The 115,343-nt window shown below is 69.5% G+C and carries 98 protein-coding genes and 1 pseudogene (2 of these 99 cut by a window edge); 59 read left to right on the top strand and 40 right to left on the bottom strand.

The genetic code is table 11. From position 1 onward, the window contains the following. Positions 1-593: the 3' portion of an arylamine N-acetyltransferase gene (locus AB0J88_RS21825; protein ID WP_364361527.1), read on the top strand. The gene continues 208 nt to the left of window position 1, outside the view; only the last 593 of its 801 coding nucleotides appear in the window; its start codon lies off the left edge, out of view; it ends in the stop codon at positions 591-593. A gap of 27 nt (positions 594-620) precedes the next feature. Here AB0J88_RS21825 and AB0J88_RS21820 read toward each other — a convergent pair whose 3' ends face one another. Further along, on the bottom strand, positions 621-1,532 hold the full coding sequence (locus AB0J88_RS21820) for an SMI1/KNR4 family protein (RefSeq protein ID WP_364361529.1): 912 nt from the start codon (positions 1,530-1,532) through the stop codon (positions 621-623). 26 nt (positions 1,533-1,558) lie between these two features. Here AB0J88_RS21820 and AB0J88_RS21815 point away from each other — a divergent pair, with 26 nt between their 5' ends. Further along, positions 1,559-2,701: a DUF5925 domain-containing protein gene (locus AB0J88_RS21815; RefSeq protein WP_364361531.1), complete on the top strand. Its 1,143-nt coding sequence runs from the start codon at positions 1,559-1,561 to the stop codon at positions 2,699-2,701. Between the two features lie 559 nt (positions 2,702-3,260). Here the strand turns inward: AB0J88_RS21815 and AB0J88_RS21810 are convergent. Then, positions 3,261-4,472 carry a mandelate racemase/muconate lactonizing enzyme family protein gene (locus tag AB0J88_RS21810; RefSeq protein WP_364361533.1) on the bottom strand — a complete coding sequence of 404 codons (1,212 nt, stop codon included), beginning with the start codon at positions 4,470-4,472 and terminating at the stop codon, positions 3,261-3,263. A gap of 110 nt (positions 4,473-4,582) precedes the next feature. On the opposite strand from AB0J88_RS21810, the gene AB0J88_RS21805 reads away from it, so the two are divergent. The 4 genes from AB0J88_RS21805 to AB0J88_RS21790 all read left to right on the top strand — a co-directional run bounded on the left by AB0J88_RS21805 (position 4,583) and on the right by AB0J88_RS21790 (position 10,420). Continuing rightward, entirely contained in the window at positions 4,583-5,782 is a 1,200-nt protein-coding gene (locus AB0J88_RS21805; RefSeq protein ID WP_364361535.1) for a PQQ-dependent sugar dehydrogenase, read from the top strand. 197 nt (positions 5,783-5,979) lie between these two features. After that, a complete protein-coding gene (locus AB0J88_RS21800; protein WP_364361537.1) occupies positions 5,980-7,155 on the top strand; it encodes an FIST N-terminal domain-containing protein in 1,176 nt (391 codons plus the stop codon). Between the two features lies 1 nt (position 7,156). After that, on the top strand, positions 7,157-8,626 hold the full coding sequence (locus AB0J88_RS21795) for a sensor domain-containing diguanylate cyclase (RefSeq protein WP_364361539.1): 1,470 nt from the start codon (positions 7,157-7,159) through the stop codon (positions 8,624-8,626). A gap of 93 nt (positions 8,627-8,719) precedes the next feature. Next, positions 8,720-10,420 (top strand): FAD-dependent oxidoreductase, encoded by a 1,701-nt coding sequence (locus tag AB0J88_RS21790; protein WP_364361541.1) that lies wholly within the window; start codon positions 8,720-8,722, stop codon positions 10,418-10,420. On the opposite strand, the gene AB0J88_RS21785 is transcribed toward AB0J88_RS21790, so the two are convergent. After that, a complete protein-coding gene (locus AB0J88_RS21785) occupies positions 10,398-10,778 on the bottom strand; it encodes a MerR family transcriptional regulator (protein ID WP_364361543.1) in 381 nt (126 codons plus the stop codon). The genes AB0J88_RS21790 and AB0J88_RS21785 overlap by 23 nt on opposite strands. Before the next feature lie 59 nt (positions 10,779-10,837). Between AB0J88_RS21785 and AB0J88_RS21780 the strand changes: the two genes are divergently transcribed. Continuing rightward, positions 10,838-11,548, top strand: coding sequence for an SDR family oxidoreductase (locus AB0J88_RS21780; protein ID WP_364361545.1), 711 nt, complete (start codon positions 10,838-10,840; stop codon positions 11,546-11,548). 48 nt (positions 11,549-11,596) lie between these two features. On the opposite strand, the gene AB0J88_RS21775 is transcribed toward AB0J88_RS21780, so the two are convergent. Then, a complete protein-coding gene (locus tag AB0J88_RS21775; protein ID WP_364361547.1) occupies positions 11,597-11,782 on the bottom strand; it encodes a hypothetical protein in 186 nt (61 codons plus the stop codon). 168 nt (positions 11,783-11,950) lie between these two features. Here AB0J88_RS21775 and AB0J88_RS21770 point away from each other — a divergent pair, with 168 nt between their 5' ends. Both AB0J88_RS21770 and AB0J88_RS21765 read left to right on the top strand, forming a co-directional pair. Further along, positions 11,951-12,655: an LPXTG cell wall anchor domain-containing protein gene (locus tag AB0J88_RS21770; protein WP_364361549.1), complete on the top strand. Its 705-nt coding sequence runs from the start codon at positions 11,951-11,953 to the stop codon at positions 12,653-12,655. 118 nt (positions 12,656-12,773) lie between these two features. Beyond that, positions 12,774-13,676, top strand: coding sequence for a bile acid:sodium symporter family protein (locus AB0J88_RS21765; protein ID WP_364361551.1), 903 nt, complete (start codon positions 12,774-12,776; stop codon positions 13,674-13,676). Positions 13,677-13,810: 134 nt separating this feature from the next. On the opposite strand, the gene AB0J88_RS21760 is transcribed toward AB0J88_RS21765, so the two are convergent. Together AB0J88_RS21760 and AB0J88_RS21755 are read right to left on the bottom strand one after the other, a co-directional pair. Then, the gene (locus tag AB0J88_RS21760) at positions 13,811-14,020 is read right to left on the bottom strand and encodes a LuxR C-terminal-related transcriptional regulator (RefSeq protein WP_364361617.1); all 210 of its coding nucleotides are present in this window, start codon (positions 14,018-14,020) and stop codon (positions 13,811-13,813) included. Positions 14,021-14,152: 132 nt separating this feature from the next. After that, complete coding sequence (locus AB0J88_RS21755) at positions 14,153-14,560, bottom strand: hypothetical protein (RefSeq protein WP_364361553.1); 408 nt, start codon at positions 14,558-14,560, stop codon at positions 14,153-14,155. 479 nt (positions 14,561-15,039) lie between these two features. Here AB0J88_RS21755 and AB0J88_RS21750 point away from each other — a divergent pair, with 479 nt between their 5' ends. The 4 genes from AB0J88_RS21750 (at position 15,040) to AB0J88_RS21735 (ending at position 21,210) form a co-directional block, all read left to right on the top strand. Further along, positions 15,040-15,345 carry an alpha/beta hydrolase gene (locus AB0J88_RS21750; RefSeq protein ID WP_364361619.1) on the top strand — a complete coding sequence of 102 codons (306 nt, stop codon included), beginning with the start codon at positions 15,040-15,042 and terminating at the stop codon, positions 15,343-15,345. Between the two features lie 11 nt (positions 15,346-15,356). Then, positions 15,357-16,289 carry an alpha/beta hydrolase gene (locus AB0J88_RS21745; RefSeq protein WP_364361555.1) on the top strand — a complete coding sequence of 311 codons (933 nt, stop codon included), beginning with the start codon at positions 15,357-15,359 and terminating at the stop codon, positions 16,287-16,289. 220 nt (positions 16,290-16,509) lie between these two features. Then, positions 16,510-17,898 (top strand): endo-1,4-beta-xylanase, encoded by a 1,389-nt coding sequence (locus AB0J88_RS21740; RefSeq protein WP_364361557.1) that lies wholly within the window; start codon positions 16,510-16,512, stop codon positions 17,896-17,898. Between the two features lie 198 nt (positions 17,899-18,096). Continuing rightward, complete coding sequence (locus AB0J88_RS21735; protein ID WP_364361559.1) at positions 18,097-21,210, top strand: glycoside hydrolase N-terminal domain-containing protein; 3,114 nt, start codon at positions 18,097-18,099, stop codon at positions 21,208-21,210. On the opposite strand, the gene AB0J88_RS21730 is transcribed toward AB0J88_RS21735, so the two are convergent. From AB0J88_RS21730 to AB0J88_RS21720, 3 genes are all read right to left on the bottom strand, one after another. Continuing rightward, positions 21,207-21,890 (bottom strand): FadR/GntR family transcriptional regulator, encoded by a 684-nt coding sequence (locus AB0J88_RS21730; RefSeq protein ID WP_364361561.1) that lies wholly within the window; start codon positions 21,888-21,890, stop codon positions 21,207-21,209. The genes AB0J88_RS21735 and AB0J88_RS21730 overlap by 4 nt on opposite strands. Positions 21,891-22,017: 127 nt before the next feature. After that, positions 22,018-23,829 carry a family 43 glycosylhydrolase gene (locus AB0J88_RS21725; protein ID WP_364361563.1) on the bottom strand — a complete coding sequence of 604 codons (1,812 nt, stop codon included), beginning with the start codon at positions 23,827-23,829 and terminating at the stop codon, positions 22,018-22,020. Then, positions 23,826-25,430 (bottom strand): ricin-type beta-trefoil lectin domain protein, encoded by a 1,605-nt coding sequence (locus tag AB0J88_RS21720; protein WP_364361621.1) that lies wholly within the window; start codon positions 25,428-25,430, stop codon positions 23,826-23,828. The genes AB0J88_RS21725 and AB0J88_RS21720 overlap by 4 nt, the downstream gene beginning before the upstream one ends. 284 nt (positions 25,431-25,714) lie before the next feature. Between AB0J88_RS21720 and AB0J88_RS21715 the strand changes: the two genes are divergently transcribed. The 5 genes from AB0J88_RS21715 (at position 25,715) to AB0J88_RS21695 (ending at position 30,473) form a co-directional block, all read left to right on the top strand. Next, a complete protein-coding gene (locus tag AB0J88_RS21715) occupies positions 25,715-26,590 on the top strand; it encodes a PaaX family transcriptional regulator C-terminal domain-containing protein (RefSeq protein ID WP_364361565.1) in 876 nt (291 codons plus the stop codon). 84 nt (positions 26,591-26,674) lie between these two features. Continuing rightward, the gene (locus tag AB0J88_RS21710) at positions 26,675-27,598 is read left to right on the top strand and encodes an SDR family NAD(P)-dependent oxidoreductase (protein WP_364361567.1); all 924 of its coding nucleotides are present in this window, start codon (positions 26,675-26,677) and stop codon (positions 27,596-27,598) included. Between the two features lie 2 nt (positions 27,599-27,600). After that, on the top strand, positions 27,601-28,524 hold the full coding sequence (locus AB0J88_RS21705; RefSeq protein WP_364361569.1) for an amidohydrolase family protein: 924 nt from the start codon (positions 27,601-27,603) through the stop codon (positions 28,522-28,524). Beyond that, positions 28,502-28,954, top strand: coding sequence for a MaoC family dehydratase (locus AB0J88_RS21700; protein WP_364361571.1), 453 nt, complete (start codon positions 28,502-28,504; stop codon positions 28,952-28,954). Before AB0J88_RS21705 ends, AB0J88_RS21700 begins: the two co-directional genes overlap by 23 nt. A 16-nt stretch (positions 28,955-28,970) precedes the next feature. Further along, positions 28,971-30,473 (top strand): long-chain fatty acid--CoA ligase, encoded by a 1,503-nt coding sequence (locus tag AB0J88_RS21695; protein ID WP_364361573.1) that lies wholly within the window; start codon positions 28,971-28,973, stop codon positions 30,471-30,473. Here AB0J88_RS21695 and AB0J88_RS21690 read toward each other — a convergent pair. The 11 genes from AB0J88_RS21690 to AB0J88_RS21640 form a co-directional block, all read right to left on the bottom strand. Beyond that, entirely contained in the window at positions 30,397-31,284 is an 888-nt protein-coding gene (locus tag AB0J88_RS21690) for a PaaX family transcriptional regulator C-terminal domain-containing protein (RefSeq protein ID WP_364361575.1), read from the bottom strand. The genes AB0J88_RS21695 and AB0J88_RS21690 overlap by 77 nt on opposite strands. A gap of 28 nt (positions 31,285-31,312) precedes the next feature. Further along, entirely contained in the window at positions 31,313-32,128 is an 816-nt protein-coding gene (locus AB0J88_RS21685) for an ABC transporter permease (RefSeq protein WP_364361577.1), read from the bottom strand. Then, positions 32,125-32,919: an ABC transporter permease subunit gene (locus AB0J88_RS21680; protein ID WP_364361579.1), complete on the bottom strand. Its 795-nt coding sequence runs from the start codon at positions 32,917-32,919 to the stop codon at positions 32,125-32,127. Before AB0J88_RS21680 ends, AB0J88_RS21685 begins: the two co-directional genes overlap by 4 nt. 7 nt (positions 32,920-32,926) lie before the next feature. Beyond that, complete coding sequence (locus AB0J88_RS21675) at positions 32,927-33,907, bottom strand: ABC transporter substrate-binding protein (protein ID WP_364361581.1); 981 nt, start codon at positions 33,905-33,907, stop codon at positions 32,927-32,929. A gap of 178 nt (positions 33,908-34,085) precedes the next feature. Then, positions 34,086-35,393: a PHB depolymerase family esterase gene (locus AB0J88_RS21670; protein WP_364361583.1), complete on the bottom strand. Its 1,308-nt coding sequence runs from the start codon at positions 35,391-35,393 to the stop codon at positions 34,086-34,088. Positions 35,394-35,637: 244 nt separating this feature from the next. After that, positions 35,638-37,158, bottom strand: a complete 1,521-nt coding sequence (locus tag AB0J88_RS21665; protein ID WP_364361585.1) for an aldehyde dehydrogenase (NADP(+)) — start codon at positions 37,156-37,158, stop codon at positions 35,638-35,640. Then, complete coding sequence (locus AB0J88_RS21660; RefSeq protein WP_364361587.1) at positions 37,155-38,357, bottom strand: fumarylacetoacetate hydrolase family protein; 1,203 nt, start codon at positions 38,355-38,357, stop codon at positions 37,155-37,157. Before AB0J88_RS21660 ends, AB0J88_RS21665 begins: the two co-directional genes overlap by 4 nt. Beyond that, complete coding sequence (locus AB0J88_RS21655; RefSeq protein ID WP_364361589.1) at positions 38,354-39,535, bottom strand: mandelate racemase/muconate lactonizing enzyme family protein; 1,182 nt, start codon at positions 39,533-39,535, stop codon at positions 38,354-38,356. Before AB0J88_RS21655 ends, AB0J88_RS21660 begins: the two co-directional genes overlap by 4 nt. 8 nt (positions 39,536-39,543) lie before the next feature. After that, on the bottom strand, positions 39,544-40,374 hold the full coding sequence (locus AB0J88_RS21650; RefSeq protein ID WP_364361591.1) for a carbohydrate ABC transporter permease: 831 nt from the start codon (positions 40,372-40,374) through the stop codon (positions 39,544-39,546). Then, positions 40,371-41,330 (bottom strand): sugar ABC transporter permease, encoded by a 960-nt coding sequence (locus tag AB0J88_RS21645; RefSeq protein ID WP_364361593.1) that lies wholly within the window; start codon positions 41,328-41,330, stop codon positions 40,371-40,373. The genes AB0J88_RS21650 and AB0J88_RS21645 overlap by 4 nt, the downstream gene beginning before the upstream one ends. A 76-nt stretch (positions 41,331-41,406) precedes the next feature. Then, the gene (locus tag AB0J88_RS21640; RefSeq protein WP_364361595.1) at positions 41,407-42,660 is read right to left on the bottom strand and encodes a sugar ABC transporter substrate-binding protein; all 1,254 of its coding nucleotides are present in this window, start codon (positions 42,658-42,660) and stop codon (positions 41,407-41,409) included. Positions 42,661-42,804: 144 nt separating this feature from the next. On the opposite strand from AB0J88_RS21640, the gene AB0J88_RS21635 reads away from it, so the two are divergent. After that, positions 42,805-43,563 (top strand): IclR family transcriptional regulator, encoded by a 759-nt coding sequence (locus AB0J88_RS21635; protein WP_364361597.1) that lies wholly within the window; start codon positions 42,805-42,807, stop codon positions 43,561-43,563. Here AB0J88_RS21635 and AB0J88_RS21630 read toward each other — a convergent pair. Beyond that, positions 43,560-44,327 carry a FadR/GntR family transcriptional regulator gene (locus tag AB0J88_RS21630; RefSeq protein ID WP_364361599.1) on the bottom strand — a complete coding sequence of 256 codons (768 nt, stop codon included), beginning with the start codon at positions 44,325-44,327 and terminating at the stop codon, positions 43,560-43,562. The two genes, AB0J88_RS21635 and AB0J88_RS21630, sit on opposite strands and share 4 nt — an antisense overlap. Before the next feature lie 192 nt (positions 44,328-44,519). On the opposite strand from AB0J88_RS21630, the gene AB0J88_RS21625 reads away from it, so the two are divergent. The 8 genes from AB0J88_RS21625 to AB0J88_RS21590 all read left to right on the top strand — a co-directional run bounded on the left by AB0J88_RS21625 (position 44,520) and on the right by AB0J88_RS21590 (position 53,270). Beyond that, complete coding sequence (locus AB0J88_RS21625; protein ID WP_364361601.1) at positions 44,520-45,746, top strand: extracellular solute-binding protein; 1,227 nt, start codon at positions 44,520-44,522, stop codon at positions 45,744-45,746. A 3-nt stretch (positions 45,747-45,749) separates the two neighbouring features. Continuing rightward, positions 45,750-46,688, top strand: a complete 939-nt coding sequence (locus tag AB0J88_RS21620) for a sugar ABC transporter permease (protein WP_364361603.1) — start codon at positions 45,750-45,752, stop codon at positions 46,686-46,688. Continuing rightward, positions 46,688-47,515: a carbohydrate ABC transporter permease gene (locus AB0J88_RS21615; protein ID WP_364361605.1), complete on the top strand. Its 828-nt coding sequence runs from the start codon at positions 46,688-46,690 to the stop codon at positions 47,513-47,515. The genes AB0J88_RS21620 and AB0J88_RS21615 overlap by 1 nt, the downstream gene beginning before the upstream one ends. 1 nt (position 47,516) lies before the next feature. Next, complete coding sequence (locus tag AB0J88_RS21610) at positions 47,517-48,668, top strand: mandelate racemase/muconate lactonizing enzyme family protein (protein ID WP_364361607.1); 1,152 nt, start codon at positions 47,517-47,519, stop codon at positions 48,666-48,668. Continuing rightward, positions 48,665-49,693, top strand: a complete 1,029-nt coding sequence (locus tag AB0J88_RS21605) for an alcohol dehydrogenase catalytic domain-containing protein (protein WP_364361609.1) — start codon at positions 48,665-48,667, stop codon at positions 49,691-49,693. Before AB0J88_RS21610 ends, AB0J88_RS21605 begins: the two co-directional genes overlap by 4 nt. Next, positions 49,690-50,451 carry a 2-dehydro-3-deoxy-D-gluconate 5-dehydrogenase KduD gene (gene kduD / locus AB0J88_RS21600; protein ID WP_364361611.1) on the top strand — a complete coding sequence of 254 codons (762 nt, stop codon included), beginning with the start codon at positions 49,690-49,692 and terminating at the stop codon, positions 50,449-50,451. Before AB0J88_RS21605 ends, kduD begins: the two co-directional genes overlap by 4 nt. A gap of 20 nt (positions 50,452-50,471) precedes the next feature. After that, entirely contained in the window at positions 50,472-50,798 is a 327-nt protein-coding gene (locus AB0J88_RS21595) for an L-rhamnose mutarotase (RefSeq protein ID WP_364361613.1), read from the top strand. An 87-nt stretch (positions 50,799-50,885) separates the two neighbouring features. Continuing rightward, positions 50,886-53,270, top strand: a complete 2,385-nt coding sequence (locus AB0J88_RS21590; RefSeq protein WP_364361615.1) for a ricin-type beta-trefoil lectin domain protein — start codon at positions 50,886-50,888, stop codon at positions 53,268-53,270. Positions 53,271-53,325: 55 nt separating this feature from the next. Here the strand turns inward: AB0J88_RS21590 and AB0J88_RS21585 are convergent, their stop codons facing one another. After that, a complete protein-coding gene (locus tag AB0J88_RS21585; protein ID WP_364737960.1) occupies positions 53,326-54,900 on the bottom strand; it encodes an alpha/beta hydrolase-fold protein in 1,575 nt (524 codons plus the stop codon). A 283-nt stretch (positions 54,901-55,183) separates the two neighbouring features. Between AB0J88_RS21585 and AB0J88_RS21580 the strand changes: the two genes are divergently transcribed. Beyond that, positions 55,184-55,939 (top strand): IclR family transcriptional regulator, encoded by a 756-nt coding sequence (locus AB0J88_RS21580; protein ID WP_364353893.1) that lies wholly within the window; start codon positions 55,184-55,186, stop codon positions 55,937-55,939. 55 nt (positions 55,940-55,994) lie between these two features. Here the strand turns inward: AB0J88_RS21580 and AB0J88_RS21575 are convergent, their stop codons facing one another. Continuing rightward, positions 55,995-57,533 carry an alpha/beta hydrolase-fold protein gene (locus AB0J88_RS21575; RefSeq protein WP_364353890.1) on the bottom strand — a complete coding sequence of 513 codons (1,539 nt, stop codon included), beginning with the start codon at positions 57,531-57,533 and terminating at the stop codon, positions 55,995-55,997. Between the two features lie 424 nt (positions 57,534-57,957). Between AB0J88_RS21575 and dxs the strand changes: the two genes are divergently transcribed. The 3 genes from dxs to AB0J88_RS21560 all read left to right on the top strand — a co-directional run bounded on the left by dxs (position 57,958) and on the right by AB0J88_RS21560 (position 62,555). Beyond that, the gene (dxs, locus tag AB0J88_RS21570) at positions 57,958-59,883 is read left to right on the top strand and encodes a 1-deoxy-D-xylulose-5-phosphate synthase (protein ID WP_364353887.1); all 1,926 of its coding nucleotides are present in this window, start codon (positions 57,958-57,960) and stop codon (positions 59,881-59,883) included. Positions 59,884-60,097: 214 nt separating this feature from the next. Next, complete coding sequence (mdlC, locus tag AB0J88_RS21565) at positions 60,098-61,717, top strand: benzoylformate decarboxylase (protein ID WP_364353884.1); 1,620 nt, start codon at positions 60,098-60,100, stop codon at positions 61,715-61,717. A gap of 40 nt (positions 61,718-61,757) precedes the next feature. Further along, entirely contained in the window at positions 61,758-62,555 is a 798-nt protein-coding gene (locus AB0J88_RS21560) for a transglutaminase family protein (RefSeq protein WP_364353881.1), read from the top strand. 29 nt (positions 62,556-62,584) lie between these two features. Here the strand turns inward: AB0J88_RS21560 and AB0J88_RS21555 are convergent, their stop codons facing one another. Next, entirely contained in the window at positions 62,585-63,655 is a 1,071-nt protein-coding gene (locus AB0J88_RS21555; protein ID WP_364353878.1) for a hypothetical protein, read from the bottom strand. 79 nt (positions 63,656-63,734) lie between these two features. Between AB0J88_RS21555 and AB0J88_RS21550 the strand changes: the two genes are divergently transcribed. Then, a complete protein-coding gene (locus tag AB0J88_RS21550; protein WP_364353875.1) occupies positions 63,735-64,628 on the top strand; it encodes a hypothetical protein in 894 nt (297 codons plus the stop codon). 83 nt (positions 64,629-64,711) lie between these two features. Beyond that, positions 64,712-67,687, top strand: coding sequence for a BTAD domain-containing putative transcriptional regulator (locus tag AB0J88_RS21545; RefSeq protein WP_364353872.1), 2,976 nt, complete (start codon positions 64,712-64,714; stop codon positions 67,685-67,687). A gap of 47 nt (positions 67,688-67,734) precedes the next feature. On the opposite strand, the gene AB0J88_RS21540 is transcribed toward AB0J88_RS21545, so the two are convergent. The 4 genes from AB0J88_RS21540 to AB0J88_RS21525 all read right to left on the bottom strand — a co-directional run bounded on the left by AB0J88_RS21540 (position 67,735) and on the right by AB0J88_RS21525 (position 72,591). Next, entirely contained in the window at positions 67,735-69,246 is a 1,512-nt protein-coding gene (locus AB0J88_RS21540; RefSeq protein WP_364353869.1) for an alpha-N-arabinofuranosidase, read from the bottom strand. 50 nt (positions 69,247-69,296) lie between these two features. Then, positions 69,297-70,181, bottom strand: a complete 885-nt coding sequence (locus AB0J88_RS21535; protein ID WP_364353866.1) for a carbohydrate ABC transporter permease — start codon at positions 70,179-70,181, stop codon at positions 69,297-69,299. After that, positions 70,178-71,176 carry a sugar ABC transporter permease gene (locus AB0J88_RS21530; protein WP_364353864.1) on the bottom strand — a complete coding sequence of 333 codons (999 nt, stop codon included), beginning with the start codon at positions 71,174-71,176 and terminating at the stop codon, positions 70,178-70,180. Before AB0J88_RS21530 ends, AB0J88_RS21535 begins: the two co-directional genes overlap by 4 nt. A 65-nt stretch (positions 71,177-71,241) precedes the next feature. Then, positions 71,242-72,591, bottom strand: coding sequence for an extracellular solute-binding protein (locus AB0J88_RS21525; RefSeq protein ID WP_364353862.1), 1,350 nt, complete (start codon positions 72,589-72,591; stop codon positions 71,242-71,244). Positions 72,592-72,955: 364 nt separating this feature from the next. Here AB0J88_RS21525 and AB0J88_RS21520 point away from each other — a divergent pair, with 364 nt between their 5' ends. Next, on the top strand, positions 72,956-74,026 hold the full coding sequence (locus tag AB0J88_RS21520) for a LacI family DNA-binding transcriptional regulator (RefSeq protein WP_364353860.1): 1,071 nt from the start codon (positions 72,956-72,958) through the stop codon (positions 74,024-74,026). Positions 74,027-74,089: 63 nt separating this feature from the next. Here AB0J88_RS21520 and AB0J88_RS21515 read toward each other — a convergent pair whose 3' ends face one another. Together AB0J88_RS21515 and AB0J88_RS21510 are read right to left on the bottom strand one after the other, a co-directional pair. Continuing rightward, positions 74,090-75,817 carry a putative Ig domain-containing protein gene (locus tag AB0J88_RS21515; RefSeq protein ID WP_364353858.1) on the bottom strand — a complete coding sequence of 576 codons (1,728 nt, stop codon included), beginning with the start codon at positions 75,815-75,817 and terminating at the stop codon, positions 74,090-74,092. Positions 75,818-76,113: 296 nt separating this feature from the next. Next, on the bottom strand, positions 76,114-78,270 hold the full coding sequence (locus AB0J88_RS21510; RefSeq protein WP_364353856.1) for a carbohydrate-binding protein: 2,157 nt from the start codon (positions 78,268-78,270) through the stop codon (positions 76,114-76,116). On the opposite strand from AB0J88_RS21510, the gene AB0J88_RS21505 reads away from it, so the two are divergent. Both AB0J88_RS21505 and AB0J88_RS21500 read left to right on the top strand, forming a co-directional pair. After that, positions 78,212-79,081: a LytR C-terminal domain-containing protein gene (locus tag AB0J88_RS21505; protein ID WP_364353853.1), complete on the top strand. Its 870-nt coding sequence runs from the start codon at positions 78,212-78,214 to the stop codon at positions 79,079-79,081. The two genes, AB0J88_RS21510 and AB0J88_RS21505, sit on opposite strands and share 59 nt — an antisense overlap. Before the next feature lie 76 nt (positions 79,082-79,157). Continuing rightward, positions 79,158-79,961 (top strand): alpha/beta hydrolase, encoded by an 804-nt coding sequence (locus AB0J88_RS21500; RefSeq protein ID WP_364353850.1) that lies wholly within the window; start codon positions 79,158-79,160, stop codon positions 79,959-79,961. 190 nt (positions 79,962-80,151) lie between these two features. Here AB0J88_RS21500 and AB0J88_RS21495 read toward each other — a convergent pair whose 3' ends face one another. The 3 genes from AB0J88_RS21495 to AB0J88_RS21485 form a co-directional block, all read right to left on the bottom strand. Continuing rightward, entirely contained in the window at positions 80,152-80,952 is an 801-nt protein-coding gene (locus tag AB0J88_RS21495) for an alpha/beta hydrolase (protein ID WP_364353932.1), read from the bottom strand. 28 nt (positions 80,953-80,980) lie between these two features. After that, entirely contained in the window at positions 80,981-81,544 is a 564-nt protein-coding gene (locus AB0J88_RS21490; RefSeq protein WP_364353847.1) for a DJ-1/PfpI family protein, read from the bottom strand. Positions 81,545-81,628: 84 nt separating this feature from the next. Next, complete coding sequence (locus AB0J88_RS21485) at positions 81,629-82,333, bottom strand: GntR family transcriptional regulator (RefSeq protein WP_364353845.1); 705 nt, start codon at positions 82,331-82,333, stop codon at positions 81,629-81,631. 306 nt (positions 82,334-82,639) lie between these two features. On the opposite strand from AB0J88_RS21485, the gene AB0J88_RS21480 reads away from it, so the two are divergent. From AB0J88_RS21480 to AB0J88_RS21430, 11 genes are all read left to right on the top strand, one after another. Next, positions 82,640-84,058 (top strand): extracellular solute-binding protein, encoded by a 1,419-nt coding sequence (locus AB0J88_RS21480; protein ID WP_364737957.1) that lies wholly within the window; start codon positions 82,640-82,642, stop codon positions 84,056-84,058. Continuing rightward, entirely contained in the window at positions 84,055-84,999 is a 945-nt protein-coding gene (locus tag AB0J88_RS21475; protein WP_364353840.1) for a sugar ABC transporter permease, read from the top strand. Before AB0J88_RS21480 ends, AB0J88_RS21475 begins: the two co-directional genes overlap by 4 nt. Beyond that, positions 84,999-85,907: a carbohydrate ABC transporter permease gene (locus tag AB0J88_RS21470; RefSeq protein WP_364353837.1), complete on the top strand. Its 909-nt coding sequence runs from the start codon at positions 84,999-85,001 to the stop codon at positions 85,905-85,907. The genes AB0J88_RS21475 and AB0J88_RS21470 overlap by 1 nt, the downstream gene beginning before the upstream one ends. After that, positions 85,907-86,974 (top strand): ABC transporter ATP-binding protein, encoded by a 1,068-nt coding sequence (locus AB0J88_RS21465; protein WP_364353834.1) that lies wholly within the window; start codon positions 85,907-85,909, stop codon positions 86,972-86,974. The genes AB0J88_RS21470 and AB0J88_RS21465 overlap by 1 nt, the downstream gene beginning before the upstream one ends. Next, positions 86,974-88,050, top strand: a complete 1,077-nt coding sequence (locus tag AB0J88_RS21460) for an ABC transporter ATP-binding protein (protein WP_364353831.1) — start codon at positions 86,974-86,976, stop codon at positions 88,048-88,050. Before AB0J88_RS21465 ends, AB0J88_RS21460 begins: the two co-directional genes overlap by 1 nt. 62 nt (positions 88,051-88,112) lie before the next feature. Then, a complete protein-coding gene (locus AB0J88_RS21455) occupies positions 88,113-89,573 on the top strand; it encodes an NAD-dependent succinate-semialdehyde dehydrogenase (protein WP_364353828.1) in 1,461 nt (486 codons plus the stop codon). Between the two features lie 15 nt (positions 89,574-89,588). Beyond that, entirely contained in the window at positions 89,589-90,815 is a 1,227-nt protein-coding gene (locus tag AB0J88_RS21450; protein WP_364353825.1) for an iron-containing alcohol dehydrogenase, read from the top strand. Positions 90,816-90,908: 93 nt separating this feature from the next. Beyond that, on the top strand, positions 90,909-91,055 hold the full coding sequence (locus AB0J88_RS21445; protein ID WP_364353822.1) for a hypothetical protein: 147 nt from the start codon (positions 90,909-90,911) through the stop codon (positions 91,053-91,055). 187 nt (positions 91,056-91,242) lie between these two features. Next, positions 91,243-91,611 (top strand): hypothetical protein, encoded by a 369-nt coding sequence (locus tag AB0J88_RS21440; protein ID WP_364353819.1) that lies wholly within the window; start codon positions 91,243-91,245, stop codon positions 91,609-91,611. Between the two features lie 133 nt (positions 91,612-91,744). Further along, a complete protein-coding gene (locus tag AB0J88_RS21435) occupies positions 91,745-92,275 on the top strand; it encodes a sigma-70 family RNA polymerase sigma factor (protein WP_364353816.1) in 531 nt (176 codons plus the stop codon). Beyond that, entirely contained in the window at positions 92,268-93,044 is a 777-nt protein-coding gene (locus AB0J88_RS21430) for a hypothetical protein (RefSeq protein ID WP_364353813.1), read from the top strand. The genes AB0J88_RS21435 and AB0J88_RS21430 overlap by 8 nt, the downstream gene beginning before the upstream one ends. 152 nt (positions 93,045-93,196) lie before the next feature. Here AB0J88_RS21430 and AB0J88_RS21425 read toward each other — a convergent pair whose 3' ends face one another. Beyond that, the gene (locus AB0J88_RS21425) at positions 93,197-94,051 is read right to left on the bottom strand and encodes an AraC family transcriptional regulator (RefSeq protein ID WP_364353929.1); all 855 of its coding nucleotides are present in this window, start codon (positions 94,049-94,051) and stop codon (positions 93,197-93,199) included. A 119-nt stretch (positions 94,052-94,170) separates the two neighbouring features. Here AB0J88_RS21425 and AB0J88_RS21420 point away from each other — a divergent pair, with 119 nt between their 5' ends. The 3 genes from AB0J88_RS21420 (at position 94,171) to AB0J88_RS21410 (ending at position 99,035) form a co-directional block, all read left to right on the top strand. Next, a complete protein-coding gene (locus AB0J88_RS21420) occupies positions 94,171-95,250 on the top strand; it encodes an aldo/keto reductase (protein WP_364353810.1) in 1,080 nt (359 codons plus the stop codon). A 67-nt stretch (positions 95,251-95,317) separates the two neighbouring features. Further along, positions 95,318-96,154 (top strand): MBL fold metallo-hydrolase, encoded by an 837-nt coding sequence (locus AB0J88_RS21415; RefSeq protein WP_364353807.1) that lies wholly within the window; start codon positions 95,318-95,320, stop codon positions 96,152-96,154. A gap of 124 nt (positions 96,155-96,278) precedes the next feature. After that, positions 96,279-99,035: a LuxR family transcriptional regulator gene (locus AB0J88_RS21410; protein WP_364353804.1), complete on the top strand. Its 2,757-nt coding sequence runs from the start codon at positions 96,279-96,281 to the stop codon at positions 99,033-99,035. Between the two features lie 101 nt (positions 99,036-99,136). On the opposite strand, the gene AB0J88_RS21405 is transcribed toward AB0J88_RS21410, so the two are convergent. Further along, positions 99,137-100,534: a hypothetical protein gene (locus AB0J88_RS21405; protein ID WP_364353801.1), complete on the bottom strand. Its 1,398-nt coding sequence runs from the start codon at positions 100,532-100,534 to the stop codon at positions 99,137-99,139. Positions 100,535-100,866: 332 nt separating this feature from the next. Between AB0J88_RS21405 and AB0J88_RS21400 the strand changes: the two genes are divergently transcribed. Further along, positions 100,867-102,156, top strand: a complete 1,290-nt coding sequence (locus AB0J88_RS21400; RefSeq protein ID WP_364353798.1) for a hypothetical protein — start codon at positions 100,867-100,869, stop codon at positions 102,154-102,156. A 79-nt stretch (positions 102,157-102,235) separates the two neighbouring features. Here the strand turns inward: AB0J88_RS21400 and AB0J88_RS21395 are convergent, their stop codons facing one another. Both AB0J88_RS21395 and AB0J88_RS21390 read right to left on the bottom strand, forming a co-directional pair. Next, entirely contained in the window at positions 102,236-103,735 is a 1,500-nt protein-coding gene (locus AB0J88_RS21395) for an arabinofuranosidase catalytic domain-containing protein (RefSeq protein WP_364353795.1), read from the bottom strand. A 31-nt stretch (positions 103,736-103,766) separates the two neighbouring features. Next, the gene (locus tag AB0J88_RS21390; protein ID WP_364353792.1) at positions 103,767-105,602 is read right to left on the bottom strand and encodes an RICIN domain-containing protein; all 1,836 of its coding nucleotides are present in this window, start codon (positions 105,600-105,602) and stop codon (positions 103,767-103,769) included. 237 nt (positions 105,603-105,839) lie between these two features. Between AB0J88_RS21390 and AB0J88_RS21385 the strand changes: the two genes are divergently transcribed. From AB0J88_RS21385 to AB0J88_RS21370, 4 genes are read left to right on the top strand one after another with little or no spacing between them, the layout of a single operon-like run. Continuing rightward, positions 105,840-107,087 (top strand): extracellular solute-binding protein, encoded by a 1,248-nt coding sequence (locus AB0J88_RS21385; protein ID WP_364353789.1) that lies wholly within the window; start codon positions 105,840-105,842, stop codon positions 107,085-107,087. Between the two features lie 14 nt (positions 107,088-107,101). Next, positions 107,102-107,995 (top strand): sugar ABC transporter permease, encoded by an 894-nt coding sequence (locus AB0J88_RS21380; RefSeq protein ID WP_364353786.1) that lies wholly within the window; start codon positions 107,102-107,104, stop codon positions 107,993-107,995. Next, entirely contained in the window at positions 107,992-108,816 is an 825-nt protein-coding gene (locus AB0J88_RS21375; RefSeq protein ID WP_364353783.1) for a carbohydrate ABC transporter permease, read from the top strand. The genes AB0J88_RS21380 and AB0J88_RS21375 overlap by 4 nt, the downstream gene beginning before the upstream one ends. Positions 108,817-108,848: 32 nt before the next feature. Next, positions 108,849-110,558, top strand: a complete 1,710-nt coding sequence (locus tag AB0J88_RS21370; protein WP_364353780.1) for a trehalase family glycosidase — start codon at positions 108,849-108,851, stop codon at positions 110,556-110,558. On the opposite strand, the gene AB0J88_RS21365 is transcribed toward AB0J88_RS21370, so the two are convergent. Further along, positions 110,555-111,568: a LacI family DNA-binding transcriptional regulator gene (locus AB0J88_RS21365; protein ID WP_364353777.1), complete on the bottom strand. Its 1,014-nt coding sequence runs from the start codon at positions 111,566-111,568 to the stop codon at positions 110,555-110,557. The two genes, AB0J88_RS21370 and AB0J88_RS21365, sit on opposite strands and share 4 nt — an antisense overlap. 53 nt (positions 111,569-111,621) lie before the next feature. Between AB0J88_RS21365 and AB0J88_RS21360 the strand changes: the two genes are divergently transcribed. Next, positions 111,622-112,089, top strand: a complete 468-nt coding sequence (locus AB0J88_RS21360; protein WP_364353774.1) for a DUF3592 domain-containing protein — start codon at positions 111,622-111,624, stop codon at positions 112,087-112,089. 75 nt (positions 112,090-112,164) lie between these two features. Further along, a complete protein-coding gene (locus AB0J88_RS21355) occupies positions 112,165-112,476 on the top strand; it encodes a hypothetical protein (protein ID WP_364353771.1) in 312 nt (103 codons plus the stop codon). A gap of 115 nt (positions 112,477-112,591) precedes the next feature. Here AB0J88_RS21355 and AB0J88_RS21350 read toward each other — a convergent pair whose 3' ends face one another. Both AB0J88_RS21350 and AB0J88_RS21345 read right to left on the bottom strand, forming a co-directional pair. Next, positions 112,592-113,809, bottom strand: a complete 1,218-nt coding sequence (locus AB0J88_RS21350) for an NAD(P)/FAD-dependent oxidoreductase (RefSeq protein WP_364353768.1) — start codon at positions 113,807-113,809, stop codon at positions 112,592-112,594. Between the two features lie 109 nt (positions 113,810-113,918). Then, positions 113,919-114,113, bottom strand: coding sequence for a hypothetical protein (locus AB0J88_RS21345; protein WP_364353765.1), 195 nt, complete (start codon positions 114,111-114,113; stop codon positions 113,919-113,921). A 292-nt stretch (positions 114,114-114,405) separates the two neighbouring features. On the opposite strand from AB0J88_RS21345, the pseudogene AB0J88_RS21340 reads away from it, so the two are divergent. Both AB0J88_RS21340 and AB0J88_RS21335 read left to right on the top strand, forming a co-directional pair. Then, positions 114,406-114,840, top strand: a pseudogene (locus tag AB0J88_RS21340) (acyl-CoA thioesterase); the annotation flags it as partial. 115 nt (positions 114,841-114,955) lie between these two features. Further along, a protein-coding gene (locus tag AB0J88_RS21335; protein ID WP_364353926.1) for a SigE family RNA polymerase sigma factor crosses the window boundary here: on the top strand, positions 114,956-115,343 show its 5' portion. It continues 125 nt past the right edge of the window; the window shows 388 of its 513 coding nt (coding positions 1-388); the start codon lies at positions 114,956-114,958; its stop codon lies off the right edge, out of view.

The following is a 115,343-nucleotide window of genomic DNA, read 5'->3' as shown; positions in this document are numbered from 1 at the left end:
CCACGCTGTTCGCCGCAGCACTGGAATCTTTGGGCTACCAGGTCGAGCGCCGGCTGGGACGGGTGGGCGACGTGCGTACGGCACCGCGCACCCACTGCGTCGTCGTCGTCTCCGTCGAAGGAGTGCGGTGGTTGGCCGATCCGGGCTTCGGGCACAGCCTGCTGCGCCCGATCCCGCTGGCCGACGGGGCGTACGACGACCACGGTGGGTGGCCCTTCCGCCTGGCCCGCGTCGACTCCCCCGACACAGGCAAGGCGTGGCAACTACAACGATTCCGCGGCGGTGAGTGGGAGGTGATGCACACGTCCGACGAGCTCCCGGTGCACCAGGTCGACGTGCGGATGGGACACCATTTCACGAGCACCTACCCGACGTCGCACTTCCGCAGCGGCCTGATGCTGACGCGCCACCAACCGGGTCGCCACATCTCGCTCACCCACCAGACGGTGACCATCCGTCAGCCCGGCGAGCCGACCGACCACCGCCCGCTCGCGCCCGGCGAACTGGAGAAGCTGCTCACCGAGGTCGAAGCGGGCCTGACCCCGGACGAGACCGCACGGCTGCTCGCGAGAGTCGACCGAATTTCCGGGTAGCGCGCTCGGCGTTGCGCGTAACCGTCCTCAGGGAGCGTAGGAGTGCGGTCCGCCGAGCCAGCGGCTCAGATACTCCGATTGGATGTCGCCCGTGAGCAGGCCGACCAGCGTCGCGGCGAAGCCGACCCCGTAGCGCTCCCAGAGCGGGCCTTCCTCCTTCAGGACCACAGGCCAGTCGTCCGGCGCCACACCCGGCCGCACATGCCAGAAGAGGAAGTCGCCGTTGCCGGTGCACCCCCACGAGATCAGGTTGTCACCGGGCGCGAACCAGGACGGAACATCTTCGCGGTCCGGCGTCCAACGCGACGCATCACCCAGCGCCCAGTGGCCGGATCCGCTGTCAGGCCCTGCGAAGTCGAGGCGGACACACTCGTACGCCCAGGTGTTGTGCCGGACAAGGTTCGCCCAGTCCTGGGTCGCATCGGGGACGCAGACGATGACGTGGTCGTCGACGGATCCGGCGCCGTGCGCGTCCACGAACGTCTTGTAGTCGTTCGGAAGCACCACACCCAGCTCGGTCTCAACCGGCGACCAGTCGCATCCGTTCCGGGTTGCCGATGCTCGCGCCGCAAGACCCAGAATCTGCGGAAGTCGCTTCGCGGCATCGGCCGGCTCAGGCAGTGCACCGGCGCGGTCGACCACACGCTCCCCGGAAAGGAGGTCGTCGGGTCTGAGCAGCTCGCCACCGACGCCGCTGACAACGGCGAACGACCCCGTGAGCTCGACCACGACCAGGTCCACATCCCGCGGGGCGCGGCCGTGCTCGCGGTAGGCACGGTCGAATCGGTCTCCGGGGCGAGCCCAATGCCGTGGGTGATAGTCCGGCTCGCCTTCGAGCCGCCAGCCACCCGCCACTGCCTGAACCGACTCCACGGCGAAGCCCAAACGCTCCTTACGCACGCCCGCTATTGTGCCGGACCGGAAAATCGCTATGCACAAAGGGATTCAGCACTGATCATTGAGGGGTGCGTATCCCTGGACAGTTTCCGTTCGCGCTCGGCGCTCCCGGCGTCGCGCCGGAGTCGGTGCTGCCCGTTGTGCTTACCGTGGACGACTCCGACTCTCCTCGTGATGTCATCGACGCGCTCGCGTTGACCGCGTTCGTCGCCGGGCATCAGCCGCACGCGACGTCGCGCGATCTGACCAACGTGCGCGAGGGCGCCACCCTGCTGCCGGCCGGCGTCACCGCGTCGCGCGAGAGCATCAGCGACACCGAACACGCGCGGTTGGCTTGCGGTGAGGGCTGGACGTTGCGGTCCGTGCACTGGCCGCGGAGCAAGAGCGCCCAGATCTCGGTCACCGCTGTCACGGCCGCGTTGGTCGCCGAGATCCTCGAGCGCGCTGTCGACGGGATGACCGAGGAGCCCGCGCCGGTCGAGGAGTCGGTGCAGATGGGCTTCTGGTACGCCGCGTCGCAAGGCCCGCAGCGTCACCCGCGGCCGATCACGGCGGGTTCCTGGGCCGACATCCGGGCCAACTACGCCGGTGTCGCGGCGGCCAGCTTCGACCGCCTCATGAAGGTCGACCGCGAGTCCGTGCACGGCCGGCTGTTGCTGCTGCACGGCCCGCCCGGCACCGGCAAGACCACGGTGTTGCGGGCGCTCGCGCGCGAGTGGCACGAGTGGTGCCAGTTCGACTGCGTGCTCGACCCGGAGGCGCTGTTCACCAACCCGGCATACCTGATGGAGGTCGCCCTCAGCAGTTCCGGTGACTGCCGTTGCCCCGACAAGCGGCACGACAAGTGGCGGCTGCTGCTGCTGGAGGACTGCGACGAGCTGATCCGCGGCGAGGCCAAGCACAACACCGGCCAGGCGTTGTCGCGGCTGCTCAACCTCACCGACGGCCTGCTCGGTCAGGGACGCAAGGTGTTGGTGGCGATCACGACCAACGAGGACCTCGCGCGCCTGCACCCGGCCGTCGTGCGTCCCGGGCGTTGCCTGGCCCGCGTCGAGGTGCCGGCACTGCCGTTCGGCGAGGCCACGGCCTGGCTCGGCACCTCGGCCGGGGTGCCGGCGGACGGCGCCACCCTGGCCGAGCTCTACGCCCTGCGCGACGGCTACGGCAGCACGGAGGAACGGGAGCCGGTCGCCACCGGTCTCTACCTCTAGGCGAGTAAGTCCCAACGGCCCCGCGTTGAAGGGCTGTCGCGGCCTTTGGGCTGCGGGCCGTGGCCGTGACAGGCCTTCAGTGCTCCGTCAGTCGTGGCCATGCCTGTGGCCGTGGGCAGCGGCCCAGCCCGTGGGCAGCGGCCCGAGGCCCCCCGCGGGAAGCGACCCGAGGCCCCGCCCGTGGGAAGCGGGCCGCGGCCCGTAAGCGCTGCGCCCGTGATCGTGTGTGAGCCATCTGGAAGATCCAGCGCCGAAACCTTGATCGCGTGCACCAGATCTGGTCGACACACCGTCCCAGGACCAGACCAGCCACACCCGATCACGACCCACACCCCTCCGATACCAGACCAGCCACACCCGATCATGGGCCGCCGCCAACAACCCCCAGGGTCACGACACACCCCGCCCCAGCCCGACAGCGACCAACCCACCACGGCGGTCCGAGGAGGTAACCGACCCTCACACACAGCCAGCCCAAACGGATGGCGATCTCCGTCATCACAACCGGACCACCGACAGCCCGTGCCATCCCCATCAGCAGGAGTCAGGACTTACTCGTCTAGCTCCGGAGGGTCTTGCCGGGCACGCTGGAGAACTCTTCCACGCCTGGCTCGAACGGGAAGCGGTTCTTGATCGCGTCGGTCAGGTCCACGCCGAGGCCCGGTGCCTCCGGTGGCAGGACCTGGCCGTTCTCGATCCTCAGGCTCTCGCCCCACAGCGCCGTGTGCAGCTCACCGGGGTCCGGGGCCATCTCGATCATCCGTGTGGCCGGCGAGGCGAACGCGGCGTGCACGTTCTGCATGTAGCCGACGCCCGCGCTCCAGCAGTGCGACACCACGCCACTCCCCCGCGCCGCCGCCAGCTCGCCGACCCTCACGAAGTCGGACATGCCCAGCAGCGACGCGTCCGGCTGCGCGAGGTCGAAGGCGCCCCGGTCCATCCACAGCCGGAACTCGTCGAAGGAGAACAGCTGCTCGCCGCCGGCGACGGGCACCGAGGTGCTCCTGGCCAGGTCGGCGTACTCGTCCGGGCTCTCGTACGCCAAAGGCTCTTCGAAGAATTCCAGGTTGTACGGCTCGACGGCGTCCAGCACGGCGGTAGCGGTGGCCAGGTCCCAGCGGTCGGCGCCCTCGCGGTGGCCCATGTGCCCGTCGAGCATGATCCCGAAGTCGGGGCCGAGGTGTGAGCGCATCATCGCGACCTTGCCCGCCTCGAGCTCCGCGGCGCTTGCGGGGGCCGGCACCTCTGTCCGCGTCGTCATCTCGAAGTAGCCGGTGGCCACCTTCATCGCCGTGAAGCCCAGTTCCCGGTAGCGGTCCATCTTGCGTTTGAGCTCCTCGACGGGCCACGGCGACGGGCCACCGGTGGCGTACGCGGGCAGCCGTTCGTGCTTTCGTCCGCCGAGCAGTTCGTGGACCGGCACCCTCTCGGCCCGGCCGGCCAGGTCCCACAGCGCGGCCTCGACGCCGGACAGCGCCGCCGCACCGGCGCCGACCCTGGCCCAGAAGCCCAGGCACCTGCGCATGCGGGCGGTCAGCGTGAGGGGGTCGGTGGTGTCCCCGTCGACCAGGATCGGCCGGACGTAGTCGACGACATGGGGCACGACCTCGGGAAAGAAATAGCCCATGTACGTCTCGCCGACACCGACCAGGCCGACGTCGGTGCGGATCTCGACAAACGCGGCGCTGCGCCGCTTCTTGGCGAACGTGATCCACGGATCGTTGCTGGACGGACCGGTGAGCAGGACGGTCTCCACCCCGGTGATGCGCATGGCGCCACCCTTCGTGGCACGCCGTTCCATGTCAACAGGGGGTTGATATCGTCGTAGATCGATGTATGGTGGGAACGCTCCCACACCCCCTATGCTCGAGGAGCTCAACCATGTCGCGAAGGCATAGTCGCCTGGCCGCCAAGGTGGCCGGCCTGCTCGTTCTGGCCCTGTCCGCGTCCCTGGCGCCCGCGGCGGCCGGCGCCGCCCCCAGCCGCGCCGTCCCACTGACCGAGCTGACCGTGGTCTCCGAACAGGTGGCGTACGGCCTGCAACGTCCGATCGCGATCACCGGGCTGCCCGACGGCCGGATGCTGATCGCGGAGAAGGACGGCCGGGTCCGCTCCTACCACCCCGACACCGGCCTGGCGGCCGAGCCGGTGCTCGACCTCACCGCCCTGATCGACACGTCGGACAACGAGCGCGGCCTGCTCGGCATCACGCCCGCACCGAACTTCGCGCGGACCGGGATGCTGTATGTGGCCTACACGAGCCTGCCATCCGGCACGCTGACCCTGGCGCGACTGCCGATCAGCGCCCCGGAGCGGCTGCAGGTGCTCATGACCCAGGAGCACGCCGAGTACGGCAACCACAACGGCGGACAGGTGGCGTTCGGCCGCGACGGCTACCTCTACTGGTCCACCGGCGACGGCGGCCACGCCAACGACCCGTTCAAGTCCGGTCAGAACCTCGGCACGCTGCTCGGCAAGATCGTGCGGATCGACGTCAACCGCGCCTGCGGCGCCAAGCCCTACTGTGTACCCTCCGACAACCCGTTCGTCCGTACGCGCGGCGCACGGCCGGAGATCTGGCTCTACGGGCTGCGCAACCCGTGGCGGTTCTCCGTCGACCCGGTCGACGGCTCGCTGTGGATCGGTGACGTCGGCCAGGGCCTGATCGAGGAGATCAACCACATCCGCCCGTCGCAGCGTGGAGCGAACCTCGGCTGGTCCTGCCGCGAGGGCACCCCGGTCTTCGACCAGACGCAGTGCCGGCCGGGCGGGCGCTACACCGACCCCGTCTTCGAGTACGACCACTACAACGACAACTGCGCGGTGACCGGCGGCGTGGTGTACCGCGGGTTCCGGACCCCGGAGGCGTGGGGCACGTACGTCGCGGCCGACTACTGCTCGACCCGGGTGTTCGCCGTGCGCCCGAAGCCCCTGGGCGGCTACGAGTCCGCCGTGATCGGCAACTTCCCCACCCAACCGACCGCGATCGGCACCGACGTCCACGGCGAGCTGTACGTGCTCAGCGACCTGCCGGGATGGCTGAACCGGGTGCGGTTCGAGCGGATCCCGAGCAGCGGATGACGAAGCGCTGACGCGAGCATCGAGCCCGGACGCGTCGCGTCCGGGCTCGACAGCGCCATGGCCCGGCCGCACGGACGCCACGAGGCCGATCGCACGGCTCAGCCGCAGCCTGACTGCGGGCGAAATGCCTGGTAGTACGGTGTTAACCGGGAACCGATGCCTACGAAAGCCTTCAAACGGGCGGTGAGGTGCGAGTCTTGGGCGAACAGGTTCATAGCCGGCGCTGGCTCGGTGTCGGCCGGAGCACCCTGACCGATTCGGGCGCGGCGGCGGCCGAGGCCGTGATCCAGGCGCGGACCGGACCCGAGCCGAAGCTGTTGATCGTCTTCGCGGCCATCACCCATGACACCGAGGCGGTGCTGGCCGGCGTCGAGAAGGCCGCGCCCGGGGTGCCCGTCATCGGGTGCACCACGCACGGCGAGATCGCGGCCGGCGGACCCGCCGACGGCACGGTCACCGTGGCCGCGCTCGGCGGCGACGGGCTGGAGATCGCCACCTGCGCCGCCGAGCACGTCTCGGGTCACCAGGCCGACGCGGGCTACGAGGTCGCGACCTGCATGCGCGAGGTCAGCCAGCCGCACCGGGTCCTGATGCTGCTCACCGACGGCCTCGTGCGCGACCAGGAGAGCATCGTGCGCGGCTGCTATCGCGCGCTGGGTGCGGGAACTCCGTTGTTCGGCGGGGCCGCAGCCGACGGGTGGCGGATGAACCGGGCGTACCTCTTCAAGGACGGGCGCGTGCTCACCGACGCGGTGATCGGTGTCGCCATCGCGTCCGAGGCGCCGATCGCGGTGGGCGTCGGCCACGGGTACCGCACGGTCGGCCAGCCCATGATCGTGACCCGCACCGGCGACGGACGCGTGCTGACCCTCGACGACCGGCCGGCGCTCGACGTCTACCTGGAACGGGTGAACGCGCCACCCGAGGCCTACACGGACCCGTCGGCGTTCACCGCTTACGTGCTGCCGCGCCCCCTCGGAGTGCAACGGCGCAGCGGCGTCGAGGCCCGCAACCTCTCCACCGAGGTCGACCTCGAGGGCCGGTCCATCGGCGGCGGCGGCGCGATCGACCCCGGCGGCCTGACGTGGGTGATGACCGGCGACGAGGAGTCCATTCTGGACTCGGTGGACACGGTCTGCCGGGACACGTTGGATCGCCTCGACGGGAACGAGCCGATCGGCATGCTCACGTTCAGCTGTGCCGCATCCCGCGCGGTGCTCGGCGACGACGGCATCCAGCGCGAGTGCGAGCGCCTGCAACGGTGGGCGGGCACGATGCCGTTCGCCGGCTTCTACACGTACGGCGAGATCGCCCGCAACCACGGCATCGACGGGTTCCACAACCAGACGCTCGCGGTGCTGGCATTGAGCTGACATGGCCGGATCCGCGGAGTCGCTGTACATCCAGCAGCTGGTCGAGCTGCTGGCAGTGGTGTCGTCCTCCAAGGACGAGGCGACCGCCGTCCAGAACGCGGTCGAGCGCTCGGCGCAGGCACTGGAGGCGGAGGTCGCAGCCGCGGTCATCGACGGGAACGTGGTGGCGTCGATCGGCTTCCCGCCCGGCGGCGTCCCGCACGACGAGATCGTCGCGATGACCCGAGGACAGCAGTCCACATTGTACGTTCCTGGGCTGGGCGACTGTCCCACGGTGACCGCCGCGTGGGCCGGCAGCCACCCCGGACATCTGGTGCTGGTCCGCTGGGGCGCCCCGTTTCAGGTCGAGGAGCAGAACCTCGTACGCGGAATGGCCCGCGTCCTGGAGCTGACCCTGACGATGCTGCGGACGCTGGTCGCCGAGCACGCCATCCGCGAGTCGCTGCAGGAACGGCAGCGGCTGCTGGAGCACCTGTCGGCGATCCAGCGCGCGATCTCGCACCGCGAGGACCTGCAGCAGATCCTGGACACCATCACCGACGCCGCCCGAGATCTGCTCGGCGACGAGATCGGCCTGCTCTGGGTACGCGAAGAGCCCGACTCGGGCCAGGCCCGGCTGGCGGCCGCGGCCGGCACCCGGCACGTCGACCCCGCCGACCGGCCCGTGGTCGACCTGACCGCCGAGTCGTCGGAGGGCGAGACGATGGTCACCGACCGGGTGGCGGTGCGGCACGGCCAGGAGCTCCAGTCGCGGATGCTCAGACTGCTCGGCCCCAGCGCCGTCCACGCGTCGATGGCCGCGCCCGTGCACGACAGCGGCGTGCTGACCGGCGCCTTGGTCGTGGCGTCCTGCGACGCGAACCGCAGCTACACCTCCGGCGACGAGCAGACCCTGAGCGCCTTCGCGGAGAACGTCAGCCTGGCCCTCACCGACGCCAACACGCTGGTGCGCATGCGCCAGGCGCACCACGACCCGCTGACCGGCCTGGCCAGCCGCGGGCTGTTCACCGAGCAGCTGTCGAAGCAGCTGGCCACGGCGGAGGCGGACGGCCACACGGTGGCCGTGCTGTTCCTGGACCTCGACCGGTTCAAGGACATCAACGACTCACTCGGCCACGCCGCCGGCGACGAGCTGCTCACGCTGACCGCGAGCCGGATCACCGCACAGCTGCGCGGAGGCGACACGGCGTCCCGCTTCGGCGGCGACGAGTTCGCGGTGATGCTGGCCCGGGTCGACGGGCCGCACGACGCCGCCGCCGTGGCCCGGCGCATCGTCACCACGCTGGCCGAGCCGATGCTGGTGGCCGACCAGTGGCTGCGCGTGGGCGTCAGCGTCGGCGTGGCGCTCAGCAGCACCGACGGACGCGACCCCGCGGAGCTCGTCGCCCGCGCCGACCTGGCCATGTACGACGCGAAACACCGAGGCACCGGCGGCTACGCCATCTACCGCGCGACCGTCCCGGGCGACTGAGTCGCCTCTCAATCGCAGGACATTGACGATCGTGGTCCCGGTTCGATGCCGATCCGGCCACGATCAGGTCCTCGGGGCAATATCGTGGGTCTTGTGGGCTTGCCGGTGATTGTCGCGGTGGACGACGACGCGGTCGCTCTGCGCGATCTCGAGCGGGAGTTGCGTGATCGCTACGAGCGGCATTACCGCGTGGTGGCTCTGCCGTCGACCGACGTGGCGTACGCCCGCTTCGAGGAGCTCGCCGTCTCCGGCGAGGAGATCGCGCTGGTTCTCTCCGGTCAGCGGCCCTCCAGCGCGACCGGGATTCCGGTGCTGGAGGCGGCGCGCCGCCTGCACCCGCACGCCAAGCGCGGCCTGGTGATCGCGTGGGGAGACTGGGGCAAGCCGGCGGTCGGTGAGGCGATCTTCGAGTCGATGGCCCGTGGTCTCATCGACCACTACATGCTCAGGCCGTCGTCGCCGCCGGACGAGGCGTTCCACCAGGAGGTCTCGACTCTGCTGCTCGGCTGGGCCGAGGCGCGGCGGACCCTGCCGTACATGGTGCACATCGTCGGTGAGTCGTGGTCCGGCCGCGCGTACGAGCTGCGCAAGGCTCTGGTCAGCTGTGCTCTCCCCCATTCCTTCTGTCTGGCCGACTCCGACCAGGGTCGTGCCCTGCTCGAGACGACCGGCGACAGCCAGCTTCCCGTCGTCATCTTTCCCAACGGCAGGACGCTGACGAATCCCAGCAACGCCGACATCGCGCTCGCCGCCGGCTCCGCGGTGAACCCCGCGCGGATCGACTACGACCTCCTCATCGTCGGCGCCGGCCCCGCGGGCCTGTCGGCGGCCGTCTACGGCGCCTCGGAGGGCTTCAGCACGTTGGTCGTCGACCAGGGCGGAGTCGGCGGGCAGGCGACGTCGAGCTCGATGATCCGCAACTACCTCGGGTTTCCCCGTGGGGTGAGCGGCCGGCGGTTGGCGCAACGGGCGTACGACCAGGCCTGGATCTTCGGAGCCAACTTCGCGTTCATGCAGGTGGCGACGGGCCTTCGCCGCGACGGCGACGGGCTGGCCGTGACCCTGTCCGACAGCGGCGAGGTGCGTGCCCGGGCGGTTCTGCTGACGATGGGGGCCACCTACCGCAGGGTCGGGGTCCCGGAGCTCGAGGCGCTCAACGGCGCCGGCGTGTTCTACGGCGGTCCGACCTCCGAGGCACCGGCCATGGCCGGCCGCGACGTCTTCGTGCTCGGCGGCGCCAACTCGGCCGGTCAGGCCGCCATCTACCTCGCCCGCTACGCCAAGACGGTCACTCTCGTCGTTCGTGCCGACTCGTTGACCGGAGCCATGTCGCACTATCTCGCCCGCGAGATCGAGCTGACCCCGAACGTGTACGTACGCCTGCGGACCGAGATCGTCGGTGGCGGTGGCGACGGAGCGCTGGACCACCTCGTTCTTCAGGACAAGGCCGGGGGTACGCGCGAGACGGTCGAGGCCGGCGGCCTGTTCCTGATGATCGGCGCGCACCCGTCGACCGACTGGCTGCCGCCCGAGATCGAGCGCGACGACCGAGGGTTCGTCCGCACCGGGCAGAACGTCAGCGAGGCAAATCCGTGGCCGCTGGCCCGCGACCGGATGTTCCTCGAGACGAGCATGCCGGCCGTGTTCGCCGCCGGCGACATCCGGCACGGCTCGGTCAAGCGGGTCGCGTCAGCGGTCGGGGAGGGCTCGGTGGCCATCCAGCTCCTGCACGACCTGTTCGCGGTGGACCGGCGGCAACCAGGGGGACGTCCTAAACGTCCGCCGGCTCTGTGACGTAGTCGCACTGCGGGTGCGGACGGGACGTCTGCTCGATGATGGCGTCGAGCTTGTCCCGGGTGAGCGTCAGCTCCGCGATCTGCCGGGAGATGCGGTCGCGCTCGGCCGCCAGCAGGGCACGTGACTCCGGCGTGCTGACCTGGGCGTCGACGCAGGGCAGCAGGTCGGCGATCGTCCTGCTGGACAGCCCCGCGCCGTAGAGCGACTGGATCAGCTTGACCCGCTCCACCGCGGCCTCGGTGTAGTGCCGTTGCCCGCTCCCGCTGCGGGTCGAGGCCAGCAGACCCTGCTCCTCGTAGTACCGCAGGGCTCGGACGCTCACCGCCGCCCGCGTCGCCACGTCTCCGATCCGCATGTGTGACCCCCGTCTCGCACCTTGCCTCTGACGTCAGTGTCAGGTTTTAGCGTAGCCACATGCAGATCACCGGAGCAACCGCTCTCGTCACCGGCGCCAACCGCGGCCTCGGCAAGGCGTTCGTCGAGGCCCTCGTCGCACGCGGCGCCACCACGGTCTACGCCACCGCCCGCCGCCCCGAGCTCGTCGCCACCCCCGGCGTCATCCCGCTGCACCTGGACATCACCGACGCGGCCTCCATCGAGGCGGCCGCGGCCCAGGTCGGCGAGCTGGACATCCTCATCAACAACGCCGGCATCTCGACTCCCGCTCCCCTGCTCGGTGAGAGCCTCGACAACGTCCGCCGCGAGTTCGACACGCACTTCTGGGGCACGCTCAACGTCACCCGGGCGTTCGCTCCCCGCCTCGCCGGCGGCGCCATCCTCAACGTCATCTCCGCGCTCTCCTGGTACGTCTACGGCCCCGAGAGCAACGGCTACGCGGCGGCCAAGGCGGCGGAGTGGTCGCTGACCAATGGCGTACGGATCGAGCTCGCCGACCAGAAGACCCAGGTGACCGCGCTGGCCCTCGCGATCGCGGACACCGACATGATGGCCGCGTACGACATCCCGAAGCTTCCGCCGGCCGACGTGGTCGCCTTGGCCCTCGACGGCCTGGAAGCCGGCAAACTCGAAGTCATCGGCGACCCGGTCACCGCCAACGTCAAAGCGGCCCTGGCCGGCGACCCCGCCACCTTCTACGCCGACGTCCCGGGAGCCCTCTTCGCCTAGAGCGTGGAAGGTCGACGGCGCGGCAGCCAAATCAGGGCTTCGCCTCGCTCACTGTTCCGGCGCCTTGCCGACCCAGACCCGCACCGCAGCCAGGACGCACACCGCCGCCCCAACGGTGATGGCCGACTTCGCCGAATCGGAGAGATCGTCCAGAAGGGGGAAGGCGCGCGAGAAGGCGAGCGCCGCGAGAGCGAACAGCAGCAGGAAGACGGCAAGGGCACGCCGCAGAATCATGGCGGCAATTGAACCACGACGCGCGCCTCGACCTGATTCGCATGTCACCGCCGGCAGGGTGACGGACTGGGCACTGGCCAGAGTGGACATCGAGTTCCTTCTTGCTTCTTCGTACGCCGACGGTAAGATCACCGTGTTTTTTGGCTTGCAACGGGGAGGAACACCAATATGCGATGGAAGATGCTGGCCGGCGTCCTGGGGGCGCTGGCCTTCTTGATCCCGGCGGCACCGGCGATGGCTCGGACCGACCAGCCCGGGCTCAACGCGGCCTGCGAAACGGTCGAGCGCAAGGTGTACAAGGACATCCGCGAGCTGGTCACCATCGACCTGGACACCGCCACCGATCTGGAGATCCGCGTACTGACCGCCCAGATCCTGGCCGCGGCGAATGCCGACTCCTTGGCGGTTCTGCCGGACGCGATTCAGGAGAAGTTGAAAGGCACCCCCGAGGAGTTGCGCGCATTCCTCAAGTCGGGCATGGAGAATGCCTGGTACGTGGATCTGCGGCTGTCGGTGGTCCGGACGTTGACGGGCGCTGGCACCAACGTGGAGGCGGCGGCGCAGAAGGTGCTCGCCGACGGCTCCATCGACACCTTCCTGGCCTATCTGAACGACGGTCTGTGGGAGGCGCGTGAGCTCGACTGCGCGTCCCAGCCCAGCCCGACACCGACCGCCGCGCCCAGCGGAACGCCGACCGGCGCACCGTCCCCTGGTGCCTCCGGCAGCCCGGCCGCCCCGGGCGGCGAAGGCGGTGGGCTGCCTGTCACCGGGGCCGACACCGCGATCGCCGCCGGCGTCGGCGGTGCGCTTCTGGTTCTCGGCGTCGCGGGTTACGTGATCGGACGCCGGCGCCGCGCCCGTTTCGTGGCATAGCGCACTCGACGAGCCCGGCTCGACGCTTCGTCGGGCCGGGCTCGACACTCGAGACGCGAGCGGAAGATCGTCGATCCAGTGGATGTTGCCTGGGTCACAGGCCGATCAGAATCCGTGCATGGATTCCTGGCTGACCACCGTGGGACTTCCGATCGCGCTGGCGATCGTCATGCTCGGCCTCGGCCTCGGGCTGTCGATCGCCGACTTCCGGCGCATCGCCACGTACCCCCTGCTCATGCTCATCGCCCTCGCCTGCCAGGTCATCCTCCTGCCCGCGATCTGCTTCGGGCTCGTCCTCGCCTTCGACCTGGCCCCGGAGCTCGCCGTCGGCATGATGCTGCTCGCCGCGTCACCCGGCGGCACGACCGCCAACCTCTACAGCCACCTCTTCGGCGGCCACGTCGCCGTGAACGTCACGCTGACCGCCGTCAACTCGGTTCTGGCGGTCGTGACCCTGCCGGTGGTCGTCAACCTGTCGACCGACTATTTCCAACCTGACAGCCAGGCCGTCGGGCTCCAGGTCGACAAGGTGCTCCAGGTCTTCGCCATCGTTCTCGTCCCGGTCGCGCTCGGCATGGCGATCCGGTCACGCTTCCCCGGCTTCGCCGACCGCCTCGGGACGCCGGTCAAGATCCTCTCGGCGGTCGTGCTCGTCGCGGTCATCACCGGTGCCATCCTCAAGGAGCGCGCCAATCTCGCGGACTACTTCATCGCCGTCGGCGCCGTCGTGCTGGTCTTCAACCTCATCAGCCTGGCCATCGGGTACGGCGCACCGCGGTTGGCCGGAATGGGCAAGCCCGAGTCCATCGCCGCGGGCATGGAGATCGGCATCCACAACAGCACGCTGGCCATCGCCATCGCGGTCAGCCCGGCGCTGCTCGACAACACCCGGATCGCCGTCCCGGCCGCCGTGTACGGCATCGTCATGTTCTTCACCGCCGCGGCCTTCGGCTACCTGGTGACCCGCCAGAAGGAGGCGGCCGACGGCACGCGCGTCACGCCTCGCCAGCTCTCGACGTGAGGTGATGTCGAGCTTCCGGAAGATCTTGCGCAGGTGGTAGTCCACCGTGCTCGGGCTGATGAACAGCTGTGCCGCCACCTCACGGTTCGACGCGCCGTTCGAGACCCGGCGCGCGATGTCGCGCTCCTGGCCGGTCAGGCAGCAGCTCTGTGCGAGATGGCTGGTCGTGTCGTGGCAGGCCAGCCTGGCGCGCAGCTCGCGCCGGGAGGCGACTCCCAGCCGGTGGAACACTCCGCGCAGGTGGTGTTAACGGTATGGGTGCTGATGACCAGGTGCTTCGCGACCTCGACGTTGGTGGAGCCGGCCGCGACCAGCAGGGCGATCTGCTTCTGTCGCGGGGTCAGGACCGCCCGGGGAAAGACGCGGGCCGGCTCCGGTACAACGCAGTGCCTCGTGCTCCTCGGGCGAGGGTTCGGGGTCTAGACGACCATCCGATCGCACCGCAGCGCACGACGAGTGCGGACTGAGTGCTCGCCCTACCCGTTCATCAGGCTCAACCTGGCCCGGACGTACGCGACCATGTCGCGGTATCCCTCCGCCTTCTCGATGCCGGAGACCTCGATGAGCTCCCGAAAGCCGTTGTCGGCGATCAGGCTCTCGAACTGTCGGCAGCCCCGTTCCGCGCGCGTCCGGTCGCCGAGGTCGAACGCGGCCCGCGCGAGGACCGCGGCGACGGCACACCGCGGAGCGTTCGACTCGGAGACGCCTTCCGCCAGTCCCCACTCCGCCACCGTCACCGCTCGGTCGAGCCGGCCGAGCTTCCAGCAGGACTCCGCGACGAGCTGGGCGTAGGAGATCTTCAGGCGGTCGAGGTGCTGGGCCACCACGATGGCCAGCCCTTCGTCGCCGGCCTGAATGCCGGCCTCGAGACGATCGGACCCCACGCGCGCTCGTCAGGGTCAGCAGCGAGACGGCGAGCGGTTCCGGACGCCCTGTCTGCCGGGCAAGACTGACCGCGCGCTCCCCGTGCGCGTTCGCGGCGTCGCGGTCGCCACGCGCCAACGAGAGCACGGCGAGGTTCCGCAGGACGTCGACCTGTCCGGCGAGCTCTCCGGCGCTTTCGAAGATGGACAAGGCTCGACGCAGATACTCGTCTGCCCGGGGCAGCGGGGCGAAGGCCTCCCCGACGGTGCGCAGAAGCTCGGCCTCCATCAGCGGCTCGTCGAGCACGCCGACCATGTCCAGGATCGCGAGCACCGTCCGCGTCCGGCCCGCGGGTATGGAACTGCTGCCCGGTGCCGACGCGGCCAAGACCAGAGCGGCCGCGTCACGCCGCAGGCCATGTGCGAGAGCCACATCGACACGTTCGCCGCCGATGTGCACGCGCTGCTGACGAAACTGGACCGATGTCTACGGCGGCTCGCTGGTCAGCGACGAGGCGTTCCGGGCCAGTTGGAACGTGGCCGTGGCCGGATCTCCCGTCGCCGCGGTGGCCTGCGTCCCGACCTGGCTCACCGACTTCCGCGAAGACCTGTCGAAGGTCGACGTGCCGGTGCTCGTGATCCAGGGCGACCAGGACCGGGTCCTGCCCATCGGCGTGACCGGCCAGCGGCTGTCCGCCTTCATCGGCGACACGCGTCTGCTCGTCATCGAGGGCGGACCGCACGCCATCGCCTGGACCCACAGCGATCAGGTCAACACCGCCCTGCTCGACTTCTTTCAGGAGTGAAAGGAAACACCGTGAAACTGTCCTTCCGGCGCCGCCTCGTCTACGCGGGCGCGGCCGTCGGAGCCCTGAGCCTTGGTGTTGCCGGCATCGGCACCGCGCAGGCCGCGACGAGTCACGTCGCGCACTCCCACCATTCGCGCCCCGCGGCTGCCAGACCCACCGTCGTGCTGGTGCACGGTGCGTGGGCGGACGGGTCCAGCTGGGACAAGGTGACGGCCAAGCTCCAGCACGACAACTATCGGGTCGTGGTGCCGCCGAATCCGCTGACGGGTGTGACCAAGGACGCGGAGAGCCAGCGCGCCTACCTGGCCACCATCACCGGACCGATCGTCCTCGTCGGACACTCGTACGGCGGCATGGTCATCACGAACGCCGCTCTGGGCAACAAGCAGGTCAAGGCCCTGGTGTACGTCGACGCGTACATCCCGGACAAGGATGACACCGTGCGGTCGCTGACCTCGGCCACGCCGGGGTCGGTCTTCGCGGCCGATCCGACCACTCTCTTCGACTTCGTCGGGATCCCCGCTGGCCTCGAGTGCGCTGGACGAGGCGTCCGGCGAGCCGGCCTGGCGGACCATTCCCTCGTGGTCGGTGGTGGGCAAGCAGGACGCCGTCATCCCCGCCGCGCAGCAGCTCACGATGTCCGAGCGGGCCAAGGCACACACCGTCGAGATCAACGCTCCCCACGTGTCCATGGTCACCGCCCCGGGCGCGGTCACCGATCAGATCGAGGCCGCTGCCAACGCGACCGACTGACGCCGACAGGGCCGGCCGTGGCATCGCTCACCGCGATGCCGCGGCCGGCCCTTTTCGTGCCCGGGTCCGGGCTTCCGAAACTATCGGAGATGTTCCGAAATTGCCGCTTGAAAAGGCTGCAACTTTCTGGAAATCTAAAGACGTCCATGGATGTGAACGGTCACATGAAACGCCCGCTCGACAGGTAGCCCGAGTGGACGTACACGGTCGCGGTCGTGTGTGTCCCGGTGGTTGCCGTTGCCTGCGCACCCGCATGACAGCCGCCCGAGACACCCCCACCCGACCCCATATCCATGTTGGAGGATCAGCATGATCTCCCCAAGCCGGCCCAGACCCGCCCGGCGTCGACTCCGCGCCTTTGCCCTGTCCGGAAGTGCCGCGATAGTTGCGGCCCTGGTCGTCTCGTTGATGCCCACTGGCGCGCGGGCGGCCGAGTCCACGCTCGGTGCGGCGGCGGCGCAGTCCGGCCGCTACTTCGGCGCTGCTGTCGCTGGCGGCAAGCTCGGTGACAGCGCGTACACGACGATCCTGAACCGCGAGTTCAACGTCGTCACTGCCGAGAACGAGATGAAGATCGACGCCACCGAGCCGCAGCAGAACAACTTCACGTTCGGCAACGCCGACCGGATCGTCAACCATGCCCTGAACCGGGGCTGGAAGGTGCGTGGCCACACGCTGGCCTGGCACTCGCAGCAGCCCGGGTGGATGCAGGGCATGGAGGGCAGCTCCCTGCGGTCCGCGATGCTCAACCACGTCACCCGGGTGGCCACCTACTACCGGGGGAAGGTCTTCGCCTGGGACGTGGTGAACGAGGCGTTCGACGACGGCAACAGCGGCGCGCGCCGCAACTCCAACCTGCAGCGCACCGGCAACGACTGGATCGAGGCCGCGTTCCGTGCCGCGGACGCCGCCGACCCGAACGCCAAGCTGTGCTACAACGACTACAACACCGACAACTGGACCTGGGCCAAGACCCAGGCCGTCTACAACATGGTCCGCGATTTCAAGTCCCGTGGCGTGCCGATCGACTGCGTCGGGTTCCAGTCGCACTTCAACGCGAACTCTCCCTACAACAGCAACTACCGCACGACGCTGTCGAGCTTCGCCGCGCTCGGCGTGGACGTGCAGATCACCGAGCTCGACATCGAGGGCTCCGGCAGCACGCAGGCCAACACCTACCGCAACGTGGTCAACGACTGCCTCGCCGTCTCGCGCTGCAACGGCATCACGGTGTGGGGCGTGCGCGACTGCGACTCGTGGCGTTCCAGCGGCACCCCGCTGCTGTTCGACTGCAACGGCAACAAGAAGGCCGCCTACACATCCACTCTGGACGCACTCAACAGCGCCGGACCCTCACCGACGAGCAGCCCCACCGCCACCCCCACCTCGTCGCCCACCTCCAACCCGGGAACGGGCTCCGAGATCGTCGGCTCGCAGTCGGGTCGGTGTGTCGACGTGCCCAACGCCTCCCAGAACAACGGCACCCGGGTCCAGCTCTACGACTGCAACAGGCAGCCCAACCAGACCTGGACGTACAACACCTCGAACAAGCAGCTACGGGTGTACGGCAGCATGTGCCTGGACGCCGCCGGCTCCGGCAACGGCGCCGCGGTCCAGATCTACAGCTGCCACAGCGGAACCAACCAGCAATGGAACGTCAACTCCAACGGCACCATCAGCGGCGTGCAGTCCGGACGGTGCCTCGACGCCTGGAGCACCGCCAACGGAGCACAGATCCAGCTCTACGACTGCCACGGACAGACGAACCAGCAATTCAGGCTCGTGTCCCGGTCCTAAGTAGCTGTCGGCCCAGGTCCGGATCGCAGCGAGATCGGCGATCCGGGCCTGTAGGCCATCAAGAGATCATATGTTTCCGCGTCAAACCGGCATTTGACCATCGACTCATCCGCCTGTTGACGTCAGACATCACATGTTTGTAACCTGGCGGTTATTCGATTAGATCAGCTTCGATGCGTCGCCGCTGGGAGATCTGACATGTCTGACCTGACCCGCAGGCAAGTGCTGCTCGGAGCGGCCGGCGCCGGCGCCACCGCCGCGATCCTCCCCTGGATCGCCCATCCCCGACCGGCCTCGGCCGCCCCCGCCGCCGTGTTGGCTGCCAACGACCTGGCGCTCTGGTACGACGAAAGCGCCGGCACCGACTGGTTGCGCGCGCTCCCGATCGGCAACGGCCGGCTGGGCGCGATGGTGTTCGGCAACGTCGACGTCGAGCGCCTGCAACTCAACGAGGACACCGTCTGGGCCGGCGGGCCGTACGAGTCCAGCAACAGCCAGGGCGCGGGTGCGCTGTCGGAGATCCGGCGGCTGGTCTTCGCCAACCAGTGGAGCCAGGCGCAGAGCCTCGTCGACCAGGCCATGCTCGGCCGACCGGCCGGCCAGCTCGCGTACCAGACCGTCGGCAACATCCGGCTCACCTTTCCGAGCGGCTCCGGGGTCTCGGACTACTACCGGCATCTCGACCTGACGACCGCCACGACCTCCGTGTCGTACCTCCAGAACGGGATCCGGCACCAACGCGAGACCCTCGCCAGCGCGCCCGACCAGGTGATCGCCATCCGCCTGACCGCCGACCGCGCCAACGCCATCTCCTTCTCGGCCCGGTTCGACAGCCCGCAGCGCACGACACTGTCCAGTCCGGACAGTGCGACGATCGCCCTCGACGGCCTGTCCGGCGACATGGAGGGCGTCACCGGGCGCGTACGGTTCCTGGCACTGGCCCGGGCCGTCGTCGACGGTGGCAGCGTCAGCAGCTCCGGCGGGACGCTCACGGTCGTCAACGCCACCAGCGTGACCCTGCTGATCTCCATCGGCACCAGCTACGTCAGCTACGCCAACGTGGGCGGCGACTACCAAGGCATCGCGCGGGGGCACCTCAACGCCGCCCTGGCCCGGTCCTGGGACCAGTTGCGGGCCCGGCACGTGGCCGACTACCAGACGCTGTTCAACCGCACGACCCTCGATCTGGGTCGCACCTCCGCGGCCGACCAGCCGACCGACGTCCGGATCTCGCAGCACGCCAGCGTCAACGACCCGCAGTTCTCGGCGCTGCTCTTCCAGTTCGGCCGCTATCTGCTGATCTCCTCGTCGCGGCCGGGCACCCAGCCGGCGAACCTGCAGGGCATCTGGAACGACTCGCTCGCGCCCGCCTGGGACTCGAAGTACACGATCAACGCCAACCTGCCGATGAACTACTGGCCGGCCGACACCACGAACCTGTCCGAGTGCTTCGAGCCGGTCTTCCGGATGGTCAACGACCTCCGCGTGACCGGCGGCCGCACCGCCGCCGCTCAGTACGGAGCCGGCGGTTGGGTGACCCACCACAACACCGACGCCTGGCGGGGCAGCTCCGTCGTCGACGGGGCGTTCTGGGGCATGTGGCAGACCGGCGGCGCGTGGCTGGCCACGCTCATCTGGGACCACTACCGGTTCACCAACGATCTCGACTTCCTCGGGCAGTACTACCCCGCGCTCAAGGGCGCCGCCCAGTTCTTCCTCGACACTCTCGTCCCGGATCCCAGCCTCGGCTACCTGGTCACGAACCCGTCGAACTCGCCGGAGCTCGGGCACCACTCCGGCGTCAGCGTGTGCGCCGGACCGACCATGGACAACCAGATCCTGCGGGACCTGTTCAACGCCTGCGCTCAGGCGAGCCAGGTGCTGGGTGTGGACGCCGACTTCCGGACCCGGGTGCTGGCCACCCGCGACCGGCTCCCCCCGATGCGGGTCGGCTCCCGCGGCAACATCATGGAGTGGCTCTACGACTGGGTGGAGCCCGAGACCAACCACCGACACGTGTCGCATCTCTACGGGCTCCACCCCAGCAACCAGATCACCAAGCGCGGCAACGCCACCCTCTTCAACGCCGCACGGCGCACCCTCGAGCTGCGCGGCGACGACGGCACGGGCTGGTCGCTCGCCTGGAAGATCAATTACTGGGCTCGGCTGGAGGAGGGTACGCGCGCGCACGACCTGATCCGGCTGCTGGCCACGACGGCGCGGCTCGCGCCCAACCTGTTCGACCTGCACCCGCCCTTCCAGATCGACGGCAACTTCGGCGCGACGTCGGGCATCGCGGAGATGCTGCTGCAGAGCCACGCCGGGGAGCTGCACGTGCTGCCGGCGCTCCCGTCCGCCTGGCCGAGCGGCCGGGTCCAAGGGCTGCGCGGCCGCGGCGGCTACACCGTCGGCGTCACGTGGAGCTCCGGGCAGGCCAGCGAGATCCTCGTGCGGGCCGACCGCGCCGGCACCGTCAACGTCCGCGGCCGGGTCTTCACCGGCAGCTTCCAGGTGGTCGACACCAGCACGGGCGGCGCGGTCACGGTCACGCGGCCGGAGAGCGACGTCATCGCACTGCCGGTGCTGGCCGGACGCACCTACCGGGTGAGCGCGGCACAGCTCCCGTCCGTGGGCACCGCGGCGCTCTACACCGACACGAACTACGGTGGCACCGGCGCCACGCTGGCGGTCGGGAGCTACACGGCGACGCAGCTCCAGTCGGCCGGGATCGGCCTGCGGTCCGCGTCGTCGGTGCGGGTCGCCTCCGGCTATCAGATCGTCGGGTACGCCAACGACTCCTTCACCGGCACGAGCTGGACCTTCACCTCGGACAACGCCGACCTGCGCGCCACCGGCAACAACGACGCGATCGCGTCGGTGCGGGTCACCTTCGCGCCGTCGCGGTACGTCCGCCTGACCAACGTGACCAACGGGCTGGTCGTCGACAGCGGCGGCTCGGTCGCCTCGGGTTCGAACGTGAAGCTGTGGAGCTGGAACGGCAGCACCAACCTGCAGTGGCAGCTCGTGGAGCTGGGCACCGGCTACTACCGGATCGTCAACCGCACCAACGGCATGGCCGTCGACGGGTGGGGATCGACCGCGAACGGCTCCCCCGCGCGCCAGGCGGCCTGGAACGGCGGCACCAACCAGCAGTGGCAGCTCGTCCACCTCGGCGACGGCCGCTTCCGGATCGTCAACCGGACGTCCGGCCTGGCTCTCGACAGCGGCGGAAACGTGGCCGCCGGCGCGACCCTCAAGCAGTGGACCCCGGGCAGCAGCACGAACCTGCAGTGGACGGTGGCGTTCGTCTAGGGTGCGCCGAGCACCGTACGCAGCCAGGACTCCGACGTGTTCACATGGACGAGTGCGGCGGCCTGCGCCAGAGCCGGGTCCCCGGCGCGCAGGGCGAGGTAGATCGCCCGGTGCTCGTCGACGGTGCGGTGGGCCGCGTTGCCCTCGATCAGCCCGCGCCAGACGCGGGCGCGCAAGGTGCGCCCGGAGAGCCCGTCGAGCAGGGAGGTCAGCGTCTCGTTCCCGGTGCTGACGGTGATCGCGTGGTGGAACGCGGTGTCGTACTCGATGAGCTTCTCGGCATCGCCGGCCGCCGCGCCCATGTCGTCGAGGATGCGGCCAAGCTCGTCGAGTTGGGCCGTGGTCATGCGCAGCGTCGCGACGCCGGTCGCCGCCGGCTCCAGCATCCGGCGGACCTCCATGACCTCCAGCAGCGTGTCGTCCCGCAACAGCTCCACCGCGACACCGAGTCCTTCCAGCAACAGCCCCGGAGCCAGGCTCGTGACGTAGGTGCCGTCTCCCCGGCGGACGTCCAGCACCCGGGCGGACTCGAGCACCTTGACCGCCTCCCGGACACCGCTGCGGGACAGGCCGATCTGCACGGCGAGCTGTTGCTCCGGGGGCAGCCTGGCGCCAGGCTGCAGCTCGCCGCTCGCGATCATGCCGCGCAGCTTCGCGATGGCTTCGTCGGTCAGCGCCACGAATCCCCCTTCGAGCCGGCTCCGGGCCGTACGACTCGATTATGGGGTTCCGGACGCGTCCGGCTACCGGCTCCCGCGGGGTCCTTCCCCGCGGGAGCCGGCGATCACCGTCCAGCCGGTCGGCGTCCTACTGGATGGCGACGTCGTCGACGTACAAGCCGTCGGTGCCGGAGGTCGTCTCTACATAGAAGGTGGCGCCGGTCAGATCACCGGTCCAGGAGACGGTGGACGTGCCGGTCAGCAGGGTCCAGCCCGAGGTGGAGACCGCCGTCGCCGGTGTCAGGGACAGATAGCTGGTCGTGCCGCCGGCCGTGACGGCCAGCGTCACCTTCGCCGACGGAGTGCCGGCCTGTGCGCGCACCCAGGCGGAGGTGGTGTAGCTGCGGCCGTTGACCAGCGCGCTCGTCACGTTCTGGCTGGGGCCGTTCCAGGACGCCGTGCGGCCGGAGACGGCCAGCGCGCTCGTGCCGCCGTGCGCCACGCTCGTCGTGGTCGACAGCGTGCCACCGCCGAAGGCGGACCAGCCGGTCGTCCCGCTCTCCATCGACCCGTTGGTCACCAGGTTGCCGCCGCTTCCGCCGCCACCGGCGAACTGCCACCAGTTCATGTTGAACAGCGAGCCGCTGCCGCCGGTGAAACGCAGGTAGAGGTCGTGCGTGCCGGTCGCGCCGCTGACGCCGCAGGACACGGACGTCCAGGTCTGCCAGCCGCCGGTGCCCGGCACGGTGCAGGTGCCGACGACGGGTCCGGTGGCCGCGTCGAGCCGGACCTCGATGCGCCCGCCGGAGGCGGCCGAGGCGACCCGGGCGGTGAACGAGCTCGCGCCGGCACCGAAGGCGACGCCCTTGACCTTGACCCAGTCGCCGTTGTCGATCCAGCCGACGTTCATGCCGCCCTCGCCGGCCCGCTCGGTCTCGACGCCGGAGGTCCACGCCATGGTCTCCGCCTCCTGGCGGACGTACGGGTTCAGCGTGCCGACCTGGGGCGGCCCGGTGGTCGTCATGTTGATCGTCGGAATCGACCCGTCGGAGTTGTAGGTGAACCGCTCGACCGCGACCGATCGGGTGAAGCCGCCGCCGCCCGGCAACGCTCCATTGTGGTAGAAGAAGTACGAGCTGCCGTTGAAGTCGACGATGCCCGGATGGTTGGTGAAGCTGCTGCCCTGGGTCGGCATCACGGTGCCGCGGTAGGTCCACGGCCCGGTCGGCCCCGGCGCGGTGGAGTAGGCGATGAACTCCGAGCAGCACTTGGCCGCGAACACGTTGTAGTAGACGCCGTTGCGCTTGTAGACCCAGGGACCTTCCTCGTAGAGGGTCGGGCGGTTCGCGTCACCGGTGCGGGTGCCGAACCCGGAGGTGGTCAGCGGGATCTGGGTGGGGCTGCCGGAGAACGAGGTCATGTCGCTGTTCAGCCGGACGTACCAGAGCTTCGGGTTGCCCCAGTAGAGGTAGGCCTGGCCGCCGTCGTCGATGAACACCGTCGGGTCGATCTCGTTGTTCTCGACCAGTGGGCGGCCGAGGGCGTCGGTGAACGGGCCGGTCGGGCTGTCGGACACCGCCACCCCGATCGCCATGCCGCCGGTCGACCGGTTCCGGACGGGGACGTACCAGTAGAAGCGTCCGTTGCGGGCGATGACCTGTCCCGCCCAGGCGTTGGCGTCGGCCCAGGCGAAGTTGGCCAGGCTCAGCGGTGAGCCGTGGTCGGTCCAGTTCACCATGTCGGACGAGGAGTAGACCCGCCACTCGCGCATGGTGAACCAGGTCGAGCCGTCCTCGTCGTGTCCGGTGTAGAGGTAGACACGTCCGTTATGGACGATCGGCGCGGGGTCCGCGGTGTAGATCGTCTGCACGATCGGGTTGTCGGCGCGGGCCGTCATCGGAGCCATGGTCACGGCACACAGCAGGCCCAACGCGCCGGCGAGCCACCGCCTGGCCCTCATGAGGTGAACGCCCAGCGCTGGTTCGCGGCCGCGGAGCAGGTCCACAGCAGCACGAGGGTGCCGTTGGCGGTCAGGTTCCGGTCGACGTCGAGGCAGAGCCCGGACTGCTCACCGCGCACGGTGCCGTCGGAGCCGAAGGTCCAGCGTTGGTTCGCGCCTCCGTTGCAGTCCCAGATCTGCGCTTTCGCGCCGGCGGTGGCGGACAGCGGCGCGTCCAGGCACTTGCCGAGCGCTTGGAGGGTCTGACCGTTGCGCGTCCAGCGTTGGTTCGCGCCACCGTTGCAGTCCCAGATGACTGGCTGTGTGCCGTTGGCCGCGTTGCTCTGCGGCAGGTCGAGGCACCTGCCGGAGGCCGCGCTGACCAGCCTGCCCGTGTCCGACGGCACGGTGCCGCCGCCGGACACCCGGTAGACGACCGTCCCGTGCGCCGGGACCGACGCGCTGATGGTGCCGGTGGTGGTCGTGGTCGCGTTGGTCCACGCGTCGCGCAGGGTGAACGACGACCCGCTCTTGCCGATCGCGGCGGCGGTGGTCGAGAGCGTGGCCGTCGACCCGCTCTGGTTGAAGAGCGCGACCGCGACGTCCCCGTTCGCGAGGGGTTTGGCCAGCACCCGGCGCGAGCTGTCACCGGAGACCTGGCGCGCCTGCAGGGCCAGGGAGTCCTGGTTGATCGCGATGAGGTTCTGGTTCTTCAGGATCGTCTGCGTCGCCGTATTCATGGACCGCACGTCGTTGCCCGCCATCAGCGGCGCGGCGAGCATGGCCCACAGGGCGAAATGACTGCGCATCTCGGTGTCCGTCATGCCGCCGCGGCCGACCTCGAGCATGTCGGGGTCGTTGAAGCTGCCGGGACCGGCGTAGCTCGCGAGCGGGACGGTGACGTTGACGATGTTCTGGATGCCCATCGGGTAGCCGTTGCTCTGCCCGGTGTCCCACGCGTTGGTGATGTCCTCGGTGGTCCGCCACAGGTTCGCCACGTCACCCCAGTTGCGCAACGGACCGGTCTTCGCGTGGATGCTGTTCGGGTTGATGCTGTAGACGATCGGCCGGCCCGTGGCGGCCAGCGCGTCGCGCATCTTGGCGAACGTGGTGACCTGGTCCTGGATCGTGCCGTTGGGCGAGCACCAGTCGTACTTGAGGTAGTCGACGCCCCACGCGGCGAACTGGCGGGCGTCCTGCGCCTCGTGCCCCTGGCTGCCGGTGGCGCCGGGATAGGCGCCGAAGTACTGCGCGCACGTGCGGTCCACCGGCACCTGGTAGATGCCGAACTTCAGCCCTCTGGCGTGCAGGTAGTCACCGAGTGCCCGCATCCCGCTGGGGAACCGGGTCGGGTCACCCTGCAGGTTGCCGGAGCTGTCGCGGTTGGGGTTGAACCAGCAGTCGTCCACGACGACGTACTGGTAACCCAGGTCGCGCATGCCGCTGGCGACCAGCGCATCCGCCATCTGCCGGATGAGCGTCTCGTTGATGTTGCAGCCGAAGGTGTTCCAGCTGTTCCAACCCATCGGGGGCACCCGGGCCACCCCGTTGGCCAGCGCCGTGGCGGCGGGGGCGCGGAGGACCACGGCGCTTCCCGCCGCGAGCAGAACAGCGACGACCATGGCGGCGAGCCAGGCTATCCGGCGACGTCTCACGAGCAACTCCTCCTCCGGGACGGGGGCGGCGATGTTAGCGCTAACATTCAACGTCGTGCATCGCCAGGGCAAAGTTCGAGCAGGGAGATCGAGACGTTCACATCGAGCAGAGGCGATGTTGCCAGATGGTTTCGGAAAGTTTCAAGGGGTGTATCAGCCGCGTGGCGAGGACTATTTCGAAAGGACCGTCGTAACGAAAAACGCCGTCCGACTTTCCGTGTCCGCCCGGGCCGGACGGTACCTTCTCAGGCGTGTTGACCGACAACGACGAGCGAGCGGGCGAGCCGGAGACGAGGTCCGGCCGGAGCGCGGTCGGTCGGGCGCGGGCGCAGCGGCTGCTCGTGACGCTCCTCGGCGACTACTGGCACGCCGACCGGGAGCCGCTGCCCTCCGCCGGTCTGGTCGCGGCCTTGTCCGAGTTCGACATCGCGCCGGCGAACGCGCGCGCGACGCTCAGCCGGCTGACCCAACGGGGTGTGCTCGAACGGTCCAAGGAGGGCCGGCACACCAGCTACCGACTGACCGCCTCGGCCTGGCAGATCCTTCGCCGTGGCGCCCGACGGATCTTCGCCACGACCGACGAGACCGCCTGGGACGGCGTGTGGACGCTGATCGCGTTCACCCTGCCGCTGGACGACGCGAGCCAACGCCGGTTGCTGCGGGCCAGGTTGCGCTGGCTGACCTTCTGGCCGCTGTACGACGGCACCTGGGTCACCCCGCACGACCGGTTCGACGACGCGCGCGACCAGCTTCGTGAGCTCGGCATCACCGACGCGGTCGTGCTCCGGTCCAACGACCTCGACCTGCTGCCCACCGGCCGCGCCCGGCTCGAGTCCGGCTGGCGCATCGACGACCTCGCCACCGGCTACCGCGACTTCCTCGCGCGCCACCGCCGGGTCTCCCGCCGGGCCGAGGAGGGCGAGGTGTCACCGCGCGCGGCGCTCGTCCTCCGCACCGAGCTCGTCGACGACTGGCGTGCCCTGGTGGGCAACGACCCCGACCTTCCGGCCGAGTTCCTGCCGGCGTCCTTTCCCCGGGCCGAGGCCAGGCGGATGTTCCTGCGCACCTGCGAGAGGCTGGCCGGAGCCGCCCAACGGCGCTTCGAGGAGCTCGTCGACCCGCGCTGACCGGACATCGATGTATTGCACATTCGTTGACGTCCGGCCAGATTTCGCATTATGTTGCGGACGGATCGACGCGAAGGAGTGCGCATGCCCCTCGACGGCAAGGTCGCGATCGTCACCGGATCCGGACAGGGCCTGGGCCTGGCCTACGCACGCGAGCTGGCCCGACAGGGCGCGTCCGTGGTCGTGAACGACGTCGACGGCCGAGCCGCGGACGACGCCGTCAAGACGATCGAGGCGGACGGTGGACGCGCCGTCGCGGTGGTCGCGCCCGTCGGTCCCACCGCCACCGCGCAGGCGCTGGTCAGCGAGGCGGTCAGCCGCTTCAGCCGATTGGACGTCCTGGTGACCAACGCCGGCATCCTGCGCGACGCGGTCCTGTGGAAGATGACCGACGACGAGTTCGACGCGGTGATCGACGTGCACCTGCGCGGCACCTTCACCACGGTGCGCGCGGCCGTCCAGCACATGCGGCAGGCCGGTGAGGGCGGGCGGGTCATCTGCGTCGGCTCACCCACGGGCCAGCGCGGCAACTTCGGCCAGACCAACTACGCGGCCGCCAAGGCCGGCATCGTCGGCATGGTGCGCACCTGGGCGCTGGAGCTCGGACGCGCCGGCATCACCGTCAACGCGGTCGTCCCGGTCGCGGCCACCGCGATGACCTCCACGATCCCCTACTTCGCCGCTGCGGCAGAGGCGGAGTCGCGCGGGGAGCCCGTACCCTCCTTCTTCCGGCACGATCTCGGGTTCGGCACGGCCGACGACGCCGCCGGCCTCGTCGCGTTCCTCGCCTCTGACGCGGCCTCGGCGGTCACCGGTCAGGCGATCGGCGTCGGTGGTGACCGCATCCAGGTCTGGACCCATCCCGAGGCCGCTCTGACCGCCCACCACGAGGGCGGCTGGTCCTACGACGCGCTCGCCGCGGCGTGGCCGACGACGTTCGCCGGGGCGTTGCAGACGGTGGGAGAACGGTTCCCGGACCTGCCCGAGGCGTTCCGGCCGGCCTCCTGAGCATGTACCAGCCCGCGATCGACGTCGCCGCCCTGACCGCGATCGACACGCACGTGCACATCGAGGTCGACGACCACGGCCACGCCTCCCTGCCCGAGCCGTTGGTGGAGGCCGCGTCGCGGTACTTCCGGACCGACGGACCCCGCCCGGCCGTCGACGCCGTGGCGCGCTACTACCGCGAGCGCCGGATGGCCGCCGTGGTGTTCACGGTCGACGCCCGCACGCAGCTCGCACACGAGCCCTTGTCCAGCGTGGACATCGCCCGGGCCGCGGCCGACCACGCGGACGTGCTCATCCCCTTCGGGTCGGTGGACCCGCGGACCGGCGGTGCCGCGCTCGAGCTGGCCACGCGGCTCGTCGAGGACGAGGGCGTGCGCGGGTTCAAGTTCCACCCGACCGTGCAGGGCTTCGACCCGAGCGACGAGCGGTACGCACCGCTGTGGGGCCTGATCGAGAAGCTCGGCGTGCCGGCGCTGTTCCACACCGGACAGACGGGCATCGGGGCCGGTCTGCCTGGCGGCTACGGGCTGCGGCTCGGGCTGTCGAACCCCATGCTGCTCGATCCCGTCGCCGCCGAGTTCCCCGACCTGAAAATCATCATGGCCCATCCCTCGGTGCCGTGGCAGGACGAGGCGCTCTCGGTGGCGACGCACAAGCCCAACACCTGGATCGACCTGTCCGGTTGGAGCCCCAAGTACTTCCCGGCCCAGCTGGTGCGGTACGCCAACTCGTTGCTCGCGCGCCGGTTGCTCTTCGGCACCGACTACCCGTTGCTCACCCCGGACCGGTGGCTGCGCGACGTCGCCGGCACGGACCTCAAGCCCGAGGTCCTGCCCGGCATCCTGAAGGACAACGCCGCCCGGCTGCTGGGCCTGTCGGGCGACCAGAAGGAGGACGACCTTCGTGCCGACGACGATCAGCTATGACCAGCTTCCCGAGATCGCCGGCGCGGACCTCGGTCACAGCGCCTACCGGACGGTCACCCAGGAGCAGGTCAACCTCTTCGCGGACGCCACGGACGACCACCAGTGGATCCACGTCGACCCCGAGCGCGCCCGGACCGGCCCCTTCGGCGCGCCGGTCGCGCACGGCTTCCTCACCCTCTCCCTGCTCATCCCACTGTGGACGGAGCTGCTCGACGTGCGGGGCGTGGCGACGAAGGTGAACTACGGTCTCGACAAGGTGCGTTTCCCTGCCCCCGTCGTGGTCGGATCCCGCATCCGAATGCGGGCCGTCGTCGCCGAGGTCACCGCGGTTGCCGGCGGCTTCCAGATCACGGTCGACCAGGCGATCGACGTCGAGGGCGGCACCAAGCCCGCTGTCGTCGCCCGCGGGCTCTACCGCTTCTACGCCTGAGCCGGGGAGGTCGCTGATGCACCAGCACGGTATCGGCGCCTGGCTGGCCAAGCGCCGGCTCAGGTCACCCGACAAGGTCGCCCTGGTGCACGACGACCGGTCGACCACCTACCGGCAGTTCGCCGACCGGGCGGACCAGGTGGCCTCGGTGCTCCGGCGACTCGGAGTCCGGCGCGGTGACGCCGTCGCGTACCTGGGCGAGAACAGTCCCGACCTCCTCCAGGTGATGTTCGGCGTCGCCCAGGCCGGCGCCGTCTTCGTCCCGGTCAACACCCGGCTGGCACCGACCGAGATACGGCACGTCCTCACGGACTGCCGCGCCCGGGTCCTGGTCCACGACCCGGAGCTCACGGAGGCCGTGACTCCCGTCGCGGACCAGGCCCGCGTGCCGCACGTCGTCTCCACGGGGGCAGGAAGCCCGGCCCGACCCGGGCTCACGCGCCTGCCCGGTGAGGACGGCGCGACGGCCGAGCCCGCGGGCGTGGGCCCGGACGATCCGGCGGCGATCATCTACACGTCCGGCACGACCGGCCGGGCCAAGGGAGCGGTGCTGACGCACGGCAACCTCACCTGGGTCGCGTTGAACTGCGTGGTCGACTACGACGTCGTCTCGACCGACGTCGCGTTGATGATCTCTCCCCTGTTCCATGTGGCCTCGCTGGGGATGGGGGCGCTTCCCGTCATCCTCAAGGGGGCCACGATGGTGTTGGAGCGGGGCTTCGAGCCCGGACGCGCGCTGGCCCAGATCGAACGGCACGGCGTCACGATGCTCAGTGGCGTCCCGACGACGTACCAGCTCATGGCCGACCACCCGAGCTGGGCCGCGACCGACCTCTCGACGTTGGCCAAGCTCACCTGCGGCGGGTCCGCGGTGCCGACCCGCGTCCTGCGCGCGTACGAGGATCGCGGGCTCTCGTTCTCGCAGGGCTACGGCATGACCGAGACGTCGCCGGGCGTGACCTCGTTGCCGCCCACCATGACGCGGGTGAAGCAGGGCAGCGTCGGCCTCCCCCACTTCTTCACCGACGTGCGGGTCGCTGGTCCGCCGGGCACGGTCGGCGAGATCGAGATCTCCGGCCCCAACGTGTTCGCCGGCTACCTCGGGCTTCCGGAGGCGACGGCCGACGCGTTCACCCCGGACGGCTGGTTCCGCTCGGGCGACCTGGGATACCTGGACTCCGACGGTTACCTGCACATCGCCGGCCGACTCAAGGACATGATCATCTCCGGCGGAGAGAACATCTACCCGGCCGAGCTCGAGCTCCTGCTCAGCGAGATCGACGGTGTCACCGCCGCAGCGGTCATCGGAGTCCCCGACGAGCGATGGGGTGAGGTGCCGTGGGCGATCATGACGGTGCGCCCGGACGTCACCATCGACACGGAGACCGTACGCGCGATGCTGGACGGCAGGATCGCCCGCTACAAGCTGCCCCAGAAGGTGGTCATCGTGAACGACCTGCCGCGGACCGCCTCGGGGAAGGTGCGGAAGACCGACCTGCGCCGGCGGTTCGGCGGTTGACGGTCGTGCGGTCGGCGACGAGCGCGGCGAACTCGGCGGCGGAGGCGCGGGCGAGCCGCTCGTGCATCCGGCGGTAGACCTCCACGGACCGTTCGGCCGGCCAGCGCGCGTCCATGAACTCCCGCGGCAGCCTCGGGTCCGCGCGCAGCAGTGCCAGCCAGTCCGCCACGAGCATCGTCCGCAGCGTCAGCGCGCTCGACGCCTGAGCCGTCGCCGCCGCGTCTTGCCAGGTCTCGATGAACGCGAGGTGCTCGCGCCGGATCGTCTCGATGTCCCACGCGGCCCGCACGCTCTGCCCGATCGGGAACCCCGTCAGCTCCCGGGCGTGGAAACCGACGACGGCGTCCGGCGGCAGGTCCTCGCGCAACGGCTCGAGCGAGCTCGCGAGGTCGACCTCGCCGGGCGCCAACCACAACCCGTCGCGCAGCGGCGCGAAGCCCTCCCACGTGAGGGTCGAGCGCAGGCGGTGCCGGAGCGTGCGCTGGTCCTCGGGAATCGTGAACGTGACGAGCGTCCAGCCGGTGCCCTGCGGGTCGAACGGGTGCGGGCCGCGGACCCGGGCCGTGGCCTCGCGCAGCACCGCCGTGCCGTGCTCGGTCAGGGAGAACAGGATCTCCCGCCCGCTGCGACTCCGCGCGAGGATGCCGGTCTGCACGAGCCGGTCGAGGGTGGCGCGCGTGGCCGGGGCGGCGACGCCGGCGCCTTCGAGCACGCCGATCAGCACGCTGGCCCGGATGGGGCCGGGATCGTCGTCGACCACGTGCTCGCCGAAGAAGGCGAGCACCAGTTGCTTCGGTGCACGGCTCCGCACAGTTCGCCCCTCCGGCGGGCCGGTCCGGTCAGGCACGCTCGATCGCCCTGCTTCCGTGGTACCAACGAAGCACCCGCCGCTCGACGACGCCGAAGGCGGCGGCGAGCAGCACTCCGACGAGCCCGAGCAGCAGGATGCCGCTCCACATCTCGGCGATGAGGTAGTTCCGCTGGAAGTACGCGATCCGGTAGCCCAGCCCTGAGGACGACGCGAACATCTCCGAGATGACCATCAGGATCAGCGCGATCGACAGGGCCTGCCGGACGCCGGTCATGATCCGAGGGCTGGCCGCGGGCAGCACCAACGACCACAGCCGCTGGCGCCGCCGGAGCTGGAACGAGCGCGCGGTGTCGGAGAGCATGCTGTCGATCGACCGGACGCCGTCGATGGTGTTCAGCAGGACGGGCCAGACCGCGCCGGACACGATGACCACCACCTTCATCGTGTCGGTGATGCCGAGCAGGAGCATCCCGACCGGGATCAGCACCGGCGGCGGGATGGCGCGGAAGAACTCCAACAACGGCTCGACCACGTCGCCGACAGCGCGGGACAGACCGACGACGGTGCCGGCGGCGACGCCGAGCACGATCGACGCCGCGATGCCGAGGGCGAGCCGGTAGAGGCTCGGCAGCACGTCGTCGACGAACGCCGGACCGATCCAGGTCTCCCGGAAGGCTTCGAGGATCGCCAGTGGGCCGGGGAAGAACCGGTTCGTCGAGCCCGTCGAGGCCAGCCCCCAGCACACCAGCACCAGGAACGGAAGGCCGAGTGGATACAGGAGGCCGCCGAGGAGCCGGCGGCCCGCGTCGCGCGATCCGGTCGCCGCCAGGGTCCGTGCGGTCATGGCGCCTCCCCACGCACCGACTGGTGCCAGGCCAAGGACCGGCGTTCGACGAGGCGGAACACGATGTTGACCAGCAGTCCGAGCAGTCCGGTGAGGACCACCAGGGCGTAGAGGCCCTCGGCGTCGCCGGCCGAGCGGGAGAGCTCGATCATCCGGCCCACGCCGGGGTTTCCGATCACCATCTCCGACGTGATGGCGAGGATCAGCGCGACGGCGGCGGCGAGCCGGACACCCGTGACGAGGTAGGGCAGGGCCGTCGGCAGCACCAGGTAGACCATCCGCTGGCGCCGGTTGAGGCGGAAGCTGCGAGCGGTGTCGCGCGCCACGACGTCCACGTCGGCGACACCGTAGATCATCTGCACGAACACCTGCCAGAACGAGGCGTACACGATGACGACCAGGGCAGCCTTCAGCTGGATGCCGAACATCAGCACCGCGAGGGGGATGAGGGCGACCGACGGGATCGGACGCAGGAACTCGATCAGCGTGTGCGTCGCACGGCGCAGGAACGGCACCAGCCCGACCACCGCGCCGAGGACGACGGCCGCGAGCGTCGCCACCGCGAGCCCGATCGCCCAGGACGTCATGGTGAAACCGAGCCGTCGCCAGAAGGCGAGGTCGCGCAGCTCGTCGGCCAGCCGCACGAGCACGTCCGTGGCGTAGGGCAGGTACTGCGGGTCGACGAGGCCCAGCGCCGGCACGAGCTGCCAGCAGACGAGGAAGCCGACCAGGCCGCAGAGGCCGAGCAGCACCTTGCGGGGACGGGGACGCCGGACGGAGGGAACGCGCACCGGACGGCTACTGCTGCTGGACGAGGCGATCGAGGTTCGGCTGGCGGTCGAGGACCCCGTACTTACCGGCCAGCGTCGCCAGCGCCTCGAGGCTCGCTCGGTCGACCTCCCACCCGAACGCCGGGAGCTTGACCGAGTCCGCCACCGGCTCGGGCAGCTTCAGGTTGTCCTTGATGGACTGTCGCAGGGCGGTCTCGTTGGCGGGGTCCCGCGCCCACTGGAGCGTCTCCTTCATCGCCGCGGAGAAGTCCGCCACCAGGTCCGCGTCGGAGTCCAACCGCTTCTTGGTCGCGATCGTGGTCAGCGTCGCGAGCCCCGGGACGGTCGCCTGGTACGGCGCGACGACGAAGGTGTCGCCGCGACCGCGCAGTTGCGTGACGAACGGCTCCGGCACCCAGGCGGCGTCGATGTTGCCGGCCGCGAGCTGCGCGGGTGCGTCGGGGAACGCGACCTCGACGAACTTGATCGTCTTCGGGTCGCCACCGTCCTTCTCGACCGCCGCCATGATCGTCACGTCGCCCGCGGCGCCCAGGCTGTTGACCGCGACCCGGCGGCCGGCGAGCTCAGCGGGGCGCTTGATGCCCGACTTGGCCGACGCGACGACGGCGTTGATGTCGTCGCCCGTCGCGTACGACGACGCGTAGTTGCCGATCACCACGACACCCAGGTCCTGCAGGTCGGCGCGGAACGGGCCGAACGGCTGGCCGATGGCGAAGTCGATGTCACCGTTGATCAGGGCGGGAATCGCCTGTGCGCCGCCCTGTGCCGGCAGCACCTCGACCTGGAGCCCGTGCTTGGCGAAGATGCCGGCCTTGCTGCCGCCCCATAGCGCGGCGGTCTCGGTGATCGGCAACGCCGCGACCCGTACCTGGCGCAGTTGGTCGCCACCGGACTGCGCCGGCGCCTGCGGCGGCGAGTCGGAGTCCGTGCAACCGGCGAGGGCCACCGCGACGACGGCGACCAACCCGAGAACGCTGACCTTCTTCATTGACGAGGCCCTTCCTGGAACGGAGGTGGGTGGGATGCGTCAACTGCGAGCTCGTGGCAGGTGCCGTCGTGCGGCGCGTGTGAGCCGGGTCACAATGGCCTGCTGGCCATCGTCGGGGACCACGCCCATAAATGTCAAGAAATTCTGACGACCGTCGAGGATGAGTTGAATATTGCGGCTACGGGCTCGTGCACGAGAGGGTTGGGGCAGCCGACGTCCCGCTGCCGAGGAACCCGAAGACCGTCGACCCTCCGGCTGGGATGGCGGCGTTCCACGACACGTTCCGCACGGTGTAGCTCGGGGCGTTGCCGGAGAGCGTGCCGCTCCACACCTGCGTGATGCTGGTGCCGCCGGCGAAGGCCAGGCCGACCTGCCAACCGTTGACGGCCGCACCCGCCGCCCGCACGGTCACCTCGCCCTGGAATCCGCCTGTCCACGAGCCGACCTGGCGGTAGCTCGCGGCGCATCCGCCGGTGGGCGGCGGTGTCGTGGCGGGTGGCGTCGTCGCCGGCGGCGTCGTTGCCGGCGGCGTCGTCGGGCTGGTGCCGCTCAGACCGAAGAACGCGATCGCGGCCGCCGCCATCCCGCTGGACGGCAGGCTGTGCCCGGCGCCCTGGATGCTGTAGGCCTCCACCCGCACGTCACCGGAGGCAGCGGCGTAGCGGCGGCGGTTCCAACCGGACCGGGGCGTGTCGCTCGTCGTCGGCGTCTGGCTGAGGCCGAACACGTTGGTCCACTGCTCGATGGACTCCTGCAACAGCGAGTACGGCACGAGCGTGTCGTTCGTGCCGTGCCAGAGCTGCACCGGAGGCCGCGCCCCGGTGTAGCCGGGATAGGCCTGCCGCACCGCGTCACCCCACTGCTGCGGCGTGCGGTCCATGCCGCCGCCGGTGCACCTGCTGCTGCCGGGCGGGTAGTCGGCCGCGTTGGCGAAGCAGTTGAACGGGACACCCATGAACGCCGCACCCGCCCGGAACACGTCCGGATAGAGAGCGAGCATCTGGTTGGTCATCATGCCGCCGGACGAGCTTCCCGTCGCGAACACGCGGGTGCGGTCGCCGCCGTAGCGTTGCTGCGCGTAGGTCACCATCGACACGATCGAGACCGGGTCGCTGCCGCCACCGCGGCGCTTGGCAGCGTCCGACCACGTGTCGAAGCAGTTGCCGAAGCCGGCCTGCTGGGTCGCCGACGGGTAGATGACGATGAAGCCGTACTGGTTGGCCAGTGAGGCGAACTCACTGCTGGAATAGAAGCCGGGTCCTGAGCCGCCGCATCCGTGCATGGCGACCACGATCGCCGGCTGTGCGGGGCGAACGTCCGGCACGTAGATGTGCATCCTCATGCCGCCCGGGTTGTCGCCGAAGTTGGTGACCTCGGTCAGTGTCGCCGCGGCCGCCGGCGTGGCCAGCCCGGGCACCACCAGGACCGAGGCCGACACCGCGACGAGGGCCGCGGCGCCGGCGAGCAGGGTTCGACGAAGGTTCATGCGTGACTCCTCGATGCTTCAAGGGGGCATGACGCATCGCCGCCGGACCATGGACGAGTCTCGGCCAGGCGCTCGAACGCGGCAGGCCCGCGAGGTGGGCGCCGACCATCACCGCTCGGCGTGCCCGGTGAGCGCCGACCGGCAGGGGTCGGTCAACCGCTGCCCAGCGTCGCCGGCTCCCGCGACGCCAGAAGCGTGACAAACAGTGTCCCCCTACGTCACACAATCGTCAATCGATGTGCGGCTATGAGTGGTGCCCCGGCCGGAGCGCGCCGTCCACCCGCCGCGGGATCGCGTCGAAGCCTTCCGCCAGCTCGTCGGGCAGGATCCACTCCGGTGCGTCCTGCCAGGCCAGCGGTCGCAGGAACCGGCGGATGGCGGTCGCGCCGACGGAGGTGTGCACCGAGTTGGTCGCCGGCCACGGCCCGCCGTGGTGCTGCGCCCACGACACCCGCAACCCGGTGGGATAGCCGTCGAAGACGATGCGGCCGGCGCCGGCGGCCAGCACGTCGACCACCCGGCGCACGAGGGCCCGATCGTCGGCGGGCTCGGCGTGGATCGAGCCGGTCAGCGAACCGGGCAGCCCGCTGAGCACGCCTTCGAGCTTGGCCGCGTCGGCGTAGCGCACGACGACCAGCAGCGGCCCGAAACACTCTTCGGTGTGCTCCGCGCCGAAGCGCTCCAGGTCGAGCTCGAGCAGCGTCGGCGCGCCGACGAACCCGGCCGCCGTGTTGTTGGCCGCCCGCGCGGTGCGCTGCGCGCCGGCGGCCACCAGCCGCTCGCCGCCCGCGACGTACGTGTCGCGGATCCGGGCGTTCAGCAGCACCTGGCTGTCCGCTGCCGCGACCTGGTCCCGGAGGCTTCCGACCAGTCGGTCGCCCGCCGGCCCGCTCGGCACGAAGGCCAGTCCCGGCTTGGTGCACAGCTGCCCGCCGGATCCGGTGAAGGACGCGAAGAGCCCCGCGGCGATCTGCTCGGCCCGGGCGGCCGCGGCGGCCGGCAGGACGACGATCGGGTTCACGCTGCTGAGCTCGCCGTAGAACGGGATCGGCTCGTCGCGTTCGTCGATCGCGGACTGGATGGCGCGCGCGGCGGCGGTCGAACCGGTCAGGGCGGCGGCGCGCACGCCGGGGTGCCGCACCAGGGCAAGTCCGGCTTCCTGGCCGTACACCACGGTGAGCACGCCCGGCGGACCCGAGTGGGCGCTGATCGCCGCGGCGATGGTCTCGGCGGACAACTGCGAGGTGAGCGGGTGCGACGGGTGTGCCTTCACGACGACCGGACACCCGGCCGCGAGCGCGGACGCCGTGTCCCCGCCCGCCACGGAGAACGCGAACGGGAAGTTGCTGGCTCCGAAGACGGCCACCGGTCCGAGCGGGACGAGCATCCGACGCAGGTCCGGCGCGGGGCCGAGCGGCGTCTGTGCGACATGGTCGATGGCGGCCTCCAGGTAGCCGCCCTCGCGCAGCACCTCGCCGAACAACCGGAACTGGAAGGCCGCACGGGTGAGCTCGCCGTCCAGTCGGGCCCGGGTCAGGCCCGTCTCGGACTCCGCGAAGGCGACCAGCTCCGCGCGGCGGGACTCGAGCTCGGCGGCGATCCGGTCGAGCAGGTCGGCCCGGTCGTGCCGGGACAGCCCCCGCAGCCACTCGAACGCGGCGGCCGAGGCGACGAGGGCGGACGCGAGCTCGGCGTCGTCCGTCTCGTGCAGCCCGGTGAACAGGCTTCGACCGTTCCGGGGGTCCACCGTGGTCACGACGGTCACAGCAGGCCTCGCTTCACGAGGTTGCCCATCAGGTCGCGTACGCCGAAGTCCCAGGGCTCGCAGTCTTCGGCGTGCCGGACGCGGTTGACGAGGGTGCCGAGGGCGGGTGAGCTGATCCGCACGATGTCGCCGGTCTTGTGGGTGAACCCCTCCCCCGGACGGTCCCGGTCCTGGATCGGCGCGAACATCGTGCCCAGCATGAGCACGGCACCGTCGGGATAGTGGTGATGGGGTCCGATCAGCTGACGCACGAGGGCCTCCGGGTCGCGGGAGATGCGGCTCATCTCCGACACCGCGTCGAGCCGGAAGCCGTCCTCGCCCTCGATCGCGAGACCGACCTCCAACGAGCGCACGTGGGCCAGGTCGAACCGGTCGTCGAAGAGGCGGATGAGGGGTCCGAGCGCGCAGGACGCGTTGTTGTCCTTCGCCTGCGGCAGCAGCAGGGCCGACCGGCCTTCGACGTCACGCAGGTTCACGTCGTTGCCGAGGGTGGCGCCCACGATCCTGCCGCTGGACGCCACGATGAGCGCGACCTCCGGCTCCGGGTTGTTCCAGGTCGATGAGGCCAGCACACCGACCGGCACCGCGGTGCCGACGGCCGACAGGATCTGGCCCTTGGTGAAGATCTCGGCGTCCGGCCCGATGCCCACCTCGAGGTACTGGCTCCAGATGCCCTCGGCGAGGAAGAGGGTCTTGAGCCGCTGCGCCTCTTCCGAGCCCGGCGCGAGCTGGTGCAGGTCGGCACCCACGTCGGCCAGCATCCGGTCCCGGATGCCCGCCGCGGCCTCGAGGTTGCCCCCGGCCCGCTCCTCGATGACGCGTTCGATCATCGAGACCGCGAAGGTCACGCCGGCGGCTTTGAGTGCCTGGAGGTCGACCGGGGCCAGCAGCCACGGAGCGGCGCCGCGGCTGTCCTGCGCCGTGTGGGCGAGCAGGTCCGCGAAACTCCCGAGGTGCGGCCCGGTCAGCGTCCCGACCACGCGGGCCGGGTCGGGCAGCTCGCAGATGTCGCGCATCGTCGGAAAGTGCTCGCTGAGGTCGAAGACCTCACCGTCGCGGACCACGACGGGGGACGGCCCGCCCACGCCGGGATCCCAGACGCGTCCCACGAGGACGCTCGCGGCGGCGTCCACCGGCAGTGCGTCGGTGGCGGTCCCGTACCAGCCGGTGGGCGTTCCGGTCGGTGGCAGGGCTGTCATGCGTTCGCTCCGAGGTTGAAGTAGGACCGCGCGTCCGGCGGACGGATGTCGTAGACGGCGTCACGGAACATCCGCATCGGCCGTGGCGTGAAGGGGTGACTGGCCATCGCCTCTAGGTCGAGCTCGATGCCCAGGCCGACGCCGGTCGGGATGAGCACGTCGCCCTCGGCGGTGAGCTCCAGTCGTTCGCTGGTGATGTCCGGCCGCCACGGGACGTCGGTCGCCATGATCTCCAGGTACCGGAAGTTGGGCAGCGTGGCGCCGAGCTGGAGAGTGGCCGCGGTGCTCAGCGGGCCGCTGGGGTTGTGCGGTGCGAACCCTACGTAGCTGGCCGAGGCCAGGGTCGAGATGAAGGCCAGCTCCGCCAGCCCTCCGGCGTGGGTCACGTCGGGCTGCACGAAGTCGACCGCCTGCCGGGCCAGCGGCGGCACGAACCCCTGGCGGCCGAACCATCTCTCCCCCGCCGCGATCGGCACGGGCGAGGCGCGACGGATGTCGACCAGCGCGTCGAGGTTGTCCGGCGGGCACGGTTCCTCGAACCACACCGGGTCGAACTGCGCGATCTCCTTGGCGATCTTGATGGCGTGCCGCACGTCGAAGCGGCCGTGGCCCTCCACGAACAGCTCGACGTCGGGTCCGACCGCGGTGCGTACGGCGTCGATCTGCGCGAGGGTCCGATCGAGCTGTCGCGAGGTGATCGTGAGGTCGTAGTTCTCGAACGGATCCCACTTGAGGCCACGGAACCCGCTCGCCACGGTTCGGGTGGCCGCGGCGGCGTAGTCCTGCGGGGTCACGGCTCCGGAGAACCACCCGTTGGCGTAGGCCCGCACGCGGTCCCGGGTCGGTCCGCCGAGCAGGCGGGACACCGGCACGCCGAGGTCGCGGGCGGAGATGTCCCACAGTGCCATCTCCAGCGCGCTCAGCGCGGTCATGATGACCGGCCCGCCACGCCAGTACCAGTCGCGGGCCAGCTCGTAGAGGTTGCCGGAGATGCGGGTCGGGTCGAGCCCGGTGACGGCCTCGGCGAGCTCGTCGAGGGCGCCCAGGACCGCGCGTTCCTTGCCTTCCAGGGTCGCCTCGCCCAGGCCGACGATGCCCTCGTCGGTGGTGACCCGGACGAGCACGAGGTTGGTCCGGTAGAAGTCGACCGTGAACGGGTCCACCGAAATGATCTTCATGTGTCAGGTCAGCCCTTCACCGCGCCGGCGGTCATGCCGGCGACCACGTACTTCTGCGCGAACAGGTAGAAGGCGACGGCCGGCAGCGTGAACATGAACGCCACGGCCATGACGGTCTGGATGGGAGTGCCGAGCTCGCCGATGAAGTTGGCGATGCCGACCGAGGCCGGCTGCTTCTCCGGGTCGAAGATGAAGGTGACGGCGAAGACGTACTCGTTCCAGGCGTGGAAGAACGCGATGACCGCGGTCGCGGCGATCGACGGGGCGATCAGCGGCACGTTGATCCGGGTGAGCACGGTGAACGGACGGCATCCGTCGACGCGGGCCGCCTCTTCGAGCTCGCCCGGTATGCCGTCGATCGCACCCTTGAGGATGAGCGCGACGATGGGCAGCACGAAGGCCGAGTTGACGAGGATCAGCCCGGTCAGCGAGTCGAGCAGGTCGAAGCGGCGGAACAGCGAGAACAGCGGGACCACCATGAGCGCTTCGGGGAGCATCTGCGTGAACAGCAGCACGACGGTCACGATGACCTTGCCGCGGAACCGGAAGCGGGACAGGGCGTACCCGAGCGGGATGCCGAGACCGATCGACAGGGCGGTCGTGCCGACGGCGATGATCAGACTGTTCAGCAGCCAGCCCGTGGCCTTGCCCTCCGCCAGCGCGTCGAAGAAGACGCCGATCTGCGAGAGGTCGGGCAGCAACTGGGCTTTGCCGGCGAACAGGTCGGTGTTGCTGGTCAGCGCGGTGACGACCATCCAGTAGAGCGGGAAGACGGCGATCCCCAGCACGACGAGCACGGTGAGGATGCGAGCGGTGAGACCGATGCGGAGCCGCCTCATCGCGGATCCTCTCCCTTCTCGACGGCGCGGGCGACGAACCGACTGCCGGCGATGACGATGAGCGAGACGACGACGCCGACCATGCCGATCGCCGCCGCCGAGCCGAGCTCCTTCGAGTCGAAGGCCCGGCTGTAGAGGTCGATGACCAGCGTCTCCGTGGCGCCGACCGGGCCGCCCTTGGTCATGAGCCAGATGAGCTCGAAGCGCCGCAGCGACCAGATGGTCATCAGCAGCGCGAGCAGGCCGACGGTCGGCTTGATCACCTGCCAGGTGACCGCTCGGAACGTCTGCCACCGGCCGGCGCCGTCCACCGTCGCGGCCTCGGTCAGGTCCTGCGGCACCGACTGGAGCGCCGAGAGCAGCACCACCGAGGTGAACGGGAAGAGCTGCCAGATGGTCGTGACGAGGATCGCCGGCATGGCGTAGCGGGGACTGTCCAGGATCGCGCCGCCATCGACACCCAGGCCGATCGCGTTCAGGAACCTGTTGACGATGCCGTACTGCGAGTTGAGCATCCAGGTCGCGATGAGCGCGACGGCGATGCCCGGAGCCGCCCACGGCACGGTGACGAGAGCGCGTGCCACACCGCGGCCGCGGAACCGCTTGTTGAGCAGCAGGGCGACCAGCAGCCCGGAGCCGACCGCACCGACGACACAGGCGACGACGTAGACGAAGGTGGTCAGCAGCGTCCGACGGAAGTCGGGGTCACCGAAGATGTCGGCGTAGTTGTCGAGGCCGACCCAGGTGCTGCGGGTGGGGTTCAGCAGCGTCGTCCGGGTGAAGCTCAGGAAGACCTCCTGAGCCAGCGGAACGGCCTGGAAGACGATGATGAACACCGCGGCCGGCGCCAGGAAGAGATACGGGGTCCACCGGCTGCCCAGCGGGCTCGGTCGACGCGGCTTGCGGCCGGCCTTGCCCGCGGGCCGGGGGGCGCTCGTGCGCTCCAGCACAGTCATGGGGGTGTGGTTCCTTGTCGAGGTGGGACGCCGCCGGCGCGTCGACGAAGGTCTGCGCGCCGGCGGCGTCGTCCGGTCAACCGACCAGTTCGGTGGCCTGCTGCTGGGCCTTGTCGAGGGCCGCCTTGAGGTCGGACTTGCCCTGCAGGGCCGCGATGACGTTCTGGACGACGACCTTGCGGATGTCCGGCGTCTTGGCTTCGAACCCGAGGACGATCTGCGGCAGGCTCGACTCCGTGAGACCGTCGAAGACCGTCAGGAACGGGGTCTGCTCGAGCGAGGCGGCGCTGCGCTCGGTCTTGGTCGCGACGCTGCTCGCGCCGAGGATCTCCTGGAGCTTGACCTGGTTGCCCGGCTCCAGCACCCACTTGATGAAGGTGGCCGCGGCGTCCTTCTTCTTGCTGTTCTCGTTGATGACGATCGGCGCGAGGATGGCGCCCTGGGTGCGGGTCGGGAACGGGATCGGCGCGACGGAGAAGTTCAGCTTGGCGTTCTGGCCGCGCGTGGCCGTCACGTAACCGCCGTTGTTGAGCTCCATGCCGACCTTGCCCTCGGCGAACATGCGGCGGAAGGTGGCGGCGTCGGCCCCGCGGGGGATCACGTTCGCGTCGTAGAGGTCCTTGTAGGCCTGCAGGCCTGCCAGGTTCTGCGGTGAGTTGATCGTCAGCTTCGTGCCGTCCGACCAGGCGCCGCCGAACCCGTACACGTAGTTGAAGATGTCCTGCCAGACACCGGCCTCCTCGGCCTCGGTCTGCCGGAACGCCAGGCCGAAGGTGCCGTCCTTGGTGAGGGACTTGGCGGTGGCCATGAACTCGTCGTAGGTCTTCGGCGGGGTCTTGATGAGGTCCGCGTTGTAGAACATCGCGTAGTTGGACGCCTCGAAGATGATGCCGTGCCGCTTGCCGTCGTGGACCATGAACTTGTCCGGCTGGGCGAGCAACGTGTACTTGCTGACGTCGACAAGGTCGTCGAGCGGCGTGACCAGGCCGGCGTCTGAAGCGGCCTCGAACTCCGGCATGTCGAACCGCACCAGGTCCGGGCCCTGCCCGCTGCCCATCTGGGTCAGCACCGTCTGCCCGAAGGTGGGGTAGGGCACAGCCGCGGACTCGACCTTCACGCTGGTCTGGCTGCCGTTGAACTCGTCCAGCAGGGCCTGGAGCTTCGGCCCGCGACCGGGGTCGCCGAAGGTCGACGCCGCGAAGGTGATGGTGCTGACGCCGCCGGCGTCGCCGCCGTCGTCGTCCGAGCCGCAACCGGTCAGCAGGGCGGCCGCCAAGCCGATGATGGCGGTCACCGCGTACGTGCCGCGGCGAACGCTTGGGTTTCTCATCGCAACTCCCCTATAAGAGTCCGCAGGTGGTCGATCGCTGGTAACACGCTTGCAACGATCGTAGGGACATATGCAACGCTGTCAAGTGGCGGTTGCACATCATCCCGAGTACATTGCAGAAGGTGCAACGAGGAGGTACGGGTAGTGGCGCAGTCCATCGAACGCGCGATCAACCTCATCCGCCGGGCCGCTGAGCATCCGCTCACGCTCACCGAGGCGGCCGGAGTGCTCGGCGTTCACAAGTCCACCGCGCTGCGGATCCTGCAGACGCTGGAGGCGGCGCGGTTCGTCCGCAAGACCGGGGCGGGCACGTACGTGTTCGGCAGCGGACTCATCGAGCTGTCCGATCTGGCGCTGGGCTCGATGGACCTACGACAGTTCGCCGCACCCCAGTTGCGAGATCTGCAACGCAAGACCGGGCACACGGTGCACCTGGCGCAACTGACCGGTGACGAGATCATCTACATCGACAAGGTGGACAGCGCCGCCTTCGACGCCGTCAAGCTCCCGTCGCGGATCGGCCGGGCGGTCTCGATCTACGCGAGCGCCGTCGGCAAGGTGATCCTGGCGTACCTGCCCCGCGAGGAGCGCGACCGGCTGCTCGCGCACGTCGAGTTCGAGCGCTACACCCCCACCACGTTCGCCGACCGCGCGTCCCTCGACGCGGAGCTGACCCGGGTCGGCGAACGCGGCTGGGCGACCGACAACGGAGAGCACGACGCCTACGTCATGTGCGTGGCGGCGCCCATCAGGGACTCCCGCGGTCACGTCATCGCGGCGGTGTCGATCACGGCGATCGAGGTCATCGCGACGCTGGGCCAGCTCGAGCAGCGCCTGCCGATGCTGCTGGAGACGGCCGAGCGCATCTCACGGGAGCTCGGCTACACACCGGCGGAGAGCTAGCGGCGCAGGCGCACGGGGTCCGGTCCGCTGCGGCGGACCAGCCAGGCGTCGGTGATGTGGGTGAACATCGCCTCGGCGGCGCCGGCGGGGTCGTGCGCGGCGATGCGCTCGTAGATCTGGCGGTGCCCCCGGTTGGACGCGACGCACAGGGCACGCTCGGTGCGCCCCAGATAGGCGGCACTGCGGATGACCTGACCCTGCAACGACCGCACGACCGCGCGGGCGATGCGGTTGCCGGACGCCCGCATGATCGTGTCGTGGTAGGCGCGGTCGTGCTCCTCGTAGGTCACGTGGTCGCCGACGAGCTCGTCCATCTGGTCGACCTGGGAGCGCAGTAGGTCCAGGGTGTCCTGGTCGGCCAGCCGCGCCGCGACGTTCGCCATGTCCGACTCGAGCACCCGCCGGGTGACCACCACGTCGTCGAGGACCGCCACGCCGTCGTCCTCGGCGATCGTCGCACCGAGCACGAGCTCGTCCAGCATGTCCCACTCGGACGGTGCGGTGACGATCGTGCCGGTGCCCTGCCGGACCTGCACCAGACCCTTCTCCTGAAGGATCTTCACCGCCTCGCGCACCACCGTGCGGCTCACCGCGAACGTCTCGCAGAGCGCGGGCTCGGGCGGCAGCGGCGTGCCGGGCTGGTGGACACCGCGGACGATCCGCTGCACCAACTCGGCGGTGATCGCCTTCGCGAGGTTGGTGGACCGCCGCGCCCAGACCGGAGGCGCGGTAGCCGCGCCGTTCAGTTGCCCTGATGCCGTCATGTTGCCCTCCGGACGCGCCCTTGTGCCCTGCCCCCAGCCCGATCTCGGCAGTATACGGCACTGTGTTGACGTCTAACGTCATACGAGTTACGTTTCTCGTCACTCTGAGCACGATGGTCCTCCCCCGCACCTTCTGGAGAGTGAGCAGCGATGAAGCAGCGAGCACTGTGGTCTGCGGTCCTCATAGCGGTAATGGCCATGTCCGGATGCGGCAGCGCCTCCGGCCCCAAGGAAGCGGACAAGGGCGCGGCCGGCGGCAAGCTCGTCGTCTGGGACTGGAAGTCCGGCGACGCCACGGCCGCCTCGTACATCCAGAAAGCCAAGGCCGACTTCGCCAAGAACCATCCGGACACGACGGTCGAGTTCGTGGCGCAGCCCTTCGAGCAGTACTACACGCTGCTGGGCGCGGCGATCCAGTCCGGCAAAGGCCCCGACGTCATGCTCTTCAACGGCGGTGGCCAGATCCGCGACCGCGTCGACTCGCTGGTCGCGCTCGACGAGTACATCGCCCCCGACAAGCAGCGCCTGGCGGGCTGGGACGCCTTCGGCAAGGACGGCAAGACCTACGCCGCCCCGGTGACGTTGCAGGGCCACCCCGTCTACTACAACAAGGCGCTCTACAAGAAGGCCGGCCTCGACCCCGACAACCCGCCGAAGACGTGGACCGAGTTCCTCGCCGGCTGCACCGCGCTCGCGAAGGCCGGCGCCAAGTGCTTCGGCCAGGGCAACAAGGAAGGCATCGGCATCCAGTTCTTCATGTCGGGCCTCGGCTCCGGCATCCTGACGCCCACCGAGTACGACGACTGGATCGCCGGCAAGCGTGACTGGAAGGCGCCCGGCGTCAAGCGGCTCTTCCAGCTCTGGAAAGAGGTCGCCGACGCCGGCCTGAACACCGACGGCGCCAACTCGACCGCGATGTTCAACGACGCGTTCGCGCTGTTCGAGTCCGGCAAGGCGGCGCACATGATCGGCCTGATGTCCGACATCGGGCACTGGAAGGACTTCAACGAGTTCCTGCAGCCGGAGAACGTCGGCGTCATGATCGCGCCGGTCGTCACCGACGGAGCCACACCCAGCCTCGCGTACGACGGCGGCATCGGCTACGGGGTCGCCAAGTGGACGAAGGACCCCAAGCTCGCGGCCGACCTCGTGCGGTCCCTGACCTCGACCGAAGCCCTTACCGCGTTCTATGCCGACGCCGGGGCGATCGCCTCCGACACCACCATCGACGTGTCCCAGGCAGGTGCGGCGGTGGCGACGATCGTCTCCGACCTCAAGGCCGGAAAGCCCGCCCTGCACGTCGCGCTCTCGTCGAAGACGATCGACCTGATGGGACGCCTGTCCCAGCAGCTCATCAGTGGTTCCATCACGGTGGACGCCGCGCTCGAGCAGCTGGCCGCCTCCGACAAACCGGCCTGACGCATGGCCACCAGCACCACGCACCCCTCGGTCCGCCCGGCTCAGGCCGGGCGGGCCGCGGGGCGGCGCTCCCGCCGGGGCATGCGCGGGGAACGCCTGGCCCCGTACGTCCTGGTCGCGCCGTCGATCCTCATCATCGTCGCCCTGCGGCTGTGGCCACTCGCGCTCGGCGTCAACTTCTCCTTCACGGGCGACGGCGACCGCGACGGCACCGTCGTCGGCCTCGACAACTACACCGACCTCTTCCGGGACCCGCTGTTCCAGACCGCGCTGCGCAACGTCGGGCTGCTCGTCCTGCTGCTGCCGGTCGCGGTGGCCATCCCGGGGCTGCTGGCGACGTTCATCTACCTGCGCGTGCCCGGCCACCGGTTCTTCCGCAGCGTCTACTTCTTCCCCGCCGTGCTGTCCCCGGTCATCGTCGGCGCGATCTTCAACCTGCTGCTCGCGTTCGACGGACCGCTCAACGCCGCCCTCGGAACCGTCGGCCTCGGCCCCGTGGACTGGCTCGGCGACCCGGACGTCGCGATGTTCGCCGTCGTCGGCGTGCACATCTGGGCCACGTTCGGGATGGCGCTGGTGGTCTTCCTCGCCGGATTCGCCACATTGGACGGTGCGCTGCTGGACGCGGCCCGCGTCGACGGCGCGTCGCTCCCGCAGGTGATCTGGCACGTCATCATCCCCGGCCTGTCCCGCACCATCCAGTTCGTCTTCGTCACCACGATGATCGGGATGCTGACCTCCATGTTCGGCCTGCTCTACGTCATGACCAGCGGCGGACCGGAGGGGTCGACGTACCTTCCCGAGTTCTTCATCTGGATCCAGCAGGGCCAGATGAACCGGCCGGCCCTCGCGTCCGCGGCGTCGACGGTCCTCTTCGTGATCATGCTGGTCGTCGGGCTGGCCCAGCTCAGCCTGCTCCGCCGCGCCGTGAAGGAGTCCTGATGCAGCGCGCCCGCCTGAGCCGGTGGCTGGTGGCCGTACCGATGGGGCTGCTCGCCCTGGCGACGATCTATCCGTTGCTGTTCACCGGAAACGTCGCGATGAAGACAAGGCGCGAGTACGTCCTCGACCGGTTCTCCGTCGCCTCGTCCCCGCGGTGGGACAACATCAGCGGCGCCTGGACCAGCGTCGGCATGGAGCGCTACTTTCTGAACTCGGTCGTCGTGGTCACCGCCGCCGTGATTCTGCTGCTCCTGCTGGGCTCGATGGCCGGCTTCGCCCTGAGCCAGATCAGCTTCCGCGGTTCGTCGTTCCTCTTCCTCGGCTGTCTCGCGGCGCTCTTCATCCCGTTCCAGGTGATCATGGTGCCGCTGGCCCGGGTCATGGCGGACACCGGCCTCATCGACACCTACCCCGGGCTGGTCCTCGCCTACGTCGCGCAGTTCCTCCCCTTCACGATCTTCCTGATGACCAGCTTCTACCGCACGATCCCGGCGGAGATCATCGACGCGGCCCGGATCGACGGCAACAGCATCTACGGCGTCTACCGGCGGATCATGCTGCCGATGGGTACACCCGCCCTGCTGTCGGTCGGCATCCTCAACGCCCTCTTCTGCTGGAACGACGTCCTGATCGCGCTGCTGATGATGCCGTCGGCCGAGCACCGCACGCTCATGGTCGGGGTCACGGCGCTGCGCGGCCAGTACTCGGCCGACATCCCGACCTTCGCGTCCGGTGTCCTGATCGCCGCCGCCCCCGTCCTGCTGCTCTACCTGTTCCTCCAGCGCCAGATAGCCGACGGGGTCACCGCCGGCGCCACGAAAGGCTGACATGCGTATCACCGGGTATCGAACGCTGACGACGGTCCACGAGTGGGGCCGACCCGTCGGTGACGCGAACGGCGTCTACGCCGACGGCGTCGTGCCGGTGCCGATCGTCATGGTCGACACCGACGAGGGAATCACCGGCATCGGGCTCGGTCCCCACTCGCACATCGACTCCGTCTTCGCCGCCATCGAGGGCGAGGACCCCCGGGGCGTCACCGCCCTCTACGACCGCATGCTGCGGCAGACCTTCAAGGCCGGTCACGCCGGACCCGTCTTCGGGACCATCGGCGCCCTCGACACCGCGCTGTGGGACATCAAGGCCCGGGCGGCCGGTGAGCCGCTGTGGCGGATGCTCGGCGGCCGCGACCGGGTGGTGCCGGCGTACGCGTCCGGTCTGGACATCGGACTGACCGACGACGAGCTCGTCAAGCTCTACACCGAATACGCCGATCGCGGCCTGCGGGCCGCCAAGCTCAAGGGTGGCCTGGACGTCGAGCGGGACCTGCGCCGCCTGCTCCTGGTGCGCGAGGTGTTGGCCGGCACCAGCCGTGGGCCGCGTCCGGGGCTCATGCTCGACGCCAACGAGTGCTGGACCCGCAAGCAGGCCGTCCGGCACGTGCGCGAGATCGAGGACGCGCTGGACCTCACCTGGGTCGAGGAGCCGGTGCGGCGGTGGGACGCCGGCGGCCTCGCGGCCGTCAGCCAGGGCGTGCGGGCTTCGGTCGCGACCGGCGAGAACCTCACGGGGCTGGAGCAGTTCCGCCCGCTGATCACGGCCGGGGCGGTCGACATCGTGCAGACCGCCGCAGTCTGGGGCGTCACCCACTTCCTGCGCGTCTCGGCGTTGGCCCACGCCCACGACCTGCCCGTCAGCCCCATCGGCACCACTCCGGCCGGTCTGCTGCACGCGGCGACGTCGGTGCCCAACCACCTGGCCAGCGAGCTGCAGGACCTGCGACCACCGGTCGGCGTCCACGTCGACCTGTCCGTCGAGGGCGGCGCGTTCGTGCTCGGCGACTCCCCCGGTCTCGGCGTGACGATCGACGAGCCTGCCATCGCGGCGGCCCGGCCGGTCGACACCACCGCGACCGCCGACAGTCCGAACGTCCGGCCCGAACGTGCCGGGCAGCGGCTGCTGGCCGTGGTGGCACCGTGAAGGCGGTCGTCTACCGGGGCGCACGGCGGCTCGACGTCGCGGAGGTGGACGCCCGGCCGCCCGGCTCCGGCGAGGTGCGCATCGCGGTCGCGTACACGGGGATCTGTGGAACGGATCTGCACATCTTCCACGGGGACATGGACGCGCGGGTCGGCGACGCGGCGGTGCTCGGGCACGAGATGTCCGGACGGATCGCCGAGGTCGGCGACGGCGTGGCCGGCTTCGAGGTCGGCCAGCCGGTCACGGTCATGCCGACCCGGACGTGCGGTCAGTGCGTCGCCTGCCGGCGGGGGCGGTCGAACGTCTGTCACGCCATGGACTTCCTCGGCATCGACTCGCCGGGCGCGATGCAGGAGTCGTGGACGGTTCCGGCCGGGCTGGTGCTCCCCCTGCCCGACCGGCTGCCGCTGGGGCACGCGGCGCTGATCGAGCCGGTCGCCGTCGCCGTGCACGACGTGCGGCGGGCGCGCGTCGACGAGGGTGAGTTCGTCGTCGTGGTCGGCGGTGGACCGGTCGGCGTGCTCATCGCGACCGTGGCGCGCGGACGCGGCGCCCACGTCCTGCTCGTCGAACCCGACCCGTTCCGCCGTGCGGTCGCCGCCGAGACCGGGGTCGACACGGTCGACCCGACGGCGACTGACGTCACCGCCCTGGTCGACGAGCGTACCGCCGGTGCCGGCGCCGACGTCGCCTTCGAGGTCTCCGGCGCCGCCGCCGGCGTCGACACGGCCGTCGCGGTGCTCACCACCCGGGGCCGGCTCGTCATGGTCGCGATCCATCCGAAACCGCGGCCCGTCGACCTGCACCGCTTCTTCTGGCGGGAGCTGGACCTGTTCGGTGCCCGCCTGTACCAGCGCGACGACATGGCTGAGGCCGTGCGGCTCGTCGCCGCCGGAGGCATCGCGCCCGAACGGTTGATCTCACAGGTGGAGCCCGTCAGCGGCGTCGAAGCGGCCTTCGAGGCCCTCGAACGCGGCGGCGGCGTCATGAAGGTCCTCCTCGACTGGCAGGAGCAGGCACGGTGAACGCCCTCTTCGACCTGACGGGGCGCACCGCGGTGGTGACCGGCGCCCGGCGCGGCATCGGGCTGGCGATGGCCACCGCGCTGGCCGAGGCCGGCGCCGACATCGTGGGCGTGTCCGCTTCGCTGGAGCCTGACGGCAGCGAGGTGGAGCGCCGGGTGCGGGCGACCGGCCGCCGGTTCACCGCGCTGCGCGCCGACTTCGCCGACCGGGCCGACGTGCGCCGGCTGGCCACGGAGGTCAGCGCGCTCGGGCCGGTCGACATCCTGGTCAACAACGCCGGCACCATCGCACGCGCCCCGGCCGCCGACCACACCGACGAGCAGTGGGACGACGTCCTGCACGTCAACCTGACCAGCCAGTTCGTGCTGAGCCGGGAGCTCGGCCGGCGGATGCTGGAACGCGGCAGCGGGAAGATCATCTTTACGGCGTCGTTGCTGAGCTTCCAGGGCGGCATCACCGTGCCCGCCTACACCGCGTCGAAGTCCGGACTGGCCGGGCTCACCAAGGCACTGGCCAACGAGTGGGCAGCGCACGGCGTCAACGTCAACGCGATCGCGCCCGGCTACGTCGCCACCGACAACACCCAGGCGCTGCGCGACGACCCGGCCCGCAACGAGGCCATCGTGGCCCGGATCCCGGCGGGCCGATGGGGCCGTCCCGCCGACCTCGCCGGCGCCACGGTCTTCCTGGCCGCCCCGGCCTCCGACTACGTCAACGGGATCGTGCTCCCCGTCGACGGCGGCTGGCTGGGCCGCTGATGAACGCCGAGGAGGTTCGAATGCAGCGCTACGCGATGGTGACGCGGCTGCGTCCTGAGCGACGCGACGAGTACCTACGGCTGCACGCCGCCGTCTGGCCGTCGGTGGAACGCACGCTCGTCGACGCCAACATCCGCAACTTCACCATCTTCCTTCACGACGACCTGCTCTTCGGCTACTACGAGTACACCGGAGAGGACCATGCCGCCGACCAGGCCCGCATCGCTGCGGATCCGCAGACGCAGCTCTGGTGGACGCTGACCGACCCCTGTCAGGAGGCGCTTGGCGGCTCCGACTCCGCGCGCCGGTGGGCGCCGATGGAGGAGATCTGGCACCTCGCCGGATAACCACCGCGCGTGCGGGCGCAACCCCGGTCGAACGGCAGTGCCGCCCTCGACCGGGCACCCCCGTCCCGTCCCGCACCAGGAGGTCCCATGTTCGGATCCCCATCCACCGCGATACGCAGGCCGACCTCGGTCGCGGCGGCCATCGGTCTTGCCGTCGCGACCGTCGTGCTGGTCGCCCCGGCCGCACCCGCCTTCGCGGCCACCACCACGCTGTACGCCGCGCCGACCGGCGGCGACACCGCCTGCACCTCGGCCCAACCGTGCTCGCTGTCCGCCGCGCAGAGCCGGGTGCGGACCCTGGTCGGCTCGATGACCGGCGACATCGTGGTGCAGCTCGCCGGTGGCGCGTACCGGCTGACCGCGCCGTTGCGGTTCTCGGCCGCCGACTCCGGCACCAACGGCTACCGGGTGCTCTGGCAGGCCGCCCCGTCCGCGCAACCCGTGATCAGCGGCGCCCGCGCCGTCACCGGCTGGACCCTCGCCGACTCCGGGAAGAACATCTGGCGCTCCAACGTCGGCGCCGGGATCGACAGCCGGCAGCTCTACGTCAACGGCGCGCTCGCCACCCGAGCTCGCACCCAGGTCAACCGGAGCGACTTCACCGCGTCCAGCACCGGACTGAGCTTCACGAACAGCGCCCTGGGCTACCTGAACAACCTGGCCAACAAGAGCCGGGTCCAGATGGAGAGCGTCAACTCGTTCACGGACCGCTACGTGTCGGTCCAGTCCATCTCCGGCAACCTCATCACGATGCAGCAGCCGGGCTGGAGCAACAACAACTTCGGCTACGACACGTTCACCAGCCCGCACCGGGCGGGTCCGCTCTACCTGAGCAACGCGTACGAGTTCCTCGACTCCCCCGGTGAGTGGCACCTCGATCCCGGGACGGGCGCGCTGTCGTACATTCCGCTCAGCGGGCAGAACATGAGCAGCGTCAGCGTCGAACTGCCCACCCTCCAGTCGCTGGTCGCGGTGGGAGGCAGCTACGACGCACCCGCCCACCACCTCACCTTCAGTGGGATCACGTTCACCGGCACGAGCTGGCTCGGTGCCAGCGGCAGCCAGGGCTACGTCGACCAGCAGACGGGGGCGTACATCACCGGCAACTGGAACTGGCCGAGCTTCAGCTCGTGCCACAACGGTTGCCCCCAGTTCGAGGCGACGCGACCCAACTGGGCGCAGATGCCGGCCGCGGTGCAGGTCTCGGCGGCCAACAACATCACGTTCAGCGACTCGCAGTTCGTCAACCTGGGCCAGACCGCGATCGGCATCGGCAACGACGCGAACGCGCACTCCAGCGGGGTCGGCCTCGGCACCAGCGGCATCACGGTCACCCGGTCGGAGATCGCCCGCAACGCGGCCGGCGGCATCGTCGTCGGCGGTGTCCGCGCCGACGCGCACCACCCGAGCGACCAGCGGATGGTCAACCGGGACGTCACCATCAGCAACAACCGCCTGCACGACCTCGGCATCGAGTACCGCGGCATCGTCTCGGTCCTGACCACGTACGTCACCAACAGCACGGTGGCGAACAACGAGGTCTACAACCTGCCGTACACCGGCATGTCGATCGGCTACGGCTGGGGCTCCAACGACGCGGGCGGCAGCAACCACTATGCCGACCGCGGGCTCTACAACTACCAACCGCGTTACAGCACGGCGACGACGGCCAGCAACAACCGCCTGGTCGGCAACTACGTGCACGACGTGATGCAGCAGATGAACGACGGCGGCTGCATCTACACCCTGTCGGCGAACCCCGGCGGCCTGGTCAGCGACAACTACTGCCTTCGCACGAACGGCTACTTCGGCATCTACTTCGACGAGGGCTCGCGCTACTTCACCGCCCGCAACAACGTGTTCTCCTCGACGGGCACCTGGGCGACCGCCAACTACTGGTTCGCCGAGAACATGGGCAACTTCACGGTGACCAACAACTGGTCGACCAACGGCAGCACCAACGTGACCAACGGCGACCGCGGCAACGTCGTGTCCGGCAACGTCACGGTGACCAACGGCAACTGGCCGTCCGGAGCCCAGGCCGTGATGGCCGCCGCCGGGCCGCAGAGCTCGAGCAACCCACAGAGCTTCGCCATCGTGGGCGGTGCGTCCGGCCGTTGTGTCGACATCCCTGGTTCCGTCACGACGAACGGCACGCAGGCCCAACTGTGGGACTGCCACGGCGGGACCAACCAACGCTGGACCTACACGGCGAGCAAACAGCTGACCGTGTACGGCAACAAGTGCCTGGACGCCAACAACCAGGGCACCGTCAACGGCACGACGGCGATCATCTGGGACTGCAACGGCCAGACCAACCAGCAGTGGAACCTCAACACCAACGGCACCATCACCAGCCCGCTGTCGGGTCTGTGCCTGGACGCCAGCGCCAACGGCACAGCGAACGGCACGAAGCTCCACCTCTGGTCCTGCCACGGCGGGACGAACCAGCAGTGGAGCCGGCGCAACTGAGCTGAGGGGACGACCGGCTCGGGCACTTCGTCGAGTGCCCGAGCCGGTTCACTCGTCAGAGGGCGTCGATGCCGTCGCTGGTGTCGGCGTTGAAGAGCTTGTCGCCCTGGTAGCGGGCGGTCACCGGGCCGTCGTCGAGCAGGCCGCGGTGGAACGTCCTGCTGATCGTGGCGACGCCGTTTTGCAGCTTGCCCGATCCGAGGAAGTTCTCACCGGCGTAGAAGTCCACCTTGCCGGTGGGCACGGCGGTGTTGGCCGTGACGGGCTCGACCGTCGCGGTGGCGGTGAGCCTGACGTTGTTCTGGTTGACCGGCGCCGTCGCGATGGTCAGCCCGGTCGTCGTGGTACGGAACGCCACGTTGCGGATGTAGTGGTTCAGCAACGGACGCCACACGTGCCACGTGTGCATGCCGTCGAAGTACTGCTCGGTGACGTCGATGCCGAGCGACCGCAGGACCTCGGCTCGGGCGTGCAGCCCCTGCGCGGTCGAGCCGTCCTGGTTGCCGGTGCCGAGGAAGATGCCGCCGGGAACGGTCTTCATCCGGTCGACCTGTGCCTGGGACGGAGCCTGCGCGCCGCCGCCGATACTCCAGGCCGCGTGGTAGCCGAACAGCTCGGTGTTGTCGTACAGGATGGTGAACGCCCGACTGCCACCGGCCGAGAATCCGGCGAACGCCCGGTCCTGGGAGCGGTTGGACACGTTGTAGTTCTGCTCCACGAACGGGATCACGTTGTCGCGGAGCTCGTTGGCGTAGCCCTGGTTGCCGCCCGGCAGTCCGTTGAAGTCCGTCGAGACGATCACCATCTGCTGGGCGGCCTTGTCCTTGACGGCGTTCTCGAGGATGTAGTGCGCGACGCCCTGCATGGTCCAGGCCGTCGAATGGTCGCCACCACCGTGGCTCAGGTAGAGCGTCGGGTACGGCGTGGCCCGGTTCGGGTTGTAGCCGTACGGCGTGTAGACGACGATGTCGTGCACCCCGGCCGGGTTCGTCGACAACGGCGACGGGTACCGCCGGGTCTCCAACGTCCCCGACTGGTTCGGCTTGGTCGGCGCCTGGTAGCCGTTGTCGTACGTCGGGAACGTGGCGCTGGACGGCACGTAGATCGTGCTGCGCACGGCGCCGGGGGCTCCGGGGTACTGCGGCTGGATCTGCCACGGGTTGGCCGGGTCGTCGTGCAGGGTGCACCCGGTCGCGAGGTCGTCGGTGCAGTCGTGCGTGAACGCGTACCGGAACGTGCCGCCGGGCAACGGGACGGTGGCCGCCCAGACCCCGTCGGCACCCTTGCTCATCGGCAGGATGTGCCACGGCGTCGCGGCGGTGTCGCCGGGCTGCCACTGCGACGGCGGGCGGTTCTCGGCGACGTTGTCGGGTTGCGCGAAGAACCAGTCGCCGTAGATCTGGACGGTGTTGACGCCCTCCGGCGCCTGGTAGCGGAAGGTGACCTGGTAGCCGGTGGGCGGGGCGTCGGTCTTGATGACCTTCGGACCCAACGGCGCCAACGGCGCCGCGGAGGCGGGTCCCGCGACTGCGGCTCCCGCCGCCGCGGCGACGAGCAGGCCGGCCAGAACGGAGACGGTCAGCCGGCGGGGCCGTGATCTCGGTGAGCGATGGGGATTGGCCACGAGCATGCGTTCTCTCCCTGCATCGGACGGAGGGGACCGGACCGTTTCGGCCTCGGTCCGTAACACGCTTGCAACGATCGTATTGACATATGCAACGCTGTCAAGACCGAATTGCACATCGCATTCAAGGCGTTGCACATTAAGCAATGATCGAGCCATGGGCGCGCTTCCATTAGAGTGCGCATCAAGCTGAGGGCGCGTGGCCCACATCGGCACACAACGGACTAACGCTAGCCATTGCGCATGGCATGGGCTAGATTGCACATTACGCAACCGAGAGGCGGGCACTTTGGCGCAATCGATCCAGCGGGCGATCAACCTGATCCGGGCGGCGGCGGAGCGTCCGCTCTCCCTGACGGAGGCGTCGGAGGTGCTCGGGGTCCACAAGTCGACCGCCCTGCGGATCCTCCACACGTTGGAGGCAGCCCGCTTCGTCCGCCGGACCGGGGCCGGCACGTACGTGTTCGGCAGTGGGCTCATCGAGCTGTCCGAGGTCGCGCTCGGGTCGCTGGACGTGCGCCAGTTCGGGGCCGAGCACATCCGCCGCCTGCAGCGGGAGACCGGCCACACGGTGCACCTGGCCCAGCTCACCGGCGACGAGATCATCTACATCGACAAGGTCGACAGCCCGACTCCCGCGGGCGTGACGCTGCCGTCGCGGATCGGCCGGGCCGTCTCCATCTACGCCAGCGCCGTCGGCAAGGTCATTCTCGCGTACCTGCCGCGGGCCGAGCGCGACCGGCTCCTGTCGCACGTGGTCTTCGAGCGCTTCACGCCCACCACCTTCGCCGACCGCGACTCGCTCGAGGCCGAGCTGCTCACGATCGAGGCGAACGGCTACTCGACCGACAACGGCGAGCACGACGCGTACGCCATGTGTGTCGCCGCTCCGGTCAGGGACTCGCGCGGCCGCGTCGTCGCGGCGATCTCCATCAGTGCCATCGAGGTCATCGCCACCCTCGAGAAGCTCAAGGAGAGCCTCCCCCTGCTCCTCGACGCAGCCGGCCGGGTCTCCAAGGAGCTCGGCTACAGCCCGCAGAGCTAGGCGCCGTGGCGGTGGTCCTCGGTGCCGAGGACCACCGCACGGCCGGGTCCATTCGTCAGAGGGCGTCGATGCCGTCGCTGGTGTCGGCGTTGAAGAGCTTGTCGCCCTGGTAGCGGGCGGTCACCGGGCCGTCGTCGAGCAGGCCGCGGTGGAACGTCCTGCTGATCGTGGCGACGCCGTTTTGCAGCTTGCCCGATCCGAGGAAGTTCTCACCGGCGTAGAAGTCCACCTTGCCGGTCGGCACGGCGGTGTTGGCCGTGACGGGCTCGACCGTCGCGGTGGCGGTGAGCCTGACGTTGTTCTGGTTGACCGGCGCCGTCGCGATGGTCAGCCCGGTCGTCGTGGTACGGAACGCCACGTTGCGGATGTAGTGGTTCAGCAACGGACGCCACACGTGCCACGTGTGGACGCCGGGCACGTTGTACTCGTCCAGCGTCACACCCGCCGCGCGCAGCGCCGCCGCCCGGGCGATCGAGGCCTGCGCGATGTTGCCCAGGCGGTCCTGCAGTCCGGTGCCGATCATGATCCCGCCGGGAATGGCCTTCATCCGGTCGATCTGCGCCTGGTTGGCCACGGGACCGCCCGAGCTCCACGCCGCGTGGTAGCCGAACAGCTCGGTGTTGTCGTACAGGATGGTGAAGGCCCGACTGCCACCGGCCGAGAATCCGGCGAACGCCCGGTCCTGCGAACGGTTCGAGACGTTGTAGTTCTGCTCCACGAACGGAATGACGTTGTTGCGCAACTCGTTCGCGAAGCCCTGGTTCCCACCCGGCAGACCGTTGAAGTCCGTCGAGACGATCACCATCTGCTGGGCGGCCTTGTCCTTGACGGCGTTCTCGAGGATGTAGTGGGCCACGCCCTGCATCGTCCACGCGGTCGAGTGGTCACCTGACCCGTGGCTCAGATACAGCGTCGGGTACGGCGTGGCCCGGTTCGGGTCGTAGCCGTACGGCGTGTAGACGACGATGTCGTGCACCCCGGCCGGGTTCGTCGACAACGGCGACGGATAGCGCCGCGTCTCCAGCGTCCCGGACTTGTTGGCCTTGGTCGGCTCCTGGTACGCGTTGTCATAGGTGGGGAAGGTCGAGCTCGGCGGCACGTAGATCGTGCTGCGCACCGCACCCGGGGCACCCGGGTACTGCGGCTGGATCTGCCACGGGTTGGCCGGGTCGTCGTGCAGGGTGCACCCGGTCGCGAGCTCGTTCGTGCAGTCGTGCGTGAACGCGTACCGGAACGTGCCGCCGGGCAACGGGACGGTGGCCGCCCAGACCCCGTCGGCACCCTTGCTCATCGGCAGGATGTGCCACGGCGTCGCCGCGATGTCGCCGGCCTGCCACTGCGACGGCGGACGGGCGTCGCCACAGTCGTTGCACGTCACGTTCTCGGGTCGGGAGAAGAACCAGTCGCCGTAGATGTGCACGGCGTTGACGCCTTCCGGCGCCTGGTAACGGAAGGTGACCTGGTAGCCGGTCGGCGGAGCGTCGGTCTTGATGACCTTCGGACCCAACGGAGCGGACGGCGCCGCTGCCGCCGGCGCCGCGGCGGCTCCGGCGGCCAGCGTTCCCGCGATCGCCAGACCGGCCAGAAAGGACATTCGTAACCGCGAACGCGAGCGGGATGCCGACAGGCGATGGGGATGTGCCACGTGCATGTGCTACTCCCTACATCGGACAAGAACCGCCAGACCCGGACGGAAGGGCCTGGGGTGCGATCCCCCGTGCAACGATCGTATTGACATATGCAACGCTGTCAAGACTCAATTGCGCATGACGGTGATGCCCGTTGCGCGATATGCAATACGTGGCCTTCAACCGCGCCGCCAGGTGTTCGCGGCCCTCGCCGGCCGGCGAGGCAAAACTTAGACAGGCCATCACCCCGGCTCAAGCTGCGACGATCACCTGGCGAATCCTCAATGGACTCGGGACCCCTTTCCCCTCCCCCGGCCGGGCGCCGCTCTTATCAGGACGTCGAAACGTTCGGGACAAGCCCTGGGAGGGCGCCCGATACAATTCGGAGCCATGGGTGAGCACGCGCAGACACTGCTGGAAACGATCCGTGGACCCCAGGACCTGAAGGCCCTGGCGCCTGAGCTGATGACCGTGCTGAGCGCCGAGATACGGGATTTCCTCGTCGCCAAAGTGGCGCGCACCGGCGGGCACATCGGACCGAACCTCGGCGTGGTCGAGCTCACGCTCGCGATGCACCGTGTCTTTGACAGTCCGCGCGACCGGTTGATTTTCGACACCGGGCATCAGGCTTATGTGCACAAGATTCTGACCGGCCGCCAGGACGGGTTCGACCTGCTCAAGCAGCGGGGTGGGCTCACGGGATATCCGAGCCGGGCCGAGAGCGTGCACGACCTCGTCGAGAACTGTCACGCCTCCACCGCATTGTCATATGCCGATGGGATGGCCAAGGCCTACGCTTTGCGCGGCGAGTCGCGGCACGTCGTCGCGCTGGTGGGCGACGGTGCGCTCACCGGCGGCATGTGCTGGGAGGCGCTCAACAACATCGCCGCCGCCGGCAATCGCCTGATCATCATTGTCAATGACAATGGCCGCTCCTACGCGCCGACCATCGGTGGGCTAGCGGACCACCTCGCCTCGCTGCGCCTCAACCCCAGCTATGAGACGGTGCTGGAGCTGACCAAGGATGCGTTGGAGCGCACTCCGCTGGTCGGCAAGGCGTTGTTCGACACGCTGCACGCCGTCAAGAAGGGCATCAAGGACGCCGTCGCACCCCAGGCGATGTTCGAAGATCTCGGGATCAAATACGTCGGGCCGGTCGACGGCCATGATGTGGCGGCGATGGAGTCGGCGCTCACCCGAGCCAAAGCCTTCGGCGGCCCGGTCATCGTCCACGCGGTGACCCGCAAGGGCTACGGCTACGCGCCGGCCGAGCAGGACGAGGCTGACCGGTTCCACTCGCCCGGCGCCTTCGACCCGGCCACGGGCAAGCCGTTGTCCGCAGGCAGTCTCAAGTGGACGAAGGTGTTCGCCGACGAGCTGGTGGCGATCGCGCGGGAGCGGCCGGACGTCGTCGGCATCACCGCCGCCATGCCGGAGTCGACCGGCATCGACAAACTCGCCGCCGCCTATCCGGACCGGGCCTTCGACGTCGGCATCGCCGAGCAGCACGCGACCACGTCCGCCGCCGGGCTCGCGCTGGCCGGGCTGCACCCGGTCGTGGCCCTCTACGCGACCTTCCTCAACCGTGCTTTCGACCAGGTGCTGCTCGATGTGGCGCTGCACAAGCTGCCCGTCACCTTCGTGCTCGACCGGGCGGGCATCACCGGGCCGGACGGCCCGAGCCACTACGGGATCTGGGACATGTCCATCCTCGGCGTCGTGCCGGGCCTCCGGTTGGCCGCGCCGCGCGACGCCCAGACGCTGTGCACCTCCCTGCGCGAGGCGGTGGCGGTCAACGACGGCCCGACGGTGGTGCGGTTCCCGACCGGGTCGGTGCCGGCGGCGCTGCCCGCGCTGCGCCACGTCGGCGGCGTCGACGTCCTCGCCGAGACCCCCGGGCGCAAGGACGTCCTGCTCGTCACGGTGGGACCCTTCGCGCACCTGGGGGTGACGGTGGCGGCCGAGCTGGCGAAGCGGGGCTTCGGCGCGACCGTGGTGGACCCGCGCTGGGTCCGCCCGGTGCCCGTGGAGCTCGTCGGGCTGGCCGGCTCGCATCGGCTGGTCGTGACCGTCGAGGACGGAGTACGCAACGGTGGCATCGGCGATGCGGTCGCCACGCTGCTGCGCGACCACGAGCTGGACATCCCGTTGCGGGACCTGGGCGTACCCGCCGAGTGGATCGACCACGGCACGCGGGGCGAGATCCTCGCCGAGATCGGCCTGACAGCCGGCGCCGTGACCGAGCGCATCCAGAGCTGGATCACGGCCCTGTCTGTGCCGTCCACGCCTGGGCTGACCAGCGTCAACCGCCTCTAGCCGGTGCGACCACAGCGTGGGAAGCTCCCACGGGTATCGCCGTTCGCCATCGCCACCGGTCCGCTCGCGGCTAGCATCATGGCTTTATGGTCCGGCTGGTGAGCGATGCGCCGGACGCCGCCGCCAGCCGGCGCGTTCGCGCTTAACGACGACCTCCCAGCGCGATGACGCGCGGGGCCGCCGCGTCCACCCCGTTGCGGGGAGCCCATGTTCCATGGACAACAACACCAAGACGACTGTCCACAATGTCACCTACGACCTGCTGCGTTCGCTCGGTATGACAACGGTCTTCGGCAATCCGGGATCGACCGAGCAGACGTTCCTGTCCGATTTCCCGGACGACTTCACCTACGTTCTCGCCTTGCAGGAAGCGTCGGCGATCGCGATCGCCGACGGTTTCGCCCAGTCGACCGGCCGGCCGGCGCTGGTCAACCTGCACTCGGTCGCCGGACTCGGAAACAGCATGGGCAACATGGTGGCGGTCAACAAGGGTCACACCCCGCTGATCGTCACCAGCGGGCAGCAACACCGCGAAATGGTGATCGGCGATCCATACCTGGCCAACCCCGACGCGACCAACATGCCGCGGCCGTGGGTGAAATGGTCGTACGAGCCGGCACGCGCCGAAGACGTGCCGGAGGCGTTCATGCGGGCGTACGCGATGGCGCTGCAGCCGCCCGCCGGACCGGTGTACCTGTCCATTCCGCTCGACGACTGGGACCGCCCGCTGGAAGGACCCGCCGTGCGGCGCTCGGTCAGCACTCTCATCGCACCCGATCCCGAGCGGCTGCGCCACTTCGCCGACCGCATCACCGAGTCCCACACCCCGGCGTTGATCATCGGCCCGGACGTGGACCGCGCGCACGGCTGGCAGGCCGCGGTGGCGTTGGCGGAGAAGCTCAAGGCGGCGGTTTACAGCGCTCCACTGAGCGACCGTGGATCCTTCCCCGAGGACCATCCCTTGTACCAGGGGCCGGTGGGGCTGTCGTACGCCGAGATCAGCAGCCGGCTCACCGGGCACGACCTCGTGGTGGTCATCGGCGCCGAGGTGTTCCGGTACTACCCGTACGTGGCGGGCGACATCCTGCCCAACGGCACCGACCTGCTCCAGATCACCCACGACCCCATGCAGGCCGGTGCCGCCCGCGTCGGTGACAGCCTGCTCGGCGACCCGCGCCTGGCGATGGAGTCACTCACCGAGCTCGTCGGCGACGGCAGCGACCGCACAGCGCCCAAGCCCCTGTCCTGGCCGCACGAACTGCCCAAGACCGAAAGCAGCCCGCTGACCCCGGACGAGGTCTTCGCCGCCTTGAGCCGGCTCCGCCCGCCGCACGCGGTCATCCTCAACGAGTCCACGTCGACCATGGCGCAGCACGCGGAGTGGTTGCCCACCGTCGAGCCGGAGTCGTTCTACGGCACGCCGAGCGGCGGCATCGGCTGGGCGCTGCCGGCCACCGTCGGAGTCTCGCTGGGCCTGCGCAAGCGCGGCGACGACCGCCCTGTCATCGGCATCATCGGCGACGGCTCGTTCCACTACTCGATCCAGGCGCTGTGGACCGCCGCGCAGCACAACCTGCCCATCGTGTTCCTCGCGATGCGCAACGGCGAGTACGGGATCCTGAAGTCGTTCGCCGAGCTCGAGCACACGCCGGGCGTGCCGGGCATGGACCTGCCCGACCTGGACATCGCCGGCGAGGCGCGGGGACTGGGCTGCGACACGGTCGAGGTCGACACCATCGCGCAGCTCGAGCGCGAGTTCACGTCGGCGCTGGGCAACAACGACGGCCCCACGGTCATCGTGGTGCGCACCAAGCCGGGGAAAACGCCGTTGTGACGGTCCGTCCTTTGAAACATGGGGCGGCCACACTTGGGCGGTGAACGCGGCAACGGCCAGCCTGACCTACGACGTACCCGAGACCGCCACGATCGCCTTCCAGGTGGCGGTCGCCGGGTGCGCCGAGCGGGAGACCCTCACCGCCACGGTCGACGGCACCGCGGTCGAGGTGACCCCGGTCGACGGGACCGGCGACCAGCTCAGCGGCCGGACGCACGTGGTTTCCGCCGGTGCGGGGCGGCTGCTGCTCTCGTACACGATGGAGGAGGCGAGCCAGGCTCGAGCCGACCCGGTGCCCACCCTCCGCGACCGAATCCACGCGGTGCTGCCCAGCCGTTACTGTCCGTCGGACCGGCTCACCGGCTACGCCGCCCGGTTCCGTGGCGGCGGAGAGCTCGCGACCGTCCAGCGGATCGTGGCCGAGGTGCACTACTCGCTGGTGTACGACGGCGCGGCGAGCGGGCCGACCACCGATGCCGTCGACACCCTGCTCGCCGGGCGCGGCGTGTGCCGCGACTACGCGCACCTGACGGTCGCGCTGTGCCGGGCGGTCGAGGTGCCGGCGCGGGTGGTCGCCGTGTACGCGCCGGGCCTTTCCCCGATGGACTTTCATCTCGTGGCGGAGACCGCCGTCGACGGCGCGTGGCTGGCCTGGGACGCGACCCGGCTCGCACCGAGGCCGAGCCTCATCCGGGTCGCCACCGGACGCGACGCGGCCGACGTCGCCTTCGGCACCGTGCTGCGCGGCTCGGCCACCATGACCGGCCTCACCGTCACCGCCGTCACGGCCGGGACGCTGCCCGACGACGACCACGAGGGTCCCGTCGTCCTCGGATGACGGGACCCTCGTCCGGGCCGGTGGCTAGGTCACAGACTGTCGAAGCCAGCGGCGAGCCGTACGGCGAGCTTGTCGTGTCCGGTCGCGTTCGGGTGCGGCGATCCGCTGACTCCGGTCTCCTGCATCTCGAAGCGGGCGAGGTCGGGCGGCGCGACGACCTGGAGGTTGTCGTGCAGCGGCATGCTGAAGATGATGTTGGTGTTGATCGCGCTCATCACCTGGCGTGCCTGGCCGATCCATAGCGGGTCGATCAGCGGCATCATCCGTGGTCCCAGGTTAGGCACCCGGTGGGCGATCCAGTCCGGGAGCTGCGCACGGATCATCAGCTCGGCGACCGTGCCGGCGTCGGTGACCGCGGGGACGATGTCGTAGTACAGCATCCAGACGACCTTGTCGGCGCCGGCGTCGAGCATGGTGTTGACGATCGAGTTGGCGTTGTTGCCGATGGCCGCGAACACGTCAGGCCCGTTGAAGCGCGGCACGGTGGCCGACAGGTTGGTGTCCTTGTTGGTGATCGGGTTGTGCAGCGTCAGCACGCATCCCCCGCCCTCGGTGAAGATTCCGGCCTTTCCGCTCGGGTTCGCCCAGTTGACGTGAAGGCTCAACCGGTCGGCCACGAACTCGAGCCCTCGGCAGAAGGCCAGCGCCCTCAGCACGTCGGTCCAGTTGGTGTCGTTGATGCCGCCGGTGGTGACGAAGTAGGCGTCGTGGCCGGCCTCCTTCGCCTTGACCACCTCGGCCTCGGCCATCGACAGCGGCGAGGAGTTGCGGCCCCACGGGAAGCCGCACGCGTCGACGTCGTTCGGGCCGGCGCCGACGATCTGACCCGTCGAGTAGCCGGTCCGGGCGAAGTTGTAGTAGTCGACCGCGTTCTTGTTGGCGTTGAAATAACGGCCGACGTACGAGAAGAAGCCGTTGTTGCCGGGATGGCCGCGGTGGTCCTGGGAGACATGGCCACAGGTCTTGTCGCTCGACCTCAGCTGCAGGTGCGCCGACGTCACGGAGTCGCCGGTCGCGACCAGCACCGTGGCCGCGTCGCGGTTCGGGATCTTGCTGACGTCCCGGCAGTCCACCCGGTCAGGAGCGGCCTCTTTCAGCACGTCCTCGTAGTCTTCGGGGCCGAGCAGCGCCGGGCAGCCGGTCGGGTTCGGCGGGTTCGACGGGCCGGGGTCCGGCGGGTTGCCCGGATCGCCCGGTGGGGTCTGCGGATCGGTCGGCGAGGGTTCCCCGCTCTCCGTCGGACTGGCGCTGCCCGACGGGTCGGCGCTCCCCGATGGGCTGGCGCTACCGGACGGGTCCGCACTCCCGGAGGGGTTGGCACTGCCGGACGGGTCAGCGCTGGCCGACGGGCTGGCACTGTCCGACGGGTCCGCGCTCGGGCTGGCACTGTCCGACGGGTCGGCGCTAGGGCTGGCGCTCTCCGACGGGTCGGCACTCCCCGACGGGCTCGCGCTCTCCGACGGATGGGCACTACCGGACGGGCTCGCACTGGCCGACGGGTCGGCCGAGCCGGACTGGCACGGGCTGTCGGTGGGCTCGGGGCTGGCCGACGACGTCGGTGTCGCGGTGCCCGTCGGGTCCGGCGCGACGGTCGCTCCCATGACCTGCCGCAGGAGCAGAGCGGTCGTCGTCGGCTCCACCGGTCCGGGAGTCATGGTCGCCGGCGGGCTCGACGGTGACTCGCTCGGGTCCGGGTCGCAGTCACCGTCCCGGCGGTCGATCTCGGCATTGACGAACGCCGGCAAGGCGCTGCCGTCGGGCACGCACGGGTTCAGCACCCAGTCGGCGCCGGCGATCTCCCGGGTGCACGGCAAACCGGCCGCGGCCAACCGCTGCTGCTCGGCCCGCACCGCCGCCCGGGCCGCCGGCTCGCCGACCGGAGTCAGCCTGGGCGCGAAGGTGGACGCGACGACCAGCCCGAACACGACGAGGCAGGCGGCCAAAGTCCTTGGTGGCACCCGCGAGGGCGGTGGCTGTGCGGCGGGCATCTCGTCGAAGGCGGACGACCTGAGCATCTGGTCACTCTCCTTTGTGGTCCGGGCGGGCCCCGGCGCCCGCCCAGGCGGAACGTAGTCCGCGCCGATGAGCCCGCGATAAAGTCGCGATAAACCGCCGCACCGGTCGCGACGCGACCCGAGCCGTTGGATAATTCATCGATGTCCCCGGCAGGGCGATGGGACCAGACGGTGCGGATACGAGCACTCGGGCCGATGCGGGTCTGGGACGGTGCGGGGTGGTCACCGATCACCGCGGCGCACCACCGGATCCTGCTGGCGGTGTTGCTGGCTCGCGGCGCACCGGTGCCGAAGGATCGACTGGTCGACGAGATCTGGGGAGAACGACCGACCCGCACGGCCAGCACGGCCCTCAACGGGTACGTGATGCGACTGCGCCAGCTGCTGCGGGCCGCGGACGCCGGCGACGTGGTCAGCCGCGCCGCCGGCTACGAGCTCGTGACCCCGGACGACGCGGTCGACATCGACGTGTTCGAGCGGCTGAGCCGCAGCGGAAAGCACTACCTGGCGGAGGGCCGGATCGCCGACGCGGCGCGCCAGCTCTCCGCCGCGCTCGCACTGTGGCACGGTCCGGCGCTGGCGGACGTGCCCGCCACGCCGACCGTCGCCGCGGAGGCGGCCCGCCTCGAACAGCTGCGGCTGGCCGTCCGCGAGGAGCAGTTCGGTGCCCGGCTGGAGCTCGGCCAGCACGCGGAGATCGTCGAAGAGCTGGCCGCCCTGGCACGCGAACAGCCGCTGCGCGAGCGGCTGTCCCAGCTCCTGATGATCGCGCTCTACCGGTGTGGCCGTCGGGCGGAGGCGCTAGAGGTCTACCGGAACGTCCGCGCGGCACTGGTCGCGGAGTTCGGCATAGAGCCCGGCCCTGACCTGCGCGACCTCGAGCACGCGGTGCTCACCGACGACCGGACGCTGGCGGCGCCGGCGGTCTCGCCGGTCACGCCCGCCCAGCTGCCGGCGGCGGTCGCCGACTTCTCGGGTCGCGACGGCGAGCTGGCCGTCCTCGACGCCCTCGTCGCCGACCGGCCCGTGCCGCCCGTGGTCATCACCGGACTGCCCGGCGTCGGCAAGACCGCCCTGGCCGTGCGGTGGGGGCAGAGCGTCCGCGACCGGTTCCCCGACGGCCAGCTCTACCTGGACCTGCGGGGCAGCTCACCGCGTCCCCCGCTCCAGCCGACGGCCGCGCTCGCCCACCTGCTTCAGGCGTTGGGAGTTCCGGCCGAGGACATCCCAGCCGAACCTGACGAGGCGGTGGGCCTCTACCGCAGCGTCACCGCCGCGCGCCGGCTGCTGGTCATCCTCGACAACGCGGCGGCGCCCGACCAGGTCCGCCCGCTGCTGCCCGGCGGCGGCGCCTGCATGGTCGTGGTGACGAGCCGGGACCAGCTTCGTGGGCTGACCGCGCGGGAGGGTGCCGCCGCGCTCCGGCTGGGCGTCCTCGCGCCGGTCGAGGCCCAGGCGCTGGTGCGCGCTCTCGTGCCGGGTGCGGGCGCCGCGGACAGCGCCGAGCTGGCCCGGCTGTGCGGATACCTGCCGTTGGCGATCCGTATCGCCGCCGCCAACCTGCGCGCCCGGTCGACGCCGGTGGCCGACTACAACGCGCGCCTCGCCGCCGGTGATCGGCTGGCCGCGCTGACCGTCGCCGGGGACGCGACGACTGCCACGGTGACCGCGTTCGACCTGTCGTACCGTGCGCTCGACCCGGCGCCCCGCCGGTTGTTCCGGCTCCTCGGCGTCGCCCCCGGGGACCTGGTCACCGCGTCCGGCGCCGGCGCCCTCGCCGCGGTTCCCACCGCCGAGGCCGAAACGCTGCTCGACACCCTCGCCCGCGCCCATCTCCTCGAACCGACCGGCGGCGGCCAGTACCGATGGCACGACCTGGTCCGGCTCTATGCCCAGCGCCGGTCCGGCGACGACCCCGACGCCCGCGCCGCCCTCGACCGCCTCTACGCCCATTACCTGTCGACCATGAACGCGGTCGCCGACCGCCTCTACCCGCACGTGGTGCGGTTGCCGTACCCGCCGGGCGATGTCGACGTCGAGTCCGAGAAGGACGCCTCCGACTGGGTGGAGGCGGAGCGAGACAACATCATCGCGGCGATCATGGCCGCCGGCCCCGAGCACCGTGAGGCGGCCTGGCGGCTCGCGGACCAGCTGCGGTGGCACCTCGACTTCACGGCGCCGTCGGCCGCCTGGTTGCCTGTCACGGAGGCCGCGCTCGCTCATGCCCAGGCCGACGGCAACCCCCTCGGCCTGGCCGCGGCCCACCTGAGCCGGGCCACGGTGCTGTTGGCGGCGAGCCGCTACCCCGCCGCGCTCGAGGAGTTCGGCCAGGCGCTGGGCTTCGCCCGCACCGCCGGATGGGCGGAAGGAGAGGCCAGCGCGCTGAGCAACCTCGCCCACGTCGCATTCGAGACCGGCGACCTCGACCGTGCGGCCCGGCACACGGTCGAGGCGCTCGACATCGACATCCGCATCGGCCGCACCGCCGGCCGGCTCGCCCGGCTCGCCAACCTCGGCAATATCCGGCTGCAACAGGGCCGGCTGGCCGAGGCGATCGCGCACTGCGGGCAGGTCGTGGAGCTCGAAGCGGTCGTCGGTCACTGGCACGGACAGGGCACCGCACACGGCTGCATCGGCGAGGCACTCCTGCTCCTCGGCCGCCCCCAGGAGGCGTTGGCCTACCTCACCACCGCGTTGGAGACCCATCGCCGGCTGGGGGCACGCAGCTGCGAAGCGGACACGCTGCGGTTGCTGGCGACGGCCAACGGCACGATCGGGCACACGGACACCGCCCGGGAGATGGCCGGGCAGGCCCTGGCCATCGCGCGCGAGGTCGGCGACCGCTGGGTCGAGGCGCACGCCCTGATCGCCAGCGGCGGGCTCGACCTGCGCACCGGCGATACCGACCTGGCCATCGCACGCCTTCGACAGGTGCTCGCCCTGGCCCGCGGCGACGGCGCGCGGCACGCCGAGGCGCAGGCGTTGATCGGCCTGGCCCGGGCACACCGGCAGAAGGGCACGACCGGCGGCGACGACTACGCCGAACAGGCGCTCGCGATCTGCCGGACGTTCGGCTATGAACTGCTGGAGCGCGACGCGACCGCCGCGCTGTCGTAGCCGCCTGCCCCGCCAGGTCGGTGGCGGGGCAGGCAGTGCACCGTTCGTTAGTGGAGCGTCACCGCGGTCCACGACACCGGCGGCAACGTGATCCGCAGCGTGCCGTCGGTGATGGAGTGCGAGGTGTTCGGCGCCAGGCCGACGCGCTCCGGGTCGTCGAGCGTGTTCTTCGCGTGGATGTCGTCGTCGTGCAGGGTCTCGGCGTCGACGACCGCCACCTGGCCGAGGTTTCTGACGTCGACCGCCAGCTCGACGGTCTCGGTGAGGCTGCGGTTGACCATGAAGACCGCGGTGTCGCCCGTGTCCGGGTCGTGCGTCGCGACCGCGTCGACCAGGCTGACCTCACCGTGCAGCGCGGTGGTGTAGGTCGGGCTCTCCAGCTTGAGCTCCAGGGTCACTCCGCGAGCGAGCCGCGACGTCAGCGCGAACGGGAAGAACGTCGTCTGCCGCCAGGCCGGACCGCCGGGCTCGGTCATGATCGGCGCGATCACGTTCACCAGCTGCGCGAGGCTCGCCGACGTGACCCGGTCCGCATGCCGGAGCAACGAGATGAGCAGGCTGCCGACGACCACCGCGTCGGCCACGGAGTAGGCATCCTCGAGCAGGCGCGGGGCGACCGGCCAGTCGTCGATCCCGGTGATGCGGTCGACCTCGGCGTAGCGCGAGTGGTACCAGACGTTCCATTCGTCGAATGAGACGTTGATCGTCTTCTTGCTGCCGCGCACCGCCTTGACGTGGTCGGCGGTGGCCACGACCGAGTCGATGAACCGGTCCATGTTGACGGCGGACGCCAGGAAGCTCGCGTAGTCACCGTCGTGCGGCTCGTAGTAGGCGTGGCACGAGATGTAGTCGACCTCGTCGTACGCCGCCTCGAGCACCACCCGTTCCCAGTTGCCGAACAGCGGCATCTGCGCGTTCGAGCTGCCGCACACCACGAGCTCGAGCGTCGGGTCGAGCTGGCGCATGGCGCGCGCGGTCTTGACCGCCAGCTGCCCGTACTCCTCCGGAGAGCCGTGCCCGAGCTGCCACGGACCGTCCATCTCGTTGCCCAGACACCACATGCGGATGTCGTACGGCTCGACCGCGCCGTTCGCGATCCGCTGCTCGGAGAGCGTGGTGCCCGACCGGATGTTCGCGTACTCGAGCACGTCGAGCGCGTCCTGGACGCCGCGCGTGCCCAGGTTCACCGCGTACATGAGCTCGCTGTCGACCTTCTTGAGCCAGCTCGCGAACTCGTCGAGACCGACCTCGTTGGTCTCCGTCGAGTGCCAGGCGAGGTCGAGGCGCCGGGGTCGGGTCTCGCGCGGCCCGACGCCGTCCTCCCAGCGGTAACCCGAGACGAAGTTGCCCCCGGGATAGCGGATGGTGCTCACTCCGAGCTCCTTGACCAGCGCGATCACGTCGCGCCGGTACCCCTCCTTGTCGGCGTCGGGGTGCTCCGGCTCGTAGATGCCGTCGTAAACGCATCGCCCGAGGTGCTCGACGAAGGAGCCGAAGAGCCTGCGGTTGATCGGCCCTACGACGAAATGCGGGTCGATGGTGAGATGCGCGGAGATCACGGTGTCCTCAGTTTCGTTAGTGGCTGATCGATGTTGGCGACGCGAACGGGCTATTTCAGGGAGCCAACGGTCAGCCCTCCTCGCCAGTAGCGCTGGAGAGAGAGGAACGCGATGATCAACGGAATGATCGAGACCAGCGAGCCGAGGATGATGATGCTCCACAGGTTGGTCCCGGCTGCGCCGTACGTGGACGCCGTGGACTGCCAGAGACCGATGCCGACCGTCACCGGGAACAGCCGGTTGTCGACGAGCATCGCGAGCGGCAGGAAGTAGTTGTTCCACGACTGCACGACCGACAGCAGCAGCACGGTCACGATCACCGGCCGCAGGAGCGGCAGCGCGACCTTGACGAACGTCCTGAACTCGCCGGCACCGTCCACGCGTGCCGCGTCCAGGAGCTCGTCGGGCACGGAGTCACGCGCGTACAGGTTGACGAGGAACACGCCGAACGGGTTGAGCAGGGTCGGCAGGATCACCGACCAGATCGTGTCCGTCAGACCCGCCCGGGAGAACAGGATGAAGGTCGGGATGACGAGCGCGGTCGCCGGCACCATGACCGCGCCCAGCAGGATCGAGAAGCTGGCGCGGCGGCCCACGAAGCTGTACTTGGCGAACCCGTATCCGGCCAGCACCGACAGCACGGTCGCGCCGATGCCCCCGGCGAACGCGTACAGCGCCGAGTTCGCCAGCCAACGCGCGTAGAGGCCGCCGTTGTAGGTGAACAGCTGTTTGAAGTTCTCGACGTAGTTGATGTCGGGGGCGAACCAGAGCGCGCTGGTGCCGCCGAACAGCGCGGCCGAGTCCTTCGAGCTGTTCACGATGACCCACCAGAAGGGGATCAGGAAGTAGATCACCAGCGCCGCGAGCACGATATGCAGCGGGAGGTGCCGCGGTGTCCGGCGGGCTCGCCTGCGCTCGATGTGGGTGGTGGTCATGACATGAAGTTCCCTCGCTTGCGGGTGGCGAACATAAAGACGTAGACGCAGATGAATACGACAGCACCGAGCGCGAAGGAGATCGTCGAGCTGTAGTTGTTGTTCGCCAGCGTGAACGCCTGCTGGTACGCGTACATGTTCGGCGTGAAGTCGTCCGGGATGGCGCCGGCGGCGAGCTGCTGGAGGATCTTCGGTTCGTTGAAGAACTGCAGCGTGCCGATCAGGGCGAACACCAGGATGAGGACGAGCGCCGGAGTGAGCAGCCGGATCTTGATTCGCAGGATGATCTGCCACGTGGACGCGCCGTCGATGCGGGCCGCCTCGTAGAGCGTCGGATCGATGCCCTGCAGCGCGGCGTACAGGATGATCATGTAGTAGCCGGCCCATTGCCAGGTCACGACGTTCAGCAGGCCGTAGAAGATCATGTTGCCGCTGAGGAGGTCCGGTCCTGTCGCGCCGAAGGCGCCGAAGACGTCGGCGATCGGGCCGAAGTTCCGGCTGTAGAGGAAGCCCCACATCAGGGCGCCGATCACGGTGGGGATCGCGTACGGCAGGAAGATCATGAGGCGCGAGAACCGGGAGAACTTGCTCGTCACCGTGTCGAGGATCAGCGCGATGGCCAACGAGATGGCCATCTGGAGCGGGATGAGCACGAGCGAGAACCGGACGACGAACCACACCCCCTTGATGAACGAGGGATCGCCGAACGCCTTGATGTAGTTGTCGAAGCCGGCGAACGTGGTGCCAGTGATCAGCGTCTTCTGGAACAGGCTCAGATAGAGCGCATAGCCGATCGGGAGCACCAGCAGGGCGAGGAAGATGATGCCGAACGGTCCGACGAAGAGCCATCCGGCCAGGTTCTGCCGTGCGTTCGTGCGGCGACGACGTTTCCTCGTCGGCACGTCGCCGGTGGTCGCGGCGGTCACGCCGTCGTCGGACAGGGGCGTGGGTCGCCGCCCCTTCGTCGGGACGGGGCCGCTGGTCGAGGCGGTCATGATGTCTCCGGGGATGGGATGGAGCGGCGGGCCGGCCCAGTCACGGACCGGCCCGCCGGATCAGATCACTTGACGGTGAGCCCTTGCTCTTTCGCGTACTTCACGACGTCGTCCTGCAGCGCGTCCGCGGCCTGGGATCCGGTCTTGGACCCGTCGTTGATCGCGGCGATCTGCTTCGTGAAAGCCGTGTAGAAGTACTGTCCGATCGGCGTGTAGACCATGCCCTTGTAGGCGTTGGCCGCCGGGACGTACACCTCCTTGTTGGCCTGCTGGCCACCGAAGAAGGCGACCTTTGCGTCGATGAACGCCGGGTCCTTCAGCACCTTGAGGTTCAGCGGGAAGATGATCTGGTTCTCCCAGCCGTCCTTCAGCGACGCGTCGTCGGCGTACACCCCGAACGCGACCTTGGCCGCGAGCGCCGGGTCCTTGGCCTGGCTGGTGACCGAGAAGGCGGAGCCGCCCCAGTTCACCGAGACCGGGTTGGCCGGGTCCCACTGCGGCAGCGGGGCCGTGGCCCACACGCCCGCGTCCGCGCCCTTGCCCACGCCGGCACCCTGGAGGTAACCCGGTGCCCACGCGGCCGAGAGGTAGGTGGCGTACTTGCCGCCGATCACACCCGCGATGTACTCGGGCGTGAACTGGTCCTGCTTGCCGACCAGGCCCTTCTTGACCAGCCCGGCCCAGTACTCGAGCACCTGCTTGCTGGCGTCGTCGTTCAGCTTGATGCTGATCTCACCCTTGTTGGCGGGGTCGTACGTGAACGGCTGCGCGCCGTTCTGGTACAGCAGCGCCGTGACGTAGGCCGGCTGGTTCGCCGGGAAGTCGCCGAAGAGCGGGCCGCCGGCGTCCTTGACCTTCTGGGCCGCGGTCTCGTACTCGGCCCAGGTGGTCGGAGGGGTGATCTTGTACTTGTCGAAGATGTCCTTGCGGTAGATCATGCCCATCGGGCCACCGTCGATCGGCGCACCGTAGACGCCCGAGCCGACCGAGAGGTCCTTCCAGGCGCCGTCGCTGAAGTTCGCCTTGACGTCCTGGTAGCCCTTGTCGGTGAGGTCCACGAGGGCTTTCTGCACCTGGAAGGTGGCGATGCGGTCCGCCTCCAGCATGACCACGTCGGGAGCGCCCTTGCCGGCCGAGATCGCCGTCTGGAACTTGTCGTACTCGTCGCCACCGGCGCCGGCGTTCGTCCAGCAGACCTGGACGTCGTCGTGCGCCTTGTTGAAGTTGTCGACCACGAGCTGCGTGTTGGGGTACCAGGCCCACAGCGTGACCACGGGGGCGTCGGGCTTGGAGATGGTGTTGGTGCAGTTCGTCGGCTTCTCGCCACCGCCGCCGCCGTCGTCGCCACCGCATGCCGCGATCGCGCCTGTCAGCAAGAGGGCCAGCGACGCAGCGAGGACTTGCTTCGTCTTCACTGTTCGATTCCTTTCGGATGCGGGACGTCATCATCGGTGCAGGCGCATCCGCGGACCGGCGTGACCGCGAAGGGGGACTTCGCTGACCCGCTCCGCGCCCTGGACGCGTTTTCTCACGTTGCATTTCCAACGTTGTAAGGGACTATCGCGGAGAGCCCGCACGCTGTCAAGACATCGGCGGGGCCCCGAACCGATCCGCGATTCTTTCCGCGCCCGCGGGATTCCGCACACTCCCCAACCACTGGCACCGCGTATGGTTTGGTCGCACCGGACGCGCATCTCGCTCGGCCGAGCGCCGGCACCACGCCGCTACACTCAGCTCACGACCGCTTCAACGCGGACGCCGCGCGATGAGGAGATTCCGATGGCCGCCACCATGCACGACGTCGCGCGCGTCGCCGGGGTATCGGTCAAGACGGTTTCAAATGTCATCAACGACTTTCCGCACGTGCGCCCCGCGACGCGCGAGCGGGTGCGCTCGGCGATCGCCCAGCTCGACTATCGCCCCAATCTCTCGGCGCGGGGACTGCGCTCGGGCAAGACCGGCGTAATTGGCCTCGCCATCCCGGAACTGCGTCAGAACTACTTCGCCGAGCTCGCCGACGCCGTCATCCGCGCGGCCGAGCGCCGCGATGTCGCGGTGCTCGTCGACCAGACGGGTGCCACGCGGGAGGGCGAGATCGCGGTGCTGTCCGGGCACCGGCTGCGGCTGACCGACGGGCTGCTCTTCAGTCCCGAGCAGCTCGGCCAGGACGACATCGCGCTGCTGCAGGTGCCTTTCCCGTTGGTGCTGCTCGGCGAGCGCATGTTCGACGGCCCCACCGACCACGTCACGATGCACAACGTGGGCTCGGCCCGCGCGGCCACCGAGCACCTGCTCGAGATCGGCCGCCGGCGCATCGCGGTGATCGGAGCGCACCCGACCCATCAGGACGACATCCGGTCGGCGAACCTGCGCGTCCGCGGCTACCGCGAGGCGCTGGCCGCGGCGGGCATCGCCTACGACCCGGCGCTCGTGCGGGTCGCCGCACCGTGGCACCGCGAGAACGGCGCCGCCGCGATGCGCGACCTGCTGGCCGACGGCGTCGAGTTCGACGGCGTCTTCACGTTCAACGACACCCTCGGGCTCGGCGCGCTGCGCACCCTGGGCCAGGCCGGCGTTCGCGTCCCGGAGGACGTCGCGGTGATCGGGCTCGACAACATCGACGAGGCGCGCTTCTCGGTGCCGTCTATGTCGAGTGTCGATCCCGGCCGGGACCAGATCGCGGAGGTCGCCGTCGACCTCCTGATCGAGCGGATCAACGAGAAGGGCGACCCGGCGCCGCCGCGGCAGATCCTGGCCGACTACCGGGTCGCGGCACGCGAGTCCACCGGATTCGTGGACCCGGAGCCGGGCCTCGCCTCCGCCGTCAGCCCGTCGGTGCTGGAGCACTGACACACCCGACCGGCCGCGCCACCTCTCGGTGACGCGGCCGGCTTCTTACGGGGGTGGGATGGGTCAGGGCACGAGCTTCCACGGTCCGTACGGAGTCGTGGGTGTCTGGTTGCGGGTCCACCACTGCGCCACGTAGCGCTTGCCCTGGTGGACGACGACATCTCCGCTCACGAAGATGCGCGTCGGCGTCCAGATCGCGGTGCCGTCGTCGGCGACCAGCAGCTCCTGCCACGGTCCGTAGGGGTCGCCCGGCGTCTGGTTCCGCGTCCACCACGAGGCCTTCCAGGTCGAGCCGTGGTAGCTCACCTGGTTCCCCTCGGTGTACACCGTGGACGAGCTCCAGTTGGGCACGTCCCGCACCGTGATCGTCACCTGCTTGGTTCCCGACAGGCTGTACGACTTGGTGCCGTCGCTGGCCTTGAAGGTGACCGTGTAGGTGCCGGCCTGGTCGTAGCCCGGAGTCCACGAGAACTGCCGCGTCGCCGGGTCGAAGCTCGCCCCCGCTGGCAGGCCGTCGGCCGAGTACGTGAGCGCGTCACCGTCGGGGTCGGTCGCCGAGACGGTGAAGGTCAGCTTCCGGTTCTCGTCGACAGACTGTGTCTCACCGCCTGCGGCGAACGCCGGGGCGCCGTTGACGAACGCCCCGCGCTGCCACAGGTAGTCCCGCGCGAAGGTCGTGAACAGCTGGTTCCAGGTGTTGAAGTCGTGGGCACCGGCGACCACGACGTTCTTCACGTTGGCGTTGGTCAGTGCGGCGACCTGGTTCGGGTTGGGCAACCCGAAGTCCCACGCCCCGCCACCGAACAGGATGTACGGCACGTTGAGGTTCGCCGTGGTGTTGCGGACGCCGACGCCACCGCTCCACACCCCGTAGTACCCGAACTTCGTCGCATCGAAGTTGATGAGGTTGGAGGTGACCGCCGCGCCCGCGGACAGACCGGCGAACGCCCGGTCCTTCGCCTGCGTCGAGACGTGGTAGTTGCTCTCGACGAACGGGATCACGACGTCGCGCAGGATGGGGTAGCCCTGGGCGGAGCTGCCGAGGTAGTTCGTGTTCGTCGTGATGACGACCGCCGGCTCGGTCTGCCCGTCCTGGAGCAGGTTGTCCATGATGACGGGCACGTCGCCCATGTTCATCCAGTCCGACTGGTCCTGGCCGCCGCCGTGCTGCATGTAGATCGTCTTGTACGGCTCGGCCCGGTCGGGGTCGTAGCCGGGCGGGACGTAGACGCCGACCGTGCGGCTGGTGGTGCCGATCTGGATCGGCACGTAGCTCCACGTGCCGTGCGGCGCGTTCGGCCGGTAGAGCTCGATCTGCCGCGCGGCCAACGGTGCGAAGTTCTGCTTCTCCGCGTCGTAGGGCACGAAGACCTTGTTGAAGGCGCGCCGGGCGGTGCCGGTCAGGCCGTCCGGGGCGTAGATCGGCGAGTTCGCCGGGTCGCTCACCCACAGGCTCGTGTTGTTGTCCACATAGAACCAGTACTGGTTCGCGCCCGCGGCCAGGGGCACGTCGGTGACCCAGTAACCGTTGCCGGCGTTCGTCATCTGCACGTCGTAGCCGCCGCCACCACGCATGAGACCGGGTCGGAACTGCTGCGGCTGGTACACGGTCGTGTCGGTGGGGTCAGCCCAGTTGCGCAGCAGGATGTCCCCGACGAACCGCACGCTGGTCGCGGTCGGGTTGTAGTACACGAAGTGCCCCGTGTAGCCCGTCGGCGAGCTCGGATCCGCGATGACGTGCGGACCAGGAGTCAGGTCCACCCCGTCCTCCGCATGCGCCACGCTCGACATGCTCAGCATCATTGCCGAAGCGAGCGCGACAGCCGCGACTGACTTGCGGGCCACGGCGCGACTGCCCGAGTCCCCTCCGGGTCGTCTCCGCAATTGCAGAACGCGTATCAACGTTCCTCCTTGAACGGCCGGTGAGCGCCGAGTGACGCTCGGGAGCAAAACTATCGTCGATTTACGACGTTGTAAAGAACGCGTTTCCGATGTTGTCAAGAATGGCTGGCCGACAATTAACGGCAACGCCGAATTGGCCGGGGCCGATTGGCTCGACCCCGGCTGACTATTCGCTGCGGAAACCGTTAGGAGATCAGCTTCCAAGGACCACCGGCGCCCCCGGGAGCGACATTTCTCGTCCACCACTGGGCCTGATAGACGTGGCCCTGATAGGTGACCTTGTCACCTGCGGTATAAATCGTGGTCGCGGCCCAATTCGGCGCGCCGGCGGGCGTGGTCACGATCTCGGCCCAGGGGCCATTCGGATCGCCCGGCGTCTGGTTCCGGGTCCACCATTGGGCGCGGTACAGCCTGCCCTGGTAGTAGGCCTGCTCGCCGGTGTCGAAGGTCCGCGACGCCGTCCATGCCGTGGATCCGTCCGCCGTGACGGCCAGCTCCTGCCACGCCCCGGCCGGGTCGCCCGGTGCCTGGTTCTGCGTCCACCAGCCGGCCTTGTAGAGCTTTCCGTTGTGGACGACGAGGTCACCGGCGTTGTAGACGGCCGTCGCCGCCCACGTCGCGACCGTCTTGACGGTCACCGGCGCTGACGTGGCGCTGCCGTCAGGGCGGCCGGCGGCGCTCGCCGTCACCGTGACGGTGACCGCCTTGCCGGACAGGTTCGGCGTCACCACCAGCTTGGCGCCGGTGGCACCGGCGATCGCCTGACCGTCGACCGACCACTGGTAGGCGAAGGTGGTGCCCTCGACGTCCCACGTGCCGGGGTTGGCGGTGAGGACGGCGTTGACCTCGGCGGTGCCGCTGATGGACGGTGCCGTCTCGGCTGCCGGCGCGGGCACGTCGCGGACCGTGATGGTGACGTCCTTGCTGGACGACAGGCTGTACGACTTCGTACCGTCGGTGGCGGTGAAGGTGACCGTGTAGGTCCCGGCCTGCGTGAAACCGGGGGTCCACGAGAACCGCCGGGTCGCCGGGTCGAAGCTCGCGCCCGCGGGCAGGCCGCTGGCCGAGTACGTCAGCGCGTCACCGTCGGGGTCCGTCGCCTCGACACCGAACGACAGCTCCTGGCTCTCGTCGACCGACGGCGACTCGTCGCCGGCGGCGAACACCGGGGCGCCGTTGACGAACGCACCGCGCTGCCACACGTAGTTCCTGGCGAAGTTGGCGAAGAGCTGGGGCCAGGCGTTGAAGTCGTGGCCGCCCGCGATCTTGTCGAACTTGTAGTTGACCAGGCCGTTCATCGCGTCGAGCTGGGCCTGCGTCACGCACAGGTTCAGGTTGTCCCACGCACCGCAGCCCAGGTAGACGTAGGCCTGCTTGATGTTCGCCGTGGTCGTGCGCGGCGGCGGGGTCCAGCTGAAGGCCCCGTAGTAGCCGAAGCGCAGCGGGTTGTTGTTGATGATGTTGATCGTCATCGACGCGCCCATCGACAGGCCGGCGAACGCCCGGTCCATCCGGTCGGTCGAGACGTTGTAGTGGCTCTGGACGAACGGGATGATGATGCCCTCGAGGTTCGTCGTGTACGGCGAGGCACCCATGTACTGGGAGTTCGTCGTCACCACGACGGCGGGCTCGGTCTGCCCGTCGGCGATCAGGTTGTCCATGACGACCGGCACGCTGCCGATGTTCATCCAGTCGGACTGGTCCTGGCCGCTGCCGTGCTGCATGTAGATCGTCTTGTAAGGCGCAGCGCGGTCGGGGTCGTACCCCGGCGGAAGGTAGACGCCGAGCGTCCGGGTGGCCGTGCCGATCTGGATCGGCACGTAGCTCCACGTGCCCTTCGGCGTGTCTGGCCGCGGGTTCGCGATCACCCGGTCCCCCAGCGGCGCGTAGTTCTGCTTCTCCGCGTCGTACGGCACGTTGACCCTGTTGAAGGCGCGCCGGGCGGTGCCGGTCAGGCCGTCCGGGGCGTAGATCGGCGAGTTCGCCGGGTCGGTCACCCACAGGCTGGTGTTGTTGTTGACGTAGAACCAGTACTGGTTCGGACCGGCCGCGAGAGGCACGTCGGTGACCCAGTAGCCGTCGCCGGCGTTGGTCATCTGCACGTCGTACGCGCCGGCGCCACGCATCAGGCCGGGTCGGTACTGCTGCGGCTGGTAGATCGTCGTGTCGGTCTGGTCGGCCCAGTTGCGCAGCAGGATGTCCGCGACGAACCGCACGCTGGTCGCGCTCGGGTTGTAGTACACGAAGTGTCCTGTGTAGCCCGTCGGCGAGCTCGGATCCGCGATGACGTGCGGACCGGGCGTCAGGTCGACCCCGTCCTCGGCGTGCGCCGCGCTCGACACGCTCAGCACCATCGCCGAAGCGAGCACGACAGCCGCGATTGGTCTCAGAGCCCCTCGGAACCGCTTACTCAGTTGCAAGACTCTCACTACCCCTTCTTCCATAGATCGCGACCGCCAGAGTGGGGTGAACACGTCCATCGGGGCACCCACGATGACTGACGGTTGGCGCCACGCTACAAGCGCTTTACGACGTTGTAAAGAAGTTGTTTACAACGTAGTAACAGCCCATGACGGAAGGACACAAGCGCCGCCAAACGCAACGTTCTGGTGCCTACCGGCGCCTTCGTTTCGAGACCAGAACCCCTACTCCGGGCGGCGAGCGAGACCACGACTTTCGGACGAATACCTGAGTGACTCGCAGCGTGGCCGCGCCGCCGGCCCCGCGTGCCCGGCCGGATGGCCGACGGTCGACCTGACCTTCAAACGGAACGAGGAGATCAAGGTCAACGTCTGGAACGCCACCGAGCGACCTGGCCTGGCCGACGCGGTCGCGACCGACCTCACCTACCGCTCCGTGCGGGTGGTGGCCGAGGGCAACGCCAAGATCGCCGTCGACGGGGTCGTCCTGCTCCGCTACGGCCCGGCCGCGGTCGGCAGCGCGCACGTGGTCGGTGCCCACTTCCTCAACGCCGCCGAGCTGAGGTACGAGCCGACACGTACCGACGACGTCGTCGATGTCCTCATCGGAGCGGGTTTCAAGCAGCTGGCCACGCGGACCGAGTTCAGCGCGTCGATCGCGGAGCTCGCGGCCGCCGGGAGGCCAGCCCTCCCACCGCGTAGCTGGCGCCGACCGACAGCAACCGCTACATAGGAGGCTTTCGTTGAATGGGACCCACTCGACGTTAGGCGTGCGCGGCACCAGCCCGTGGTGGCGCCACCTGCTCCAAATGATCACAGTAGCGACCCTGATGGCCCTGGCCCTCACCCCCGCCGGAACCGCCTCGGCGGCGAGCGACGGCGGCGGCCATCCATCTGAGCCCAAGCCGACCATCGTGCTCGTGCACGGCGCCTGGGCCGACGGCTCCTCGTGGAACGGCGTCACCTCGCGGCTGTTGGACGCGGGCTACGACGTCCGCGTCCCCCCGAACACGCTGCGCAGCGTGACGACCGACTCCGAGACGATCGCGGACTTCCTGTCCACGATCCCCGGACCGATCATCCTGGCCGGACACTCGTACGGCGGAGCGGTCATCACCAACGCGGCCCTCGGCAACCACAACGTCAAGGCACTGGTGTACGTCGACGCGTTCGCGCCCGCGCAGGGCGAGAAAGTCTTCGAGCTCTCCGGACCCGACTCCGCCCTCGCCGGCGACCCGGCCGAGACCTTCGACGCGGTCCCGTACCCCAACGCACCGGCCGGCGACGTCGACCTCTACCTCAAGAAGGACGTCTTCCTGGAGTCCTTCGCCAACCTCGTGCCCGCCCCGACGGCGAACGTCCTCTACACCATCCAGCGCCCGTTCGCGGAAAGCGCCGGCGCGGAGCCCTCGGGCGAGCCCGCGTGGGAGACCATCCCCTCCTGGTGGGTTCTCGGCACCGAGGACAAGGTCATCCCGCCGGCACAGCAGCTGATGATGGCCAACCGCGCCAACACCAAGATCACCGAGGTGAGGGCCGGCCACCTGTCGCTGGTCAGCCGCCCGGACGTCGTCGCCGAGGTCATCCTCGACGCGGTCCGCTGCACCACCTGATCCAGCCGTCGATCATGGGGTTGCTGCTCGCCGGCAACCCCATGATCGCGTGGGTGTCAGCGCCCAGGCGGTTCTGCCAAGACCAGGCGGCGACAGCGACTTCTCCTCATGGTTCGCCGACACAGTGGGCTCTCCCCTGCACCTGGAGCGTTCTCCGACTAGCGGATCACGTCCGCACCTGCCGCGACGATCAGTGGCCGCGGTCCTGGCGCAGGAAGCACGACAGCAGTTGCGTGAACTCGTGCGGGTGCTCGAGCGCCGGCACGTGTCCGCATCTGCCGAGTACGTGCAGGCGGACGTCGGCCAGGTGGTCCAGCAGCGGCAGGGCCGCCGTCCGCAGCGGGGTGACGCGGTCCTCGGCGCCGTGGACGAGTAGTACCGGCGCGTGGATCGCGGCCAGCGTGGGCGCCGACAGGGTGAGGTCGTCGTTCCACCGTGTCCTAGGTGGAGGGAACAGCGACGCGTACGCGGCCGCCCCCGTTCGCATCGCGGCCGCGCGCGCGTCGACGGCCGCGTCGGTCACGAGCGCCTGGTCGAGGACCAGGCGGCTCAGCATGTCTCGTGCGCCGAGCGGGCCGGGCGGGGTCGCCCAGATCGCGTCGAGCTCGGCGGACAGCGGCGCCCCGGGCGTGCCCATCGTCGAGACCGCCACGACGCCGGTGACCTGCCGCGGGCGCGCGGCCGCCAACGCCAGCGCCACCGCGCCACCCATGGAGTGGCCGACCACGGCGTAGGACTCGATGCCGAGCGCGTCCATCAGGCGACCGGCCCGCTCCGTCCACAGCCGGAGCCCGCCCCTGGAGCCCGCCGGGACGGGTGTGCGGCCGAACCCCGCCTGGTCAGGGGCCACCACGTGCCAGGACGTGCCCAGCGCCTGCGCCGTCGTCGCCCAGGCCCCGGACCCGGTCGTGCCGGGTCCGGAGCCGTGCAGCATCAGCACCGCCGGCCCGGTGCCGCTCTCGAAGACGTGCACCGGCGAGCCGTCCACCATGACTGTCACCGGGGCTGGCCGGCAATGGTCATGCGGAGTCGACGGACTTCGCGAAGAGCTCCATCATCGCCCGGCCAAACTGCGGCATGTCGGGCCAGCCGCGGCAGGAGACGAGGTTGCCGTCGACGACGTCGGGAGCGTCGATGACCGTCGCGCCCGCGTTCTCCATGTCACCGGTGATCGGCGGGAAGCACGCCGTCTTGCGACCCTTCAGCAGCCCGTAGACCGCCGGCACCTGGGCGCCGTGGCACACCAACGCGATGGGGAGGTTGCGGGCGAAGAAGTGCTCGGTGATGCGCCTGACGTCGGCGTCGACCCGGATCCACTCGGGGGCACGTCCCCCGGGGATGATCAGGGCGTCGTAGCGCTCGACGTCGACGTCGGCCCAGGGCACGTCGACCGGCAGCTTGCGGCCGTTCTTCTCCACGTACGCGTCGGAGTTGGGGTCGAACTCGTGGATGACCAGTTGCACGTCACGCATCGTCCGCGACGAGACGTCGACGTCCCAGCCCCCCTCCTGCACGCGATAGTAGGGATACATGGTGTCGAGCTCCTCAGCGGCGTCGCCGGTCAGGAGCAGCGCTCTGGGCACCTGCTTCTCCTCGCATCTGGGGGCGGGCGGGGGTGGATCCAATCCGATCCGATTGAGTTAGCATTCCCCGGCCCCCCTCCCCCGTCAAGACTCAGCCGCCATTGCGTCCGCGGCCTTGCCCTGATCGAACAATCGTCGAAAACGGTCGCCGGACCGCAGGATGTGCCGACGCATCGCGTACGCGGCGGCGTCGGGGTCACGCGCGGCGATCGCGGCCACCACCGCCTCGTGCTCGGCCATGGCCAGGTGGGTGACCTGGGCGTCGCGGTGCAGCCGGAACAGGTGCACATGGCTGTGCAGGCGAGCGAGCGTCTCACGGATGACCTGGTTCTCCGCGCTCAGCGCGACGAGATCGTGGAAAGCGGCGTCGCGGAGCCCGAACGCGCCATAGGCCATGGGTCCGTTGCCACCCTCCAGCTCCGCCATCTCGTCCAGCATCCGGCGCAGCCCGGCCACCTGCTCCAAGGACGCGCGCTCGGCGGACCTGCGGGCCGCCGCCGGCTCGAGGAGCAGGCGGACCTCGAGCATGTCCTCGAACCGGTGTCGGGTGATCTGGGGTGGGATGCGGTATCCGGCGTTGGGCACACGCACGACCAGACCCTCGGCCTCCATGCGGTTCAGAGCGTCCCGGATCGGCGTCTGGGAGACCCCGAGCTCGCGCGCCAGGACGTCGATCGTGACGCGCGAGCCAGGCTCGATCCGCAGCGACATCAGCTGTCCGAGCAGCGTGTCGTACACCTCGTCGGCAAGCCGGCCGCCAGCTCTTCCCGGCGCCGTTCCACCCGTCACGGCCCTACGGCCCCGCCCGTTCGTCGCTTGGTCGTCCATCCTGACGTGCGGTCCTTTCCTGCGTCCTCGCGAACCCGTTGACATCAGTCACAACGCTGCGGCATTCTGACGCCCCCAGGCGATCGTATAGGAAACGAGGCGGGTGACCGCCATCCGGCACCCGCCATAAATCGCTCTTCTTCGATCCCCTCCGGTCCGCGGGTCGCCCTTGCGACGGCCCGGCGACACGCCTGAACAACCCAGCAACCGCACGGCGAAGCGCATAGCGAGGCCCTAGGAGTCCCTACCCCGAAAGCAGGCACGAACATGCGGTTTCCAAAGCGAAGAGGTCCCGATCGAAAGGTGCGGCTGGCGGCGGCCATGCTGCTGGTGGCCACGACCCTGGCCGCTTGCGGCGACGGCGGGGACGACGGCGGGAAGGCGGGCGCCCCCAAGGCGCCGGCGACCATCCCGGAGCTCACCAAGGACCCGCTGACCCTCAGTTTCATCTGGTTCGAATGGCCGCCCGCCCAGGCGCTGGAAGCTTTCGCGAACGCGGAGTACAAGAAGCTACGGCCGAACGTGACCGTCAAGGTCAACACCGTGCCGAACGCGAACTGGCACGACGCGATGTTCACCCAGTTCGCCGCGCGCAAGACCGACTTCGACATCGCGATCCTGGACTCGCAACACATCGGCGAGGCCGTGACCAACGGCAACATCCTCGACATCACCGACTTCGTGAAGAACAACATCGACGTCAACGCCTACAACCCCTACCTGCTGGCGGCGTACGGCCAGTTCCCGCAGGCGGAGACCGGTAAGCGGGACGAGAACGCCAGCCTGTACGGGCTGCCGCTGCTCGGCGACACCTGGACGATGATCTACCGCAAGGACCTGATCGGCGACAAGCCGCCGCAGACCTGGGACGAGATGATCTCCGCCGCCGACAAGTGTCAGAAGGACAACCCCGGCGTCAGCGGGCTGGCCTTCCACCAGGCCAACGGCTCCGACGCCGCGGCCGTCACCTACAACACGGTCAACGGCGTCTACGGCGGCAACCTCTGGGACGCCAAGACGCGCAAGATCGACGGCGTCCTCAACGACGCCGCGGGCCAGGAGGCGATGGACGTCCTGGTCAACAAGATGAAGCCGTTGACCGCCACGGGCTCCGGCAACTGGTTCATCGACGAGGTGAACGCGGCGGTCGCCCAGGGCAAGGCCTGCATCGCGTTCAACTGGATCGCCGCCAGCGGCGGCCTGCTCGACCCGAAGCAGTCGACACTCGGCACCACGCGGGAGCAGATCCTCGGCAAGCTGGGCTTCGCCACCCTGCCGAGCCAGAAGACGAACCTGGTGCCGCTCGGCGGCATGGGGATGCACGTGTCGGCGTACTCCGCCGAGGCGAACCAGGCCGAGGCCCTCAACTTCATGAAGTGGTTCGAGCAGCCTGACATCCAGAAGAAGTGGGCCGCGGCCGGTGGCGTGCCGTCGCGCACCGACGCCATCGAGTCGCCCGAGTTCCTCAATGCCGGGCCGTTCAACAAGGTGTACGCCGACTCGGTGTCGCGGATGCGGGACATGTGGAACGTGCCCGAGTACGCGCGCCTCGTCGACATCGAGAACACCAACGTGAACGCGGCTCTCAACGGCGCGAAGAGTCCGAAGGAAGCGCTCGACGACATCGCCAAGGAGCAGCAGGCCGTGCTCGACTCCAGCGACCGCAAGGGCGGCGACGGACTGTGAGTGACCCTGTCCCTCTGACGATCGCCCCGGAGCAGGCGGCCGCGAAGCCGCCCGCTCCGGGGCGGTCCCGGCAGTTGAGCGACCGTGGGCTCGCGGTGGCCTTCATCTCCCCCGCGCTGCTGCTGTTGCTCGCCATGTCGGTGTTCCCGTTGCTGTGGGCGTTGTACCTGTCGTTCACCGACTACTCGGCCACCCGCGGCGGGCCGGCCCGCTTCGTCGGGTTCGGGAACTACAGCGCCATCCTGACGTCGGCGCAGGTCCACCAGCGGGCCCTGACGACGTTGCTCTACGTGGTCGGCGCAGTCGGCCTGCAGACCGTGCTCGGTTTCGCCATCGCCTACCTGATCTCCCGGCGCACGCACGGGCGAGGGCTGCTGACCACGGTGTTCCTCGTGCCGATGATGCTGTCGCCGGTCGTGGTCGGGCTGTTCTGGCGGTTCATGCTCGACGCGCAGTTCGGCGTGGTCAACAGCATGCTCGGCTCGCTCGGCATCGGACCGGTGGAATGGCTCACCCGGCAGCGAACGGCGCTGGTCTCCCTGATCGTGGTCGACACCTGGCAGTGGACGCCGTTCATCATGCTCATCGCACTCGCCGGCCTCACCGCGGTGCCCAAATACCTCTACGAGGCCGCGTCGATCGACCGGGCGTCCGAGTGGTTCCGGTTCCGCACGATCACGCTGCCGCTGGTGTGGCCGCTACTGCTCATCGCCGTGCTGTTCCGGGCCATCGAGGCCTTCCGGCTCTTCGACCTGGTCTACATCCTCACCAACGGCGGTCCGGGGGTCTCCACCGAGACGTTGTCCTTCCACGTCTACAAGGTCGCGTTCCTGGGCTTCAACACCGGAACCGCCTCGGCGTACGGGATCCTCATGGTCCTGGTCGTCATCGTCCTCACGCAGCTCTACCTGCGGTACTTGAACAAGCTCAAGGAGGACTGATGGCCGTCTCCGTCAACGAGGCCATGTCCACGGACCCGGTCAGGGGCAATGCGCCCCCCACGCGCCGCCTCGCCGGCCGGGGCCGCTCCGTGCTGGAAATCGCGCTGCTGGCCGTGCTGGCCGTCGTGATGCTCTTCCCGGTGCTGTGGATGATCGAGACGTCCATCAAGGAGAACCGGGACGTGTACGCGATCCCGGCCAAGTTCTTCGATTTCCAGTTCACGATGGACCACTTCAAGGACGTGTTCGTCGCCTCCGGCGGTCGCACGCCCTTGTCCGTCTCGTTCCTCAACTCCATCGTGGTCGCCGGCGTGTCCACGGTGCTGGCCACCGTGCTGGGGGTTCCGGCGGCCTGGGCGTACTCGCGCTTCGCCGTGAAGGCCAAGAAGGACCAGCTGTTCTTCATCCTGTCGACGCGCTTCATGCCGCCCGTCGTCGTCGTGATCCCGATCTTCCTCATGTACCGGCAGGTCGGCCTCATCGACACCGAGCTCGGCCTGATCCTCATCTACGCGGCGTTCAACCTGCCGTTCACGATCTGGATGATGAAGGGGTTCGTCGACGAGGTGCCCGCGGAGTACGAGGACGCCGCCATGCTCGACGGCTACACCCGATTGCAGGCGTTCCGGAAGTTCACCCTCCCCCTGCTCGTGCCCGGCATCGCCGCGACGGCGGTGTTCGCCCTCATCTTCTCGTGGAACGAGTTCGTGTTCGCCATCTTCCTCACCTCCAGCGACGAGGTGCGCACGGCCCCACCGGCCATCGCCGGCCTCATCGGTGGCACCACTGTGGACTGGGGCCTGGTGGCCGCCTCCTCCGTGGTCTTCGCCCTGCCGGTGCTCGTCTTCGCCTGGCTGGTGCGCAAGCACCTCGTCGCCGGCGTGACACTAGGGGCGGTGCGACGCTGATGGCGGGCATCGAGGTGACCGCGCTGCACAAGCGCTACCCGGACGGCACGGTGGCGGTCGACCACGTGGACCTGTCCATTGACGACGGTGAGCTGTTCGTGATGCTCGGTCCGTCGGGTTGCGGCAAGACGACCACGCTGCGCGCCATCGCCGGCCTGGAGAGGCAGACGACCGGCGACATCCGCATCGGGGACACGCTGGTCAACGACCTGCCGCCGGCCGAGCGCGACATCGCCATGGTGTTCCAGTTCTACGCCCTCTACCCGCACCTGAAGACCCGTGACAACCTGGCGTTTCCGTTGCGGGCCGAGGGACTGCCCAAGGCGGAGGTGCGCGCGCGGGTCGACGAGGCCGCCCGGCTGATGCGGCTCGGTCCGCTGCTGGACCGGCGACCGCGCCGGCTCTCCGGTGGGGAGCAGCAGCGCGTCGCGCTCGCCCGCGCCCTCGTGCGCCGGCCGCGCGCGTTCCTCATGGACGAGCCGCTCACCAACCTGGACGCGGAGCTGCGGGCGGACATGCGCACCGAGATCAAGCACCTCCAGGGCGAGCTGGGGACGACGATGGTCTACGTCACCCACGACCAGGTCGAGGCGATGTCACTCGGTCACCGGATCGCCATCCTCAACAAGGGCCGCGTCGAGCAGATCGGCACACCGCTGGAGGTCTACGACCGGCCGGCGAGCTTGTTCTGCGCCGCGTTCATCGGCTCCCCGCCGATGAACCTGATCGACGTGGAGGTGGCCGACGGGATGCTCCGCGGCAAGGGCGGACTGGCCCTCACGCCACCGCCGGGTCTACCGCGTGACGGTCGCCTGGTCGCCGGAGTCCGGCCGGAGGCACTGGAAGTGACAGCACCCGGTACGGACGGTTCGGTGCCGGCCCGCGTGGTCTCGACGGAGTGGCTGGGCGACGAAATCATCTACGTGGTCGACCACGGCGGCGAGCGCGACGTGCGGGTTCGGATGGCACCGACGGGCCGCTTCGCCACTGACGCACCGGTCGGGCTGCGGCACACCGGCGGGACCCCCGCGGTCTACGACCTGAGCACGGAAGAGCTGGTGGCCTGATGGGAACCGTGGCAGTGCAGGGGCTGCGCAAGTCCTACGGCAAGGTCCAGGCCCTGGACGGGGTGACGTTGGACGTGCCGGACGGTGCGTTCTTCGTCGTGCTCGGTCCTTCCGGGGCGGGCAAGACGACGACCCTGCGAGCGATCGCCGGCCTCGAGAAGCTCGACGCCGGGTCGGTGCATATCGACGGCAGGGACGCGACCGGTGACTCCCCGGCCGCACGCGACCTGGCCATGGTCTTCCAGAGCTACGCCCTCTACCCGCGACACACGGTGTACGAGAACATCGCCTCGCCTCTGCGGGCCCGCCGCCGCTCGTCGAGCGAGATCGCCGCTGCCGTCGAGCGGATGTCGAGCCTGCTGCACATCGAACGCCTGCTGCAGCGTCGTCCCGCGCAGTTGTCGGGCGGTGAGATGCAGCGCGTCGCCCTGGCCCGGGCGCTGGTCCGCAGCCCGCGCGCGTTCCTCATGGACGAGCCGCTGACGAACCTCGACCTCAAGCTCCGCGTCGAGATGCGCACCGAGCTCACCCGCATCCACCGCAGCCTCGGAGCGACCTTCGTCTACGTCACCAACGACCAGGTCGAGGCCCTCTCCATGGCCGACCAGGTCGCGGTGCTCAAGGAGGGGCAGGTGCAACAGGTCGGAACCCCCACCGAGGTGTACGAGCGTCCGGCCAACCAGTGGGTCGCGGGATTCGTCGGAAGCCCCCGGATCAGCCTGCTCGCCTGCCGCGCCGAAGGGGACCGTCTGGTCGGTGCGGAAGGTTGGACGCTGCCGCGACCCCGCTGGAGCACGGCGCAGGACGGTCGTCCGCTGCTGCTGGGCCTGCGCGCGGAGGACCTGTCCGTCGAGCAGCGTGGGGACGCGTCGCTGTCGGGTGAGCTGTACGGGCTCGAGCCCCTCGGTGACCGCACAGTGGTCGACGTCCGGGTGGGTACGGAGATGGTCAAGGTCAAAGCACGACCCACCATCGCCGGCACGCCCGGCGAGCCACTGACCGTCTCGGTCGACCTGGACCGTGCGCACCTGTTCGACGCGGACACCGGGGTGTCGCTGTCGGAGGCCGGGCGGTAGACCGCCCCGGGCGCCACCCTCGCACGCCGGACATCACCGAGAAGATCACAGGAGCCGACGCAATGAGTGACCCGATGACCGTCCTGGCCCCCGAGCACCGACGGCTCCGGATCGGCGACGCCTGGCGCGACGCCGCGACCGGAGCCACCTTCCCCGTCGAGGACCCGGCCACCGGCAAGACCATCGCCGAGGTGGCGGACGCCGACGTCGGCGACGCGCTCGCCGCTCTGGACGCGGCGAGCACGGCGATGGCGGGGTGGGCGGCGACCCCGCCGCGGACACGGTCAGAGTTGTTGACGGCGACGTATCAGGCACTGACCGAGCGGTCCGAGGAACTCGCCCGGTTGATCACGCTCGAGATGGGCAAACCGCTGGCCGAAGCTCGGGCCGAGGTGGCATACGGTGCCGAGTTCTTCCGTTGGTTCGCCGAGGAGGCGGTGCGCGTCGAGGGGCGTTACAGCACCGCTCCCCGAGGGGGATATCGCATCCTCACCGTACCGAAGCCGGTCGGACCGTGCGTCCTCGTGACGCCGTGGAACTTCCCGTTGGCCATGGGCGCCCGCAAGATCGCTCCAGCGCTGGCGGCGGGCTGCACGACGATCACCAAGCCCGCAGGCCAGACGCCGCTCACCATGCTCTACCTGGCCCGCGTCATGGAGGAGGTCGGCGTACCCCCGGGTGTCGTCAACGTGATCACCACCAAGCGTTCCGGCCCGGTGGTCTCCGCCCTGCTGGCCGACCCTCGGACCCGCAAGCTCTCGTTCACCGGGTCGACCGAGGTCGGGCGCGTGCTGCTGCGCCAAGCCGCGGACAACGTGCTGCGCACCTCCATGGAACTGGGCGGCAACGCGGCCCTGATCGTGTGTGCCGACGCCGACCTGGACGTCGCGCTAGACGGGGCCATGGTGGCCAAGATGCGCAACATCGGCGAGTCCTGCATCGCGGCCAACCGCATCTACGTCGAGGAGCCGGTGCGCGAGGAGTTCACGGCGCGTTTCGCCGAGCGGATGGCCGCGCTGTCCGTCGGCCATGGTCTCGACGACGGTGTGGACGTCGGTGCGTTGATCGACGAGGCGTCGGTCGCCAAGATCGGCGAGCTCGTCGCCGACGCGGTCGACCGCGGCGCCAGGGTCGTGGTCGGCGGCGCGCGTCCGGGCGGGCCGGGCCACTTCTACCCGCCGACGGTCCTGGTCGACGTGCCCGACGACGCGCGGATGCTCCAGGAGGAGATCTTCGGGCCGGTGGCGCCGATCATCTCGTTCACATCCGACGACGAGGTGCTGGCGAAGGCCAACGAGACCGAGCACGGCCTGGTCGGGTACGTCTTCACCCGTGACCTCCAGCGGGCGCTGCGGTTCGCCGAAGGTCTGGAAACGGGGATGGTCGGCATCAACCGCGGCCTGATCTCGGACCCGTCAGCTCCGTTCGGCGGCGTGAAGCAGTCCGGGATCGGCAAGGAGGGCTCCCACGAGGGCATCCTCGAGTACCTCGACGTCACGTACGCGGCGATCGACCTTCCGTGACCGAAAGGCACTCACATGCTTGAGACCGTCCGTGGACCACGCCAACTGATCGTGGGCGAAGGGGTCGCGCAGAACATCCCACGCGTGGTGGCGGAGTGTGGTTCGCGCGTCCTCGTCGTGACCGACCGGGTGCTGCTGGGGCAGCCGGGGGTGGCCGAGATCGTGGCCGCGGTGCGTCGCAAGGTCGCGGTCCTCGGGGTCTTCTCCGACGCGACCGCGGACGTACCACTGTCTGATGTGGATCTGGCTGTCTCGGCCGCCGCTGCGGTGGACGCCGACGTGATCCTCGCCATCGGTGGTGGCACGGTGATCGACCTCGCCAAGATCGTCGGCGTCATCCGGCGCCACGGCGGGACACCGCGCGACTTCTACGGCGAGTCGAAGGTGCCGGGGCCGACGTTTCCGCTCGTCGCGGTCCCGACGACCTCAGGCACGGGCTCCGAGCTCACCCCCGTCTCGGTGCTGACCGACCCGGACCGCGAGCTGAAGGTGGGGGTCTCCAGCGTCCACATCGTGCCGGACTTCGCCATCGTCGACCCCGAGCTCACGTACACCTGCCCTGCGACCGTCACCGCCCACTCGGGCATCGACGCGTTCTGTCACGCGGTGGAGAGCTACACCGCGCGACCCCGTCCGCACGGACCGCGCGACCCGGTGGAGCAGGTCTTCCTTGGCCGCAACCCGATCACCGACCATTACGCGCTCCTGGCCGCCTCGCGGATCGCCCGTAGCCTGCGCCGTGCCGTCACGGACGGAGGCGACACGTCCGCGCGCGCTGACATGTCCTACGGGTCCATGCTCGCGGGGCTGGCCTTCTCCCACGCGGGCTGCGCGGCCCCGCACGCACTCCAGTACCCCATCGGCGCGGCCACGCACACGCCACACGGCCTGGGCGTCGGGCTGCTGCTGCCCTACGCGCTCGACGCGGCCAGGGACGCCATCGCGGACCGGTTGGCGGTCCTCGCCAGGGTGTGCGGGCTGGACGTGACCGACGCCTCGGACGCCGAGGCCGCATCTGCTTTCCTCAGCTGGCTGGACCGGCTCCTCGCCGACATCGGCATCCCGCCCACCCTGGCGGACATCGGCGTGGCACGGGCCGACCTCCCACGCTTCGCGGAGATGGCCGGCGGCGTCACCCGCCTGATCCAGAACCATCCAGGCCCGACCGACACCGCCAGCCTGACCGCGATCCTCGAAGCGGCCTGGACCGGGGACCGGACCCGACAGGTCCTGCGACAGTGACCGCCGTGATGCTTCCACGGGCCTTCCACACGTCGCTGGCACGGTGGCGGTCACCGGGTCAGCGGGGGCTGGCCCTTGTCGCGAGGAGATGTCATGGGACGGTTCCGCACGCAACTGGCCCGCCGCCTGGCGATCGTGATCCTCGGCGGCGCGGCCGCGGTGGCGCTGTTCGCCGCACCTGCCGCCGCGGCGAACATGCCGTGGGGCGCCTCGGTCAGGCACGGGCTGGAGTGCTGCTAGTCGGTCCTCGTCCCGGGCGATCTGTGGGCTCGCCCGGGACATCTCCCCGCCGTCCGACCAGGCCGTTTCCCGGCTGCCGCGCCGAACGTTGTGGCCCGTTTCTCCGGGTGGTCAGACACCGGCAGGGGCACAGACGGACGTGAGCGCGACCGCGCGAGGTCGGTGTCCTCCGTGGCAGGATGCACGCGTGGACGTTCGGCGGCTCGCCGCGATCGACATGTACGGATCGGTCGGGGCCAGGTGGCGGCGGTGGGTGATCCTGGGTGAGTTCCTGCTCGGGGTGATCGGCGGGCTGGCGCTGGGGATTTACCTGATCCTGCTCGGCGGCACCGGCCAGCTGGTCTTCGGCCTGTGGGTGCTGGGCGTCGCGCTCAACTACGCGCCTCTATCGGTGTACGCACTGATGCTGATCGCGCCCGGTGCCCTCGAGCGGGAACTGGCCGGCGTGGACGTGCTGGCGCAGCTTCGCCACTACACGACGCGCCAGTTCGCCGTGCTCGTGCCCCTGCTGCTCGTGGCCTTCGACCTCCGGCGACGGAGGAACGCGGGCACCTGACCATTATGGAGCGTCAGGGCTCATCCTCGCTGGCGCCGACGTTGGTGCTGTCGCGGCGCGATATTTCGTCGGCTGGCGGCGCAACCCGCGACCGGGGTCAAGGGTGTCCTCTCCGGAGACGAGGAGGCAGCCTATGGAGACGGTTGCGCGGGTGGCCAAGCCCGGCATAGACGCGGCGGCCGGCACGTCGTTCGACGAGTTCTACAGTGCGAACTTCCACCGGTTGATGCTCCAGATGTACGCGTACACCGCCGATGTCGGCGCGGCCCAGGACGCGGTCCAGGAGGCCTTCAGCCGAGCCTGGGCGCGCTGGGACCGGCTGGCCACCTACGACGAGCCGGCGGCCTGGATCCGGCGGGTCGCGATGAACGTGGCCAACAATCGCTGGCGCCGCGCCCGCGCGGCCCGGGCCCACGCCCGGTACCACCGCGAAGAGGTGGTGGCCGAGCCGAGCCCTGACCGGGTCGCGCTGGCCCGCGCACTGCGCTCACTGCCGGAGAGGCATCGCCGCGCCATCGTGCTGTACCACATCGCCGACCTGGCCATCGCCGAGATCGCCGCGCAAGAAGGCGTCACCGAGAGCGCGGTCAAGTCCTGGCTGCACCGCGGCCGGGCCGCGCTCGCCACGCTGCTGACCGAGGACGAGGAGGACCACCATGCCTGACGACGTCGACGAGCTGTTCGCGCGGTTTCGCGCCGGTCCCCCGCTGGCCGTTCCGGCCGGGGCCGACGCTGCCCGGCGGGCGTCCCGGCGCCGCCGGCGGTCGCAGACGGCAGCAGCCGGTGTGCTGACCGCCGTCGCGGTCGGCCTGCCGTCCGTGGGTTTCGCGGCCGGCGCGTTCGACCATCCGCCGGCGGTGAGCGGCCCGCCGACCTCGCCCAGCCCCAGCACCAGCACCGCTCCACCGGACCAGGTCACCGGACCGGGTGTCGACCTGCGCGACGTGATGCTGCGGGAGAGCGATCTGCCAGCGGGCTACCACCGCGTGGAGCTGTACAAGATCAGCAAGCCCCGGACGCTGGACAAGAACGCGGGTGCCTGCGCCTTCCCACGGAGCGCGGGTGTCAACCCCCTCGGGAGATGGCACTGGGACGAGAGCTACGAGCGCGGCGACGACGAGGACTTCTACCAGATCACCGACAAGATGGACTCGTCGGCGGCGGCCGAGGCGTGGCTCGACAACCTGCCGGAACAGCTGCGCAGCCACTGCCCTCGGGTTCGCTTCACCGTGGTCGAGACCGGCTTTGCCGGCGCCGACTCGACGCTGATCCGGGTCAATGCGAACAAGGGCGAGCCCAACTCCTACGTCTTCGTCCGGCAGGGCGATTTGATCACCCAGATCTGGCTGCGGAACCAGAACGACGCAGCAGCGCTGCGCGACCTCGGCCGGGTCGCCGCCGGCCGCCTCTGCGAGGGCACCGCGACCTGTTAGAAATAGGCGCCGTTTCAACCGCATGACGTCGCCGGGTGCAGTCACCTGCGTTCCGGCGCAGGTGACTGCCTCAACGCCTTGGTCAACGCCGACTCGACGAACCAGGGGCAGGGTCAGGGCCACGCTCGCTACGCTTACGAAGATCGTCGGGCTCACACTTCGGCGTGCTGACCTGAGCTCAACTGGGACAGTCGAGCAGCGTCCTTTCCCGGTGGGACGCCGAACAATCGTCGGTATTCCCGGCTGAACTGCGAAGCGCTTTCGTAGCCGACGGCGAATCCGACGGCCGCCACGTTGCCGGACGAGGAGATCAGACGGGCCCTTGCCTCCTGCAGGCGGATGACCTTCTGGAACTGGATCGGCGTCATCATCGTGACCGCCCGGAAGTGCCGGTGGAACGACGTCGGGCTCATTCCGGCGACGCGCGCCGCGTCCTCGACCCGGAACAGGTCCGCGTGGTGCTCGCGGATCCATCGGATGGCCCGTTCGATCTGCACGGTGTTCGGGTCGCCGTGCCCCACTTGGCGGACGGTGCTGCCCTGTTCCCCCGTCAGCAACCGCCAGATCACCTCACGTTCTGTCGCTGCCCAGAACACCCGCTGGTCGTGTGGGCGATCGAGCAGCCGCATCAGGCGCAGCACCGCGTCGAGCAGGTCGTCGTCGGCCGTGCTGACCGTGACGCCAGGCGCCGGCCCGCCACGAGCTGGCGGCGGCGCGTCGAGCAGCAACCCGGCGATCAGTTGCGGTCTGAGGGTGAGGCCGAGGACCAGGTAGGGGGCGTTGGGCGAGGCCTCGCTGACGTGAGCGATCACCGGCAGTTCCATTGACGCCACGATGAACTGGCCCGCGCCGTAGGCGAACAGTTTCGTCCCTAACGTCGCGCGCTTCGCGCCCTGCGCCACCAGGGCGAACACCGGCGCCGACTGGGACGGCATCGGCTCGGTGGGTGTGTCGCAGCGGTGGAGGACCAGGCCGGCCGGGGTCGGGCGGCCGGCGTGGCGGAGCACCAGGTCGCGGATCTCCGGCAGCGCGCTCACACAGGCAATAGTGCCACTTTGGCAGGATCAGGCAACGCGCTGGCGGGATCGATCTACTCGGTCTCGGGCGCGCGGTGTGAACTTGCGCCATGCCACTCGACCATTTTGTTTCTCTCGGCCGTTCCGGCCTGCGTGTCAGTCCGTACACCCTCGGTGCGATGACCTTTGGCAACGACCACGGCTGGGGCGCCTCGGTTGCCGAGTCGGAGGCCATGATCAGCGAGTATCTGGAGCGCGGTGGTAACTCCATCGACACGGCCAACATCTACACCAACGGTCACTCCGAGAAGATCATTGGCGACTACCTGGCCGCTCGACCGGGACTACGAGACAGGATCGTGCTCGGCTCGAAGTTCTTCGGCAACCTTTTCCCCGGTGACCCGAACGGCGGCGGCGCGGGACGCAAGGCGGTCATCGCCTCGGCCGACGAGTCCCTGCGCCGCCTGCGAACCGACTACCTGGATCTCTACTGGTTGCACAACTGGGACCGTGGCGTCCCCGTCGAGGAGACCCTCCGCGCACTCGACGACCTCGTCACCGCGGGCAAGGTCCGTTACGTGGGGCTGTCGGATCTGCCCGCATGGAAGGCGGCCGAGGCGCAGCTTGTCGCGAACTTCCGTGGTTGGACGCCGGCGATCGGCCTACAGATCGAGTACTCCCTTCTGGAGCGGACGGGCGAAGGCGAGCTCATCCCGATGGCAGCCGAGCACGGTCTCGGTGTGCTGCCGTGGAGCCCGTTGAAAAGCGGTTGGCTCTCAGGGAAGTTCGCCCGCGGCAACGCCAGCGTCGATACCCTCCGCGGCGAACTGGTCGGCGCACCCGCCGAGCGTGACTGGCAGGTGATCGACGTGCTGCACGACGTCGCGACCGAGGCTGCGACGACACCGGCAGCGGCGGCACTCGCCTGGGTAGGTTCCCGCCCGGGAGTATCGTCTGTCCTTATCGGAGCGCGACGCCTCGACCAGTTGAAGGCGAATCTGGACGCGGTCGATGTGCGGCTGTCGCACGAGCAGACAACCCGTCTCGACGAAGTGTCGACGCCTTCGCTCAACTTCCCCGCTGACAACAACCGGATTCTCGCTCCCTCGTTGGCGTTCGCGGGTGCGACGGTCGACGGCCGGACAACGGTCGTGTCGCCCCGGCTCGGCTCCAGCACCGTCAGGTACTGAGCGGTTCCGCAGTGCCATCGCCGCTCACGGGCCCTCTCGACGGGAGCACACGCGACAAGGAGAGAAGATGAAGTACGCCGTTCACCACATCCGTCGGCCCGGTCTCACCCGCGACCTGCCCTTCGGCCCCGAAGATCTGTTCTGGGTCGCCAACACCGCCACCCTCGTGTACGGCGAGCGTGATGCGGTCCTCGTCGACACGTACGCCACCGTGGAGCAGAACAAAGCCCTTGTCGACTGGGTGCGCTCGTTCGGTCGCAGGCTGACCCATGTGTTCATCACCCACGCCCACGGCGACCATCTCTTCGGCGTCGGTCAGATCATCGACGCGTTCCCGGGCGCACGTGCGATAGCCACCAAGGAGACCGCGACGGGATCCGTCGTCCAGAGCGGACCTGGGTTGGTCAGCTCGTTCTGGGAAAAACTCTTCCCCGGCCAGATCCCGCGGAAACTGCCAGTTCCGGAAGCGCTGGACACCGAAGGGATCGACCTGGAGGGACACCAGCTGGAACCCATCAAGACCGGGTTCACCGACACGGCCGGATCCTCGGTGTTATGGGTGCCCGACCTGCGGCTGCTGGCCGCCGGCGACGTCGCCTACAACGACACCCATCCGTACATGGCCGAAACCACCACCGAGACGCGGGATCACTGGGCAAGCATGGCCGATCGGCTGCGGGAGCTCGATCCGGCCGTCGTGGTCGCGGGTCACAAGAACCCTCAGCGGGAGGACGATCCGGCCATCCTCGCCGAGACCGCGACCTACCTGCGTGACTTCAACGACCTCGACGCTCACACCAAGACCGCGAAGGACTTGTACGGTGCGATGCTCGACCGGTACCCACGCAGGGCAAACCCCGGATCGCTGTGGGGAGGCGCCAAGAAGGCGAAGATGGCGGCCTGAGAGGTTTGTCGTTCGGACACGATGCCCAGGTCCGGAGGACTACTCTGAACCCAAAGCCCGTATGGATGACCGGCCGTCCGTAACCGGCCATGACGTGCGAGTGGCTTCGAGGGAGACATCCGCGATGTCTGCAGGGCATGGACTCCTTGGCCGACGCGGCGAGTGCGAACTGTTCGACCAGCTTGTGACGGACGTGCGCGCCGGCAAGCACCGGCTGCTCGTGTTGCGCGGAGAGCCCGGCGTGGGAAAGACGGCCCTTCTCGACTATGTGGCCGGCAAGGCCCTCGACGCCGCCGTCATCCGGGTCACCGGCGTCGAGTCCGAAATGGAGTTGACGTACGCCGGCCTGTATCAGGTCTGTGGAAGGATGCTCGGGCAACTCGACGTCCTCCCGACTCCACAGCGAGACGCGTTGCGTGTCGCCTTCGGGCTCGTCGACGGACCAGCACCGGATCATCTCCTGGTCGGACTGGCTGCTTTGACATTGCTGTCGGAGTGGGCAAACCGGCGTCCGCTCGTGTGTCTGATCGACGATGTGCAGTGGCTTGACGAAGCGTCGACCAAGGCGTTGGCGTTCGTCGCACGGCGGTTGGGAGCAGAACCGATCGCTATGGTTTTCGCCGAGCTCGAACCGGACCGGGACCAAGCGCTGGCGGGGCTGCCGGAGTTGGTCGTGACCGGGCTTGATGACCGCGACGCGCGCAGGTTGCTGGCATCGGCGGCTCCGGGCCTGCGTGATGAACGTGTGCGCGACAGGATCCTCGCTGAGGCACGCGGGAATCCGCTGGCGCTTTTGGAGTTGCCTGTGGAACTGGCCTCCTCGGACCTCGCGTGGGTCGGTCAACCGACCGCCGAGTCCTCAGAGAGCCGGTCCGCTCGGATCGAGCGAGCCTATCTGCGGCGCGTGCGGGGCCTGCCTCGGCAGGCCCGACAGTTTCTCTTGCTGGCCGCCGTGGAACCGCTCGGCGACGCCGGCGTCGTGTGGCGAGCCGCGTCCGCATCGGGCCTTGACGAAGACGTCGGTGCCATCGCGCAGGCCGCCGGGTTGATCAAGATCGGACTGCGGATCAGCTTCGTCCACCCACTCGCGCGGTCGGCCGTCCGTCGATCGGCTCAACCTTTCGATCTTCGGCGAGCACATGCCGCGTTGGCCGAGGCAACCGATCGGCGGACGGACCCGGACCGGCGCACCTGGCATCTCGCGGCCGCCGCCGTGGCTCCGGACGATCGGTTGGCTGAAGAGTTGGCCCATTGCGCCGACCGAGCGGCGGCACGAGGGGGCGCCGCCTCCAACGCGGCATACCTGCGGCGCGCCGCCGAACTGACGGCACAGCCAATCCGCCGTGCCCAGCGAGCTGTGGCCGCAGGCGAAGCCGCCTTGGCCGCGGGTGCGCTCGACGCCGCCGACGAGTTGGTGACCGATGCCGAGATGGTCGAGCTGGACGGCCTGCACCTGGCTCGTCTCGAACATCTGCGGGCGCAGCTGATGTTCGCACGCGGCCGGGCTGACGAGGCACCGGCACTGTTGATCGAGGCGGCTCGCCACTTCGCCCCACTCGATGGAGCTCTGGCCCGAGAGACGTACCTGGAGGCGCTGATGGCGACGGAGTTCGCCGGAGCGGCGGGTTTGCGGGGACATCAGGGAATGCGTTGGGTCGCGGAGGCGGCCCGTTCGGCCCCCGCGAATCAGCGCCCGCAGGACGCGGTCGACCTCCTTCTCGATGGCCTCTCAACGCTGTTCACCCAAGGGCACGCGACGGCAGCGCCGACGTTGCGGCGGGCGGTGGACGCCGGCCGCACAGCGGACGCCGGGCTGATCTCTCTTACGTCGTCGTTGGTCGCGATGGAGTTGTGGGACGCGACCATGTGGCAGGAGGTGTTGCGTCGTCACGTGGACGGAGCCCGCGCGTCCGGGACGTTGAGCCTGCTCCCGAAAGCTCTGGACTATTACGCCAGCTTCCACGTCCAGACAGGAGAATTCGCCACCGCCATCGCGCTCGCCGAAGAGGCAGCCGCGCTGGACGCCACGATCCGGGTTTCGGCGCCGTACACACGGATCGTCCTGGCGGCCTGGCACGGCGACCCGGCGGGCACCGGCGAACTGAGCCAAGCTGCGATCAGGGACACGTCGGCGGATGAAGACCACGGCGTGTTGAGGTTGACGCAGTACGCCGCGGCACTGCTCAACAACGGCCTAGGCCGATACACATCGGCGCTCGGCGCCGCCACACGCGTCGCCGACGGCACCGGCCTCGCGTTCGCGTCCTGGGCGTTGGCCGAGGTGGTGGAAGCGGCGGCCCGGCTGGAGCAGTGGGAGGTCGCCCAAGCGGCACTGAGGCAACTCTCGGAACGCACAAAGGCGAGCGGTACGCCATGGGCGCTGGGCACGGAAGCACGTTCCCGAGCCCTGCTGAGTCGAGGACCTGATGCCGACGACCTCTATCGGACAGCCATTGACCGGCTTGCCGAAAGCGGAATGAACGCACATCTCGCCCGTGCACAGCTCGTGTACGGAGAGTGGTTGCGGCGCAACAACCGACGAGCGGACGCACGCCGCCAGCTACAGCCGGCCCATGACCTGTTCATGCGGATCCGCGCCAAGGGCTTCGGAGAACGGGCACGCAACGAGCTGCTGGCAACCGGCGGGACAACCCGCAAACGAACGCCCGACACCACCCTGGACCTGACACCCCAGGAGTCACTGATCGCGTCCCGGGCCCGCGACGGGCAGACCAACCAGGAGATCGGCGCAGAACTGTTCATCAGCCCGCGGACAGTCGAGTGGCACCTGGGCAAGGTCTTCGCCAAACTCGCCATCGACTCACGCAGAGAACTGCGCGATACGCCACTCCCCCTCGTGGTCCAGAACGCCTCGGGATAGACTGCCGGCCGACCATCCACGGCCTGCTACCTGGTCGTCGCCGCGGTGGCCAGAGCGAGGAGATTGTCGCTCCGGCCACCGCCGCTCGCGTCCGACACGGGTCAGCGGATCTTGGCCTTGACGTACTTTTCCCACTCGGCGTAGAAGTCCTCGTACGAAACGTCGAGCACCTCCTGCAGGACGTCGTTGACCTCCTTGCCCCGGTAGTGCTCCGCGACCACCTCGAATGCCTTCTTCTCTCCGTATTTCTCGGCCATGTAACCGATCGCCGCATGGCCGCACCAGTAGGCGAGCGTGGAACTCTCGGCGTTCTTCAAGTTGAAATCGTCCTTCAGCCCCAGGGACCAACCGGCGCGTAGGGCCTCCTTGACGGCCGGGGTGCGGCGACTGGTTGTCCACGGCCGCCGCTCGTAAGCCAGGTATTCGGCGAATCCCTCGGTCACCCAGCTGGACTTCAGAACGACAGTGAGGTCATCCGGCTGGTCGCTGAGTGCGGCCACCAGCGAGTGTGCCAACTCGTGCCGGAAGAGCTCCGCTGGTCCGTCGACCTCACCCGGATCGAAGAACGGGCTGGACAAGTCGATCACCACCCGACTGCCCCCGATCAGAGGGGCCTTCTCGTCCTCCGGTGCGTTGATGTCCTGGAAGCGGTCTACGCGGAACGAGACCCCGGACTCCGGCGGTGCCTCCTTCGACGTCCGGTAGAGCGATCCGAGATCCTTCTTGCCCTTCACCAACGAGATGACGAACCCCCGCGGGGTCTCGCCGGACACTCCCCCGGCCCGCCACGCGGCGAGGTCGGCCACCGCGGCCCGCTCGGCCTGCGGGGCGTACCGCTTGGCCTGCGCCTTCAACGACCCGTCCACGATGAACAGCGTGTGCTTGGTCCGCTCGACGTGGATGGTGCGCCATTTGTCCCAGGGCGCGGGATAGTAGTTGAACTCCCCGTCGTCGGTGATGCCCTTGACCGCCGTCACCTTGATCGGGCCGCGCTGTTCGGTCCGGACGATCGTCCACTCGTAGCGCTCGTTCACCGGGTGCAGGTCGTACCCGTCGATCTTGTGGACGAACCCCACCACGTGGTCGACGCTGGCCCCGGTGCCGACAGGCCTGAAAGCCGACCCTTCTCCGAGCCTCTTGAAGTCGGCCTCGGCGAACGGCACTTTGATCAGGTTGCGGAACAGCACGCTCTGCTGGTCCACCAGTTTCTTGTCCGCCGGGTCGTAGGCCGCCAGGAACGCCTTCTCGTCGCGGTCCTTGAGCGCCTTGGCCTGTGCGGCCAACAGCGCGTCGATCTCGTCGAGCTTGATGGGGTTGAGCGCCTCTTCCGCGGCGGCGTACGCGGCGTCCCGCTTGACCTGCTCCTTCGCGAGATGTCCCCGGACCACCAACACCGTTGCGGCCAGGAGTAGGACGACCGTCAGCACCGAGCCGGTGATGATCCACCGCCGGCGCTTCGACTGGCTGGACGGGAGAACGGAGGGAGACCCCTCGTGCATAAGTCTGTTTCCTCAGGTATGGATGAGAGATGAGCAGCCCATGGTGACGTCCGGACCGGCGGTAGTCCAGGACGTTCAACCGGACGTTTGACCGGACGTTCGGCGGTCGGGAGTCGGGACGGACATCGACGGCGCCGACATGAATAATGGTCGAGCCTCTCCGGACTCGGTCGCTTGTGGACTGTCGTCCGGTCCGATGTCAACACCAGCGAGGATCTGTCATGGCCGAGGGCCACCCCTCCGTCCCGAGCCCACCCGCCCAACCTTGGGCCAACGCATCCGCTCCGGCGCCGCCACCGCCGCCCCGGTCCCGGCGCGGCCTATGGATCGGGTTGACCGCCGTCGGGGTAGTTCTGGTCCTTCTGCTCGCCGGCTCGGTGATCGCCCTGGTGACCCTCCTCGGCCGCCCTTCCGCCGATGACGCCCCGCCGGACGAGATCGCGGCCCTGCTGGCCGAGCACACCGGGGCCTTGGCGAAGCGGGACCTCCAGGCGTTCCTGGCGCCGTTCGACCCGGCCGACGAGGACCTGGTCGCGCGGCAGACGACCCTCTTCCACAGCCTCAACAAGCTGCCCCTGGCCGAGGCCCGGTACGAGGAGTTCGGCGCGACCGTGTCGACCGAGGGCACGTTCGACGTGCAGGTGTCGTTCGTGCACCGGTTCGATCGTGCTGACCCGACGCCGGTCGAGGAGTTGTACGAGTGGACGATGACCAAGGCCAGCCCGGGCGCCGCCCTGAAGGTCACCGCCGTCAAGGGCGCCCTGGCCATCGAGAAGCGTGACAAGACCACCTACTACCCGGCTCCGTGGGACCGGGGCCGCCCCATCCACGTCGAGAAGACCCCGCACACGGTGGTCATCGTGGACGAGTCGCTGAAGGCCGAAGCCCGTCGGTACGCACGTCTGGCTGAGCGCGCGGCGACGGAGAACCTGGCCGCGTGGCGCTCCGGCGGAGTCGACGCGAAGGTCCCGCAGGGCTTCGTGATCTCGCTGGTGAAGGGGAAGAAGGACCTCGGCTCGCTGTATCGGACGACGAAGGAAACGCCCATCGAGTCCGGAGTGGCGATCCCCGTGCCGCCGGTCGGGGCGATCGACGGCACGGCCGAGCAGGAGGTCGCCACCAGCCGCGTGGTCATCGACGTGGCCGACAGGTACCACTTCGGGCAGGGCGAGGAGCGGAAGCTGGAGATCTTCCGACACGAGTTGGCCCACGCCATCGTCGCCGTGTTGATCAAGCGTGGCCCGGCCGCGACGGCGTTCGACGGCCCCGACAAGTGGGTCGTCGAGGGATTCGCCGAGTACCTCGCGCATGGCCGCAAGCCCTTCACGACCAGCGATCGCACCGCCGAGGGCAGACAGATCCTGCGCTCCTACAACTACCAGGAGGACCTGCCCAACAACGTCTCCTGGAAGATGGAGGGGCGGCAGAGCTACCACTACTGGCTCGGTCACTCGGCGATGAGCTACCTCGCCGACCGGTACGGGCAGAAGAAGGTCTACCAGTTCGTGGCCGCGCACTACCGGGGCGCGTCGGTCGGCACGGCGACGCGGGACGTGCTCGGGGTGTCGTTCACGGACTTCGAGGCCGGCTGGGCGGCGCACCTACGGTCGGCGATGCGCTGACCCGGCGCGGGCGGTCTGGCGGCCGCCTCGGCCACGGCGGGGATCGCCGTGGCCGAGGCGGCTCCGTGCGGTCGCGGCGTCAGCGGTAGCCGGCGCTCACCACGTTGGCCTGCACCGCGTTCTCCGTCGCGTCGGACGGGTAGCCGGCGACCATCGCTCCTTCGTAGAAGGTGCCGGCACTGAGGTTGGCGCCGCCGTCGGGCTTGCAGCAGTCACCGCCGCTGCCCAGGATGATCGCGCCCTGTTTCCGCATCGGGCTGTAGCCCGACGGGAGCGAACCGTCCCAGAGCGTGTAGAGGCTGCCGGACTGGGCGTTGCTGCCCTTGATGGCGAAGCGGCTCGTGCCGTTGTTCTTCAGCGTCGCGGTGACGAACTTGCTGGTGAAGGCGCGCTGGTTGGAGTTCCAGCTCTGGCTGCCGCCCGAGAACAGGCCCCACTCGAGGTCGGCCTGCACCCATGGTCCGCTGCCGGAGCAGCCACCGAACCAGCACTGGGTGCTGAAGTTGATGGCGTCCATCGCGCCGGCGGCATCGGCCTTCCGGGTCGTCTCGCTGTTGCCGTAGTCGAAGCAGCAACCGCCGTTGACGTGGGTGCCGCTGGTCACCATGTACATGCCCTCGGGCGCGGCGCCGGTCGGCACGCCGGTCAGGTGGCCGTCACGCCAGTAGCTGTTGCCGGGGTTGATGTACAACGAGTAGGCCTTGGCGCCGCCCACCGTGAGGGACTCCGACGTCGCGACCGCCGGCCTGCTCTGCGGCGAGCCCGGGACGACGCTCGACCCCTGGTACCAGAGGTCGTTGCCGCGACCGGACTGGTCGAAGACGACCGTGACCACGCACGTCGTGTTGGCACAGAACGCGTCCTGGGTCGCCGCGTTCGCGGTGCCGCCGGCGCTGGACACGGCGATGTCGCGGGTGGTGTTGTCCGACGAACGCCGGACCTGGTAGAGGTTGCCCGCGTACGTGCCGTAGAGCGCCCGCGTCGTGCTGTGCGCCGCGACGCACGGCGTGCCGCCGGAGGCGTAGATGTCGCACGGGCGCGCGCCGGTCGGCTGCTGCGGCGTGCCCGGTGACGTCCATTGCTGGTTGGTGCCGCCGTGGCACGCCCACAGGTGGACCTTCGTGCCGTTGGCGGTGCCGTTGGCGTTGGCGTCGAGGCACAACCCGGACTGCACGCCGGTGATCGTGCCGTTGCTGTTCACGTTCCACTGCTGGTTGGCCTGGCCGTTGCAGGTCCAGATGATCGCCGCCGTGCCGTTGGCGGTGCCCTGGCCGGAGGCGTCGAGGCACTTGTTGCCGTACACCATGAGCTGTCTGGTCGACGTCCAGGTCCAGGTCTGGTTGGCCCCGCCCTGGCAGTCCCACAGCTGGATCGCGGCGCCGTTGGCGGTGCTGGCGTTGGCCACGTCCAGGCAGCGGCCGGACTGGACGCCGGCGATCCGGGTGCTCTGCCCCGGCTCGATCGCGGCGGCGGACACGGGCGCGGCGCCGACGGTGGTGACGCCGACTCCGATGAACAGGCCGATCAGCGCAGCGGCCAGAGCGGGGAGACGTCGAAGGGGACGGCTTCGCAGTCGCACGAGTAGCTCCTCGGGGATGAGTGTGGGTGAACTAGCGACCCCAGATCCGCCACGTCTGGTTCAGCGGGCTGGCCTGGCCGGTCGGGTTGCAGGTCCATTGGTGGACCATCGCCCGCGCCGCCGTGGAGACCGCGTTGACGTCGACGCACTTGCCGCTGTGCCGGGCGACGAGCTGGTAGTCGTGCGCGTCGTTGCCCGAGTAGCTGACGCGGCGGAGGGTGAACTGCTGGTTGAGGCCGTTCGAGCAGGTCCACTGGATCACGGCCGCGCCGTTGGCGGTCGAGACGCCGCTGACGTCGAGGCACTTGCCGCTGTGCTGGTTGACCACCGTGTACGTGTCGGCCACGCCCGGGACGGGGCGGAAGTTCCAGAGCTGCTGGTCGCCGCCCTCGCAGTAGAACTGCTGTTGGGCGTTGCCGTCCGCGGAGCTCATGCCGGTGTTGTCCAGGCACTGCTGGGAGTGCTGGGCCACGGCCACCGACTGGAAGGAGCCGTCTGAGGGTGGCAGCAGGGTGACGGTGTAGGTGTCGGTCTGGTTCGTGTACGGCAGGGTCACGGTGACGTTGTTGTTGGACACGTTGACCACGCTGTTCGAGACGGTGATCGGGCCCTGCACCGCGCCGCCGCCGTTGTTCGGGACGCGTTGCGTGCGGACGCGCACCTGGTTGTTCTGCACGATGCCGCTGGTGGTGTCCAGCCGCTGCAGGTTGACGGTCAGGTTGCCGGTGGTGCGGCCGCCGCCGACCAGCACCTTCGCCTCGCCGGTGGCCTTCGTGGCGTACGCGTCGTAGGACTGGCTGGCGGTCACCGCGACCACCTGCCCGCTCTGGGACCCGTAGTAGCGGTAGGCCCACCACTCGCCCTTGGGCTGGTGCTGCCCGGCGGAGTTGCGGACCAGGAGGTTGGCGATGTCGTTGTGCAGGTTGCCGCCGCCGGCCCAGTTCGCCCGCAGGCCGTCCGCCCGGGCGCGTTCCAGTCGCGCGATGTACCAGGCGCCGTCGGCGGGGTTCTGCTCGTCGGGCGCTCCGTACTCGTTGATCTGGTACGGGCGGGGGTGGGCGATGCCGCGCGGGTCGAGCGTGGCGTTGGCGGCGGCGACGTTGGCGACCGGGTCGCCCGGCAGCGAGTGCCAGCTGACGATGTCCGGCACCGTGTTGGTCGAGCGCACGAAGTCGAGGTACTGGTTCCAGAAGGTGTGGCTGGTGGACGGCACGCAGGCGCAGCTCGGCCCGACGATGAGCTGGTTCGGGAACTCCGCGCGGAGGCGCTGGTACGTGCGGCGCCACAGCTCCAGGTACTGCGAGATCGGTCGGTTCCAGAAGATGGTGATGTTGGGTTCGTTCCAGATGTCCCACTGCACGGTGAGCCCCGCCGTCCGGACGTCGTTGACGAGGCGGGTCAGGAAGTTGTCGTAGTCGGTCCAGTTGCCGTTGTCGCCCGGGAAGCGGGAGATTCCGGCGCCGTCCGCGCCCCACAGGTCGTGCGGCAGGATGATGAACGTGCCGCCGAGGGCCGCGGTCCGGCGGGCCTGGGCGAGGGTGGAATTCCACCGGCGGTCGTACGTGCCACCGACCCACCCGCTCCCGGCGAGCTGCGCGCCGCCGGCCCGCATGGCCTGGAACTTCACGTCCCGGTAGAAGTGGTCGGCCGGACCGCTGGCGTTCTCGGTCATGCCGTAGATCCAGCCGGACGCGCGATAGGTCGGCGTGCCGGTGGTCGTGGCGAAGTTGACGCTGATCGACTCGTCTGCGGCCTGGGCCGGAGACGCGGCCACGGTGACGGTGGCGGCGGCAGCGAGCAGGCCGACCACGAGTCGGGCGGCGATCGCTCGGACCGGTCCTGGCCTGGCGCGGGACGGGGTTTGCACGGGCGGCTCCTTGCTGGGCGTGGGGACGACGCGCTCCGGGGTGCACTGCGAATCGATTCGCTCGGATCGTATGACCGGGACTGAAGGATGTCAATGAATGTCTCGCCGCCGGCAACGCGGCTGCGGTTGACCATTCTGCAGTCAGGCTGATCATCTCTTGACCGCCGAGTATGGACAGACCTATCTTCGGGCGAACCGATTCGTCGAATCGGTTCGCTACGGGAAATGAGGCAGCACATGACAAGGCTCAGCCGACCGCGGCGCCTGGCCGCCGTCGCCGTGATAGCCCTCTGCGCCGTGACTACGGCCGCCTGCTCGTCGTCCGGCGACGACCCCGGCGGCGACGGCGGAGGGGGCGCCTACCTCGTCTGGGACCCCTACCCACAGTTCGCCGACGACTCCGACTGGGTCGCCCTGCTGAAGAAGTGCGGCACCTCCGCGGGAGTGACCGTCGAGCGGACCGGCTACGACACCACCGACCTGACCAACAAGGCCCTGCTCGCCGCCCAGCAGGGCAACTCGCCGGACGTGCTCGTCGTCGACAACCCGGTTATCTCGACGTTGGCCGAGGCCGGCGCCCTGACCACCACCGAGGAGAACAAGCTGGACGTCTCGAGCATGGAGGCCAACCTGCTCGGCGCCGGCCAGAGCGGTGGCAAGACCTACGGGGTGCCGATCGGGGCCAACACCCTCGCCCTCTACTACAACAAGGACCTGCTGAGCGCCGCCGGCGTCGATCCCGCCTCGGTCAAGGACTGGACGTCGCTGACCGCGGCGCTGACCAAGGTCAAGGCGGCCGGGAAGAAGGGCATCACCTTCTCCGCGATCGGCACCGAGGAGGGCAGCTTCCAGTTCCTGCCCTGGTTCTGGGGCTCCGGCGCACAACTGACCAGCTTGGACTCCGCGCAGGCGGTGTCCGCGCTGACGCTCTGGACCGACTGGCTCAAGCAGGGGCACGCACCGAACTCCGTCATCAACAACACCCAGACCACGAGCTGGCAGGAGTTCGCCACGGGCGAGTATGCCTTCGCCGAGAACGGCACCTGGCAACTGGGCAACGCCGAGAAGCTCGGGTTCGGGTACGGCACCATCGCGATCCCGGCGAGCACGGGCGGCCCGGCGCCGGCGCCGACCGGGGGCGAGTTCGTCTCGATCCCGGTGCAGACCGACACCGGCCGGTACGCCACCTCGCAAAAGCTGGTCACCTGCCTGACCAGCGCCGAGAACCTGCTCACGACCGACGCCACGCTCTCGTACGTCGCACCCGTGGCCGCGGTGCAGGAACGGCAGGTGGCCGCCGACCCCAAGCTCAAGGTCTGGGTGGAGGCCGTCAAGGTGGCCAGAGGCCGCACCGGCGACAACCTCGGCACGAAGTACCCGAAGATCTCCGAGCCCCTGTGGACGGCTGTGCAGGCGGCCCTGAGCGGCACGAAGACCCCGCAGGAGGCGCTCGCCGCCGCGCAGACCACCGCCTCGAACGGATAGCGCCGACCGACCCGATGACTCCCCCGACACGTACCCGCCGGTGGCCGGCATGGGCGTTCCTGGCGCCCGTGACCGGCTACCTGGTGGCCTTCTACGCCTACCCGCTCTACCGCAACGTCGAGTTGAGCTTGCGCGAGTACACCGTGCGCTCGTTCGTGCAGGGTGGTGCGCCCTTCGCCGGCCTGGACAACTACCGCACCGTCCTGTCCGATCCGACGTTCTGGCCGACGCTGGCGCACACCCTGGTCTTCACCGGCGTCTCGCTCGCCTTCCAGTTCACCTTCGGCCTGGCGCTGGCGCTGTTCTTCCACCAGCACTTCCCGCTCTCGCGCTCGCTGCGGGCGTTGATCCTCGTGCCGTGGCTGCTGCCGCTGATCGTCTCGGCGTCGACCTGGTCATGGCTGCTCAACAGCGACTCGGGCCTGGTCAACGCGGCACTGGGCGTGGTCGGGATCGAACCGGTCCACTGGCTCACCTCACCGGGCTGGTCGCTGGCCTCGGTGACCATCGCGAACATCTGGATCGGCATCCCCTTCAACCTGGTGGTGCTCTACAGCGGCCTGCAGGCGATCCCGTCCGAGGTGTACGAGGCCTCCGCGCTCGACGGCGCGACGGGCTGGCAGCGGTTCTGGTCGATCACCCTGCCGTTGCTGCGGCCGGTCTCGGCGATCACGCTGCTGCTGGGACTGATCTACACGCTGAAGGTCTTCGACATCATCTGGATCATGACCAAGGGCGGGCCGACCGGCTCCTCGGCGACGCTCGCCATCTGGTCGTACCGGCTCGGCTTCGGCAGCCTGCTGCCCGAGTTCGGACCGGGCGCGGCGATCGGCAACCTGCTCATCGTGATGGCCCTGGTCGCCGGGCTCCTCTACATCCGGCTCGAGCGAAGGCAGCACCTGCGATGACCACGTCGAGGCCGCGCACCTGGTGGAAGACCGGCGTCGGGCTGGTGCTGACCGGGCTGATGCTCTTCCCCGTCTACTGGATGGTCAACGTCTCGTTCACCCGGGACCGGGACCTGCGGGCCACCCCGCCGCACCTGTTCCCGACCGACGGCACGTTCGACGGCTACCGGGCGGTGATCGACCAGCAACTGCCGTACCTGGGCACCAGCTTCGTGGTCGGTCTCGGGACGGTGGCGCTGACCGTGGCGCTGGCCGCCCCCGCCGGATACGCGCTGGCGAAACTGCGGCCACCGGGCGGACGGGCGCTGAGCTTCGTGCTGCTGATCGCCCAGATGATCCCGGGAATCATCATGGCGATGGGCTTCTACGCCAGTTACCTCAACCTGGGCATCCTCAACACGCTACCGGGCCTGATCCTGGCCGACTCGACCCTCGCGGTGCCGTTCGCCGTCCTGATCTTCACGGCCTTCATGTACGGAATCCCGGACGAGCTGCTCCAGGCCGCCGTGGTCGACGGTGCCGGCCGACTCCGTACCTTCTGGTCGGTCGTGCTGCCGGTCAGCCGCAACTCGGTCGTCACCGTGTCGCTGTTCGCGTTCCTGTGGTCGTGGTCGGACTTCATCTTCGCCTCGACCCTGGTCGGCGGCGGCGACCACCAGCCCATCACCCTGGGCATCTACCACTACATCGGCAACAACAACCAGCAGTGGAACGCCATCATGGCCACCGCTGTCGTCGCCTCCGTCCCCGCCGCCGTCCTGCTGATCCTCGCCCAGCGCTACGTCTCGATGGGCGTGACCGCCGGCGCCGTCAAGGACTGACCAACCGCACCACAGAGAGGCAACCGCCACCCATGACCGTCGCCCCGTCCGGTCCGCAGTTCTCCATCCAGGACATCCCGTTCAGCTACCGCGGCTCGTGGCTCGACATCTCCCCGGTCGTGGGCGAGAAGGTGTACGCCGAGGACCTGCACCTGGTCTCCCACCAGAGCGGGCTGCACCCCGTGCTGCGGCTGTCGCCCACGGACGCCAACGCGACGGTCATCGCCACGCCGTCCCTGCTGACCTGGCGCGCCGGTCCCGGCCGGATCGACGCCGTCTTCGACGGCCCCGAGACCGTGCGGATCCGGGGACGGCGGCTCGGTCTGCGGATCGCGGCGGCCGAACCCGCCCTGACCCCGTTCAGCGGCATCTACCTCTACCACGACCCGGTCGACGAGTCGCACGTGTTCACCTCGTACGAGACCGGGCGCCGCTACCGGGTCACGGTGCTGGCCGGTGCGCTCCGAGGCACCGAGGGCGTGGAGGCGCTGGGGACCGCGGAGCGCCACCTGGACCTGTCGGGTGAGCAGCCATGGGAGATCGCCGTCGAGGAGTACGCCACCGCCCGCCGGCCGTACCACCCGACCGCCGCCTTCGACCGGCTGTGCCTGGACCGGAGCACCGAGTTCACCGCGTTCGTCGACGCGGTCGCGCCGTGGCGCGGCGCGGACACCCCGGCCGCCGAGCTCGCCGCCTACGTGCTGTGGTCGGCGACGGTGCGCCCGGCGGGCTTCGTCACCCGGCCGGCCGTGCTGATGTCCAAGCACTGGATGGACAAGGTGTGGAGCTGGGACCACTGCTTCAACGCGATCGCCCTGGCGGCCGGCGAGCCGGAGCTCGCCTGGCACCAGTTCCACCTGCCCTTCGACCACCAGGACGAGGCCGGCGCCCTGCCCGACTCGATCACCCACTCCGAGGTCCTGCACAACTACGTCAAACCCCCGATCCACGGCTGGGCCCTGCGACACCTGCGCCGGCGCCTGCCCGAGCAGCCGCAGCGGGCGGCGTTGGCCGAGACGTACGACCGGCTGGCCCGGTGGGCCCGGTTCTGGCTCGACGCGCGCCGCTCCCCCGGCCAGGACCTGCCCCACTACCAGCACGGCAACGACAGCGGCTGGGACAACGCGACCACCTTCGACGACGACCGCGTCCTGCAGACGGCCGATCTCGCCGCGTTCCTCGTCTCGCAGTTGCGCTGCCTGGCCGACCTCGCCACCGAGCTCGGCGAGCCCGCCGACGCCTGGGCCGGCGAGGCCGACCGGATCCACTCCGCCATGCTGCGGGACCTCTGGGACGGCGCGCGGTTCACCTCCCGCGCGCCCCGGACGGGGCGACGGCGGGCCAGCCGCAGCCTGCTCGACCTGATGCCCGTCGCACTCGGCGCCGACCTGCCGGCCCCGGTCCACACCGCGCTGGCGCAAGGCGTGCGGACCCACCTGACCACGCACGGGCTGGCCACCGAGCCGACCGACTCGGCCCACTACCTCGCCGACGGCTACTGGCGTGGACCGATCTGGGCACCGTCGACGGTGCTGGTCGAGGACGGCTTGCGGCGGGCCGGGCACACGGGGATCGCGGACGACATCGCGGCGCGGTTCCTGGCGCTGTGTGAGAAGTCGGGCTTCGCGGAGAACTTCGACGCCGAAACCGGTGCCGGGCTGCGCGACCGTGCGTACACGTGGACCGCGAGCAGCTATCTGATCCTCGCCGCCGCCCAGGAGGAGCGGCGAGCTGCCGGCTAGCGGGTCGGCACCGGGCCGGTGCTGGAGCGCAGCGAGATGGGCGGGCTGTGCAGGTGGTGCCGCGGCACGCCGCCGGGCGAGGCGATGCTCTCCAACAGCAGGGCCACGGCCTCGGCGCCCATGTCCCGCGTCGGCACGTCCGCGGCGGTCAACGGGGGCCGGAAGTCCTCTGCCCAATGCTGGGCCGCGACCCCGGTCACGGAGAAGTCGGCCGGGACGGACAGGCCGGCGCCGGTCAGCGCGCGCTGGATTCCCGGCAGCGCGGCCTCGTTGATGGTGGCCAGCGCGGTGACCTCCGGGTGGGTGGCGAGCAACTGCTCCACGCACGCCTCGCCGGAGGCGGCGTCGTCGCCGCAGCAGACGTCGACGCCGGTCAGGCCGCGCTCCACCACCGCCGCCCGGAACCCGGCCAGCGCGCGATGGCTGGGGCCGTAGCCCGTGGCCACCAACTCGGCGGATCGGTTGACCAGAGCCACGTGCCGGTGCCCGAGATCGGCCAGGTGGTGCACGCACCGGGCGATCAGACCGGCGTAGTCGATGTCGATCCAGCTCATGCCGTGCGGTTCGGCGGTGCGCCCGATCGTCACGAACGGCAGCCCCGCCTTGGCCAGCCGGGTCACCCGGTCGTCGGCGAGGCGGATCTCCATCAGGACCACGCCGTCGACCCGGCGCCCGGTCACGATCCGCTCGAACGAGCGGTCGTGGTCGCCACCGGACGGCGACAGCAGCACGTCGAGGTCGTGAAGGGCGGCGGCTTCGATGACGCTGGCGACGAAGCCGAGCTGCATGTCGGTCAGCCGCTGGCTGGCCGGCGGGATCACCAGGCCGAGGGTGCGGGTCCGCCCTTCCTTCAGCGCCCGGGCGCTGGCGTTTGGCCGGTAGTCCAGCTCGTCGATGACCGCCTGGACCCGCTGCCGGGTCGCCTCGGAAACGGTGCGCTTGCCGCTGAGCACATAGGAGACGGTGCTGCGGGACACTCCCGCACGGCGGGCGATCTCCCCGATGTTCATCAGCCACCCCCCCCGACGAGCATAACCGTGCCGCAGCGGGGGAACTGTGCGGCATGGCACTGACAGCGAAACGACGGCGTCTGCCGCCCTTGGGGTTGTTCATCGGGTTGGGGGCGGTGGTCGTGCTTGCCTTCGCCGTCGCGACATTCGGTGTGTGGCGCAATGACGTCGCGTTGAACGAGCGCGGAGTGGAGACCTCGGCGCGGGTTGTGGCGGTGAGCGACGGGAAGAACAAGAGGGTACGCGTGGAGTTCGGCGCCGCGGACGGACGGCGCGTCGAGGCGCTGATCGGTCAGGGTGACGTGACGTCCGATCCCCGACCGCGGGTGGGCGACACCGTCCCGATCGTCTACGACCCGCAGGAACCGACCGCTGACGTGCGGGACTCACGCGTCGCGCCGAACCATCGAAGCGCGTACATGCTACTCGGGACGACGATCTTCGGTGTCGTCGGTGTGCCGCTGGCGTCCTGGCATCTGGCCCGGGAGCACCGCAGGCGCCGCGCGGGCCAAACGGGCTGAAGACGCCCGCTCGGACGCCGCGGTGGCGATCGTCACGGTGATGAAACCTGGCCGTCGATTCTCGTCGTCCAGGGCATGGCAACGGACACTGATTTCCAGCAACTGTCGGAAGAGGTCGACGGCCCCGTCCTCCGCCCCACGGACCCCGGGGGGATCTACCCGGTACACGCCGCGACCGCCGTCATTGGTGTTGATCTCGCGGGGGCGACGTCGCGCCCGTGTCCAGACTCGCCCCGTGCCCGCCATGAGTGCTTGCCGCAGCCAGGCGACGCAGTGCTGCTCTGGTCGACGAACGTCGAGACGTTGCTGGTCCTCAGGCATCCCGATTGCCTGTTCATCAATTCGCGGGGCTCGGTGCTCACCCGTGACGAGTACCTCGACACGTAGGTGCGGTTCCGCAGCACGTCGACCTGGATCTCGACCGAGCTCGCGTGGGGATACCTGGCCACTCACACCTCGAACGTCGAACGACCGCGGGGAGCTCGCGAGCGTGATAGTCCACCTAGGACGGACGGGGACCGGCACCGACGAGCCGGGCCACGTTGTCCGGTGCGAAGAACTCGGCCGGTGACTCGACACCGGCGTTGAGGCGGGCGAACTCGTCGTTGGCGTCCTGGTCGCCCTCGATGGCGGCCAGCACCGTCCGCATGTCGGGCGGTGGGGGCTCGAGCGTGGCCATGTCACACGTGTACTCGTACATCGGCAGCGATTTCTCGTCCCGGTCCCGCTGGTACGCGGCCATGGCCCGCGCGTACGGGGTGTTGCCGGTCAGCGCGGCATCGAGCGCCGCCACGCATCGGGTCGCGTCGCGGAACGCGTCCTGGATCCCTTGCCCGGTGACGGGATCCTTGACGTAGCCGGCGTCGCCGACCAGCGCCCAACCTGATCCCCAGGGCCGGCGGAACGTGTTGGGCGTGGCCATGCCGGCGAACCGTTCCTCGCGAGTGCCGGCAGCGACCCGCTCGGCGAGCGACGGAACCAGGGCCAGGGTCCGGTGAAAGTTGGCCTCGACGGCCACCTTGTTCGCGTTGAACTCGGCGTACGGCCAGCCCGTGATGACCACGGTGAGACCGTCGTTGGTCGGCCACGCCGCGATGCCACGCTCGGGCCGGAGGAAGATCTCGAACGGGCCGGATCCCGGCAGCCCGCTCCAGTAGCTGTAGTACATGGCAAGGAGTCGAGGCCTCGTGTGGTACTCCTCGGCCGCGACGGCTTCTGCCACCGTCGACCGCCAGCCGTCCGCGCCGACGACCACGCTCGCCCGCTCGGTCACCGTCCGCCCGTCGCGGTCATGCCCGCGGACCCCGGTCACCCGCTGCCCGTCGCCGACGATCTCGGTGACCGTGAACCCTTCGCGTACCTCGGCGCCGGCGGCCGCGGCGCCGTCGACCAGGAGCTTGTCGAGAACGGTGCGGCGGGGCGCGTACGCGACGGGCGAGGCGTCGGTGCCCGGCGCGCCGGAGATGGTGAACGGCCCGAGATCGAACGTGTACGTGTTGATGGCCGGACAACCGGAGGCCACGAGCTGGTCGAGGAGTCCCCACTGGCGCAGGGCGTCCACGCCCGGCGGGTGGACGATGTGTGTGGAGACGGTGTCGCAGGGAAAGGTCGCCCGGTCGACGACCAGGACGTCATAGCCCAGTCGTGCCAGGAGCATGGCTGTCGGCGATCCCGCGCACCGAGCGCCGACCACGATGACGTCGTACGGTTTCGGGGCCATGTCGCCCCCCTCGCTCGCGTTCCGCTCACTTCCAACCTAGCCCGCCGGCCATCGAGGTTGGTGCGCACGCGTCCGGTGGTGAGCGAGGTGCCCGCGTGGTTCGTGCGAATCAGGTGCCCGCGGCGGGCGCTTGGTCGAGTGCGGTTCGGACCCACACCGCGTTGATGACCCACCTGAAGTCCGACTTGCTGTTGATCTCCATGTCGTTCGTGATCGAGCCGTCGCTGCCACGCGTACCGGCCCGGTCGCGATCCAGAATCTTCCTCCGATCGACGAGTACCCGGAGGTGCTGCGGGGCTCGCATGTCGTGCACGTCCGATACGCCTACCTCGGCCCGTCCGCTACGGGCCGCGCCCTGCTGGAACCGATGCGACGCGTCGGCACCCCGCTCCTGGACACCATCGCCGCGCAGCCCTACCGGGAGGCCGCGACGCTGCACAACGATCCGGTGGGCCCGATCCCCTACCAGGACCGCAGCCTCGGGCTGGCCGCGCTGCCCGACGAGGCCTTCGAGACCTTGGTCCGGCTGACCGGGCCGCTACCACTCGCTGCGCCGGAAGCTGCACGACGAGCTGGGCGTCGACCCCGGCGCCGAGGTGCAAGCGGCCTACCACTCGATCCTGGAGCGGCCCAGCACGCAGCACCGTCGCGGGGTCGACCCGCCCAGGCCGTCCTCCCACTACGACGGCGTGACACACACAACGCGCATCACCGTCGGCAGCGACGACATCGGCGCCAACGGGAGTGTCCGAAGCCCGCGGTACCTCGACTATTCGATCCGGGCGAGGTGGGCCGCCCTCACGGACGCCGGCCTGTCGATCAAGAAGTTGGCGGCCGCGGGCCTCGGACCGGTGGAACTGGACGTATCCATCAAGTACCTGCACGAGCTGGTCCTCGGCGACGAGATCGACGTCATCACCCGCTTCGAGTACCCGGCCCCGAAGCTCGTCCGGCTGGTCCAGTCGATGATCCGGCGCTCCGACGGCGCCCTGGCGGCCGTGGTCACGAGCGTGACCGGCCTGATGGACATCGCGGCGCGACCTCGCCGTCGTCGACCTGACCTAATGCTCGGAAGACCCGAAGGTGTAACCGGGACGCTCGCCGCGGTGTGTATCTCTGTGACGGCGCTACGAGATGAGGATGCCGGTGGACGGGAGCGACGACTTCGACGCGTTCTACCTGACGACCGCCCCGCGGGTGGTGCACCAGGTGTACGCGGTCTGCGGCGATCTCGGCGAGGCACAGGATGCCGTGCAGGAGGCGTACGCGCGGGCGTGGGCACGATGGCCGCGGCTGTCCGGCTACGACGATCCAGAGGCATGGGTACGGACCGTGGCATGGCGGTTGGCAGCCAACCGCTGGCGCAGCGCCCGGAGGTGGCTGTCCGCCCGAGCCCGGCTCGGCGCACCGCCACCGGCGGCCGAGCCCTCGCCCGACCGGGTGGCGATCGTGGTGGCGTTACGGCGCCTTCCTGACGCACAGCGGCGGATCGTGGTCCTGCACTATTTCGCCGATCTTCCGGTGGCCGAGATCG

This window comes from Asanoa sp. NPDC049475 (genome assembly GCF_040676915.1).
In the GTDB taxonomy this organism is placed as follows: domain Bacteria; phylum Actinomycetota; class Actinomycetes; order Mycobacteriales; family Micromonosporaceae; genus Asanoa.
This window is presented reverse-complemented; position numbering and strand designations above follow the sequence as displayed.

Bases quoted from the DNA above. Each gene is read 5' to 3' on its own strand.
- AB0J88_RS21810 (WP_364361533.1), bottom strand. From the start codon at position 4,472: ATGCGCATCACCGGGGTGGAGACCGTCCTGCTCACCGGTCCGTCCAGC.
- AB0J88_RS21805 (WP_364361535.1), top strand. From the start codon at position 4,583: ATGTCGCGAAGGCATAGTCGCCTGGCCGCCAAGGTGGCCGGCCTGCTC.
- AB0J88_RS21795 (WP_364361539.1), top strand. From the start codon at position 7,157: ATGGCCGGATCCGCGGAGTCGCTGTACATCCAGCAGCTGGTCGAGCTG.
- AB0J88_RS21785 (WP_364361543.1), bottom strand. From the start codon at position 10,778: ATGCGGATCGGAGACGTGGCGACGCGGGCGGCGGTGAGCGTCCGAGCC.
- AB0J88_RS21780 (WP_364361545.1), top strand. From the start codon at position 10,838: ATGCAGATCACCGGAGCAACCGCTCTCGTCACCGGCGCCAACCGCGGC.
- AB0J88_RS21775 (WP_364361547.1), bottom strand. From the start codon at position 11,782: ATGATTCTGCGGCGTGCCCTTGCCGTCTTCCTGCTGCTGTTCGCTCTC.
- AB0J88_RS21770 (WP_364361549.1), top strand. From the start codon at position 11,951: ATGCGATGGAAGATGCTGGCCGGCGTCCTGGGGGCGCTGGCCTTCTTG.
- AB0J88_RS21765 (WP_364361551.1), top strand. From the start codon at position 12,774: ATGGATTCCTGGCTGACCACCGTGGGACTTCCGATCGCGCTGGCGATC.
- AB0J88_RS21740 (WP_364361557.1), top strand. From the start codon at position 16,510: ATGCCCACTGGCGCGCGGGCGGCCGAGTCCACGCTCGGTGCGGCGGCG.
- AB0J88_RS21735 (WP_364361559.1), top strand. From the start codon at position 18,097: ATGTCTGACCTGACCCGCAGGCAAGTGCTGCTCGGAGCGGCCGGCGCC.
- AB0J88_RS21725 (WP_364361563.1), bottom strand. From the start codon at position 23,829: ATGAGGGCCAGGCGGTGGCTCGCCGGCGCGTTGGGCCTGCTGTGTGCC.
- AB0J88_RS21720 (WP_364361621.1), bottom strand. From the start codon at position 25,430: ATGGTCGTCGCTGTTCTGCTCGCGGCGGGAAGCGCCGTGGTCCTCCGC.
- AB0J88_RS21710 (WP_364361567.1), top strand. From the start codon at position 26,675: ATGCCCCTCGACGGCAAGGTCGCGATCGTCACCGGATCCGGACAGGGC.
- AB0J88_RS21705 (WP_364361569.1), top strand. From the start codon at position 27,601: ATGTACCAGCCCGCGATCGACGTCGCCGCCCTGACCGCGATCGACACG.
- AB0J88_RS21695 (WP_364361573.1), top strand. From the start codon at position 28,971: ATGCACCAGCACGGTATCGGCGCCTGGCTGGCCAAGCGCCGGCTCAGG.
- AB0J88_RS21685 (WP_364361577.1), bottom strand. From the start codon at position 32,128: ATGACCGCACGGACCCTGGCGGCGACCGGATCGCGCGACGCGGGCCGC.
- AB0J88_RS21675 (WP_364361581.1), bottom strand. From the start codon at position 33,907: ATGAAGAAGGTCAGCGTTCTCGGGTTGGTCGCCGTCGTCGCGGTGGCC.
- AB0J88_RS21670 (WP_364361583.1), bottom strand. From the start codon at position 35,393: ATGAACCTTCGTCGAACCCTGCTCGCCGGCGCCGCGGCCCTCGTCGCG.
- AB0J88_RS21660 (WP_364361587.1), bottom strand. From the start codon at position 38,357: ATGACAGCCCTGCCACCGACCGGAACGCCCACCGGCTGGTACGGGACC.
- AB0J88_RS21655 (WP_364361589.1), bottom strand. From the start codon at position 39,535: ATGAAGATCATTTCGGTGGACCCGTTCACGGTCGACTTCTACCGGACC.
- AB0J88_RS21650 (WP_364361591.1), bottom strand. From the start codon at position 40,374: ATGAGGCGGCTCCGCATCGGTCTCACCGCTCGCATCCTCACCGTGCTC.
- AB0J88_RS21645 (WP_364361593.1), bottom strand. From the start codon at position 41,330: ATGACTGTGCTGGAGCGCACGAGCGCCCCCCGGCCCGCGGGCAAGGCC.
- AB0J88_RS21640 (WP_364361595.1), bottom strand. From the start codon at position 42,660: ATGAGAAACCCAAGCGTTCGCCGCGGCACGTACGCGGTGACCGCCATC.
- AB0J88_RS21630 (WP_364361599.1), bottom strand. From the start codon at position 44,327: ATGACGGCATCAGGGCAACTGAACGGCGCGGCTACCGCGCCTCCGGTC.
- AB0J88_RS21625 (WP_364361601.1), top strand. From the start codon at position 44,520: ATGGCCATGTCCGGATGCGGCAGCGCCTCCGGCCCCAAGGAAGCGGAC.
- AB0J88_RS21620 (WP_364361603.1), top strand. From the start codon at position 45,750: ATGGCCACCAGCACCACGCACCCCTCGGTCCGCCCGGCTCAGGCCGGG.
- AB0J88_RS21615 (WP_364361605.1), top strand. From the start codon at position 46,688: ATGCAGCGCGCCCGCCTGAGCCGGTGGCTGGTGGCCGTACCGATGGGG.
- AB0J88_RS21610 (WP_364361607.1), top strand. From the start codon at position 47,517: ATGCGTATCACCGGGTATCGAACGCTGACGACGGTCCACGAGTGGGGC.
- AB0J88_RS21595 (WP_364361613.1), top strand. From the start codon at position 50,472: ATGCAGCGCTACGCGATGGTGACGCGGCTGCGTCCTGAGCGACGCGAC.
- AB0J88_RS21590 (WP_364361615.1), top strand. From the start codon at position 50,886: ATGTTCGGATCCCCATCCACCGCGATACGCAGGCCGACCTCGGTCGCG.
- AB0J88_RS21585 (WP_364737960.1), bottom strand. From the start codon at position 54,900: ATGCTCGTGGCCAATCCCCATCGCTCACCGAGATCACGGCCCCGCCGG.
- AB0J88_RS21575 (WP_364353890.1), bottom strand. From the start codon at position 57,533: ATGTCCTTTCTGGCCGGTCTGGCGATCGCGGGAACGCTGGCCGCCGGA.
- dxs (WP_364353887.1), top strand. From the start codon at position 57,958: ATGGGTGAGCACGCGCAGACACTGCTGGAAACGATCCGTGGACCCCAG.
- mdlC (WP_364353884.1), top strand. From the start codon at position 60,098: ATGGACAACAACACCAAGACGACTGTCCACAATGTCACCTACGACCTG.
- AB0J88_RS21545 (WP_364353872.1), top strand. From the start codon at position 64,712: ATGTCCCCGGCAGGGCGATGGGACCAGACGGTGCGGATACGAGCACTC.
- AB0J88_RS21535 (WP_364353866.1), bottom strand. From the start codon at position 70,181: ATGACCACCACCCACATCGAGCGCAGGCGAGCCCGCCGGACACCGCGG.
- AB0J88_RS21530 (WP_364353864.1), bottom strand. From the start codon at position 71,176: ATGACCGCCTCGACCAGCGGCCCCGTCCCGACGAAGGGGCGGCGACCC.
- AB0J88_RS21520 (WP_364353860.1), top strand. From the start codon at position 72,956: ATGGCCGCCACCATGCACGACGTCGCGCGCGTCGCCGGGGTATCGGTC.
- AB0J88_RS21515 (WP_364353858.1), bottom strand. From the start codon at position 75,817: ATGTCGAGCGTGGCGCATGCGGAGGACGGGGTGGACCTGACTCCTGGT.
- AB0J88_RS21505 (WP_364353853.1), top strand. From the start codon at position 78,212: ATGACGTGCGGACCGGGCGTCAGGTCGACCCCGTCCTCGGCGTGCGCC.
- AB0J88_RS21500 (WP_364353850.1), top strand. From the start codon at position 79,158: ATGATCACAGTAGCGACCCTGATGGCCCTGGCCCTCACCCCCGCCGGA.
- AB0J88_RS21495 (WP_364353932.1), bottom strand. From the start codon at position 80,952: ATGGTGGACGGCTCGCCGGTGCACGTCTTCGAGAGCGGCACCGGGCCG.
- AB0J88_RS21480 (WP_364737957.1), top strand. From the start codon at position 82,640: ATGCGGTTTCCAAAGCGAAGAGGTCCCGATCGAAAGGTGCGGCTGGCG.
- AB0J88_RS21470 (WP_364353837.1), top strand. From the start codon at position 84,999: ATGGCCGTCTCCGTCAACGAGGCCATGTCCACGGACCCGGTCAGGGGC.
- AB0J88_RS21465 (WP_364353834.1), top strand. From the start codon at position 85,907: ATGGCGGGCATCGAGGTGACCGCGCTGCACAAGCGCTACCCGGACGGC.
- AB0J88_RS21460 (WP_364353831.1), top strand. From the start codon at position 86,974: ATGGGAACCGTGGCAGTGCAGGGGCTGCGCAAGTCCTACGGCAAGGTC.
- AB0J88_RS21455 (WP_364353828.1), top strand. From the start codon at position 88,113: ATGAGTGACCCGATGACCGTCCTGGCCCCCGAGCACCGACGGCTCCGG.
- AB0J88_RS21450 (WP_364353825.1), top strand. From the start codon at position 89,589: ATGCTTGAGACCGTCCGTGGACCACGCCAACTGATCGTGGGCGAAGGG.
- AB0J88_RS21445 (WP_364353822.1), top strand. From the start codon at position 90,909: ATGGGACGGTTCCGCACGCAACTGGCCCGCCGCCTGGCGATCGTGATC.
- AB0J88_RS21435 (WP_364353816.1), top strand. From the start codon at position 91,745: ATGGAGACGGTTGCGCGGGTGGCCAAGCCCGGCATAGACGCGGCGGCC.
- AB0J88_RS21430 (WP_364353813.1), top strand. From the start codon at position 92,268: ATGCCTGACGACGTCGACGAGCTGTTCGCGCGGTTTCGCGCCGGTCCC.
- AB0J88_RS21420 (WP_364353810.1), top strand. From the start codon at position 94,171: ATGCCACTCGACCATTTTGTTTCTCTCGGCCGTTCCGGCCTGCGTGTC.
- AB0J88_RS21415 (WP_364353807.1), top strand. From the start codon at position 95,318: ATGAAGTACGCCGTTCACCACATCCGTCGGCCCGGTCTCACCCGCGAC.
- AB0J88_RS21410 (WP_364353804.1), top strand. From the start codon at position 96,279: ATGTCTGCAGGGCATGGACTCCTTGGCCGACGCGGCGAGTGCGAACTG.
- AB0J88_RS21405 (WP_364353801.1), bottom strand. From the start codon at position 100,534: ATGCACGAGGGGTCTCCCTCCGTTCTCCCGTCCAGCCAGTCGAAGCGC.
- AB0J88_RS21385 (WP_364353789.1), top strand. From the start codon at position 105,840: ATGACAAGGCTCAGCCGACCGCGGCGCCTGGCCGCCGTCGCCGTGATA.
- AB0J88_RS21380 (WP_364353786.1), top strand. From the start codon at position 107,102: ATGACTCCCCCGACACGTACCCGCCGGTGGCCGGCATGGGCGTTCCTG.
- AB0J88_RS21375 (WP_364353783.1), top strand. From the start codon at position 107,992: ATGACCACGTCGAGGCCGCGCACCTGGTGGAAGACCGGCGTCGGGCTG.
- AB0J88_RS21370 (WP_364353780.1), top strand. From the start codon at position 108,849: ATGACCGTCGCCCCGTCCGGTCCGCAGTTCTCCATCCAGGACATCCCG.
- AB0J88_RS21365 (WP_364353777.1), bottom strand. From the start codon at position 111,568: ATGAACATCGGGGAGATCGCCCGCCGTGCGGGAGTGTCCCGCAGCACC.
- AB0J88_RS21360 (WP_364353774.1), top strand. From the start codon at position 111,622: ATGGCACTGACAGCGAAACGACGGCGTCTGCCGCCCTTGGGGTTGTTC.
- AB0J88_RS21355 (WP_364353771.1), top strand. From the start codon at position 112,165: ATGGCAACGGACACTGATTTCCAGCAACTGTCGGAAGAGGTCGACGGC.
- AB0J88_RS21350 (WP_364353768.1), bottom strand. From the start codon at position 113,809: ATGGCCCCGAAACCGTACGACGTCATCGTGGTCGGCGCTCGGTGCGCG.
- AB0J88_RS21345 (WP_364353765.1), bottom strand. From the start codon at position 114,113: ATGCGAGCCCCGCAGCACCTCCGGGTACTCGTCGATCGGAGGAAGATT.